This is a genomic window from Eubacterium sp. MSJ-33 (assembly GCF_022174665.1).
Lineage (GTDB): Bacteria > Bacillota > Clostridia > Lachnospirales > Lachnospiraceae > Coprococcus_C.
The window spans coordinates 346,028-461,370 of record NZ_CP076562.1; the positions used below are offsets into that span (position 1 = coordinate 346,028).

110 protein-coding genes, 1 pseudogene and 1 riboswitch (2 of these 112 running past the window's edge) are annotated in these 115,343 nt (G+C 42.9%); of the genes and pseudogenes, 104 read left to right on the forward strand and 7 right to left on the reverse strand.

The annotated features are described in order from the left end of the window. The 25 genes from KP625_RS01530 to KP625_RS01650 form a co-directional block, all read left to right on the forward strand. Positions 1 to 223, forward strand: the final stretch of a protein-coding gene (locus KP625_RS01530) for an acyl-[acyl-carrier-protein] thioesterase (protein WP_238298905.1). The gene continues 518 nt to the left of window position 1, outside the view; 223 of the gene's 741 nt are visible here — the last part of the coding sequence; the start codon falls outside the window, past its left edge; it ends in the stop codon at positions 221 to 223. Between the two features lie 31 nt (positions 224 to 254). Next, a complete protein-coding gene (locus KP625_RS01535) occupies positions 255 to 704 on the forward strand; it encodes a cytidine deaminase (protein ID WP_441316604.1) in 450 nt (149 codons plus the stop codon). Between the two features lie 29 nt (positions 705 to 733). After that, positions 734 to 3,652 (forward strand): insulinase family protein, encoded by a 2,919-nt coding sequence (locus tag KP625_RS01540; RefSeq protein ID WP_238298909.1) that lies wholly within the window; start codon positions 734 to 736, stop codon positions 3,650 to 3,652. Positions 3,653 to 3,675: 23 nt separating this feature from the next. Continuing rightward, positions 3,676 to 4,584 carry a GTPase Era gene (era, locus tag KP625_RS01545; RefSeq protein WP_177969866.1) on the forward strand — a complete coding sequence of 303 codons (909 nt, stop codon included), beginning with the start codon at positions 3,676 to 3,678 and terminating at the stop codon, positions 4,582 to 4,584. Between the two features lies 1 nt (position 4,585). Then, positions 4,586 to 6,073: a DUF1846 domain-containing protein gene (locus KP625_RS01550; protein WP_238298911.1), complete on the forward strand. Its 1,488-nt coding sequence runs from the start codon at positions 4,586 to 4,588 to the stop codon at positions 6,071 to 6,073. Between the two features lie 168 nt (positions 6,074 to 6,241). After that, positions 6,242 to 7,690: an ABC transporter ATP-binding protein gene (locus KP625_RS01555; protein ID WP_238298913.1), complete on the forward strand. Its 1,449-nt coding sequence runs from the start codon at positions 6,242 to 6,244 to the stop codon at positions 7,688 to 7,690. Between the two features lie 17 nt (positions 7,691 to 7,707). Next, on the forward strand, positions 7,708 to 8,505 hold the full coding sequence (locus tag KP625_RS01560; RefSeq protein ID WP_177969800.1) for an ABC transporter permease: 798 nt from the start codon (positions 7,708 to 7,710) through the stop codon (positions 8,503 to 8,505). Further along, complete coding sequence (locus tag KP625_RS01565; RefSeq protein ID WP_177969799.1) at positions 8,505 to 9,317, forward strand: ABC transporter permease; 813 nt, start codon at positions 8,505 to 8,507, stop codon at positions 9,315 to 9,317. The genes KP625_RS01560 and KP625_RS01565 overlap by 1 nt, the downstream gene beginning before the upstream one ends. Continuing rightward, positions 9,307 to 10,824, forward strand: a complete 1,518-nt coding sequence (locus tag KP625_RS01570; RefSeq protein ID WP_370641385.1) for an extracellular solute-binding protein — start codon at positions 9,307 to 9,309, stop codon at positions 10,822 to 10,824. Before KP625_RS01565 ends, KP625_RS01570 begins: the two co-directional genes overlap by 11 nt. Positions 10,825 to 10,838: 14 nt before the next feature. Then, positions 10,839 to 11,576 carry a DNA repair protein RecO gene (gene recO, locus KP625_RS01575; RefSeq protein ID WP_238298915.1) on the forward strand — a complete coding sequence of 246 codons (738 nt, stop codon included), beginning with the start codon at positions 10,839 to 10,841 and terminating at the stop codon, positions 11,574 to 11,576. A 168-nt stretch (positions 11,577 to 11,744) separates the two neighbouring features. Beyond that, complete coding sequence (locus KP625_RS01580) at positions 11,745 to 13,142, forward strand: glycine--tRNA ligase (RefSeq protein WP_177969985.1); 1,398 nt, start codon at positions 11,745 to 11,747, stop codon at positions 13,140 to 13,142. A 154-nt stretch (positions 13,143 to 13,296) separates the two neighbouring features. Then, on the forward strand, positions 13,297 to 14,793 hold the full coding sequence (locus KP625_RS01585; protein WP_238298917.1) for a sodium:solute symporter family protein: 1,497 nt from the start codon (positions 13,297 to 13,299) through the stop codon (positions 14,791 to 14,793). Positions 14,794 to 14,856: 63 nt separating this feature from the next. Beyond that, positions 14,857 to 15,324 (forward strand): hypothetical protein, encoded by a 468-nt coding sequence (locus tag KP625_RS01590; RefSeq protein ID WP_238298919.1) that lies wholly within the window; start codon positions 14,857 to 14,859, stop codon positions 15,322 to 15,324. 237 nt (positions 15,325 to 15,561) lie between these two features. Beyond that, positions 15,562 to 18,198 carry a pyruvate, phosphate dikinase gene (gene ppdK, locus KP625_RS01595; protein WP_021985071.1) on the forward strand — a complete coding sequence of 879 codons (2,637 nt, stop codon included), beginning with the start codon at positions 15,562 to 15,564 and terminating at the stop codon, positions 18,196 to 18,198. Between the two features lie 457 nt (positions 18,199 to 18,655). Then, positions 18,656 to 19,909 (forward strand): serine/threonine transporter SstT, encoded by a 1,254-nt coding sequence (gene sstT / locus KP625_RS01600; protein WP_238298921.1) that lies wholly within the window; start codon positions 18,656 to 18,658, stop codon positions 19,907 to 19,909. Between the two features lie 44 nt (positions 19,910 to 19,953). Continuing rightward, on the forward strand, positions 19,954 to 20,844 hold the full coding sequence (locus KP625_RS01605) for a cation diffusion facilitator family transporter (RefSeq protein WP_238298923.1): 891 nt from the start codon (positions 19,954 to 19,956) through the stop codon (positions 20,842 to 20,844). Positions 20,845 to 20,888: 44 nt separating this feature from the next. Then, entirely contained in the window at positions 20,889 to 21,866 is a 978-nt protein-coding gene (locus tag KP625_RS01610; RefSeq protein ID WP_238298925.1) for a helix-turn-helix transcriptional regulator, read from the forward strand. Positions 21,867 to 21,940: 74 nt separating this feature from the next. After that, positions 21,941 to 22,330 (forward strand): hypothetical protein, encoded by a 390-nt coding sequence (locus KP625_RS01615; protein WP_238298927.1) that lies wholly within the window; start codon positions 21,941 to 21,943, stop codon positions 22,328 to 22,330. Positions 22,331 to 22,431: 101 nt separating this feature from the next. Then, positions 22,432 to 23,613 (forward strand): hypothetical protein, encoded by a 1,182-nt coding sequence (locus KP625_RS01620; RefSeq protein ID WP_238298929.1) that lies wholly within the window; start codon positions 22,432 to 22,434, stop codon positions 23,611 to 23,613. A gap of 90 nt (positions 23,614 to 23,703) precedes the next feature. Continuing rightward, positions 23,704 to 24,672, forward strand: coding sequence for a hypothetical protein (locus KP625_RS01625; RefSeq protein ID WP_238298931.1), 969 nt, complete (start codon positions 23,704 to 23,706; stop codon positions 24,670 to 24,672). 122 nt (positions 24,673 to 24,794) lie between these two features. Then, complete coding sequence (locus tag KP625_RS01630) at positions 24,795 to 24,965, forward strand: chorismate--pyruvate lyase (protein ID WP_177970790.1); 171 nt, start codon at positions 24,795 to 24,797, stop codon at positions 24,963 to 24,965. A gap of 111 nt (positions 24,966 to 25,076) precedes the next feature. After that, on the forward strand, positions 25,077 to 25,547 hold the full coding sequence (locus KP625_RS01635; RefSeq protein WP_238298933.1) for an acyl-CoA thioesterase: 471 nt from the start codon (positions 25,077 to 25,079) through the stop codon (positions 25,545 to 25,547). Between the two features lie 63 nt (positions 25,548 to 25,610). Further along, positions 25,611 to 26,594: a Gfo/Idh/MocA family protein gene (locus tag KP625_RS01640; protein WP_177970792.1), complete on the forward strand. Its 984-nt coding sequence runs from the start codon at positions 25,611 to 25,613 to the stop codon at positions 26,592 to 26,594. A gap of 59 nt (positions 26,595 to 26,653) precedes the next feature. After that, the gene (gene trxA, locus KP625_RS01645) at positions 26,654 to 26,965 is read left to right on the forward strand and encodes a thioredoxin (RefSeq protein WP_238298935.1); all 312 of its coding nucleotides are present in this window, start codon (positions 26,654 to 26,656) and stop codon (positions 26,963 to 26,965) included. 259 nt (positions 26,966 to 27,224) lie between these two features. Continuing rightward, positions 27,225 to 27,701 (forward strand): flavin reductase family protein, encoded by a 477-nt coding sequence (locus KP625_RS01650; protein WP_238298937.1) that lies wholly within the window; start codon positions 27,225 to 27,227, stop codon positions 27,699 to 27,701. 15 nt (positions 27,702 to 27,716) lie between these two features. Here KP625_RS01650 and KP625_RS01655 read toward each other — a convergent pair whose 3' ends face one another. From KP625_RS01655 to KP625_RS01665, 3 genes are read right to left on the reverse strand one after another with little or no spacing between them, the layout of a single operon-like run. Beyond that, entirely contained in the window at positions 27,717 to 29,018 is a 1,302-nt protein-coding gene (locus KP625_RS01655; RefSeq protein ID WP_238298939.1) for an adenylosuccinate synthase, read from the reverse strand. Between the two features lie 36 nt (positions 29,019 to 29,054). Beyond that, positions 29,055 to 30,413, reverse strand: a complete 1,359-nt coding sequence (locus tag KP625_RS01660) for a threonine/serine ThrE exporter family protein (protein WP_238298941.1) — start codon at positions 30,411 to 30,413, stop codon at positions 29,055 to 29,057. Further along, a complete protein-coding gene (locus KP625_RS01665; RefSeq protein ID WP_238298943.1) occupies positions 30,397 to 31,161 on the reverse strand; it encodes a DUF4866 domain-containing protein in 765 nt (254 codons plus the stop codon). Before KP625_RS01665 ends, KP625_RS01660 begins: the two co-directional genes overlap by 17 nt. A gap of 122 nt (positions 31,162 to 31,283) precedes the next feature. Here KP625_RS01665 and KP625_RS01670 point away from each other — a divergent pair, with 122 nt between their 5' ends. Together KP625_RS01670 and KP625_RS01675 are read left to right on the forward strand one after the other, a co-directional pair. Next, positions 31,284 to 32,192 (forward strand): LysR family transcriptional regulator, encoded by a 909-nt coding sequence (locus tag KP625_RS01670; protein WP_238298945.1) that lies wholly within the window; start codon positions 31,284 to 31,286, stop codon positions 32,190 to 32,192. Between the two features lie 3 nt (positions 32,193 to 32,195). Beyond that, a complete protein-coding gene (locus KP625_RS01675; RefSeq protein ID WP_177970798.1) occupies positions 32,196 to 33,095 on the forward strand; it encodes a LysR family transcriptional regulator in 900 nt (299 codons plus the stop codon). A 45-nt stretch (positions 33,096 to 33,140) separates the two neighbouring features. Here KP625_RS01675 and KP625_RS01680 read toward each other — a convergent pair whose 3' ends face one another. Beyond that, complete coding sequence (locus KP625_RS01680; protein WP_021985051.1) at positions 33,141 to 33,287, reverse strand: hypothetical protein; 147 nt, start codon at positions 33,285 to 33,287, stop codon at positions 33,141 to 33,143. A gap of 78 nt (positions 33,288 to 33,365) precedes the next feature. Further along, a complete protein-coding gene (locus KP625_RS01685; protein WP_238298947.1) occupies positions 33,366 to 33,785 on the reverse strand; it encodes a hypothetical protein in 420 nt (139 codons plus the stop codon). 194 nt (positions 33,786 to 33,979) lie between these two features. Between KP625_RS01685 and KP625_RS01690 the strand changes: the two genes are divergently transcribed. The 9 genes from KP625_RS01690 (at position 33,980) to KP625_RS01730 (ending at position 48,579) form a co-directional block, all read left to right on the forward strand. Further along, positions 33,980 to 35,239 carry a glycerate kinase family protein gene (locus KP625_RS01690; RefSeq protein ID WP_238298949.1) on the forward strand — a complete coding sequence of 420 codons (1,260 nt, stop codon included), beginning with the start codon at positions 33,980 to 33,982 and terminating at the stop codon, positions 35,237 to 35,239. Positions 35,240 to 35,396: 157 nt separating this feature from the next. Beyond that, the gene (locus tag KP625_RS01695; RefSeq protein WP_238298951.1) at positions 35,397 to 38,462 is read left to right on the forward strand and encodes a tetratricopeptide repeat protein; all 3,066 of its coding nucleotides are present in this window, start codon (positions 35,397 to 35,399) and stop codon (positions 38,460 to 38,462) included. Between the two features lie 86 nt (positions 38,463 to 38,548). After that, positions 38,549 to 38,762, forward strand: a riboswitch (cobalamin riboswitch). A 160-nt stretch (positions 38,763 to 38,922) separates the two neighbouring features. Beyond that, on the forward strand, positions 38,923 to 39,966 hold the full coding sequence (locus KP625_RS01700) for a sirohydrochlorin cobaltochelatase (protein ID WP_370641386.1): 1,044 nt from the start codon (positions 38,923 to 38,925) through the stop codon (positions 39,964 to 39,966). A gap of 24 nt (positions 39,967 to 39,990) precedes the next feature. Then, on the forward strand, positions 39,991 to 40,908 hold the full coding sequence (locus KP625_RS01705; protein ID WP_238298953.1) for a hypothetical protein: 918 nt from the start codon (positions 39,991 to 39,993) through the stop codon (positions 40,906 to 40,908). An 11-nt stretch (positions 40,909 to 40,919) separates the two neighbouring features. After that, positions 40,920 to 42,119, forward strand: coding sequence for an ABC transporter substrate-binding protein (locus KP625_RS01710; protein ID WP_238298954.1), 1,200 nt, complete (start codon positions 40,920 to 40,922; stop codon positions 42,117 to 42,119). Positions 42,120 to 42,178: 59 nt separating this feature from the next. Further along, entirely contained in the window at positions 42,179 to 43,207 is a 1,029-nt protein-coding gene (locus KP625_RS01715; protein WP_238298957.1) for a FecCD family ABC transporter permease, read from the forward strand. Continuing rightward, positions 43,191 to 44,309, forward strand: a complete 1,119-nt coding sequence (locus tag KP625_RS01720; RefSeq protein ID WP_238298958.1) for an ABC transporter ATP-binding protein — start codon at positions 43,191 to 43,193, stop codon at positions 44,307 to 44,309. Before KP625_RS01715 ends, KP625_RS01720 begins: the two co-directional genes overlap by 17 nt. A 63-nt stretch (positions 44,310 to 44,372) precedes the next feature. After that, positions 44,373 to 45,968 (forward strand): peptide chain release factor 3, encoded by a 1,596-nt coding sequence (locus KP625_RS01725; protein WP_238298960.1) that lies wholly within the window; start codon positions 44,373 to 44,375, stop codon positions 45,966 to 45,968. Positions 45,969 to 46,047: 79 nt separating this feature from the next. Further along, the gene (locus tag KP625_RS01730; RefSeq protein ID WP_238298962.1) at positions 46,048 to 48,579 is read left to right on the forward strand and encodes a tubulin-like doman-containing protein; all 2,532 of its coding nucleotides are present in this window, start codon (positions 46,048 to 46,050) and stop codon (positions 48,577 to 48,579) included. Between the two features lie 191 nt (positions 48,580 to 48,770). Here the strand turns inward: KP625_RS01730 and KP625_RS01735 are convergent, their stop codons facing one another. Continuing rightward, entirely contained in the window at positions 48,771 to 50,132 is a 1,362-nt protein-coding gene (locus KP625_RS01735; protein ID WP_238298964.1) for an MATE family efflux transporter, read from the reverse strand. 193 nt (positions 50,133 to 50,325) lie between these two features. On the opposite strand from KP625_RS01735, the gene KP625_RS01740 reads away from it, so the two are divergent. From KP625_RS01740 to hemW, 19 genes are all read left to right on the forward strand, one after another. Beyond that, complete coding sequence (locus tag KP625_RS01740) at positions 50,326 to 50,931, forward strand: ribonuclease H1 domain-containing protein (protein ID WP_238298966.1); 606 nt, start codon at positions 50,326 to 50,328, stop codon at positions 50,929 to 50,931. 54 nt (positions 50,932 to 50,985) lie between these two features. Next, positions 50,986 to 51,906, forward strand: coding sequence for an acetyl-CoA carboxylase, carboxyltransferase subunit beta (gene accD / locus KP625_RS01745; RefSeq protein WP_238298968.1), 921 nt, complete (start codon positions 50,986 to 50,988; stop codon positions 51,904 to 51,906). Positions 51,907 to 51,908: 2 nt separating this feature from the next. Continuing rightward, positions 51,909 to 52,850 (forward strand): acetyl-CoA carboxylase carboxyltransferase subunit alpha, encoded by a 942-nt coding sequence (locus KP625_RS01750; protein WP_238298970.1) that lies wholly within the window; start codon positions 51,909 to 51,911, stop codon positions 52,848 to 52,850. 46 nt (positions 52,851 to 52,896) lie between these two features. Then, positions 52,897 to 53,838: a beta-ketoacyl-ACP synthase III gene (locus KP625_RS01755; protein ID WP_178017164.1), complete on the forward strand. Its 942-nt coding sequence runs from the start codon at positions 52,897 to 52,899 to the stop codon at positions 53,836 to 53,838. Positions 53,839 to 53,931: 93 nt separating this feature from the next. After that, positions 53,932 to 54,867, forward strand: coding sequence for a DUF561 domain-containing protein (locus KP625_RS01760; RefSeq protein WP_177969620.1), 936 nt, complete (start codon positions 53,932 to 53,934; stop codon positions 54,865 to 54,867). A gap of 99 nt (positions 54,868 to 54,966) precedes the next feature. Then, on the forward strand, positions 54,967 to 55,911 hold the full coding sequence (fabD, locus tag KP625_RS01765; protein WP_177969619.1) for an ACP S-malonyltransferase: 945 nt from the start codon (positions 54,967 to 54,969) through the stop codon (positions 55,909 to 55,911). Positions 55,912 to 55,926: 15 nt separating this feature from the next. Further along, the gene (fabG, locus tag KP625_RS01770; RefSeq protein ID WP_238298972.1) at positions 55,927 to 56,670 is read left to right on the forward strand and encodes a 3-oxoacyl-[acyl-carrier-protein] reductase; all 744 of its coding nucleotides are present in this window, start codon (positions 55,927 to 55,929) and stop codon (positions 56,668 to 56,670) included. Positions 56,671 to 56,679: 9 nt separating this feature from the next. Continuing rightward, complete coding sequence (gene fabF, locus KP625_RS01775; RefSeq protein ID WP_238298973.1) at positions 56,680 to 57,918, forward strand: beta-ketoacyl-ACP synthase II; 1,239 nt, start codon at positions 56,680 to 56,682, stop codon at positions 57,916 to 57,918. Between the two features lie 23 nt (positions 57,919 to 57,941). Next, on the forward strand, positions 57,942 to 58,370 hold the full coding sequence (gene fabZ / locus KP625_RS01780; protein ID WP_118373356.1) for a 3-hydroxyacyl-ACP dehydratase FabZ: 429 nt from the start codon (positions 57,942 to 57,944) through the stop codon (positions 58,368 to 58,370). 60 nt (positions 58,371 to 58,430) lie between these two features. After that, on the forward strand, positions 58,431 to 59,258 hold the full coding sequence (gene thiD, locus KP625_RS01785; protein WP_177970168.1) for a bifunctional hydroxymethylpyrimidine kinase/phosphomethylpyrimidine kinase: 828 nt from the start codon (positions 58,431 to 58,433) through the stop codon (positions 59,256 to 59,258). A gap of 71 nt (positions 59,259 to 59,329) precedes the next feature. Then, on the forward strand, positions 59,330 to 60,388 hold the full coding sequence (thiE, locus tag KP625_RS13645) for a thiamine phosphate synthase (RefSeq protein ID WP_370641387.1): 1,059 nt from the start codon (positions 59,330 to 59,332) through the stop codon (positions 60,386 to 60,388). A gap of 155 nt (positions 60,389 to 60,543) precedes the next feature. Next, positions 60,544 to 61,839: an IS30 family transposase gene (locus KP625_RS01800; RefSeq protein ID WP_238297905.1), complete on the forward strand. Its 1,296-nt coding sequence runs from the start codon at positions 60,544 to 60,546 to the stop codon at positions 61,837 to 61,839. Positions 61,840 to 62,143: 304 nt separating this feature from the next. Next, positions 62,144 to 62,419, forward strand: a complete 276-nt coding sequence (locus KP625_RS01805; protein ID WP_238298974.1) for an HAD-IA family hydrolase — start codon at positions 62,144 to 62,146, stop codon at positions 62,417 to 62,419. Next, a complete protein-coding gene (locus KP625_RS01810; RefSeq protein ID WP_177970170.1) occupies positions 62,419 to 62,619 on the forward strand; it encodes a DUF6472 family protein in 201 nt (66 codons plus the stop codon). Before KP625_RS01805 ends, KP625_RS01810 begins: the two co-directional genes overlap by 1 nt. A 105-nt stretch (positions 62,620 to 62,724) precedes the next feature. Then, positions 62,725 to 63,240: a shikimate kinase gene (locus KP625_RS01815; protein ID WP_177970171.1), complete on the forward strand. Its 516-nt coding sequence runs from the start codon at positions 62,725 to 62,727 to the stop codon at positions 63,238 to 63,240. 60 nt (positions 63,241 to 63,300) lie between these two features. Then, positions 63,301 to 64,188, forward strand: coding sequence for a GPR endopeptidase (gene gpr, locus KP625_RS01820; RefSeq protein ID WP_177970172.1), 888 nt, complete (start codon positions 63,301 to 63,303; stop codon positions 64,186 to 64,188). Positions 64,189 to 64,215: 27 nt separating this feature from the next. Further along, positions 64,216 to 65,379, forward strand: coding sequence for a stage II sporulation protein P (locus tag KP625_RS01825; protein WP_238298976.1), 1,164 nt, complete (start codon positions 64,216 to 64,218; stop codon positions 65,377 to 65,379). A gap of 93 nt (positions 65,380 to 65,472) precedes the next feature. Then, entirely contained in the window at positions 65,473 to 67,287 is a 1,815-nt protein-coding gene (gene lepA / locus KP625_RS01830) for a translation elongation factor 4 (protein ID WP_238298978.1), read from the forward strand. 8 nt (positions 67,288 to 67,295) lie between these two features. Next, entirely contained in the window at positions 67,296 to 68,495 is a 1,200-nt protein-coding gene (gene hemW, locus KP625_RS01835) for a radical SAM family heme chaperone HemW (RefSeq protein ID WP_238298980.1), read from the forward strand. A 103-nt stretch (positions 68,496 to 68,598) separates the two neighbouring features. Here hemW and KP625_RS01840 read toward each other — a convergent pair whose 3' ends face one another. After that, the gene (locus KP625_RS01840) at positions 68,599 to 72,828 is read right to left on the reverse strand and encodes a 2-hydroxyacyl-CoA dehydratase (protein ID WP_238298981.1); all 4,230 of its coding nucleotides are present in this window, start codon (positions 72,826 to 72,828) and stop codon (positions 68,599 to 68,601) included. A gap of 137 nt (positions 72,829 to 72,965) precedes the next feature. On the opposite strand from KP625_RS01840, the gene KP625_RS01845 reads away from it, so the two are divergent. The 49 genes and pseudogenes from KP625_RS01845 to KP625_RS02080 form a co-directional block, all read left to right on the forward strand. Next, a complete protein-coding gene (locus KP625_RS01845) occupies positions 72,966 to 73,328 on the forward strand; it encodes a LysM peptidoglycan-binding domain-containing protein (RefSeq protein ID WP_238298983.1) in 363 nt (120 codons plus the stop codon). A 226-nt stretch (positions 73,329 to 73,554) separates the two neighbouring features. Then, a complete protein-coding gene (locus KP625_RS01850) occupies positions 73,555 to 74,469 on the forward strand; it encodes a hypothetical protein (protein ID WP_238298985.1) in 915 nt (304 codons plus the stop codon). Positions 74,470 to 74,481: 12 nt separating this feature from the next. After that, on the forward strand, positions 74,482 to 75,885 hold the full coding sequence (locus KP625_RS01855) for a hypothetical protein (protein WP_177970413.1): 1,404 nt from the start codon (positions 74,482 to 74,484) through the stop codon (positions 75,883 to 75,885). A 2-nt stretch (positions 75,886 to 75,887) separates the two neighbouring features. Then, positions 75,888 to 76,202 (forward strand): hypothetical protein, encoded by a 315-nt coding sequence (locus KP625_RS01860; protein ID WP_238298987.1) that lies wholly within the window; start codon positions 75,888 to 75,890, stop codon positions 76,200 to 76,202. 38 nt (positions 76,203 to 76,240) lie between these two features. Next, the gene (locus KP625_RS01865; RefSeq protein WP_238298989.1) at positions 76,241 to 77,356 is read left to right on the forward strand and encodes a hypothetical protein; all 1,116 of its coding nucleotides are present in this window, start codon (positions 76,241 to 76,243) and stop codon (positions 77,354 to 77,356) included. 29 nt (positions 77,357 to 77,385) lie between these two features. Next, positions 77,386 to 77,793, forward strand: coding sequence for a GerW family sporulation protein (locus KP625_RS01870; protein ID WP_370641388.1), 408 nt, complete (start codon positions 77,386 to 77,388; stop codon positions 77,791 to 77,793). A gap of 77 nt (positions 77,794 to 77,870) precedes the next feature. Further along, a complete protein-coding gene (locus tag KP625_RS01875; RefSeq protein ID WP_177970781.1) occupies positions 77,871 to 78,011 on the forward strand; it encodes a hypothetical protein in 141 nt (46 codons plus the stop codon). A gap of 12 nt (positions 78,012 to 78,023) precedes the next feature. After that, on the forward strand, positions 78,024 to 79,010 hold the full coding sequence (locus tag KP625_RS01880) for a DHH family phosphoesterase (protein ID WP_238298993.1): 987 nt from the start codon (positions 78,024 to 78,026) through the stop codon (positions 79,008 to 79,010). Position 79,011: 1 nt separating this feature from the next. Then, positions 79,012 to 79,677, forward strand: a complete 666-nt coding sequence (locus KP625_RS01885) for a GTP pyrophosphokinase (protein WP_021984462.1) — start codon at positions 79,012 to 79,014, stop codon at positions 79,675 to 79,677. A 55-nt stretch (positions 79,678 to 79,732) separates the two neighbouring features. Beyond that, a complete protein-coding gene (locus tag KP625_RS01890) occupies positions 79,733 to 80,299 on the forward strand; it encodes a flavin reductase family protein (protein ID WP_238298995.1) in 567 nt (188 codons plus the stop codon). Between the two features lie 140 nt (positions 80,300 to 80,439). Then, on the forward strand, positions 80,440 to 81,984 hold the full coding sequence (locus KP625_RS01895) for a YifB family Mg chelatase-like AAA ATPase (RefSeq protein WP_238298997.1): 1,545 nt from the start codon (positions 80,440 to 80,442) through the stop codon (positions 81,982 to 81,984). Then, entirely contained in the window at positions 81,974 to 83,116 is a 1,143-nt protein-coding gene (dprA, locus tag KP625_RS01900) for a DNA-processing protein DprA (RefSeq protein WP_238298999.1), read from the forward strand. Before KP625_RS01895 ends, dprA begins: the two co-directional genes overlap by 11 nt. Then, positions 83,104 to 83,637, forward strand: coding sequence for a hypothetical protein (locus KP625_RS01905; protein WP_238299001.1), 534 nt, complete (start codon positions 83,104 to 83,106; stop codon positions 83,635 to 83,637). Before dprA ends, KP625_RS01905 begins: the two co-directional genes overlap by 13 nt. 301 nt (positions 83,638 to 83,938) lie before the next feature. Further along, complete coding sequence (rhuM, locus tag KP625_RS01910) at positions 83,939 to 84,526, forward strand: RhuM family protein (RefSeq protein WP_238299003.1); 588 nt, start codon at positions 83,939 to 83,941, stop codon at positions 84,524 to 84,526. 15 nt (positions 84,527 to 84,541) lie between these two features. Continuing rightward, complete coding sequence (locus KP625_RS01915; RefSeq protein ID WP_238299005.1) at positions 84,542 to 84,868, forward strand: type II toxin-antitoxin system death-on-curing family toxin; 327 nt, start codon at positions 84,542 to 84,544, stop codon at positions 84,866 to 84,868. 101 nt (positions 84,869 to 84,969) lie between these two features. Beyond that, positions 84,970 to 85,554, forward strand: coding sequence for a hypothetical protein (locus tag KP625_RS01920; protein WP_238299007.1), 585 nt, complete (start codon positions 84,970 to 84,972; stop codon positions 85,552 to 85,554). A gap of 167 nt (positions 85,555 to 85,721) precedes the next feature. Continuing rightward, positions 85,722 to 86,054, forward strand: a complete 333-nt coding sequence (locus KP625_RS01925; protein WP_004074378.1) for a DUF3784 domain-containing protein — start codon at positions 85,722 to 85,724, stop codon at positions 86,052 to 86,054. Positions 86,055 to 86,107: 53 nt separating this feature from the next. After that, a complete protein-coding gene (locus tag KP625_RS01930) occupies positions 86,108 to 86,668 on the forward strand; it encodes a GNAT family N-acetyltransferase (RefSeq protein WP_238299009.1) in 561 nt (186 codons plus the stop codon). Positions 86,669 to 86,922: 254 nt separating this feature from the next. Continuing rightward, entirely contained in the window at positions 86,923 to 87,858 is a 936-nt protein-coding gene (locus KP625_RS01935) for a hypothetical protein (protein ID WP_238299011.1), read from the forward strand. Positions 87,859 to 87,905: 47 nt separating this feature from the next. Beyond that, on the forward strand, positions 87,906 to 88,331 hold the full coding sequence (locus KP625_RS01940) for a GNAT family N-acetyltransferase (RefSeq protein WP_238299013.1): 426 nt from the start codon (positions 87,906 to 87,908) through the stop codon (positions 88,329 to 88,331). Between the two features lie 116 nt (positions 88,332 to 88,447). Then, a protein-coding gene (locus tag KP625_RS01945; RefSeq protein ID WP_238297613.1) for an IS3 family transposase occupies positions 88,448 to 89,871 on the forward strand; the annotation gives its coding sequence in 2 pieces (ribosomal slippage) (positions 88,448 to 88,937 and positions 88,937 to 89,871; 1,425 coding nt in all). Between the two features lie 283 nt (positions 89,872 to 90,154). Then, complete coding sequence (locus tag KP625_RS01950) at positions 90,155 to 91,051, forward strand: hypothetical protein (protein WP_238299015.1); 897 nt, start codon at positions 90,155 to 90,157, stop codon at positions 91,049 to 91,051. 252 nt (positions 91,052 to 91,303) lie between these two features. After that, the gene (locus KP625_RS01955; RefSeq protein WP_238299016.1) at positions 91,304 to 92,254 is read left to right on the forward strand and encodes a hypothetical protein; all 951 of its coding nucleotides are present in this window, start codon (positions 91,304 to 91,306) and stop codon (positions 92,252 to 92,254) included. A gap of 354 nt (positions 92,255 to 92,608) precedes the next feature. After that, complete coding sequence (locus KP625_RS13550; protein WP_255731639.1) at positions 92,609 to 92,737, forward strand: hypothetical protein; 129 nt, start codon at positions 92,609 to 92,611, stop codon at positions 92,735 to 92,737. Next, positions 92,730 to 92,978: a GNAT family acetyltransferase gene (locus KP625_RS01960; RefSeq protein WP_370641389.1), complete on the forward strand. Its 249-nt coding sequence runs from the start codon at positions 92,730 to 92,732 to the stop codon at positions 92,976 to 92,978. The genes KP625_RS13550 and KP625_RS01960 overlap by 8 nt, the downstream gene beginning before the upstream one ends. Positions 92,979 to 93,079: 101 nt before the next feature. Continuing rightward, positions 93,080 to 93,769, forward strand: a complete 690-nt coding sequence (locus tag KP625_RS01965) for a response regulator transcription factor (RefSeq protein ID WP_238299018.1) — start codon at positions 93,080 to 93,082, stop codon at positions 93,767 to 93,769. After that, positions 93,745 to 95,010 carry a sensor histidine kinase gene (locus tag KP625_RS01970; protein ID WP_238299020.1) on the forward strand — a complete coding sequence of 422 codons (1,266 nt, stop codon included), beginning with the start codon at positions 93,745 to 93,747 and terminating at the stop codon, positions 95,008 to 95,010. The genes KP625_RS01965 and KP625_RS01970 overlap by 25 nt, the downstream gene beginning before the upstream one ends. A 177-nt stretch (positions 95,011 to 95,187) precedes the next feature. Next, positions 95,188 to 95,862: an ABC transporter ATP-binding protein gene (locus tag KP625_RS01975; RefSeq protein WP_006426335.1), complete on the forward strand. Its 675-nt coding sequence runs from the start codon at positions 95,188 to 95,190 to the stop codon at positions 95,860 to 95,862. Then, positions 95,859 to 98,303: an ABC transporter permease gene (locus tag KP625_RS01980; protein ID WP_238299021.1), complete on the forward strand. Its 2,445-nt coding sequence runs from the start codon at positions 95,859 to 95,861 to the stop codon at positions 98,301 to 98,303. The genes KP625_RS01975 and KP625_RS01980 overlap by 4 nt, the downstream gene beginning before the upstream one ends. A gap of 413 nt (positions 98,304 to 98,716) precedes the next feature. Continuing rightward, the gene (locus tag KP625_RS01985; protein ID WP_238299022.1) at positions 98,717 to 99,343 is read left to right on the forward strand and encodes an alpha/beta fold hydrolase; all 627 of its coding nucleotides are present in this window, start codon (positions 98,717 to 98,719) and stop codon (positions 99,341 to 99,343) included. Positions 99,344 to 99,375: 32 nt separating this feature from the next. After that, positions 99,376 to 100,032 carry an ankyrin repeat domain-containing protein gene (locus tag KP625_RS01990; protein WP_238299023.1) on the forward strand — a complete coding sequence of 219 codons (657 nt, stop codon included), beginning with the start codon at positions 99,376 to 99,378 and terminating at the stop codon, positions 100,030 to 100,032. 38 nt (positions 100,033 to 100,070) lie between these two features. After that, complete coding sequence (locus KP625_RS01995) at positions 100,071 to 100,541, forward strand: DUF2716 domain-containing protein (protein WP_021985352.1); 471 nt, start codon at positions 100,071 to 100,073, stop codon at positions 100,539 to 100,541. A gap of 63 nt (positions 100,542 to 100,604) precedes the next feature. After that, positions 100,605 to 101,348, forward strand: coding sequence for a DUF7832 domain-containing protein (locus KP625_RS02000; protein WP_238299024.1), 744 nt, complete (start codon positions 100,605 to 100,607; stop codon positions 101,346 to 101,348). A gap of 179 nt (positions 101,349 to 101,527) precedes the next feature. Beyond that, on the forward strand, positions 101,528 to 102,043 hold the full coding sequence (locus KP625_RS02005; protein ID WP_238299025.1) for a helix-turn-helix domain-containing protein: 516 nt from the start codon (positions 101,528 to 101,530) through the stop codon (positions 102,041 to 102,043). 207 nt (positions 102,044 to 102,250) lie between these two features. Continuing rightward, positions 102,251 to 102,415, forward strand: a complete 165-nt coding sequence (locus KP625_RS02010) for a hypothetical protein (protein WP_238299026.1) — start codon at positions 102,251 to 102,253, stop codon at positions 102,413 to 102,415. Positions 102,416 to 102,648: 233 nt separating this feature from the next. Beyond that, positions 102,649 to 104,703: pseudogene (gene topA, locus KP625_RS02015) on the forward strand (type I DNA topoisomerase). Positions 104,704 to 104,898: 195 nt separating this feature from the next. Continuing rightward, positions 104,899 to 105,297, forward strand: a complete 399-nt coding sequence (gene flgB / locus KP625_RS02020; RefSeq protein ID WP_177970133.1) for a flagellar basal body rod protein FlgB — start codon at positions 104,899 to 104,901, stop codon at positions 105,295 to 105,297. 63 nt (positions 105,298 to 105,360) lie between these two features. Further along, a complete protein-coding gene (gene flgC, locus KP625_RS02025) occupies positions 105,361 to 105,801 on the forward strand; it encodes a flagellar basal body rod protein FlgC (protein ID WP_238299889.1) in 441 nt (146 codons plus the stop codon). Positions 105,802 to 105,821: 20 nt separating this feature from the next. After that, on the forward strand, positions 105,822 to 106,169 hold the full coding sequence (gene fliE, locus KP625_RS02030; protein WP_177970132.1) for a flagellar hook-basal body complex protein FliE: 348 nt from the start codon (positions 105,822 to 105,824) through the stop codon (positions 106,167 to 106,169). A 26-nt stretch (positions 106,170 to 106,195) separates the two neighbouring features. Continuing rightward, positions 106,196 to 107,797: a hypothetical protein gene (locus tag KP625_RS02035; RefSeq protein ID WP_238299027.1), complete on the forward strand. Its 1,602-nt coding sequence runs from the start codon at positions 106,196 to 106,198 to the stop codon at positions 107,795 to 107,797. 4 nt (positions 107,798 to 107,801) lie between these two features. Further along, positions 107,802 to 108,821, forward strand: coding sequence for a flagellar motor switch protein FliG (gene fliG / locus KP625_RS02040; RefSeq protein ID WP_021985361.1), 1,020 nt, complete (start codon positions 107,802 to 107,804; stop codon positions 108,819 to 108,821). Then, positions 108,814 to 109,641: a FliH/SctL family protein gene (locus KP625_RS02045; RefSeq protein ID WP_177970083.1), complete on the forward strand. Its 828-nt coding sequence runs from the start codon at positions 108,814 to 108,816 to the stop codon at positions 109,639 to 109,641. Before fliG ends, KP625_RS02045 begins: the two co-directional genes overlap by 8 nt. 63 nt (positions 109,642 to 109,704) lie before the next feature. Next, positions 109,705 to 111,015 (forward strand): flagellar protein export ATPase FliI, encoded by a 1,311-nt coding sequence (gene fliI, locus KP625_RS02050; protein ID WP_238299028.1) that lies wholly within the window; start codon positions 109,705 to 109,707, stop codon positions 111,013 to 111,015. Positions 111,016 to 111,032: 17 nt separating this feature from the next. Then, positions 111,033 to 111,503 (forward strand): flagellar export protein FliJ, encoded by a 471-nt coding sequence (fliJ, locus tag KP625_RS02055; protein WP_177970085.1) that lies wholly within the window; start codon positions 111,033 to 111,035, stop codon positions 111,501 to 111,503. Then, positions 111,490 to 112,227 (forward strand): MotE family protein, encoded by a 738-nt coding sequence (locus tag KP625_RS02060; protein WP_238299029.1) that lies wholly within the window; start codon positions 111,490 to 111,492, stop codon positions 112,225 to 112,227. Before fliJ ends, KP625_RS02060 begins: the two co-directional genes overlap by 14 nt. A 40-nt stretch (positions 112,228 to 112,267) precedes the next feature. After that, positions 112,268 to 113,665 (forward strand): flagellar hook-length control protein FliK, encoded by a 1,398-nt coding sequence (locus tag KP625_RS02065; RefSeq protein ID WP_238299030.1) that lies wholly within the window; start codon positions 112,268 to 112,270, stop codon positions 113,663 to 113,665. A 26-nt stretch (positions 113,666 to 113,691) separates the two neighbouring features. Next, positions 113,692 to 114,261 (forward strand): flagellar hook capping FlgD N-terminal domain-containing protein, encoded by a 570-nt coding sequence (locus KP625_RS02070; protein WP_177970088.1) that lies wholly within the window; start codon positions 113,692 to 113,694, stop codon positions 114,259 to 114,261. A 37-nt stretch (positions 114,262 to 114,298) separates the two neighbouring features. Then, entirely contained in the window at positions 114,299 to 114,688 is a 390-nt protein-coding gene (locus KP625_RS02075) for a TIGR02530 family flagellar biosynthesis protein (RefSeq protein WP_177970089.1), read from the forward strand. Positions 114,689 to 114,771: 83 nt separating this feature from the next. Next, on the forward strand, positions 114,772 to 115,343 hold the 5' portion of the coding sequence (locus KP625_RS02080; RefSeq protein WP_238299031.1) for a flagellar hook protein FlgE. Its footprint extends 835 nt past the window's final position; the window shows 572 of its 1,407 coding nt (coding positions 1–572); it begins with the start codon at positions 114,772 to 114,774; its stop codon lies off the right edge, out of view.

The window sequence follows — 115,343 nt, forward strand, 5'->3', positions numbered from 1 at the left end:
TATCCTGCTTGCAAATGAATATGTCGAGGATATCACACGTGTCAACCGGATTCGTGTGGAGTATAAAAGTCAGGCACGTTATAAGGAAACCCTTGTGATTGAGCGGGTACTGCAGGAAACCGAGACGGAAGCCGGAACGGAAACACATGTGATTATCAAGATGAGTGGTAAAGAAGCAGGTGACGTCAAGGCGGTTGTTGATTACCGACTGACAGAAGTGTAGGTATTTGGTACCGCAATTAACAAAATTCAGGATAAACAGGTATATGGAATTGACAAAACAGAAAATACAAAATCTAATTAGACTTGCAACAGATGCAAGGAAGTTTTCGTATGCACCATATTCGCAGTTTGCAGTCGGGGCGGCATTGCTTGGGACAGATGCGAAAATATACACAGGATGCAATATTGAAAACGCGGCATTTACACCGGGAAACTGCGCAGAGCGGACAGCTGTGTTTAAGGCTGTGAGTGAAGGCTGCAGGGAATTTACGGCAATCGCGATTGTAGGCGGAAAGTCCGGGGAAGATGCGCTTGCGCAGACCGGATACACTGCACCATGCGGTGTGTGCAGACAGGTGTTGCGGGAGTTCGTCGATCCGTCTGCGTTTGTTGTGATCTTAGCACGTACAATGGATGATTATAAGGTATATACATTTGAAGATCTGTTTCCGGAAAGTTTTGGACCGGAGAATTTGAAATAATTAGAAACAGTAGATGGAGGATTAATCGTTTGAGTAATTTAGAGAATCTGACCGCGTATACGGTAGTGGAAAAAAAAGAATTAAAGGAAGTCAATGGATATGGATATATCCTTTCCCACAATAAGACAAAGGCACGGGTGGCTGTCATCGAGAATGATGATACGAATAAAGTATTTACAATCGGTTTCCGTACACCTCCGGCTGATGATACCGGTGTGCCACATATCACGGAACATTCGGTACTTTGCGGCTCAAGAAAGTTCCCGGTCAAGGATCCGTTTGTGGAACTCTGTAAGGGTAGTCTGAATACATTTTTAAATGCGATGACTTACTCGGATAAGACGGTATATCCGCTTGCCAGTCTGAATGACAAGGATTTCCATAATTTGATGCATGTCTATATGGATGCGGTTTTTTACCCGAATATCTATGAGAAAAAAGAAATCATGATGCAGGAAGGCTGGCATTATGAGATTGACGAGGAAACAGGTGAGCTTACTTATAACGGTGTTGTATTTAATGAGATGAAGGGTGTGTACTCCTCACCGGAACAGCAGCTTTATCGTATCATCGAGAAGTCTTTGCTGCCACATACTGCATATGGATTTGAATCCGGTGGAGATCCAGCTGCGATTCCGAATCTTACACAGGAGGATTTTATTGCATTCCATAAGCGGTATTATCATCCAAGTAACAGTTATATTTATCTGTATGGTGATATGGATGTGGAGAAGGAACTTCGATTTATTGATGAGGAGTATTTACAGAACTTTGACTATTTAGAAATCGATTCCGCATTGGCAGATGAACCTGCATTTGAGAAGCCGTCGGAGGTACGTGAGTATTACTCAATTGCAGAGAATGAATCGGAGCAGGATAACACGTATTTGACTTACAATATGGTTATTGGTACAAGTGCAGACAAAAAATTATGTACGGCATTTTCAATTTTGGAATATGCTTTGTTATCTGCGCCCGGTGCACCGCTGAAAAAAGCATTGATTGATGCAGGAATAGGTAAGGACATTCTGTCATCCTTTGATGATGGCATCAAACAGCCTACCTTCTCTATCATTGCGAAGAATGCAAATGTAGAGAATTTAGAATGCTTCATCCGGGTAATTGAGGATACACTTACTTCTCTTGTAAAGGATGGAATGGACAAAAAGTCTCTGCTTGCCGCAATCAATTATTTTGAGTTTAAACATAAGGAAGGCAATTTTGGTCGATTCCCGAAGGGATTGATGCTTGGGTTAAATGCATTTTCCACATGGCTTTATGATGATGCAGCAGCGCTTGATCTGTTCAGTTTAAATGAAGTCTATGATGCGTTGAAACAGGATGTGCAGACCGGATATTTTGAAGCTCTGATTGATAAGTATATCTTGAAAAATATGCATAAAACATATTGTCTGCTGATGCCAAAGAAGGGACTTAACAACGAGATTGTCCGGCGCGAGAAGGCACAGCTTGCTGCATACAAGGAGACACTCTCTGCGGAAGATATCGAAGAAATTCGTGCAAATATGGTACATCTGAAGGAGTACCAGAGTTCCGGCGATGCGGAGGAAGACTTGAAGAAGATTCCAATGCTTACAATCGATGATATAGAGAAGCATGCAAGAAAGACGAACAACCGTATTTTGGAAATTGAACATGTCAAGGTATTAAGTCATGACATTTTCACGAATGGAATCACGTATATAAGCCTGAATTTCTGTATGGATGATATCGACTATGATAAGTTCCCTGTAATTGCGCTTTTGACGGAGATCTTTAAGTATGTGGATACGGAGCATTTCAGCTATAGTGCGTTATCAAATGAAATCAATTTGTATACTGGTGGTATTGGATTTAGCACAGCAGTCACAAATAAGAAAGAGTATGGTGGCTATATCACACATTTTATTGTCAGTGCGAAGATGTTGGATGCACAGCTCGATAAGACGATGGAGTTAGTTGAGGAGATATTATTTACTTCGAAGCTTTCAGATAAGAAGCGCTTAAAAGAGATTATCGCAGAGACGCGCGCCGCCATGAAGGATGATATACTTGCAAATGGTCACACGACGGCAGCAGGTCGTGCGACTTCGTATATTTCTCCAATCGGTGTTGTGAAGGAACTGACAGAGGGGATTGATTATTATATGTATCTGTCAGATCTGGATGATCATTTTGAGGAACGGTATGAGAAACTGGTGGCAGATCTGCAGGAGACACTTGGACAGCTTCTGCGCAGAGATTCGCTGCTTGTGAACTTTACTTCAGATAAGAAACCGGAGGATACGCTGACCGAGAGCCTGAGCAGACTCTCCTGCAAGCTATCGACAAGACTGGCGTTTGAGAATGTGAAGGAAATTCCGGTAGTAAAAAAGAACGAAGGCTTCAAGACGGCAAGTCAGGTGCAATATGTAGCGACAGCCGGTAATTTCTGTGAACGTGGATATGAGTATACCGGGGCTTTGAATGTATTACAGTGTATCTTCTCGTACGATTATCTGTGGATTAATGTGCGTGTGAAGGGCGGTGCTTATGGCTGCATGTGCAGTTTTAACCGTAGTGGAAATGCATATTTTACTTCTTACCGTGATCCTAATTTGATGGAAACATATGAGATTTATAAGAAGGCACCGGAATATGTGAAGAACTTTGAGGCAGATGAACGCGATATGACGAAATATATCATTGGAGCAATCAGCAAGATGGACGCGCCGCTTACTCCATCGGCGGATGGTAATTTTAGCCTCATATGTTATCTGATGGGAATTGATGATGCAGATTTGCAGCAGGCAAGAGATGAAGTACTTGGCGCGACGCCGGAGGTGATTCGTGGACTTGCCGGATATGTAGAGGCAGCAGTTGATGGCGGTGTGATTTGCGCAATCGGCGATGAAGCGCGGCTTGAAGACGCGAAGGATGCATTTGCAGAAGTAAAGAGTGTATTTTAGGAAGAAAACACAGGGAGAGACATATGGATAACTTATCGACATACAAATCCGGATTTGTTGCTATTATCGGACGCCCAAACGTAGGAAAGTCCACGTTGATGAACCATCTGATCGGACAGAAGATTGCGATTACAAGCAGCAAAGCGCAGACGACGAGAAACCGGATTCAGACAGTATATACAGATGACGAGGGACAGATTATATTCTTGGATACACCGGGTATCAACAAGGCGAAAAACAAGCTTGGCGAGTATATGATGAATGTTGCGTATTCCACATTAAATGAGGTAGATATCGTTATGTGGATCGTGGAGCCAACGACATTTATCGGTGCGGGTGAACGTCATATCATTGATGTGTTAAGTAAGGTAAATACACCGGTGGTACTTGTCATCAACAAGACAGATACGGTAGATAAACAGGCAGTTGCGGATGCTATAAACACATACAAGGAAGTACATGATTTTGATGCGATTGTTCCGGTTTCTGCACTGCGTGGACACAATCAGGCGGAGCTTATTAAGACGTTAAAGCGGCTGCTTCCGTTTGGTCCACAGTTTTACGATGAGGATACAATCACGGATCAGCCGGAACGCCAGATTGTGGCGGAGATGATCCGAGAACAGGCACTGCGCCAGTTAGATAAGGAAATCCCACATGGCATCGCTGTTGTAATTGACCGGATGAAGGAACGTCCGGACGGGAGCTGTATGGATATTGATGCAACAATTATTTGTGAGCGGGATTCCCATAAGGGAATTATCATCGGAAAACAGGGCGCAATGTTGAAAAAAATAGGTACAAAAGCACGTATCAGCATGGAAAATTTATTGGATATGAAAGTGAATTTAAAGCTATGGGTAAAGGTGAAGAAGGACTGGAGAGACAGTGACACTCTTCTTCGAAATTACGGATATCGGGAGGACAATTAAGATGAAGATTGGTTTTGATAATCAGAAGTACTTAGAGATGCAGTCACAGCATATACGTGACCGGATCGCACAGTTTGATAATAAATTATATCTGGAGTTTGGAGGCAAACTGTTTGATGACTATCATGCATCACGTGTTCTTCCGGGATTTCAGCCGGATTCAAAACTGCAGATGTTGTTACAGTTAAAGGATCAGGCAGAAATCGTAATCGTGATCAGCGCGGAGGATATCGAGAACAACAAAGTTCGTGGTGATTATGGAATCACCTATGATATGGATGTGCTGCGTCTAATTGATGAGTTTCAGGCAGTGGGACTCTATGTCGGTAGTGTATGTCTGACAAAGTATGCCGGACAGGCATCCGCAGAGCTTTTCCGCAAGAAGCTTGCGGAGCTTGGCATCAAGTCTTACCGTCACTATAAGATTGTGGGATATCCGAGTGATATTGCCCATATTGTGAGTGATGAAGGATATGGAAAGAATGAATACATTGAGACGGAGAGACCGCTTGTCGTCATCACAGCGCCGGGACCGGGCAGTGGAAAGATGGCAACCTGTCTGTCTCAGCTGTATCATGAATATAAACGTGGTGTGAAAGCCGGATATGCGAAGTTCGAGACTTTTCCAATCTGGAATCTGCCACTGAAGCATCCGGTTAACCTTGCCTATGAGGCAGCAACAGCAGACTTGAATGATGTCAACATGATTGATCCGTTCCATCTCGAAGCATATGGTGAGACAACCGTTAATTACAACCGCGATATCGAGATATTCCCGGTTGTTGCAACGATATTTGAACTGATTGCCGGAAGAAGCCCATACAAGTCCCCAACAGACATGGGGGTTAATATGGCGGGAAAATGTATCATTGATGACAAGGTATGCTGCGAAGCGTCGGCACAGGAGATTATTCGCCGGTATTATCGCTGCCTGTGTGATAGAAAACGTTACGGACAATCGAAGGATGATAAGAATAAATTGGAACTTTTACTGCGTCAGGCAGGTGTCTCTATGGATGATCGTCTGGTGGCAAAGAAAGCATTGGCGAGGGAAGAGGAGACCGGACATCCGGCGATGGCAATCGAGCTTGCAGATGGTACGATTGTAACCGGAAAGACCGGAGATCTGCTCGGTGCATCGGCAGCCGCAGTTTTAAATGCACTCAAAGTACTTGCCGGAATCCCGCATGAGGTACAGTTAGTCTCGAAGGAGGCAATCGAGCCAATTCAGAGGCTGAAGATTCAGTATCTTGGCAGTCATAATCCAAGACTGCATACCGATGAAATTCTGATTGCACTTTCCACGACGGCGGCACAGGATGAGAAAGCAAAGCTTGCTATTGAACAGCTTTCCAAGTTGAAGAATTGTCAGGCACATTCAACTGTATTACTTTCTTCTGTTGATGAGCAGCTCTTAAAGAAAATAGGTGTTCAGCTTACCTGTTCTCCAAAGTACGAAGAAGAAGACAGAAAATATCATGGACGTTAAAAATTTTATTGTAAATAGAAAATGAATCTGATAAAATATGCTTGTTTTTGTAATGAAAAACAAGCATATTTTTATGCATTTTCGTAGAGAATACGAAAGGAAAATCTGGCCTGTATCCGCCAATGCCATGGATAAGGATGTCAGGAACACAAGGAGGATGAGAGTTTATTGGAAAACAACACTAGTTCAACAAACATTATTGAGCTAAAGCACATCACAAAAACATTTGAGGATGGGTTTGTCGCTGTAGAGGATTTTAACCTTACGGTAAAAAGGGGCGAATTCGTAACGTTTTTAGGGCCTTCAGGCTGTGGTAAGACCACGACACTCCGCATGATTGCGGGGTTTGAAATTCCTACAGAGGGAGAAATACTGTTAGATGGTAAAGAGATTGGAAATCTACCACCAAACAAACGCCCGATCAATACAGTATTTCAACGGTATGCATTGTTTCCACATTTAAACATTTTTGACAATATCGCCTTTGGATTAAAGCTTAAGAAGCTGCCGAAGGACGAGATTAAGCGGAAGGTAAAGAAAGTTCTGGAGATGGTAGACTTGGAAGGGTTTGAGACGCGGAAGGTAGCAACCTTGTCCGGTGGACAGCAGCAGCGAATCGCAATCGCGCGCGCACTGGTCAATGAGCCACAAATCCTGCTTCTTGATGAGCCGCTCGGTGCGCTCGACTTAAAGATGCGTAAGGAGATGCAGCTCGAACTGAAAAGTATGCATGAAAGACTCGGTATTACCTTTATCTATGTAACACACGACCAGGAGGAGGCGCTTACAATGTCGGACAAGATTGTTGTCATGTCCGAAGGACGCATGCAGCAGATCGGAACTCCTGAAGATATATATAATGAGCCGAAAAATGCATTCGTTGCAGACTTTATCGGCGAGAGTAATATTTTTACGGGCATCATGACAGACAAGCTCAAGGTGCGTTTCTGCGGAGCAGAATTTGCCTGTGTGGATGATGTCGAGCATGGACGGCTGGTGGAAGTCGTTGTGCGGCCGGAGGATGTTGAGATTACAACGCCGGAGAATGGTGCAATCACAGGAACGGTTACATCGGTTGTATTCAAGGGTGTCCACTATGAGATTACAGTGGAATCCGGCAAGAACGAGATTGTGATCCAGTCGACAAAGACCGCAGCGGTTGGAAGCCAGGTTGGTCTGAATGTGGAACCGGACGGTATCCATATCATGATTCCGGAACATACACTGAATAAGATTGAGAGTGATGTAGACAAGAATTATGAGCTTACGATCTTTGATGGTAAGATCCAATGTGATCTGACAAAGATCATTCCGGGCTCTAAGTTTAACGACAATCATGAGCTTTTAGATGCACATGGTGATGTGATTGACTATGAGAAACTGAAAGTCGTGCTTGCAATCAAGCCACGGCATATTTCCATGAGCGATAATGAGGAAGAGGGTATCGTCTGCGGACATATCATCAACCTGATTTACAAGGGGGATCATTACAGCTACGTGGTTCGTACGGATATGGATGAGGATTTCATCGTTAACGATGAATACCTGTGGAATATGGATGACTATGTAAGTCTGGTTATTCCGGAGGAGCATATCCAGTTTTCCATCAAGAAATAGAAAAGGAGTGATATTGTATGCGTTCTTCACGTTTTGCAAAGAGCGGACTGGGTATACCTTATGCACTTTTTCTATTGCTGTTTGTAGTAGCCCCATTGTTTGTTCTTTTATATTATGCGTTTACAAACGGACAAGGTCAGTTTACCGTGCAGAATCTGGCGGCATTCTTTACGAGCCCGAATACGATCGGTACACTTGCGTACAGCTTTGCGCTGGCAGTTGTGACTACCTGCGTTTGTGTACTGCTTGCATATCCGATTGCGTATATCTTAGCACGCAGCAATATGCGGCATAAAAATGTAATCTTAGTTGCATTTGTTATGCCGATGTGGATCAATTTCACACTGCGTATTACTGCATTAAAAGAGATACTTACGGTGTTAGAGGGAAATCTTGCCCTGCATCCGTTTTTAAATTCTGTCATCGGTATGACCTATGATTTTCTTCCATTCATGATTCTGCCGATGTATACAACGTTGATGAAGTTAGACACGAGCCTGATTGAGGCGGCAGGTGATCTTGGCGCGAATCCGGTACAGACGTTTTTGAAGGTGACATTGCCTCTTTCCGTGCCGGGCATCATCAGTGGAATTACGATGGTGTTTCTGCCATCTATGACAAACTATGTTGTGCTGGATATGCTTTATAACAGTACTTATATTATGGGTAGTCTGATCGGAAGCTATTTTGCATCCTACGACTGGCACAATGGATCGATGATTGCACTGATTCTGCTCTTGATTATATTGATTTTCACCCTCTTTACGAACAAATACTCGGATTCTGACGAGGGAAGAGGAGGTGCATTGATCTAATGAAAAAGGCGATTGGAAAATTATTTTTAATTCTTATGCTGTTTGTCATCTATGCACCGATTCTGATTCTGGCGGTATACAGCTTTACGGATTCCGGGAATATTGGATCAATTCACGGATTTTCTATGCAGAATTATGTAACACTTTTCACAAAGGGCGAGCTTCGGGATATGATTGTCGGAACGGTTCTTCTGGCACTTGTTTCATCCCTGCTTGCTACGATATTTGGAACGATGGGTGCGATTGGCGCGTTTTATTCCAAGAAATTTGCGAAGAACTTTATTAACACAGCCAACCAGATTCCGGTTGTCAATGCAGATGTTGTAACCGGTTTTTCCATCTGCGTGCTGCTGATTGTTGCATTTGGCATGAATAAAGAAAGCTATGTGCCGTTGCTGATCGGACATGTAGTGTTATCCGCGCCATTTGTGTATCTGTCTGTGGTTCCGAAACTAAAGCAGATGGATGCGAGTCTGTATGAGGCGGCTATGGATCTTGGTGCGTCTCCGTCGATGGCACTCCGTAAGGTTGTGATCCCGCAGATCATGCCGGGTATCGTATCCGGATTTGCGCTGGCAATCACACTTTCGCTCGATGATTATTTCATCGCAAGCTATACAAAACCGGCAACGTTTAACACGATCAGTACGTATGTTGTCAATGCAACCAAGGGTTCACAGACAGAAATCAAAACTGCGCTTTGGGCGCTTTCGACAGTGATCTTCCTGATCGTTATTCTGGCAGTGGTTGTCATGAATGTGGCTGGCAGAAAGACAACCTCTGAAAAAGGAGGTGCCCGCAATGAGAAATAAGATGTTAAAATGTGTGACGGCCGTTGCGGCGGCAGCCATGATGACATTTCTGGCGATGGTGCCGGGAACAAAGATCACACACGCACAGGAAAATGACGACGTGATCAAGCTGCGTGTCTGCAACTGGGAGGAATATATCGATCTTGGTGACTGGGACGAGGAAGAACGCATGGAGCTTGAAAATGGTGCGGAAATCTTCGGTGAGAATTCAATGGTCGATGATTTTACCGAGTGGTATTACGAGACGTACGGCAAGCGCGTGGAGGTTGAGTATTCGTGCTTCGGAACGAACGAGGATCTGTATAACCAGCTGACGCTAGGGGATGTGTATGACCTTGTCTGTCCGTCTGATTATATGATCATGAAGCTGATGGCTGAAAAAAAGCTGGTGCCATTTTCGGATGGATTTTATGATATGGATAATCCGGATAATTACTATGTTCGCGGGGTATCCGATTATATCAGGGACACATTTGATGAAAATGAGATCGGCGGTGAGCCGTGGAGTGAATATGCGGCAGGCTATATGTGGGGCGTAACGGGTGTCCTTTATAATCCGGAGAAGATGACAGAGGAGGAAGCGTCTACATGGGATGTGTTTCTGAATGACAAGTTCAAGCGTCAGGTTACGATCAAGGATAATGTCCGGGATTCTTATTTTGCGGCACTTGGTTCTTACAGAAAAGAAGAACTGATGGATGAATCGCTTCGCAATGCACCGGATTATCAGGAACGATTGATGCAGATTATGAATGATGTGGATTCCGATACGATTGAGAATGTAGAGGACATCCTCCAGGATATGCAGGGCAATGTTTATTCGTTTGAGACAGACAGCGGTAAAGCCGATATGATCAGCGGAAAGGTTGTTGCGAACTACCAGTGGTCAGGCGATGCTGTCTATGCGATGGATCAGGCAGAAGAGGATGATTTCTATCTGGATTTTGCGGTTCCGAAGGAGTCAACGAACCTGTGGTTTGACGGCTGGGTTATGCTGAAAAGCGGAATCGGACAGGATGCGGAAAAACAGCAGGCCGCTGAGGCATTTGTAAACTTTGTGTCTCGTCCGGACAATGCGGTGCGTAACATGTACTACATTGGTTATACATCCGTGATCAGCGGTGGCGATGACGATACGGTTTATGATTATCTGAAATGGAATTATGAGGCGGAGGATGACGAGGAAGATACGGTCAAGTATCCGGTCGGATTTTTCTTCTGTGGTGACGATACTAATGAAGATTACATTATGACTGTGCCGGAAGAACAGACGCGAAGACAGTTGTTTGCACAGTATCCAACGCAGGATGTACTGCACCGGAGTGCAGTCATGCAGTATTTTGATGATACAGCGAACAAGGAGATCAATCAGATGTGGATCAATGTCCGCTGTTATAATATTGCAGATGTACCGGTTCGGATATGGATTTTCGTTGGTGCGGTCATAGTATTTGTGATTTATGTTACCATACGTATCTGGATGAGTCATTACCGGGAAAAGAAATAGAGAGATAACAGAAAATGCGTGAGGAAATACAGGTAACGGGTATAATTTTATATGCAACACTTGTGAAAGAGTACGATAAACGTCTTGTGATCTTGACTAAGGAGCGAGGGAAAATCACAGTGTTTGCAAATGGTGCCAGAAAGGCGGTAAGTCAGCTCCGAGCGGCAAGCCAGAGCTTTGTGATGGGTACCTTTACCGTATTTCCGGGAAGAGATTCCTATACATTAGTCAAAGCGGAGGTCCGGGAATATTTTTCCGGACTTCCCTTGGATATGGAGAAGATGTGTTATGCATCGTATGTATGTGAGTTTATGTCCTATTATACAAGAGAGGGCAGTTACTGTGTGAACGAGCTGAATCTACTTTATGTAACCCTTAAAGCACTTGAACAGGGAACCGTGGACAATCAGCTGATCCGCTATGCGTTTGAGGTGCGGCTGATGGACATCGAAGGGCAGGGCATCCATGCATATACGTGTGTACGCTGTAATAAGAAAGAACTGAAATATTTCAATGCGAAGGCGGGAGGACTTCTGTGTGATGCCTGCGGAAAAGAGCTGAAGCTTACACGGACAGTATCAGAAACACTTATTTACACCTTGCAATATATTCAGTCGGCAGATCTCACGAAGCTGTATGCGTTTCAGTTAAGTGAAGAGGCGATGGCAGAATTAAAGTACGTGGCAGACCGTTTCCGGGAAGCGTATGTTGACCGGGAATTCAAATCACTGGAAATACTATCATCCCTGTAAAAGCCTGATGTATAAATTTGTACGGTAGATATGAATTTCAAAAATATGGTTGCAATCTGAATCATTAGCCTGTAAAATGTTGTATGTTTCATATGGTGAAGAAAGTCACACCGAAAAATAAAAAGAATCCGCACACTCCGGTGCGAGAGGAAGGAAGGTTTACAAAATATGGAAAAGACTTTAGACAAAATCGTAGCACTTGCAAAGAACAGAGGATTTGTGTATCCGGGCTCCGAAATCTATGGCGGACTTGCCAATACATGGGATTACGGAAACCTTGGAGTTGAACTCAAAAACAATGTGAAGAAAGCATGGTGGAAGAAGTTCATTCAGGAGAATCCTTATAATGTAGGTGTGGATTGTGCCATTCTTATGAATCCACAGACATGGGTGGCATCCGGTCACTTAGGTGGATTTGCAGATCCTCTGATGGACTGTAAAGAGTGTCACGAGCGTTTTCGTGCAGATAAATTGATTGAAGATTATATGGCTGACAACGGAATTGAGATTGAGGGTTCCATTGATGGCTGGACAAATGAGCAGATGGAGCAGTATGTAGAAGACAATCATATCTGTTGTCCAAGCTGTGGTAAGCATAACTTTACCGGTATCCGTCAGTTCAACCTGATGTTTAAGACATTCCAGGGTGTAACCGAGGATGCGAAGAATACAGTTTACTTAAGACCAGAGACCGCACAGGGTATCTTCGTTAACTTCAAGAATGTACAGCGTACATCCCGTAAGAAGATTCCGTTTGGTATTGGTCAGATCGGTAAGTCCTTCCGTAACGAGATCACACCGGGTAACTTCACATTCCGTACAAGAGAGTTTGAGCAGATGGAACTGGAGTTCTTCTGTGAGCCTGGTACAGATATGGAATGGTTCCGTTACTGGAGAGAATTCTGTATCAACTGGCTGAAAGATCTTGGTATCAAGGATGATGAGATGCGTGCACGTGATCATTCTCCGGAAGAGCTTTGCTTCTACAGTAAGGGTACAACGGATATTGAGTTCCTGTTCCCATTTGGTTGGGGCGAGCTGTGGGGAATCGCAGACCGTACCGATTACGATCTGAAACAGCATCAGAATACATCCGGTGAGCCAATGGAATACTTCGATGATGAGAAGAAGGAAAAGTATATTCCATATGTTGTTGAGCCATCATTAGGTGCAGACCGTGTGACGCTTGCATTCCTCTGCGCCGCTTATGACGAGGAGAACATCGGAACCGAGGAGAAGCCGGATATGAGAACGGTACTTCATTTCCATCCGGCATTAGCACCGGTTAAGATTGGTGTGCTTCCGCTTTCTAAGAAGTTGAATGAAGGTGCAGAGAGGATCTATGCAGAGCTTGCAAAGACATACAACTGTGAGTTCGATGACAGAGGAAATATCGGTAAGCGTTACAGAAGACAGGATGAGATTGGTACTCCGTTCTGTGTGACTTACGATTTTGAGTCTGAGACAGACGGCGCTGTAACTGTCCGTGATCGTGATACGATGGAGCAGGAGCGTGTGAAGATCGAAGATCTGAAGGCTTACTTCGAGAAGAAATTTGAATACTAAAAGAAGATAAGGGACAGGGATGCTTGTCGGCATCCCTATTCTTTTAATCAAAAACTTTAATGCGGGAAAGCGTTACGCAATAACGCGATGGAGAAACAATGAACTGGATTGAAGGAATTTACAATCACCTGACTTAAGAAAAAGGAGAGAGAAAATGGCGATTAAAATTATTATGTTAGTAATATTTTTTGGAGTGATGATCGGTGTCGGCGTCTACTGCCGGAAGCATGCTACCGATGTCAATGGATTTGTATTAGGTGGAAGAAATGTTGGACCATGGCTGACTGCATTTGCATATGGAACGTCATATTTTTCTGCAGTTATCTTTATCGGATATGCCGGACAGTTCGGATGGAAGTTCGGTCTTGCTTCTACATGGATTGGTCTTGGAAATGCGTTTATCGGTTCTCTGCTCGCATGGAATGTACTTGGCAGAAGGACGAGAACGATGAGCCAGCATTTAGAGAGTAAGACGATGCCGGAATTCTTCGGGGTCCGGTTTGATTCGAAGATGCTTAAGATCTTTGCATCTCTTATAGTGTTTGTTTTTTTGATTCCGTACACGGCATCGCTTTATAACGGACTTTCTCGATTGTTCGGGATGGCATTTCATCTGGATTATACGGTCTGCATCGTTGTGATGGCAGTGCTTACCGGTATCTATGTAATCGCAGGAGGTTACATGGCGACCGCAATTAATGATTTTATTCAAGGCTGTATTATGATTATCGGAATCATAGCAGTTATAGCATCTGTATTAAAATCAAATGGTGGATTTGTGCAGGCAATCGATGCATTGGCACGTGTAGAGGATGCACAAGTGACATCCACACCGGGCGCATTTGCATCGTTCTTCGGACCGGATCCTTTTGGACTCTTGTGTGTCGTTATCCTGACATCGCTTGGTACATGGGGACTTCCACAGATGGTACAAAAGTTCTACGCAATCAAAGATGAGAAAGCAATTGGAAAGGGAACTCTGATTTCTACGATCTTTGCAATCATTGTTGCCGGTGGCTGTTATTTCCTTGGTGGTTTCGGCAGACTGTATGATATCGACATCGCGACGCAAGGCTATGATGCGATTATCCCGGCGATGATTGAGAAGCTGTCCCCGTTTTTGATCGCGGTTGTTGTAATCCTGGTACTTTCTGCGTCAATGTCCACATTGTCGTCATTGGTGCTCGCATCTTCTTCGACACTGACACTGGATATGATCCGTGGCACAATTGTGAAAGAGATGACAGAGAAGAAACAGGTATTTATCATGCGGATATTCATTGTTGTGTTTATCGCAATTTCTGCAGTGATTGCGGTCGTACAGTATAAGAACGGCGTCACATTTATCGCACAGCTTATGGGGATTTCATGGGGTGCACTTGCAGGGGCATTCCTTGCACCGTTTATCTACAGTCTGTACTGGAAGGGTGTGACGAAAGCGGCCGTGCTTGTGAATTTCTTGTTTGGCAGTGGCACCATGGTAGCGAATATGCTTGCAAGAGAATCGTTCCCAATCGTATTGCAGTCACCGATCAACTGTGGTGCATTTGCAATGCTTGCCGGACTTATTATTGTACCGGTCGTGAGTCTCATCACACCAAAGCTTTCCGATGAGAAGAAAATGGCAGTTTTTTCCTGCTATGAAAAATAAGTTCTAAACAATGGAATTTCGCATAGGCTATATAGAAACCAAGTTGTTCGAGAGGACGGGAACATGAGAACACGACGAACGGCGCTTCGCATGATCGTACTTTCATTCTTACTCGTTGGCTGTATGTGCATCTTCGCAGCCTGTGCAAAATCAGAGAAAAAAGCTTCTGCTTCTGGTGTATACCATTTGTACTCCATGGAGTCGGGGGAGGACAGCTATTCCCATGATGATATCGTATCATATGGACTTGACACCATGACGCTTACGTTGTATGCGGATGGTACGGCAAGCCTTGGATTTGGGGAGGAGACAGAGCAGTTTAACTGGAAGGAAGGCAAGTTATATTCGGATAATGAAGAACTTGCATTTACCGTAGAAAATGGTATGCTCACGATCAAGATGGATACGGAGAGCATGATGTTTGAACGGGTCGGGGATGCACCGAAGAAGGCGGAAATTCATAATCAGGAAGAAAACACCGGTACCCCAACGGATGATACGGAAGTATCCGGGATGGATTCCGTTCAGTAGTAGATATGATCGGACGGGGTTGAAAAAGAAAATAAAAAAGGCAGTTGATTTCCACGTAAAATACGTCCGGAAAACCAATTGCCTTTCTTTTTATGTTTTTTTATGGCGATTTTACTAAATATTTATAAAAATGCCTTTATCAATTGTGGAAATTATGTTATAATTTCTTGCAGTGTGATGGGGACGTGCCATAGTCTGCTATCGCAGAAATTTGATTACTTAGGAGGTATATGACAAATGGCAAACAAGTGGGTTTATATGTTTAGCGAAGGCGACATGACCATGCGTAATCTTCTTGGTGGTAAGGGTGCCAACCTTGCAGAGATGACAACAATTGGTCTTCCGGTACCACAGGGATTCACAATTACAACAGAAGCTTGTACACAGTACTATGAGGATGGTCGTAAGATTAATGATGAGATCATGGCTCAGGCTATGGAAGGTGTTAAGAAGATGGAGGAGATCAACGGCAAGAAGTTTGGCGATCTCAAGAATCCATTGCTTGTTTCTGTACGTTCAGGTGCCAGAGCTTCTATGCCTGGTATGATGGATACAATCCTGAACCTCGGTTTGAACGACGAGGTAGTTGCAGCTATGATCGCTGGTAACCCAGATCCAGCATTCGAGCGTTTCGTATATGATTCTTACAGACGTTTCATCCAGATGTTCTCAGACGTTGTTATGGAAGTTGGTAAGAAGTACTTCGAGCAGCTGATCGACAAGATGAAGGAAGAGAAGGGTGTTAAGTTCGACGTTGAGCTTACAGCAGCAGATCTTAAGACTCTTGCAGAGCAGTTCAAGGCTGAGTACAAGAATCAGCTTGGTACAGACTTCCCTTCAGATCCTGTAGAGCAGTTGAAGCTTGCTATCGAGGCAGTATTTAGATCATGGGATAACCCTCGTGCAAACGTATACAGAAGAGATAACGATATCCCTTATTCATGGGGTACAGCCGTTAACGTAATGCCTATGGTATTCGGTAACCTGAACAACGAGTCTGGTACAGGTGTTGCATTTACTCGTGACCCTGCAACAGGTGAGAAGAAGCTTATGGGTGAGTTCCTTATCAACGCACAGGGCGAGGACGTAGTTGCCGGTGTTCGTACACCAATGCCAATCGCTCAGATGGAGCAGGAATTCCCAGAAGCATATGCAGAGTTCATTCAGGTATGTGAGACACTTGAGAATCACTACCATGATATGCAGGATATGGAGTTCACAGTTGAGAACAAGAAGCTTTACATGCTTCAGTGTAGAAATGGTAAGAGAACAGCTCAGGCAGCTCTTCAGATCGCTTGTGACCTTGTAGATGAGGGACATAAGACAGAGGAAGAAGCAGTTGCTATGATCGATCCTCGTAACCTTGATACACTTCTTCACCCACAGTTCGATGCAGCAGCTCTTAAGGCAGCTACACCTATGGGTAAGGGTCTTGGTGCTTCTCCTGGTGCTGCATGTGGTAAGGTTGTATTTACAGCTGACGATGCAGAGGCATGGGCAGCAAGAGGCGAGAAGGTAGTTCTTGTTCGTCTTGAGACATCTCCAGAAGATATCACAGGTATGAAGTCTGCTCAGGGTATCCTGACAGTTCGTGGTGGTATGACATCTCACGCAGCCGTAGTTGCTCGTGGTATGGGTACATGTTGTGTATCTGGTTGTGGCGACATCATCATGGATGAGGAAAACAAGCAGTTCACACTTGCAGGTAAGACATTTAAGGAAGGTGACTTCATTTCAATCGATGGTACAACAGGTAACATCTATGATGGAGTTATCAAGACAGTTGATGCTTCTATCGCTGGTACATTCGGTAGAGTTATGGCATGGGCTGATAAGTATAGAACATTGAAGGTTAGAACAAATGCTGATACACCAGCAGATGCTAAGAAGGCTCGTGAGCTTGGTGCAGAAGGTATCGGTCTTTGCCGTACAGAGCATATGTTCTTTGATCCAGAGAGAATCGCAGCATTCCGTGAGATGATCTGCTCTGATACAGTAGAAGAGAGAGAAGAAGCTTTGGACAAGATCCTTCCATATCAGCAGAATGACTTCAAGGCACTCTATGAGGCGCTTGAAGGAAATCCTGTTACAATCAGATTCCTGGATCCACCTCTTCATGAGTTCGTTCCTACAGAGGATGCTGATATCGAGAAGCTTGCTAAGGCTAAGAATAAGACAGTTGATGAGATCAAGGCTCTTTGCAACTCACTTCATGAGTTCAACCCTATGATGGGTCACAGAGGATGCCGTCTTGCTGTTACTTATCCAGAAATCGCTAAGATGCAGACAAAGGCAGTTATCCGTGCAGCTATCGAAGTTCAGAAGGCACATCCGGATTGGAATGTTGAGCCAGAGATCATGATCCCACTTGTATGTGAGGTTAAGGAGCTTAAGTATGTTAAGAAGACAGTTGTTGAGACTGCTGATGCTGAGATCGCTGCTGCAGGCGTAGATCTGAAGTACGAAGTTGGTACAATGATCGAGATCCCTAGAGCTGCTCTTACAGCAGATGACATCGCTAAGGAAGCTGACTTCTTCTGCTTCGGTACAAACGATCTGACTCAGATGACATTCGGTTTCTCAAGAGATGATGCTGGTAAGTTCCTCAATGCTTACTATGATGCTAAGATCTTCGAGAACGATCCATTTGCTAAGCTTGACCAGACAGGTGTTGGTAAGCTCATGGATATGGCAGTTAAGCTTGGTAAGCCAGTAAATCCAAAGCTTCATATCGGTATCTGTGGTGAGCACGGTGGAGATCCTTCATCCGTTGAGTTCTGCCACAAGATTGGTCTTGATTATGTATCATGTTCACCATTCCGTGTACCTATCGCTAGACTTGCTGCTGCTCAGGCTGCAATCGCTAATAAGTAATACACCGCATATGGTAGACATTTTGATTTCGTAATCAAATAAAAGAATCCCCTATACTTCATAATGGAGTGTAGGGGATTTTTTTGCTTGACTCCATTTTGTGAATGACAAGTATATGTATTTTGTGTATACTTGATATGGTTACAAAAATTGAAATAAAGTAAAAGTATGATGTGGTTGGGGTATTGACTGGAAATAAAAAGAAATGAGCAAGCCGCTTGAGAAATAGCTGTACGGTCGTAAAACTCATTTCAATATTATAATATTTGTAAGATTTAATGTTGTCAAGTGTATGTTTTTACATTATCCTATCAGATGAATAATAAGTTTATATATTGCAAAATTCCCAACGGTTTGTATATACGAAGCAGTTTTTCTATGCTACAATGGGCATTGCGTTGACTTGATTTGTAGAAGTTGACATACTGCGAATAATTATATGGGAGATAAGTAACAAATGAAGAACATAGTAAATGCGTGGAATCGTGTATCCCTGATCGCGAAGATTGCGATCGGAATTGTGATAGGAGCAGGGCTTGGAATTTTAGTGCCGCAGGCGACCGGTATTGGTCTGATTGGAACGATGTTTGTGCGGGCATTGAAAGCAATTGCACCAATTCTGGTGTTTGTCCTTGTAATCAGTTCGATTGCAAATGCTGGGAAAGGAAATGGCAAACAGTTCCGCATGATTACATTTATGTATATATTAAGTACAATGCTTGCAGCCGTGGTCGCTGTGAGTGCGAGCTTTTTGTTCCCGGTAACTATGACACTTGATATTGAATCTTATCAGTCGGAGGTTGTACCTTCGGGGATTGTGGAAGTGTTGCAGAATATCCTGATGAATATTACGGATAACCCGCTTCGGGCAATGCTTGATGCCAATTATATCTGTATCTTGGCATGGGCAGTACTGTTTGGGCTTGCTATGCGCAGTGCAGGCAAGGGGGTAAAAGCATCGCTTGTTTCGATTTCAGATGCCGTTTCACGAGTGGTTCGCTGGATCATCGGCTGTGCACCATTTGGTATTATGGGACTGGTGTTCACAACCGTTTCCGAGAGTGGACTATCGATATTCAAAGAATATGGAAAGCTGTTATTGGTGTTAGTTGGAGCGATGCTGACGGTTGCGCTTGTTGTAGATCCATTGCTGGCAAGCTTGTTTTTGAAGAAAAATGCATATCCGTTGGCGTTTCGTTGTCTGCGGGAATCCGGTGTTACTGCGTTCTTCACACGGAGCTCGGCTGCAAATATTCCGGTTAATATGTCACTTTGCAAGAGGCTTGGATTAGATCCGGATATATATTCAGTATCGATTCCGCTTGGTGCAACTATCAATATGGATGGTGCCGCAATTACGATCACGATTATGGCGCTCTCTGTGGCAAATACCATGGGTGTTGCAGTTGATATTCCAACGGCGTTTATGTTAAGTCTGATGGCAACACTTGGTGCCTGTGGCGCATCCGGTGTCGCAGGTGGTTCTTTGCTGTTAATTCCGATGGCATGTTCGTTATTCGGGATTCCACAGGATATCTCTATGCAGGCGGTAGCGGTTGGTATGATCATTGGCGTGGTACAGGATTCGCTGGAGACGGCAATCAATTCTTCCGGGGATGTATTGTTTGCGGCAACTGCAGAGTATTGTCAGTGGCAGAAAGAGGGAAAACAGTTTAAGATTGGTGCTATCGTGAACCCGGATGAGGACTAGAATAGTAAGAGGAAATTTACAGAAAGAGAATTTGATTTGGATATATGAAGAAAGATAAGTTGAAGATTGAGAAGAAGATATTACGGTTATCTTTTCTTGGGAGCCTTTTATTTATTATAGCGGAAGGAGTTATGGCGTGGCTTACACATTCCCATTCATTGCTTACAGATTGTCTGTTTGACGCGGCAGATCTTGTTATGATCGGACCGTTTCTTGTGTTGGTGCCGCTTCTGTATAAGCCGGTTACGGAGAAACACCCGTATGGTTATTCACAGGTGGAATCGTTGTTCCTGCTTGTGAAATACAGCGTTCTTCTGGCTCTCACATGTAATCTGCTGGTGGAGAATGTAAAGCTGCTTATGCATGGCGGTCATGAGGTAAACGCAGGAAAGATTGCAGTGTTTGAGTTCCTTGTCTGCATAGGATGTGCAGTGATGTATCTGATACTGAATCATTACAGTAAGAAATATGAGTCGGAGACAATCAAGGCAGAACTCTATATGTGGAAACTGGATGTTGTGAGCAGTCTGGGTGTGGCGGTTGCTTTTGTGGTGCAGGTGTTGTTGCTTCGCACGAAGCTTCATTTCCTGACACCATATATTGACCCGGCGGTAGCGGCGGTGATGGCGATTTTGCTGATCCGGGAGCCGGTCGTCGTAATCTTCCAGAGTATCAAGAATCTGGTTTTGTTTGCACCGGAGGAAGAGGTGTTAAACCAGATCCGTTCCATCGTAGATAAGCATATGAAGGATTATCCATATGAGGTAACCTTTCTGGATGTAATCCAGACAGGAAGGAAAATCTGGGTGGAAGTCTATATCGGTAATCAGACGGATGTAATACATATCAGCATCCTGCATCAGGTACGGGACGAGATAAAGCAGGAGTTAAAGCATAAATACGATCAAGTGTATATCGAGATTATTCCGGATTAGAAATATAGCTGTCGATTATGTGCAGAAGGCAGGCTGGAGGGAATATGGAGAAAAAAAACAGAACAGCAACCGATAAAATAAAACGTGTTCTTGACATTTATACAAGACTAACGAATGGCAATATCATTGATAAATCTGCACTTGCTGTAGAATATAATGTAAATGAACGCAGCATTCAGAGAGATATTGAAGATATACGGCAGTATCTGGACCGGAAACGGACGGAAGGTGTTTTTCAGTCTGTTGTGTATGACAGATTTGAGAAAGGCTATCGTTTGGAACAGATATATAATGAGAAATTCACGAATCCGGAGATTCTTGCCGTTTGCAAAATTCTGCTTGACAGCCGGGCTTTTACGAGAGAGGAAATGGATGAAATACTGGATAAGCTGATATCAATCAGTGTGCCGGCAACCAATCAGAAAATAATCGAAAAGCTGATCGGAAATGAAAAGTTCCATTATATCGAGCCGGGACATAAAAAGGTATTTATGGATAAGCTATGGGATATAGGAATGGCAATCCATAATCAAAAATATATTGAAATTGATTATCAGGGCAGCCAGTCTTCCGATGTGAAAACAAGAAAATTGAAACCTGCAGCGCTTATGTTTTCAGAATATTATTTTTATCTTGCGGCATTTATTGAAGATGATGCGTTGAAGGAGTATTTCAACAACATACATGAAACATATCCAACAATATACAGACTGGATCGTATCGTGAGATTGAGAGTGTTGGATGAATCCTTCCGGGTTCTGTATAGCAATCGTTTTGAAGAAGGTGAATTCCGAAAGAGGGTTCAGTTTATGTATGGAGGGAAGCTTAGAAAAATAAAATTCAAATACACCGGATACTCTGCAGAATCTGTGTTGGACAGACTGCCGACGGCGGTAATTCTGGAACAGAAAAAACATGAAGATGGGAAAAGGACAATCTATACTATTTCAGCGGAAGTGTTTGGAGATGGTGTGGATATGTGGCTGCGGAGCCAGGGAGATAAAATAATTGTTTTAGAGTAAATTTTACCACGATGACAGAATGTGTCGTCGTGGTTTTGTATTATAGCCATATATATTTAAAGGAGAATGGATATATGGCTAAAAAAGTAGAAAAAACAACAGCAAAAAACAAACAATACAGTCATAGAGAAGATGCGCAGTGGCTCACCAAAGAAATATGTGAGGAGTATCGGAAGAAAGCGTTGCAGATAGATCACAGTAATGCAAATGATATAGGCGGGAGAAGAACACTGCGGATAGAATTACAGGAAAAATGTGATATTACAGAGATTGAGGCAATCAATATTTTAAACGGATATCACCACAAAGAATATGTCAGACAATATGATCATCTACGTGCGTATCTGGATGGGGATTTATCGGAACCTTTATATAATCATGATCCGAAATATATTGCATGGCTTGAAGAAAATGAGGATAACGACAGAAAATTGGGTGATTTTGATATTGCAGATGAGGATTAAACATTTTACATAGTAAATATTGGAATATTATTTGTATTGCGCTTGCGGATTATGTATATATAAGGTAAAATAATAAAAATGTTTTTTGAGGGAGGGTACATATGGATAATAATAACAAGGATCCATTACTAAATGAGATTGTAGACAATCAGGTAATTCAGCCGGCACAATCGAATATGAATGAAGATGCACAGCCGGTGCAATCAGAACAGACAGGCTTTGAGAAAACGATACAACCAGAGCAGCCGGGACAACCGGGCTACGGTCAACCAATGCAGCCGGGCTATGGTCAGCCGATGCAGTCAGGATACGGACAGCCGATGCAATCTGGTCAGCCGATGCAGTCAGGATACGGCCAGCCGATGCAGTCTGGTCAGCCAATGCAGCCGGGATACGGCCAGCCGATGCAGTCTGGTCAGCCAATGCAGCCGGGATACGGACAGCCGATGCAGTCTGGTCAGCCAATGCAACCGGGATACGGACAGCCGATGCAACCGGGTCAGCCAATGCAGCCAGGATACGGTCAGACAGGTTATGCACAGCCGATGCAGCCGGGATACGGACAGCCGATGCAGTCTGGACAACCGGGTTACGGTCAGCCGTATATGCAAAATCAGGCACCGAAGCCACCAAGAAAGCCACTTTCAAAGAAGGCAAAGATTGGTATTATTGTAGGTGCGGCATGTGTAGTTGTCTTAGTTGTATTTTTTGTTGTGATTTTGCCGATCCTTACGAGAGCAAAGCTTGCGGGAGAGTATCGATATAAGGATTCATGGGATGATACATATACGATTGTTTTTGATGATGGTACATATGTATGTTACGACTATAACGATGAGATTGATTCCGCAGGTACATATGTGAATAATAAAGGTGCCGTAGTGCTGACCGATATTGAGGGAGATACCACAAATTGTACATTTGATTCCGATAATAATACTGTTCGTGTGTATGGTGACAAGTATACATCATCAAATAAAAAGGCAAAGATTGGATATAAAATTCCAACCGGTTATCAGGAAACCTTGGAGAATCAGGTAAAAACAGCAGTGGATAAACTGGTTAAAGATAAGGATCTGTTAGAAATTGCAAAGTACAATTATTATTGTGTGGATTATGATGATCTGAAAGATCCAGATGATGATTTTCTGGCAGCACTTGCAAAGGAATTGAATTATTCCGGAGATAAAATGTTGAGCACATTCATTGAAGATGGCTATGTGGAGATCAATATAGATGTGGATTCAGACGGAAATGCATATACAGATGTATACATTTATTAAATAGTAGAAATGAAAAAAAGATATCCTTGTGATTTATTGCGAAGAAGCAAGGGTATCTTTTTTGTTGCAGAGACTAAAAAGGAGAGAAACATGACTAATATCGCAGGCTTTAAAAGAATACATGACAGGAAGAGAAAATTTCATGAGAAGATGGTAGAAGTAGAAAATGAGCTCAGTGGGAGAATGACATCCATTATTCCTTATGTGACAGACGATGCAGGCGTATTTGATGCACATAAGGCGAAACGAATGATAGACGAATTGGTAAAGGATATGAATCAATATGCAAATCATACATTGCTTTGGTATGGAGATATTCAGAAATCAGATATTCCCGTACAGCAGTCATTTTGTATGTATGTGGAGATGTTTTTGTATATTACGATTCGTGTGTCTCTTGTGGATATGGGATGGATTCACAGGATCCTGAATGCAGTGCCACAGAGCAATTTTCAGCAGATATTAGAATGTGCGGTTGATTTTAAGAATTATAACGATGTAAGTGGCTGGGTGTTTGATCGTTGGTATGCAGGTAATGTCTGGTTTGAGAATGTGCTCGACTATGGCTGCCTTATCTATGAGAAACTGCTTGGAAAGAATTTTAAGGATCTGATTCCGCAGAAGATGTGGACAGAGTTTGAAGAGGAAGATGTAAGTTATACGCAGACAGCAAATGTGGATATTACAGATGAGAAAATTGATGATTCTGTAGATAAGGATGTCGAGACAATTTGGGAGCTATGTGAAGAACTATCGGAATCTACGGAAGATCGACTGCTCCGGAAATCAGATGAAACGATATATAAGCGGGAAATAGAAAAATTTGTAGATGCGGATTGTTTTTGTAAGACTTTTGAAAAGATGATATCTATGCTTTTCTCCGAAGAAATACCATATTCGTATCTGTCAAATATGAAAAAAGCAGTTGAGGGAATGCTGGATATTTTTTTGTGTGAGCATGGTTTGTCCTTGTATAAAGATACAGATATATATAAAAAGGCTTATACGTATCTGGAGGAGATGGAAGATAAGATAGAAACCTTGCGAAAAGAGATGTAATATATACTTGTTTTGATTGTGGGAAAACGTGTATAATTATGGGAGATAATATGACAAACGCAAAGAAATGATTTGTGAAAAATTGATTAAAGCATTTCAGGATAGGATAAAAGGAGTAGAAAATGGAAACATGGTATTACGAAGTGATTAGTATTGATGGAGATTATGCGAATCTGAAACGGACAGATATGGAGTCAGAAGATCTGAAGTTGGTTGCGAGAGCTCTGTTGCCTGAAAATATCAGTGAGGGTTCAAAATTAAAATATGAATTTCTACAGTATGAGTTGATATGATAAAAAGATGTTCAAGAATATATGTGTAGGTAATCAGACGTTGCGTTTGATGACAAATACTAGAATGGACTTAATGCTTTGGAGGAAAGAGACGACAGCATGGAAGAGCAAATGAAAGAAAAAAGAGTTGCAGATTCTCTAACGGAACAGTTTCATGAGATTCGCCCTGAACATTTAAATGGTGCAGGCGTGATGTTTGGTGGTGTGCTGATGGGCTGGATTGACGAGGTGGCTGGTCTTACTGCAATCCGTCATTCTCAAGGACATGTGCTGACTGCCTCGGTTGATAATCTGACTTTTTTGCGGAGTATATATCAGCATGATATTGTTGTGTTAATCGGGCGTGTGACATATGTAGGTAATTCTTCAATGGAGATACGTGTGGATTCTTATGTAGAAAAGATGGATGGTATGCGTTATCCGGTGAATCGTGCATATCTGACCCTTGTTGCATTGGACGAGAAAAATAAGCCGCGACGGGTGCCAAGATTAAAATTAGAGACAGTTGTAGAAGAGGCGGAATGGGAGGCTGGAAAGAAGCGTAGTGAGCTTCGAAAGCAGCGAAAGAAAGAAGGCTTTTAGAAAGTGTAAAGACTGTTTCGATGGAATTGAAACATATTAGGGAAAGATGAGGTGGCAAAGCAGATGCAGGATACGTTGAATTGGGCAGTGCTTGGTACAGGTGTGATTGCAAATGAGATGGCGCAGGCATTGCAGAAGATGGGAAAATCATTATATGCAGTTGGAAACCGGACACATAAGAAGGCGGTTGCATTTGCTGAAAAATACGGTGTTTCCAAAGTATATGATACGATTGATGATATGTTTTTGGATGAGGATGTAGATATTATCTATATTACGAGTCCGCATAATACACATTATGCATTTATGAAACAGGCGCTGATGCATGGAAAGCATCTGCTAGTTGAAAAATCAATCACACTTAACAGCAGAGAATTGGATGAAATGATCGCGCTTGCAAAAGAAAAGAAGCTGGTGCTTGCGGAGGCTATGACAATCTGGCATATGCCAATCTACAAGAAGCTTTGGAATATCGTGCAAAGCGGTGAGCTTGGAAAGGTACAGATCATTACGATGAATTTCGGAAGCTTTAAAGACTACGATATGTCAAACCGATTCTTCAATATGAATCTTGCAGGTGGCGCGATGCTTGATATCGGCGTGTATGCACTGTCAATCGTCCGGAGTTTTCTGGATGAACAACCGGATGAGATTGTGAGCCAGTGGAAACCTTCCCCAACCGGTTCCGATGAGCAGGCAACAATTCTGCTCAAGAATGCACAGGGGCAGATGGCAACGGTTGCACTTTCGATGCATTCGAAACAGCCAAAGCGTGCGATGATTAGTCTGGAAAAAGGATATATCGAGATCATGGAGTATCCGCGTGCGGATAAGGCAGTCATTGTTGATGCGGAAAGTGGTGTGCAGACGGAGATTACAGCCGGAGATACTGCGGATGCGCTTTACTATGAGATGCAGGATATGGAGCAGGCAGTAAAAAGCGGGGATGCATCCGCAATGCAGCTTGCGTATTCCAAGGATGTGATGGAGATTATGACGAAGCTTCGGAAAGACTGGAACATGAAATATCCGGGCGAAGCGTGGTAGCGTGATTAAAAGAAAGAAACAAAGGGTAACATAAATCAAAAGATAAGGAGTGAATGAAAATGGCAGAAGTAATTTTAAATAACGATAATTTTAAGGCAGAAGTACTCGATGCAAAGGGACTCGTGCTCGTTGATTTCTGGGCAACATGGTGTGGTCCGTGTAAGATGCTGGCACCAACGGTTTCTGAGATTGCGGACGAATATAAAGGAAAAGTCAAGGTCTGCAAGCTCGATGTGGATCAGGCAATGGATATTGCGATGTCCTATGGCGTGGCAAGTATCCCGACTTTGATTTTGTTCAAAGATGGCGAGATCGTGAAGAAGAGTGTCGGTGTGGTATCCAAGACTGAGATCGAGGCAATGTGGAGCTAGAACATAGCAGATACAAAGGAAGGCAGGGCTTATGATGAAGATAGAACATATTGCGATGTATGTGCGCAAAGTCCAATGCCATGTATCACAATCCAAATACAGATTTTTAATCTTATTTCCTGTCCTTTGATGATGGTACAAAATAGACAATATATGATCTGTTTTGTACCATTTTTGGAATATATGTATAATATTTTATCTATAGAAAATCTCATTTTGCACATACTATCGGAAACGAAACAGATAGGAGATGTGGAAGATGGAACGGACAGCAACACAGTGTATCACCTATGGGTTATACATGTTATCGACGGTGTGGGAGAAAAAAGCAAATGGCTGTATCATTGATACATGTATGCAGATCAGCCACGAGCCGGTACAGATCGCAATCGCGGTTTCCAATCAGAGTTATACATGTGAATTACTCAAAAAGAGCGGGATATTTGCAGTCAGCATCTTAGATGAGACATGCACTTTCGAGACAATTATGCATTTTGGATATCAGTCTGGAAGAGATGTTGACAAAATGAAAACACTGGAGCTTCCGGTCAATGAACAGGGAATCCCGTATCTCGGATGGCAGAGCGTGGCGATGCTTGGAGCGACGGTGACAGAGAAGATATCTTGTGGTTCTCATACGTTATTTATCGGAACTGTGATCAAATCAAAGATACTGAGTGAGAAAGAACCGCTCACGTATGCGGAGTATCAGAGAAGAGTGAAGATGTACACATGACAAAGGGGAGTGGCTTTACAGCCATTCCCCTTTTGTCAGGTATTGATTTCGTTCCGCACCGACGGAGATAAATTGTATCTCGTGATCAAGCAGTTTTTCAATCGTTTCTATATATCGTTTTGCATTGTCCGGCAGTTCATCATAAGAACGGCAATGCGAGATATCCTGCTGCCAGCCAGGAACGATATCGATGACGGGCAGGAGATTCTCCATATTATCTGTTGGGTCAAAATCCTTAATATGTTTCGTGTGCTGCAGGTATTCTGTGATAATCGGAATTTCCTTCATGGAGCTTAATACATCCAGTTTTGTCAGGGCAATCCGGTCTGCGTTCTGACATTGGAGTCCGTAACGGCTGGCAACGGCATCAAAAGGACCGACACGTCTTGGACGTCCGGTTGCAGCACCGTATTCATTGCCGGCACGGCGTAGATCATCCTTCCATGATTCGGACATTGCTTTCTCTGCGGTAAATGGACCAGCACCGACACAGGTCGAGTATGCTTTCAGAACACCGACGACATGGGAGAGCGGAGCACCGGGGATTCCGGCACCGATCGGACCATAGGCTGAGATCGTGGATGAGCTGGATGTATATGGGAATATGCCATAGTCAATATCACGCATGGCGCCAAGCTGTGCCTCCAAAAGCACCTTTTTATGGTCTGCAAGGGCATCTCTTAAGAATGCACCGGTGTCGCAGATGTATGCGGAGAATGCTGCCGCTTGTTTTTCACACCAGGAGAGCAGTGCCGGATAGGACATTGGCTCCTGATGATAACAGCCGGAAAGCTCCATGTTTTTGGCATCCAGCATCATGTGCAGCCGGTTGTGTATATAGCCATCGTTCAGATGAAGCAGATCACCAAGCCGGAGCGTTTTCTTTCTATATTTGTCGCTGTAAGCATAGGCGATACCGCGACGTGTGGAACCGAAGGCGGAACCATCTTTTTCCAGTCGGGCTTCCTCTAGTTCATCCTGCACCCGGTGCCAAGGCATAGAGATTGTGGCACGCTTGGAAAGCTTTAGATTTTCTGGTGTGATAGGAATTCCTTTCCCTCGCAGCGCCTCGATTTCCTTCGTGAGATGCTCTAAGTCAATGACCATTCCATCTCCTAAGACACATGTGACATCCGGATGCAGAATCCCGGATGGAAGCAGATTTAATACATATTTATCACGACCAACAACGACGGTGTGACCGGCGTTATTTCCGCCTTGATAGCGGACGACGATATCCGCCTGCTCTGCTAATAGATCGATGACACGACCTTTTCCTTCGTCACCCCAGTTGATACCTGTTACGGCTGTAAGCATTTGTTTGTCCTCCTTTGTTTGGTAAGGTAATTTATGTTATGTGCAGTACCGGAATGTACGGTCAGTCAGAATTCTTGCAAAGATCAGACCGAGTGGAAGTGCAATGATGATCATGATTGCAGATGTAAACCACGAGACCGCTTCGGTAAGAGACATAATGCCAAAGTTATAAATTGCACGATATAAGTAAAGTCCCGGAACCATAATAACGATGGAAGGAACCGTAAGTGAAATTCTTGGGTATCCATGATTCTGTTTTATAAAGGATGCAAGCAGTCCTGCTGTCAGTGCCCCAAGAAATGCAGCTACAGCGGCAGGAATTCCACAATGGTCTACGAGCTCCAGACGGAGTGTATTTGCGACAGCACCAATCATTGCAGCCGTACATGCCATTGAAACAGAACTGTTGAACATCAGGGAAAATCCGAATACACCACAGAAGCTGGTAATCATCCGGAGTATAAAATGTACCCATACATTGATATGCATGTCTGCGAAAGACAGTGGCTGTAAATGTAACAACAAAGCCATGATCCATGCAGACATGGTTGCAACCAAAACGATAATAATGGAATAAGTCAGTCGTTCCAGACCGGATCGGAGATCCAGCTTTGCAAGGTCAATGCCGCTTGTAATAAATGGAAATCCTGGGATGATAAACAGGATAGAGCATATATAACCCGCTTCGTTCACCGCGGCTACATGGAACAGCATTTCGGCAAGCTTCAGACAGATCGTGTAGATCAGACAGGCAGCCGAGATAGAAGCAGCAATGTTTAGAAATAAGGTAAAATGATGCTTGATCAGTTTTGCTCGTATGATATTGCCAACACCTGCAGCAATAAATGCAAGAATCATTTCCACGGGACCGCCGCCGAGCAGAAATGTAAAAGCACAGCAGGCGAGTGCTGCCGCCAGTCCTAATTTGACAGGAGAGTAAAGCGCATGGATTCTCTCGATTTCATCGAGCCTTTTATGGATTTCTTCACCGGTCAGATGGGCTTCGATATTCGGAAAGCTGTCGACGAAACGCTCCATTCGGTAAAGCTTGGATGTGTTTACGCCTGTATTTGCAATACTTAAAGATTGGGACACACAATCATTTCCATCAAAACAGTTAAACTCAATGGACATCAGACCGACATCGACCGTGCATGTTACACCGAGTTCTTTGGAAAGCTTATTCATGGATGTACGGACACGCCATGCTCCGGTTCCGCAGGAAAGCAGGATCAGACCGACACGACCGATAACGGAAGCTTTTTCAATCAATCCCGCATCGGAGATAAGCACGTTGCTGTCATCACCGGTATAATCATGCCAGGGGATTTCCATATGATTTTTTTCCATAATATCAACATAGGAAGTTGAGATCGAATCAGTGTTCTTCTTCATATAATATCGCCTCTGCTTTTGTAATATGCCGTTTCAGATTATTCAAAAAAACGGAATTTGGCAGGAAGATTCCAAGCTCATCAAACCGCTCATTGTGTTCGAGCAGAGTATCCTGTCCGTAAAATACAAATGCCATCGGGAGTTCCTTCTCCAGCTTTACCATCAGATCCCAGACTGCGGAATAGGCTTCTGCTTCGGTTTCTTTTTGCTTGATCGTGTCTGGAAGCTCGCGGATCAGGAGAACGCCGGTGCAGGATTCCAGATTTTTCTGCTTGAGGTCCATAGAATCAGATGCATATGCGTGGCTGTACCGATAAGCCTGTGCTAAGAACATATTTTGTGTTGAACCGATTTCTTTGCATACGTTCTGAAAATGATGATATTCTTTCTCATGAACTGTTTTTTTATATTCGGGTAACAGATTTCCATCTGTATCTGTCATGATAATCGGGTTTTGCTTCCCATCAGCATTGAACCGGTATGGAATCAGATAAGAATTCCGCAGCAAATCAAACAGTGTATTCTGACAGATTGCCATTAGAAATGCAGACAAATCCCGGTTGTGGTATGCATCAAACAGGACATTGGCAAATGTGGATGCAGAAGGGGAATTATCTGTATCGTCATTCAGCGCAAGAGAATTACAAAAGGTCTCCTGCAGTTTTTCACATGCCCATGGATCATTTAATATTTTCTGGAACAAAACATCTGCATGTTCTTCTCTTGGAAACATCGTTGTATTTTTCATAATATGCACATCCCTTCTTGCTTTTTCTTTTCGGACAGATTATACTATGCATACAGAAATAAGTAAAAAGTATAATTGATATATCAAAGATATTACTTTGACATATCAGGATAAGGAGAAGCATGAACGTAAATTTTGAATATTACAAAATCTTTTATTATGTGGCAAAATATGAGAATTTTACAAAAGCGGCCCGTGTATTGGGAAACAGCCAGCCGAATATTACACGTGCGATGAATAGCTTAGAACAGCAGATTCATAGTACACTGTTTGTGAGAACGAACCGTGGTGTGCAGCTGACGCCGGAGGGACAGCGTCTGTATACGCATGTATCTGCGGCAATGCAGCAGTTATGGGCGGCAGAGGAGGAGCTGACCGACAGTACGGGACTGACACATGGAAGTATTGCAATCGGCGCGAGTGAAACCGCCTTGAATATCTATCTGCTGGATAAGCTGAAAGAGTTTCATATGAAATATCCGGGTATACGTCTGAAAATCTATAATCACTCAACTCCACAGGCAATCGAGGCAGTGAAAAGTGGAATGATTGATTTTGCGGTCGTGTCAACCCCGGCGGCGGTGGAAGCCCCGCTCAAGGAAATTGTATTGGAGTCTTTTCAGGAGGTATTAGTCGGAGGAAGAACGTTCATGGCACTAGGAAGCCAGGAGATATCGCTGTGGGAATTAAAAAATTATCCGCTGATATGTCTTGGACGTGAGACGATGACATTTCAATTTTATAATCAGTTGTTTTTATCATATGGACTGGAACTGTCCCCGGATACGGAGGTTGCAACGACCGATCAGATCCTGCCACTGGTACGGCATGAACTTGGACTTGCATTCGTTCCAAAAGCGATGGCAAGAGAATCTATAATGGAAAGAGAAATCGTGCAGATTCCGTTAAAAGAAGAAATTCCGAAACGGGATATCTGTATGGTATTGGATAACCAACATCCACTCAGCGCTGCCGCAAGACAGCTTAAGAACATGATATTGCAGGCAGTGGAGGAAGAGAAAGGGGAGTAAACGATGACACTACAACAGTTAAGATATGCAACGATGGTTGCACAGACCGGAACAATCACAGAAGCAGCGAAGAAGCTGTATATCACGCAACCAAGCCTGACAAATGCGATTCATGATCTGGAAAAGGAAATGAATATTGTGATATTCAACCGGACGAACAAAGGCATTACCTTATCTAAGGAGGGGGAGGATTTCCTTGGATATGCAAGACAGGTGCTGGAGCAGGCAGATATTCTTGAAGACAAATATAAGAACGGTGCCATTGGAAAAAAACAGTTTTGTATCTCCACGCAGCATTATTCCTTTGCGGTCAATGCATTTGTCGATCTGATCAAGGAATATGGACAGGATGAATATGATTTCAGCATCCGTGAGACACAGACGTATGAGATCATTGAGGATGTGGCGCGTATGCGGAGTGAGATTGGAATCCTGTTTTTCAATGATTTCAATGAGGTTGTGCTCACCAAGATCCTGAAGTCCTATGATCTGGAATTTCATCAGCTCTTTGTGGCAAAACCGCATGTTTTTATTAGCCGGAAGCATCCGCTTGCGGAAAATAAGGTCATCACGAACGAAGAACTGCAAAGCTATCCGTATCTGTCATTTGAGCAGGGTGAACATAATTCGTTTTATTTCTCCGAGGAGATCTTCTCTGAGACGGAACGAAAAAAGAATATCCGTGTGCGTGACCGAGCAACCTTGTTCAATCTTCTGATTGGCTTAAATGGCTACACTGTATGCAGCGGTGTGATTGATAAGAAATTAAATGGCAAAGATATCATTTCCGTGCCACTTGCGGATGAAAGTGATATGCGGATCGGCTATATCACGCACAAGAAGGAAATGCTGAGTCATCTGGCTCAGACATATCTGACAGCAATAAAGAAATATTTATCTTAGAAGAAAATGCCGGGATGTCTGTCCCGGCATTTCGTGTTACTTTGTTTAGTTTTTACTACTTGTATCTGCGTTGCCTGCAGCAGATGTTTCATCTGTTAGATCCTTATCCTTTCTGTGATCCACCCAGAAGCCCCAGACTCCGGCGAGAATTGCAATTGCAGCCATAATACCAACAAGAATATTCATAAACATAGATTAAGTCCTCCATTTTTCAATTTTTAAGTACGCAAAGAAAACTATGTGCATCCATAGTCCCACGTTTAGTCTTGATTAAACTGAAAAATGGTTGGATTTTTTTCCATCCTGTGCATGGATATAGCATAGGATCTTCTGTTGACTGATAATTGTTTTCGACAGAATCGGCTCTGAAAAAATAGCATAGCGGGAGGAAGAAAGCTCCCGTGTATCCGGAAGTGCTGCGATAAAACGGACAGATGTTTCCGCCTGTGCAGGTCCCTGTTTTATTTCTTTTATATAAGAGGTTCTCGAAGCAAGGAGAAGCTCCGTTGTATTGATCTGTGTATTTGCAGAGATTGGAAGCTCGACACCGCTGACCGTCGACTGGGCGGTAGGGTTTGCCGTATCAAAAAAAACATCTGCCTCCGTCTGGTTAAAGTATAGACCAGAGAACAGAATTACGATGGAAATAATGAAATTAAGCAATCTGCGATATGATTTTTGACAGTTCATATAAGTCCTATCCTATCTTACAAATACATCCAATAATTCTGTAGTTCATCATAGCAGATATGTGATAAAATGTGAAGTAGGTAATTGCAGTTGACAGGCAGAGATTGATGTATGGAAAATGTCTGTGGATATACAGATATAGTGTCGGTTTATATATGACATAGTAAGAAAAAGATAGAGGAAAAATAAAAATAATGAATCATTTTAACAACAGAAAAAGTCAGAAAAAAATCGTCGTGGCGATGGATTCGTTCAAGGGAAGCCTTACTTCGCTGGAAGCCGGAAATGCAGTCAGAGACGGAATCTTAGAGAAGTATCCGGACGTTGATGTGCAGATATTCCCGGTTGCCGATGGCGGCGAGGGCACGGTGGAAGCACTTAGCTTCGGAAAGGAGCATGTGCAGACGCGGACAATCTCTGTGACCGGACCGATTGGAACAAAAGTTTCGGCGGAATACACAATCTACGAGCAGGCAGGAGAAAAGACGGCAGTTTTGGAGATGGCGCAGGCAGCCGGGCTACCGCTAGTTCCGGAAGAAAGAAGAAATCCGATGCATACAACGACCTATGGAGTTGGAGAGATGATACGTGATGCCATTGCATGTGGCTGCCGGAGATTTATCCTTGGAATCGGCGGAAGTGCAACAAATGATGCAGGAATCGGAATGCTGCAGGCACTTGGATTTCATTTCTTGGATGCAGCAGGAAGAGAAGTTGGCTATGGCGCGGAAGGGCTGGCACAGGTGCGGTCGATTACGACAGAGGATGTGTTGCCGGAGCTTGCTTTGTGTATGTTCCAGATTGCGTGCGATGTGACGAATCCACTGGTCGGTGCACAGGGGTGCAGTGCTGTCTTTGCCCCACAAAAGGGTGCGGATGCGAAGATGGTACAGGCGATGGATGCGGCGATGAACCGGTATGCTGATATTGTGGAAGAGATGTACCGGAAAGATCCTGCTTTGATGGAAAATCAGCAGATTGGTAATGATGAAGCGGGCAAGAACGTTGAAAAAAACGACAGGCAGAGTCAAGTAAAAAACCGCATGATACCCGGTGCAGGTGCGGCTGGAGGTCTAGGCTATGCATGTCTGATGTTCTTACATGCAGTATTAAAACCAGGCATAGACATCGTATTAGATGAGATACAGATTGCGCAGGCAATTAAAACAGCAGACGAAGTTATTACTGGAGAGGGAAAATTAGACGCGCAGACGTTGATGGGGAAGACACCGATTGGCGTAGCGCGGATAGCGAAGTCGTATAAAGTGCCCGTCTATGCATTTGCAGGATGTTTTGGTGCAGATGTACAAGTGTGTATCGACAGTGGTGTATTTGCCGGGTGCTATGCGGCAAGCGCTGCCTGCACAGAGGAAGAAAAGCGGCTTGCAATGGAGAAAACGCATGCGTATGCGAATCTTAGAAATTGTGTGAAAAATAATCTGACTGGACTGTAGAATATGTAGGAAAGCGTTGTTTTCTTATATTCCATTTGCTAAAATGAACTTGTGCATTTTCTGCACAAGTTTATTTTATGTGGGTATATCAGTTTGTGCAAATTATGCACAAACTGGATGGAGATAAAATACAAAGAAAGGTACAAGGGCAGGGGTTATGAACATATGGACGATACTTGGAATCGGGCAGACAGACGATAAGGGTGCAATCAAGCAGGCATATCGCGAGCAGTTAAAATCTGTAAATCCGGAGGAGGATGCAGATGGTTTTATGGAGCTTCGGAATGCCTACGAGGAGGCGATTGCAAGCTGTGACAGCCAGGAAGCATTGCCGGATGATATGGATGACGAAGATTCAGAAGGGTTACAGCCGCCACGGACGGAGCTTACCGATAAGTTAGAACAACTGTATAATGATTATCCGAACCGTATCCGTGTGGATGCGTGGAGAGAGCTGTTTCGTGAGGATGCATTTGTATCGCTTGACACAGAGGCAGAAGCACTAGAGGAACTTCTTGTATTCATGATGGATCATTACCGGATGCCGGATGTGGTTTTTCGTGAGATTGTGGAGCGGTTTGATATCGCACTGCGCAAAGAAGATCTGCTGGTGAAATTCCCGGAGGATTACATTTCTTATATTCTTGGGATAGCAGCGCGGAAACAGGATGACTTTGCCTATGAATATCTGACCGGAGATTATACATATGCCGATGACTATATTGAGCAGTATATGAAGATTGAACGGATGGACAAGCAGGATGAGCTGACACCGGAGAACCGGAAAGCACTCCACAAGGAATTAGAACGACTGAAACAGCTTCCTCTTACACATCCACATGGCGATGTGCTGGAGATCTATGTGCAGATGAAGGATACGCGTTTTCAGGAAAAGGATGCGGAACAGCCACTTCCAAGAGCGGAAGCGGAGGCTGTATATGAGGCGCTTTTAAGCAGGATCAATGCGAACCTTGAGCGATACCCAAAGGACGAGATGACGCAGTTTATCAAGAGCGAGATGTTGTACCGTCTGGAACGATATGAGGAGGCGAAGCAGACCGCAGAAGAGATTCTTGCGGAGAATCCGGATTATGAAGACGCACAGTATTGTTTAGGAGATATTTATTATGCGATGGGCGCCCTGGAGAAGGCAAAGGATATCTTCGAGGAGCTGATGCATAACAATTATGGGGATATGGCGTACCTTACCCGGCTGCAGCAGGTAAATGAAGCAATCATTGCCAAATGGAAGCAGGATGTAGTAGAGAATCCGGAAGACCATCAGAAGAAGTTAGATCTGGCATGGTGCTATTATCAGAATCAGCGGGAGCCGGAAGCGTTGGAGGTGTTCGATACATTTGAACCGGAGGGCGATGAGATCTTCTTCTATTGTAATGCGAAGGGCAGATGTTATCTGGCAACCGGACAGACGGAGAAGGCACTGCCATTGTTCTTAAAATGGAAGAAGGCAATTGAGGATATACAGCCGGAAGAAGGCGGCTATACAGAGGAACAGAACAAGCGCAGAAAGCGGTATCCGTATGCACATACACTGATCGCAAGCTGTTACTATAACCTGAAAGAGTACGAGAAAGCGAAGGAATATATACAGCTTCCGGTCGAGACGGAGCATGAGGAACAGATCACCGGACTCATCCTGAATCTTCGGATTCTCTATGAACTGCAGGAGTATGGCAACTGTATGAAGGCGTGCGATGCGATGTTAGAGCATATTGATTATGAATCTATGGTCTATGAGGATGAATACTGGGCGCATTGCTACCGGGCAAAATGCTGTTATATGTTAGATTATCTGCAGGAATGCATCTATTCGGCGGAGAAGGCGATACGGATCTATCCATATGGTGTGGAGCCGTACATACAGGAGATACTGACCTTCCAGCAGGCAGAACAGTATGAGGATGCCGAAAATGTAATGGCACAGTACCGGGAGTTCCGTCCGGAGAGCGATGCGATGGATTATTATGAGGCATTAAGCCTTCGTGCACAGGAAAAATCAGAGGAAGCGTTGAAGCTTTTGGAGAAGGTGGAAGCAAATTACAAGGCGGATGAATCCGATCTGCCGAATTATGAGGATCTGTTATTAGAGCTGGCAGACCTCTATGATGAAGCAAACCGAAATGAGGATTCGATTGCAATGTATAACAAAGTTGTGTCCATCAATCCGAAGAACCCGGATGTATTTGGATATCTGGGATATATGTACCGGAAGGTCCATGAGACGGAGCTTGCAATCAAGGCGTATGAGGATCAGATTAAAGTACGGCCACATGCGGCATATTATACGAATCTTGGATTTATCTACTGGGAGCGGCGGGATTACGGGAAAGCGCTGGAGAATTTTGATCAGGCACTGGCAATCGCTCCGGAGAGATCGGACCGGGATATACAGAGAAAGACAGAGGTCATCCGCTTCAAATCCCGTGTTCTGCTCTGCTTGAACCGGATTACGGAGGGGTGTCAGATTCTGTTGGATGCGATTCAAAAATACGGAGATGACATGGATCCACAGCTTCGCATTGAGGCAGGATTGGGGCTCACAAGAGCGGATCGCTATCTGGAGGCAGAGCAGATGTTGGAAAGCTATGCGGAGGAAGGCACAGATGAGAAGCTGCGGTTTGACTGCGCGAGTCTTCTGATGGAGCTTGCCGGGGAAGAGGACGATACCCTGATGATGGATCAGATGTATCAGCTTGGTATGAAGTTAAAGCCGGATAATACAAGCATCTACAGCAAGTACGGCAGAGTGCTTATCATGAATGGCAGGTATGCGGACGCAGTCGATGCATACAAAAAGGCAGTCAACTTAAATAAAGAAACCAATTATTATGGGGAACTGTTGCAGGCGCTCTATCTGCGGGATGGAGAAATCAAGTCTGAGTATGCGGAGTATTTAAGTAAAGCAGTGATACCGGAGGAAGACCGGAAGGCACCGCTTGATTATATCAAGCTTGCAAGGTACTGCCGGGTGATCGGTGATTATGCAGATGCGGAGAAATATTTGAAGCAGGCAGTTACGATGAAGCTTTGTTCAAGCTGTGGGTATCATGGCTGCGAGGAAGGCTATTATGAGCTTGGAATCCTGTATGAGGTAATGGGAGAGCGGGAGATGGCCATTGAAGCCTATGAGAAGGCGATCGAGGCGCATGGACACTGCTATGTCTATGAGAAACGGCTGCAGGATCTGCTTGAAAATAGTTAAAAGATATGAATAGCATAGTTTAAATATATCACGCACATGAAATTGGTACTTGTACATTTCGTGTGCGTGTGTTATTATTGCGACGAATTGAATTCATAATATACGGTGCCGTGGAGCTTTTTTGTTTGAAAAGCAGACATGTGTTAAAAGGGAAGCAGGTGGAAGTCCTGCACGATCTCGTCACTGTAAGCCGGGAGTATACATTCGATATCGGAAGATAACCACTGGCCGCAAGGCTGGGAAGGGGAATGTGTATGCGGATCGGTAAGTCAGGAAACCTGCCGTGTATTGGTACAGGAAGGATTTCCAGATCACGAGTAATTGGTCGTACCGTTGTAGATTAAGTTCTATGGCCTGTTACTCCGTCAGTTTGTGATTTCGCTGGCGGTTTTTTTCTGTGCGTCTGAATTGATTCTTAACAAGTGACTGGATAAAAAACAAAAGGAAAGAGGTACAGAAAATGAAGAAATCGAAATTAAGCGTAGCATTCCTTACAGCATGTATGGCAGCAACTCTGCTTGCAGGATGTGGAGACAAGAAGACAGAGACAACAGAGGCAACGACGGAAGCAACCACAGAGGCAACTACAGAAGCTGCAACGACAACAGAGGCAACAGTTGCAGATGCAACTGCATCTGAGGCAGAGGACGATGAGAATTATGAGACAGGAGATGCATCATTGGATAATGTTCGTAATCAGGATGAAATTGGTGACAACGAACTGCTTGTTGTAAGCTTTGGTACAAGCTTTAACGACAGCCGTCGTCTGACAATCGGCGCAATCGAGGATAAGCTTGATGAAGAATTCGGTAAAGATTATTCCGTCAGAAGAGGCTTTACAAGCCAGATCATCATTGATCATGTAAAGAGCAGAGATGGCATTACCATTGATAATATGACAGAAGCGCTTGACCGTGCGGTTGATAACGGCGTTAAGAATCTTGTAATCCAGCCGACACATCTGATGAACGGCCTGGAGTATACAGATGTTGTAAATGAAGTAGGCGATTATGCAGATGCATTTGATCAGGTTGTAATCGGTGATCCGCTTCTTACAAGTGATGAGGACTTCGATGAGGTTGTGAAGGCTATCACAGATGCAACAGCTGAGTATGATGATGGTGAGACAGCCATCTGCTTCATGGGACATGGTACAGAGGCAGACAGCAACGAAGTATACCAGAAGATGCAGGATAAGCTGACAGACGCCGGCTTTGAGAACTATTTCGTAGGTACGGTTGAGGCAACTCCTTCTGTGGATGATGTACTTGCGAAGGTACAGGCAGGCGATTACAAGAAGGTTGTTCTTGAGCCTTTGATGATTGTAGCCGGTGACCATGCAAACAACGATATGGCTGGTGATGAGGAAGGTTCCTGGAAGACAACATTCGAGGATGCAGGTTATGATGTAACATGTCTCGTTCGTGGTCTTGGTGAGCTTCCGGCAATTCAGGATATCTTTGTAAAGCATGCACAGGCAGCTATTGACAAATTAAACAAATAATAGAATAAACGCGAGGAATCAATCGTGAAGAAATGGAATGTAAGTCTTGCAGCAGGCGTGGTACTTGCCTGCCTGCTTGCAGGATGCGGAAAAAATGATACAACACAGGAGACAACTGCCGCGGCTGCGACGGAGGCCGTGACAACAGAGCAGGTGGCTACAGCAGATGCACAGATTGCAACCGGTTCGGATCTGGCATCGGCAAGTGACGTGGTAGAGGATTGGATGGTTCCGATTCCGGCAGAAAATGTCGCAGATGGTGAATATGACATCGAGGTTGATTCAAGTTCTTCGATGTTCAACATTACTGCCTGCAAGCTCACGGTAGCAGACGGCAAGATGACCGCCGTTATGACGATGGGCGGAAAAGGCTATCGGTATCTGTATATGGGTACCGGGGAAGATGCAGTTGCTGCAGATGAGTCAGAGTATATCCCATATGTAGAGGATGCAGATGGCGCGCATACATTTACAGTTCCTGTGGATGCGCTGGATGAAGGCGTTGCATGTGCCGCATTCAGCAACAAAAAAGAAAAATGGTATGAGCGGACGCTGGTGTTCCGTTCCGATTCACTTCCGGCTGGAACCATAGATAATCCATCGATGAAAACGGCAGAGGATTTAGGAATCGCCGATGGCGAATATACAGTTGAGGTAACCCTGTCCGGAGGCTCCGGCCGTGCAACGGTGGAAAGCCCAACAACGATCAAGGTGGAAAATGGAATCGCGACTGCAACGATTATCATGAGTTCTTCAAACTATGATTATGTGATTGTCGGTGAGGAGAAGTATCTGCCGGTCAATACGGAAGGAAATTCTACATTTGAGATTCCGGTTACCGGATTTGACTACAATATGCCGATTTCAGCAGATACGACTGCGATGAGTACGCCACATGAGATCGACTATACATTATATTTTGATTCTAAAACAATAAAGTAAGGGTGTTGGATTTGAGACGAGGAAGAAGAATTCTTTTTTTACTCCTGTTCGCCCTGTTATGTACGTTCCCCTGTGCTTGTGCAACACAGGGGAATGTTGCATATACAGAGGATGAAGGACCAAAAGAGACAGTGACAGATGCATCCGCATTGGATGCAGATATCCGATGGGATGACTTGAAAATAGAAAATAGTATGGAATTAAGCTATGCGACACAGTTTTCCGTGGATTATTATACAGGTGGGTATAAACTTATTTCCGTTTCTGATATCGGCGATTACCTGCTTGTGCCGGATGGTAAGAATGTACCGGAGGGGCTTCCTTCGGATATTTCAGTGATTGATGGAACACCGAAGCATGCATATCTGGCTGCAACGTCCGGCATGGATTTTATTGTGAAGATTGGGTGTCTGAATCACCTTTCGTTCTCCGGTACGAAGGAAGATGGCTGGTATATCCCGGAGGCAAAGCAGGCGATGCAGGCAAAGACGCTTGCCTACGCAGGCAAATACAATGCGCCGGATGTGGAGCAGATGCTTGCCGGGGATTGTGATCTTGCTATCGAGTCGACGATGATCTTGCACAATCCGGAGGTAAAGGAGCAGTTAGAGGCGTGTGGAATCCCTGTGATCGTGGAACATTCAAGCTATGAGACGGATCCGCTTGGCAGACTGGAATGGGTGAAATTCTATGGCGCATTGTTCGATGCGGAGGATGCTGCAGAGCAGTTATTTGAGACAGAGACAGCGAAGACCGCTGACATTCTGACCGAGACCCCGACCGGAAAGACGGTTGCATTTTTCTACGTGACAACAAACGGTGGTGTCAATGTGCGTAAGTCCGGTGATTATGTATCAAAGATGATCGAGCTTGCAGGTGGAACCTGTATTACCTTTGATGATTCGGACGAGAAAAATGCGCTTTCAACTATGACAATCCAGATGGAGACATTCTATGAGCAGGCGAAGGATGCCGACTATATCATCTACAACAGTACGATTGACAGCGAGCTTACGAGCGTATCAGAGCTTTTGCAGAAAAATGCACTATTTTCGGATTTCAAAGCCGTTAAGGAAGGACATGTGTACGGAACCGGAAAAAATATGTTTCAGGAGACGACCGGATATGGTACGATGATCGCAGATATGCATGCGATATTTAACGGACAGGAGATAAAGAGCGATTATTTTTATAAGCTGACAGAGAAATAAGTGGAATCGTGAAATCGATGCATGGAACATATACTATATGAGTTGAAAATGGAATACAGATGAAGACAAAAAAGACACATATTGTAATTACATATATCGTATTATTTGCACTGCTGCTCGGTGCGATCCTGCTATCGCTTTATATCGGCAGCGTATCGATCGCCCCGCGGCAGGTATTCTCCGTATTAACCGGACATGGAACCGATGCGAAGGCGATGCAGATTATTCTGTCGATCCGTCTGCCACGCGTGCTTGCGGCAGCAATCTTAGGAGGTGCACTTGCGGTATCGGGATTTTTGCTGCAGACATTTTTTAGAAATCCGATTGCAGGTCCGTTTGTGCTCGGTATCTCTTCCGGGGCAAAGTTGGTTGTTGCACTTGCGATGATTGTAGGCGTCTCAAATGGTATTACAATGAGTTCGTGGTTTATGATCGCGATGGCATTTATCGGATCGCTTCTTTCGATGTTTTTCGTACTAGCAGTGTCGAAGAAGGTGCAGGAGATGTCTATGCTGGTTGTATGTGGCGTGATGATTGGTTATATCTGTTCGGCAATCACGGATATTGCGGTGACCTTTGCAGATGATTCGAATATCGTGAATCTGCATAACTGGTCACTTGGCAGCTTCGCGGGAATATCCATGGCGCATGTAGAGATCATGACAATCGTTATTGTAGTGGCTGTAGCTGGTTCGTTTCTGTTATCCAAGCCGATCGGGGCATATCAGATGGGAGAAAGCTATGCGCAAAATGTCGGTGTATCCATCCGCCCACTGCGTGTGATGCTGATTTTATTATCCAGTTTATTATCCGCCTGTGTGACGGCATTTGCGGGACCGATTTCGTTTGTCGGAATCGCGGTGCCGCATCTTGTAAAGAGCATGGTAAAAACAACAAAGCCGATCGTGATGATACCGGTCAGTTTTCTTGGCGGTGGTGTGTTCTGCGTGCTGTGCGACTTGCTGGCACGGACAATATTTGCACCGGTTGAGCTATCCATTAGCTCTGTGACAGCGGTCTTTTTAGCTCCGGTTGTGATCTACATGATGGTGAAGGAGAGGGGGCGAAGACATGGCTATGCACAGTGATAATGATTATATGATAACGGAAGAAGCAAGTGTAGGCTATCAGAAGCGCACACTCATAGATCATGTGAATCTCCATGTGAAAAAAGGAGAGATCCTGACCCTGATTGGACCAAACGGCGTCGGCAAATCGACGATCCTGAAAAGTATCATCCGGCAGCTTTCCTTGATTGCAGGAACGGTCAGCGTTGATGGGAAAGAACTGTCTGCTTATGCACTGAAGGAACTGGCGAAGAAGATGGCAATCGTGATGACCGAGCGGATTCACCCGGAACGATATACCTGTTATGATGTTGTGGCGACCGGCCGGTATCCGTATACCGGGAAGATGGGGATGCTGCAAAAGGAAGATGAAGAAAAAATCGAAGAAGCGATGCGGCAGGTGCAGGTCGAAGCGCTTCGGGATCAGGATTTTGAACGGATCAGTGATGGACAGCGTCAGCGTGTGATGCTGGCAAGAGCAATCTGTCAGGAACCGGAGATTTTAGTGTTGGATGAACCAACCTCGTATCTGGATATCCGCTATAAGACAGATTTCCTGTGGCTGCTTCGGACACTTGCGCGGAAACGACAGATGGCAGTTGTGATGTCCCTGCATGAGATCGACCTGGCTCAGAAGATCTCGGACCGTGTTGTCTGTGTGAAGGAACACCGCGTTGACCGGATCGGAACACCGGAAGAGGTCATGACAACCGAATATATACGGGAGCTTTATGCGATGCAGGATGGCGTCTATGATGCGGCGTATGGCAGTGTGGAGTTCCCGAAGCAAAAGGGGGCGGTTCGAACCTTTGTGATTGGTGGGGGCGGATATGGAATCCCGCTTTACCGGAAGCTGCAGCGGCAGGGCATCCCGTGTGCGGCTGGGATTTTACCTGTACATGACCGGGACTATCCGGTTGCGAAGGCGCTCTGCGAGAAGGTATTGGAAATCCCAGTCTTTACGATGCCGGAGGATACGATGATGGCACAGGCAAAAGCGTTGATCGATGCCTGTGAGACGGTGTATTGTCCGTGTACGGAGTTTGGTGTGTGCAATTCGTACAATCAGGAGCTGTATTTTTATGCAAAAAAGCAAAATAAGTTGAAAAATCTTTCAGATTAGACTTTGAAAGCCATCTCTAAAATGCTATAATAACATGAAGTGAGTTTAAAGGTGGAGGAACAGATGGGAGCATCATTAGAAGAAGAGATTAAGAAGAGAAGAACATTTGCAATCATATCCCACCCGGATGCCGGTAAGACAACTCTGACAGAGAAGTTTCTGCTCTATGGTGGTGCAATCAATACAGCCGGTTCGGTAAAGGGAAAAGCAAATTCCAAATATGCGGTTTCCGATTGGATGGAGATTGAGAAGGAGAGAGGTATTTCCGTTACCTCATCCGTACTGCAGTTTAATTATGACGGATATTGCATCAATATCCTGGATACGCCGGGACACCAGGATTTCTCGGAGGATACCTACCGTACTTTGATGGCGGCAGACTCTGCGGTCATGGTGATTGATGCATCAAAAGGTGTGGAGGCGCAGACAATCAAGCTGTTCAAGGTTTGTGTGATGCGTCATATTCCGATTTTTACATTTATCAATAAGATGGATCTTGAATCAAGAGATTCGTTTGAGCTTTTAGATGAGATTGAGAATGTCCTTGGAATCCGGACATGCCCGATCAACTGGCCAATCGGTGCCGGAAAGCGTTTTAAGGGTGTTTACGACCGGGATACAAAGAAAGTATCGATGTTTCAGGCGGTGTCTGTCGGTGGTGCGAAGTCGGCGGCAGAGACCGATTATGATGTGAAAGATCCGGCTTTAAAGGATGCAGTCGGAGATGAGCTTTATGCACAGCTGATGGATGAGATTGAGCTTTTGGATGGCGCAAGCGATGAGTTCGATCAGGAGCTGGTGGATAAGGGAGAGTTATCTCCGGTGTTTTTCGGTTCTGCGCTTACAACCTTTGGTGTGCAGACATTTCTGGAGCATTTCCTGAAGATGACACAAAGTCCGCTTCCGCGTATGTCGGATGCAGGGTTGATTGATCCGATCACAGAGCCATTTTCCGGTTTCGTGTTCAAAATCCAGGCGAACATGAACAAGGCGCATCACGATCGTATCGCATTTATGCGGATCAGCTCCGGTAAGTTTGATGCGACAAAGGAAGTCTATCATGTGCAGAGTGGCAGAAAGCTCCGCTTATCCCAGCCACAGCAGATCATGGCACAGGATCGTAAGGTTATTGATGAAGCATATGCCGGTGATGTCATCGGCGTATTCGATCCGGGGATTTTTTCTATCGGAGATACATTATGTACACCGGGAAAGAAATTTCAGTACGAGGGAATCCCGACCTTTGCACCGGAACATTTCTGCAGACTGGTGCACTTGGATTCGATGAAGCGTAAGCAGTTTATCAAGGGTGTTACACAGATTGCACAGGAAGGTGCAATCCAGATGTTCCAGGATTATACACTTGGAATGTCCGAGATTATCGTTGGTGTAGTTGGCGTACTGCAGTTTGATGTATTAAAATACAGACTGGAAAATGAATATGGATGTGACATCCGCTTAGAGCCGCTTCCATATAATTATATTCGATGGGTAAAGGATCCTTCCACGGATCTGAATAAGCTGTCGAGAATCAGCGACTGCAAGAAGGTCAAGGATATGAAAGACAATCCGCTTTTGCTGTTTGCAAATGAATGGTCTATCCGCCTGATGCTGGAGCATAACGAAGGATTGGAATTAGAAGAATTCCGTAAGAACTAGAGAATCAATAAATTGTGAATCCGGGGTTAATAGTTGTATCAATATTGGGAGAAGCGTTGATATAAAAGGAGAAGGTAACATGATTTTAATCGACACGCAAAAAGAGGAATTTACAAAATTAAAGGACATTCGTATCTTCGAGAAGCTGGATAACGAGCAGAGATACAATGGTGATCTGCTTGTGATCGGGCTGGGAGGCATGGGAAGCCAGGTCGTCTGTGACATGAAGGGTATGCTGATGGGAGAGATCACACCGGAAGATAATATTCATTATCTGATGGTAGATTCGGATATTCCGGCAATGGAGAATATGATCGAGGCAAGCCGGGATGGGATTGGTCTGAATGCAACAGAGATTATCAGTATCTATCGTCCAAATCTGGAGAATCTTCTTGTAAAGGGCATCAAAGAGAATCCGGTGCATCCGAATCTTGCAAACTGGATGCGTGAAGATTTTCCACAGATTAACATTGATACGGATGGTGCAAAGGGGAATCGTCAGATTGGACGGTTGATGTTTTCAAACGCTTATGAAGATATGCGTATGCTGTTATTTGATAAGCTTGAAGAGGCGCATACCCGTTCAAAAACAGGAAAACTGGATATCATTATCGTATCTGGTGTAGCCGGAGGTACAAGTGGCGGCATTCTGACAGATTTAACCTACAATATCCGAGCGTATATTCGTTCTAAGAAATGGAAAGATATCCGTGTCGGAGCCTGCCTGTTGATGCCGGATGTACTTTACAGTAAAAGGGAGATTGTATCGAATCCGGATCTGCTTGCAAACTTAAATGCAAATGGATATGCAACCTTGAAAGAGATTGATTACTATATGCGTTTGACAAGCAAGGATAAGGACGAACGATATACATTTGAGAGTACAACGCATAAGCTTACAATCCGTGAGAATATATTTGATGCCTGTCTGCTTATATCGGGTAAGAAGGATGAGCAGGGCTATATTCCGGATGGAGTTATCTACAGTGATGTAGCTTATTTCCTGACAAAACTTGCTTCCGTCAAACATGTTGGACAGGGTGACGGTGGTGAAAAGGGCAAATTGCTGCGAGATGTATTCTTTGATGGGGAAGATCGGGGATATTATAAGATCATTAATGAATCCGATTATAGGATTCCTATCAAACAGATTGAAAATATTTGTGAATATGAGATTTTCACTGAGGCATATAAGAAGCTTCATGAACTTGCAGAGGATGATCCGCAGGCAAAGGAAGCCAGACAGAAGGTGTTTGGAGAGTTAGATGCTTTCCTGTCTGGAAAACCGGGCGATGAGATCATGCTTTCTGTAAATGGAATCATCCCGATCAAGCAGTTTGAAAAGCCTGTTTACAAGATGATTAAGAAGAACCAGGATGGCCTTCGTGAGAACATGGGACGTCAGCTTACTTCGATGAAGGATCGTATTCCAATTATGATCAAGTCCCTGAAGAATCATGTGCTTGATACGTTAAATGCAGAGCTGGAGTGGTTTATGCAGAAAAAGGGACCATATGCAGTTATGGATATCATCGGCTGTGGCGGTATTGGAAGCAGTGAGAAAGACCGTGGTATGATTGCAGATATTGATCGTCTTTCCGAACTGATGAAACAGTATCAGCCGACCGGGGAATATAGCCGTATTATTGAATCAATCAAGGATATCGTAGCAAAGCGTTTCTTTACCTTTCCATCGGCAAAGCGTGAGACAGAGAATGGATATTATGATGCGTGTGTCAAGGAATGTCTGACTTTGCAGCGAAATATGTTGATAGAGGGTATGAGTGATCAGGATATGTTTGGAGATATTATCCGGTTCTTGCGGGCAAAAGCAGAACGACTGGAAGAACTGTATGCACAGTTCAACGAAGATCTGAAGAATGCAGTAGAGGATCTGGCGGCAAACGGAAAGCGGATTACCGGATTCTTATTAAAAGATGCGAAGCAACAGGAATATCTGCCATCTGATTATATCACAGAGGATCGAGTTGATGAGTTGTACAAGGGCATCGTAAAGCTGCTTGCGGACAATGAAGCAAATATTGACAATGGTCGTATCGTACCTGTAAAACAGGAGATGGAGCGTGTCTATAAAAATATTCTGATTGGTGTGGGAATGTATGCACCGGAAAAGATGATTTCCGTTGCATTTGCAGATAATCGTCCGACTCTGGCAGAACTTAATATGATGTTTGTGTCTCCGACGAATGAGACACGGGCAGAGATTATGGATCGTGCTGCAAAAGCATTTGTGGAAGGAGCCAGTGAGAAGACAGCTAAGAAGAAGTTGTGTATCCTAAAACCTGGATTTAAGGTAAATATCACAAATCATAAGTATATTTCCCTTCCTGCGATTATGCCGTTCTTCAGTGAGGCGGTAACGAAGCTTCTGACAGCACCACCATATAAGGAACAACGCAGTAACATCTCTTTAAATGCCGGTGATGTGGCAATCTCTGTGGATGATATGTATATTGGTGTTCCGCTTTCGATGATTGCGTGTATTGATGATATGCGGAAAGCATATGAAGTTGTTCCGGACAGCTATCTGGGCTTACATATTGATGAAGTAAATAAAGATATGAAGGTAGAGTTCCCGGGTGTTGCATAGACATAGAATAGATGCATGGACATAGAATTAAAGAGTCCATTTTATAAAACTGTAACGGGAACCGGAATCTTCGGAATAAATAAAAAGGATGCTGTAATTTGTAAGAAATTGCAGCATCCTTTTTCTGCTTAAATGTATGTGGTTTACATGTCTGTAAAAGGATTATCCTGTTGTTTTACTATTCTGTTTTGCTATTGTATAGAAGCCTTACTCTTTGGAAAATATTTCCTGCAAGTGATTACGAACAGGATGACCGCAAGTGCGGTAGCAAGGTAATCCGTAACCGGCTGTGCCAATGCAAGCAGTCTGGCGGAATCCGTCGTTGCGTTGATGATAAACAGGATTGGCAGATATAAAAGCCCCTGCCGGCTGATCGACAAAATCAGGGAAGGAAGTGCAGCACCTGTGGACTGGATTGCGTTGATAAATACAAATAACTGTCCAAGGATCGGACCGGATAAAATGTAAATCCGGGAGAAACGGAAACCAAAATCATAGGCGTCAGCATCTTCCAGAAAAGCACTGACTAATCCGTCTGCACCGAAATAGCAGACACACGTCATAATGGCACTTAATATAAATGCAAGTAAAATTGAAAATTTCAGTACGGCAAAATACCGTTTCCGGTTTCCGGCACCGAAGCAGTAGCCAAGTAGTGGCTGGATTCCGGTTCCAAGTCCGATTAACAGCATGACAACGATCATGTTAACCTTCATGGCAACACCAAGTCCGGCAACTGCCATGTCTCCATAGTGAGCCATCAGATTGTTGATGAAGATATTGCTGACACTCATAAGCACGCTGTTCAGCGATGCCGGAATACCAATGGCAAATACGGAACCGGCAATGTTATCTCCGGCTTTGTAATCCTGTAATCGAATCGATAACTGCGATTTTTTTGACAGAAGATGTGATACATAAAACATCGCGGATAATATGTTTCCGATGACGGTTGCAATCGCGGCACCGGCAACATTCCAGCCGAGAAGTAAGATCATGATTGGATCTAATATTACATTTGCCATATTTCCGATAATCATACCGGACATTGCGGTTTTCGCACGTCCTTCGGAACGAATGATATTACTGAATGCGTTACTTATAATCAGAAACGGGATTCCGATGGCGACAATCCGGAGATACTGGGTTGCATATTCTACTGTATCTGCACTTGCTCCGATTGCTTTGCAGACCGGCTTTGCAAAAATTACAATCAAAATCATGGATATAATACCCACAACCAGTCCTGTCCAGAAGCAGAACGCGGAGGCATGCTTCGCACGATCTTCCTGCCCTTCTCCAAGCATACGTGAGATAAAAGATGTTCCGCCGATACCGAATAACATGCCGACAGCCATAAATAATAAGAAAGCAGGAGTTGCGACAGACACTGCCGCAACCATCAGTGCATTTTTTGTCTGTCCAATAAAAAATGTATCAGCGAGATTATAAATCAGAACCATAATCATGCTGATGATCGAAGGGATGACATTGTTTAACACGGCTTTTGGAACCGGAGCATCCCTGAAAATGTCAGTTGTATTCTGTTGCATAATCGTTCTCCTTAGTCTTTGTATTTATTTTAATAGTCAAATACATATGCTAACATATGGATAAACGAGATTCAATGAAAAGATTGAATTTGTGCATTTTTTTTCGTGCATAGTAAAAAATATGTGCATTTATTATGAAAATGTACTATAATATTAAAGACTGTGAATAACTATAGGTCAGAAAGGTAACAAAATGGCAAAGAAATTTTATGCTGTGAAAAGAGGTGTTCGACCGGGAGTATATGAAACATGGTCTGCCTGCGAACCGCTTGTGAAAGGGTTTCCGGGAGCAATCTATAAGAGCTTTCCGACAAGACGGGAAGCGGAGGCATTTGTAGGCGGAGAATGTGTGAAGGAAGAATCAAAGAATACCGATGTGAATATCGCATATGCATTTGTGGATGGTTCTTTCAACAGTGCCACACAGGTATATGGGTATGGTGGATTTCTGATGGATCATGGCATGCGGTATGTCTTACAGGGACATGGCAATGATTCAGAGATGGCATCCATGCGGAATGTGGCAGGTGAGATACTGGGTGCGATGGCGGCAGTGAAGCTTGCAGTGGAAAAAGGATTACCAGAATTGGCAATTTATTATGATTATCTTGGAATCGAGATGTGGGCAACCGGAGGTTGGAAGCGGAACAAGATCGGAACGATTGCATATTATGAATATATGCAACAGGTGAGGGACAAGATCCGTATCACATTTATAAAAGTAAAAGGGCATTCCGGGGTGGATGGAAACGAAGAAGCAGACCGTCTGGCAAAACAGGCAGTTGGTATCACCGAATAGTGTGTGTGAGAGGTTAAATAAAGATAAAAAGATAAAGAAAAGTGGAGATGAAAGATGAAATTTCAGGTGAGTAATTTATTTCGGAAGAAAGATGAATCAGAAGGAAATAATGCGGTTGAGACAGAGACACAGGTAGCAGAAGACGCATCGAAAAAAGAAGCTGAGGCTGCACCGGAGCAGACAGCAGTTACTGCAGAGGAAGAAGTAACGGTGTGTCCAAAGTGTAAGCAGGAATTCAAGAAGTCTGCGATTAAGGACAACTACAATGTATGTATCGCGTGTGGATATCATTATGTGGTTTCCGCAGAGAAGCGTGTGCGTCTGCTGGTAGATCCGGGTACGTTTAAGCCGCTTCGCTGTAAGGTTGCATTTTCCAATCCGTTAGACATGCCGGAGTATGAGGAGAAAATCGAGCGTCTGCAGGAAAAGACAGGACTTGAAGAGGCAGTCTATACCGGCGTTGGTAAGATTGATGGAAACGAAGCAGTCATCGCTGTCATGAGCAGCAAGTTCCTGATGGGAAGTATGGGTATGGCTGTCGGTGAGAAAGTTACGAATGCGGTGGAATATGCAGACAAAAAACATCTTCCGCTTATTATATTTACCGCAAGTGGCGGGGCCCGTATGCAGGAGGGAATTTTATCCCTGATGCAGATGGCGAAGACAAGTGCGGCAATCGAGAAGTTCAGTGAACATGGTGGATTATATATTTCTTATCTGACACATCCGACGACCGGAGGCGTAACTGCCAGCTTCGCAACATTAGGAGATATCACACTGGCAGAGCCGGATGCTTTGATCGGATTTGCCGGACCGCGTGTAATCGAGCAGACGATCGGTCAGAAGCTTCCGGATGGGTTTCAGCGTTCGGAGTTCCAGATGGCACATGGATTTGTAGATCAGATTGTGCCGAGAGACAAGATGCGGGAAGTCATCTCCCATATTTTACGTTTGCATGCGAAGAAAGGAAGATAATCATGATTAAAGAGATAGATGAGAGAATTACGGAAATCGATAAAGAAATCGAAGAGATCATGTCAAGTGATCTCGTAGATGAGGCAAAGGTATATGTCCTCAAGCGGGAACGTCATGATCTGATACATATGTGTAAAAATCTGAACAGCCATGACAAGGTATATCTTGCGCGTCATAAGAAACGTCCGAAGATCACGGAGTATGTTGATGCAATTTTTGATGATTTCTTCGAGCAAAAAGGGGATGCACTTGGCAAGGAGGATGCTAGTATCTATGGAGGTATTGCAACCTATCATGGAATCCCTGTGACGGTCATCGGACATCGTAAGGGAAATGATCTTGCAGAGAATATGAAATGTAATTTCGGTATGCCGGGACCGGAAGGGTACCGCAAGGCACTGCGTCTGATGAAACAGGCAGAGAAGTTTGGAAGACCAATCATTACATTTATCGATACACCGGGTGCGTATCCGGGATTAGAAGCAGAGAACAATGGACAGGGTAGTGCCATTGCAGTAAATCTTGCGAAGATGAGTGCACTGAAGGTGCCGGTAATCGCAGTTGTAACTGGAGAGGGAAGCTCCGGCGGTGCGCTTGCCATCGGTGTGGCAAACAGTGTGTTGATGCTTGAAAATGCGGTGTATTCCATTCTTTCCCCGGAAGGTTATGCTTCGATTCTGTGGAAAGATTCTTCGCGGAGCGAGGAAGCTGCGGAGATGATGAAGCTTACTGCACAGGATCTGAAGGAGTTCGGCGTAATCGATGATATCATTCCGGAGCCAATCGGCGGTGCACATCTGAATCATAAGGTTGTATTCAAGGCAACTGATCGTGCAATCAAGAAAGAGCTTGACAAATACATCAAGATGAACCCGGATGAAGTTGCGAAGCATCGTTATAAGAAATTCAGAACGATCGACAATAAATATCTGCATGTAATCTAAGAGAAATCTGCAGAAAGAGAGTGACAGAGAGTAAGAGGAAAAAAAGATGAAAGAAGGCTTACATATTGTAGGTATGGGACATTATGCCCCGGAACACGTAGTGACAAATGATGATTTAAGTAAGATTGTAGATACAAATGATGAGTGGATCTCCAGCCGTACCGGTATCCGCAGAAGACATTTTATTACCGAAGAGAAGAATCAGGATATGGCGATTGCTGCTGCAAAGATGGCAATCGAGGATGCAGGCATTGACAAGTCTGAGATCGGTGTTGTGATTGTAGCGACGATTCGTCCGGATCATATGACACCTTCGATGGCATGTATGGTACAAAAGGAATTAGAACTTCCGCAGGATATTCCTTGTTTTGATATCAATGCAGCATGCTCGGGATTTATGTATGGTGTACAGATTGCAAGAGGTATGTTGCTTCAGAGTGACAAGAAATATGGCGTGGTTATCGGTAGTGAGACCTTATCCAAGATTCTTGATATGAATGACAGAAGTACTTGTATTCTGTTTGGAGATGGTGCGGGTGCTGCCGTTGTTGAGCTTTCGGATACACACCGGTATTTCGGAATTCTTGGCGCAAAGGGGGATGATTCTGTCCTTGAGTGCAGCAACGAGGATTTACAGCCTCGTCATGTCAGCATGCTTGGAAGTGAAGTATTTAAGTTTGCAGTCAGCACAGTTCCAAAGACCGTCATGCAGCTTTTAGATAAGGCTGGTGTGACAGCGGATGATATTGATCTGTATGTCTGTCATCAGGCGAATAAGCGTATCATTGAGTCTGTGGCAAAGAAATGTAAACAGAGCATGGACAAGTTCTATATCAATCTGGATGAGTATGGAAATACAAGTTCTGCAAGTATTCCAATCGCACTTTCCGAGATGAACCAGAAGGGCATGATCAAACCGGGCATGAAGATGATCTGCGTAGGATTTGGCGGCGGCCTTACCTGGGGCGGTGCGTATCTGGAATTTTGATAAAATTTGTTCAGATCAATTATAGAAGCTACTGTGCTTATGCGTAGCACAATTATGAAATAGAAAATTGGGCATAGTGTGAGGAGGATAAAGATGAGATTAAATGAATTCCTTGGAATCAAGTATCCGATTATTCAGGGTGGAATGGCGAATATCGCACTTGGCGAGTTTGCGGCCGCTGTCAGCAATGCCGGTGGACTCGGACTGATTGCATCCGGTGGATTTGACGCAGAGCGTATCCGTGAGGAGATTAAGAAGTGCCGTGCTTTGACAGATAAGCCGTTCGGTGTAAATCTGATGCTGATGAATCCGGATGTCGACAATATCGCGAAGATGTTGGTCGAGGAGAAGGTAGATGTGATCACAACCGGAGCCGGAAGCCCGGAGAAATATGTGGCTGACTGGAAAGCGGTTGGCACAAAGGTGATTCCAGTTGTCAGCGGCGTGGCTCTTGCAAAGCGTATGGAGCGTATGGGTGTAGATGCCCTGATTGCGGAAGGCGGCGAGAGTGGCGGACATGTCGGTGAGATGACAACAATGACACTTGTACCGATGGTTGTTGATGCAGTCAATATCCCGGTTATTGCAGCCGGTGGTATCGCAGATGGCAGAGGCATGGTTGCAGCATTTGCGCTTGGTGCAATCGGTGTACAGATCGGAACCGTGCTGCTTGCCAGTGAAGAGTGTCCAATTCATATCAACTACAAGGAAGCAGTCATCAAAGCAAAAGATAACGGAACAGCAGTGACCGGTAGATCCAGTGGAGCACCGGTACGTGTAATCAAAAACCAGATGGCACGGGAATATCTGAAGATGGAAGGCAAGGGCGTTCCTAGAGAAGAGTTAGAACAGCTTACTCTTGGTTCTCTCCGTAAGGCTGTCTTAGATGGCGATACAAAGAATGGTTCCCTGATGGCTGGTCAGGTGTGCGGTCTTGTAAAGGAGATCAAGCCGGTAGCTGAGATTCTGAAGGGATTGTACGAGGATTCTCTTGCAGAGCTTGCAAAGCTTGCAAAGGAGGGAATCTAATAAAAATATGAAAAGAGGGACAAATGTTATGTCCCGCACGATCTTATAAAATATGAATCTGAATTAGTCAGAATTGTGAAAGATAAGTAGGAGGAAATTATGAAAATCGGTTTTTTATATGCTGGCCAGGGTGCACAACATGTCGGAATGGGAAAAGATCTCTATGAGGCATATCCGGAGTTCCGCGAAGTATTTGACAATGTAAAGCTGGATTTTGATGTGAAGGAGTGTTGTTTTGACGGTCCAATCGAGAAGCTTGGACAGACAAGATACACACAGCCATGTATGGTAGCCTTTGCGGTTGGCGTGACAAAGATTCTTGCAGCAAAGGGCATCGTACCGGAGATTGCAGCCGGACTTTCGCTTGGTGAGTATTCTGCACTCTATGCGGCAGGTGTATTCGAGGAACAGCAGGTAATCAATCTTGTTGCATACCGTGGTAAAGCGATGGAAGAGGCAGTTACCGGTAGAGATACCGGTATGATCGCTGTTATGAGTCTCGACCGTGATACTATTAAGGCATGCTGCAAGCAGGCTGAGGAAGAATTTGCAGACAGCGAGTTCCATATCGCTGAGGTTGCAAACTATAACACACCGGTTCAGGTAACTGTATCCGGTGATACACCGGTTATCACAAGAGCCGGAGAGCTGATGATGGAGAAGGGTGCAAGAAGAATCGTGCCTATCGCAGTCAGCGGACCATTCCATACATCCTTGATGAAGCCGGCGGGGGATAAACTTGCGGAGCGTTTTAAGAACGAGCATTTCGGAGAGATGAAGTTCCCGGTACTGTTTAATGCAACCGGTAAGGAGCTTGCAGCAGATAAGACAATTCCTCAGATGCTTGAGACACAGGTACAGAGCAGTGTATATTTTGAGGATTCTATCAAGTATATGATTGAGCAGGGTGTCGACACTTTCATCGAGGTTGGTCCGGGAAAGACGCTTTCCGGATTCGTGAAGAAGATCGACCGCAGCTTTGCTACGTATTCTGTAGAAGATATTGATTCATTAAATGCGGTACTTGAAGCACTTGGGAAGTAAAATTGGAGGGAATCTATGACATTAGAGAATAAAACAGCCATTGTCACAGGCGGCAGCCGTGGAATCGGACGTGCAATCTGTGTTGCACTTGCACAGGCAGGTGCCAATGTTGTAACGTGTTATGCACATGGCGCAGCCGGTGCGGAAGAGACGGTAAAACAGTGCGAGGCATATGGTGTAAAGGCATCTGCGATTCATGCAGATGTTGCAAATAATGAAGACGTACAGGCACTTGTTGCAAAGGTGAAGGAAGAATACGGAAGTATTGATATCTTAGTGAACAACGCAGGTATCACGAAGGATAACCTGATGTTGAAAATGACAGAGGAAGATTTCGAGCAGGTCATTGATACGAACTTAAAGGGTGCATTTTTGTGCATCAAGCATGTATCTAAGATTATGCTCAAGCAGAAGCGCGGACATATCATCAACATCAGCAGCGTGGTCGGTGTCCGTGGAAATGCCGGACAGGTGAACTACGCATCCAGCAAGGCAGGTTTGATCGGTATGACAAAATCTGTTGCGAAGGAGATCGGTTCTCGTGGCATCACCGTAAATGCGGTGGCACCGGGATTTATTGAGACAGATATGACAGCAAAGCTTCCGGAGACGGTCGTGGAAGAGAACTTAAAGAGTATTCCGATGAAGAAGCTTGGCAAGGTAGAAGATGTTGCAAATCTTGTCCGGTTTTTAGCAAGTGATGATGCAAGTTATATTACCGGTCAGGTCATCTGTGTAGATGGCGGTATGGCAATGTAGGAGGGAAAAATGAGCAGAAGAGTTGTGATTACAGGTTTAGGAACTGTAAACCCTTTGGGAAATAACGTAGAGACCACATGGGAAAATGTAAAAAAAGGTGTCTGCGGAATTGATGAGATTACAAGAATTGATACGACAAACCATGCAGTGAAGCTTGCCGGAGAGGTAAAGGATCTGGATGTAACAGCCGTAATTGACAAGAAGGATGCCAGACGTATGGACCGCTATGCGCAGTACGCTGTTGTTGCGGCGGATGAGGCATTTAAACAGAGCGGACTGGATATGGAGAAGGAAGATGCGGAACGTTGTGGAGTCATCTTCTCCAGCGGTATCGGTGGCATGGAAGTCACAGAGAAAAACTACCAGACTGGCGAGAGACGTGGTTTCGACAAGATCTCCCCATTCTATATTCCGATGACAATCGCGAACATGGGTGCCGGAAATATCGCAATCCGTTTTGGATTTAAAGGTATCTGTACTTGCGTTGTAACTGCCTGTGCATCCGGCAATAATGCAGTTGGTGACAGCTTCCATTATATTCGTGATGGATATGCAGATGTCATGATCTGTGGCGGTTCTGAGGCAGCAATCACGGATATGGCAATCGGTGGATTTACAGCTATGCAGGCATTGAATACTACAACCGATAAGAACCGTGCTTCGATTCCGTTTGATAAGGAACGGGCAGGTTTTGTTATGGGTGAAGGTGCAGGTGCACTTGTATTGGAGGAGTATGAGCATGCAAAGGCACGTGGTGCCCAGATCTATGGTGAGGTCGTTGGATATGGCGCAACGTGTGATGCATACCATATCACAGCACCATGTCCGGATGGAGCAGGCGGAGCAGCGTGTATGGCAATGGCAGTAAAGGATGCAGGAATCAAGCCGGAGCAGGTTGGCTATATCAATGCACATGGTACATCCACACACTTAAATGATGCCGGTGAGACGATGGCAATCAAGACAACATTTGGTGAGCATGCATATAAGCTGATGGTAAGCTCTACAAAGTCTATGACCGGACATCTGCTTGGCGGTAGTGGCGCGGTAGAAGCGGTTATTACAACTCTTGCATTGCATGATGGATTTATTCCTGCAACGATTAACTATCAGGTGCCGGATGAAGAATGTGATCTGGATATCGTTCCAAATGAAGGCAGAAACGTACAGGTAGAATATGCACTTTCAAACTCTCTTGGATTTGGTGGACACAACGCAAGTATTCTGCTGAAGAAGTTTGAGGCGTAGATTGCAGGACAAAGGAGAAGAAGATGGAATTAAATTCAAATCAGATACAGGAGATTTTGCCACATCGTTATCCGTTCCAGTTAGTTGACCGAATCACGGATTTTGAACCGGGCAAATGGGCGAAGGGTGTGAAATGCGTATCCGTGAATGAGATGCAGTTTCTGGGACATTTTCCAACACAGCATGTTATGCCGGGCGTACTCGTGATTGAGGCACTCGCACAGGTTGGTGCGATTGCGATTTTATCTGAGGAAGAACACAAAGGAAAGACCGCATTTTTCGGTGGTATAAAGAATGCGAGATTCAAGAAACAGATTACACCAGGCGATGTAATCGAGATGGAATGTGAGATTATAGACCAGAAGGGACCGATTGGTTCCGGAAAGGCTGTCGCAAAGGTAGATGGAAAAGTTGCAGTAACGGCAGAACTTACATTTGTCGTAGGCGCATAAAGCGTGTATAATAATAGGGCTGTCACAGACAGCTCTATTTTTTAAGGAGTAAAATAATAGATGGGAGAAAAGAAATTAACGAATCGGAGTCTTGTTCCGGTGCTTTCTGTTGCAGGTTCAGATTGTTCCGGTGGCGCCGGCATACAGGCAGATCTTAAAACGATGCTTGCAAATGACTGCTATGGTATGTCAGTCATCACTGCATTGACTGCGCAAAACACGATGGGAGTGGCCGGTATTATGGATGTGACACCGGAGTTCCTGCGGAAACAGATTGATGCAGTGTTTTTGGATATTCCGCCGAAAGCTGTGAAGATTGGCATGGTATCGGATAAAACCCTGATAAAAACGATTGCAGAAGCAATGAATGATTGGCATGCAGAAAATATTGTTGTGGACCCGGTGATGGTTGCAACAAGCGGAAGCCGGTTGTTAAAGGAGGATGCGATTTCCTGTCTGACAGAAAGACTTCTTCCGCTTGCTACACTGATTACACCGAATATCCCGGAAGCAGAGCTGCTTACCGGAATGCCGATTCAGTCCAAATCGGATATGGAACAGGCGGGAAGATGTCTGTATGACAGATTTCATTCGCAGGTGCTGATCAAGGGTGGACATGCAGTTGAAGATGCCAGTGATGTGTTAGTTGGAAAAGAAGTGGTCTGGTTTCATGGTTTACGCATCGACAATCCAAATACACATGGAACCGGATGTACCTTATCCTCTGCGATTGCATGTGGACTAGCAAAAGGATATTCGGTTGCGCAGAGTATCGGTCATGCAAAAAGTTATCTTAGTGGAGCGCTTTCGTCGGACCTTGATCTTGGCAGAGGGAGTGGACCAATCGACCATGGATGGCAGATACAGGAAATCATCTGCTCCATATAGATTGTTTTGCCCCAAAATGACATGAGAATAAAAGAGAAAAGTCAGGTTAAAATCTGGAGAATAAACAGAATATGAAGATAAAAAAAGAACAGTTACAGGTCTATGCTGTAACAGATACAAAATCAATCAGAAAAGAACGATATGCAACCCTGTATGATGCTGTGGAAGCGGCAATCAGGGGTGGAGCAACGATTGTGCAGCTGCGGGAAAAGGAACTTTCCGAAGATGCATTTCTTGCAGAGGCAACGGAGATTAAGAAACTGACGCAGAGATATGGTGTTCCGCTTATTATCAACGATAATGTGGCACTCGCAAAAGCCTGTCAGGCAGATGGCGTACATTTGGGACAGGGCGATATGCAGGTAGAAGAGGCGCGTGCTATCCTTGGAGATGCGGCAATCATCGGTGTATCCGCACACAATGTAGAGGAAGCGCTGCTTGCCGAAAGACAGGGTGCCGATTACCTTGGCTCCGGTTCAGTATTTGTGACAACGACAAAGAGGAATGTAACAGCACTCCCTTTGAAGACGTTGCGGGACATCTGTCGTGCTGTGCAGATTCCGGTTGTGGCAATCGGAGGTGTCAGTGCGGAGAATATCGATCAATTAGTTGGCTGTGACGTGGCAGGTGTCGCGGTGGTATCCGCAATCTTCGCACAGGAAGAGATTGAGACAGCGACCAAAGCGCTTAAGGCACAAGTGCAGGAGATGCTTGCCAAGACAGAACAGTTTGATGTTTTATACAAGAAACTGACACCACTCTTACAAGGGAAGAAGGGTGTGCTTTTTGATATGGACGGAACACTGATTGACAGTATGCCGATGTGGCGGACGCTGGATGTGGAATATATCGGTCGATATGGTATCTGCCCGGATACGGAGTTCCATCACCAGGTGGCAACGATGACACTTATTCAGGCGGCGCATTTTATTAAAGAACGGTTTGATATTCCGAAGACCGCAGAGGAAATCTTTGATGATTTCCAGAATATGGTAATAGAGGAATACAGGGATACGATTCCCCTAAAGCCATATGCCCGTGAACTTGTTAAGTGGATGAAACGGGATGGCTATAAGGTGGCGGTTGCAACGGCAAACGAGATTCATTTAAGTGCGTCAATTGTAATCTGAGATTCCATACCCGCCATCTCAGACTTCTTTAAAAGTTAATAGTAATAAGTGTAAAGGAAGGGTATGGATTTTCCTTTACAAATTCAAGAGACTGACTGGATTGTTGGTCTCTTTTTTGTTATGCTTTGATTTCTGGCGGCTGGAAAGGAGCTACCATGTCAAAGTTTTTAACATATGAAGATCGATTAGTTATTGCACAACTCCTTCAGGAGAATGTCTCTTTTGGAGTTATAGGAAAGAAGTTAGGCAAGGATCGTACCACGATTGCAAAGGAAATAAAAAAGCATTCCTATGATAAGAAAAGTGGTCGCCCAGGATATCCTTACAATCCATGTAAACATCGCAGTACATGCAAAGCTAAAAAGCTGTGCGGAAACAGTTGTACGCATCAATCAGCGTATAAATGCAGTCTGTGTTCCGAGTGTACATTACATTGTCCGGATTTTGCAGAGGATATCTGCTCCGTTAAAACCAAACCTCCATATGTATGTAATGGTTGTAGCCAGCTTCCCCAATGTACCTTGTTAAAACGCATTTATGGCCCGGCAGATGCTCATGAAATGGCACATCAGTCTATTTCGGAATCCAGGACAGGTATTTTATCCAATGAGGATGATATAGCAAGAATCAACGGAATCATCAGCCCCTTGGTTAAAAATGGACAGTCTCTTCATCAGATTTATATAGAGCATGTTGATGAAATCATGTGCAGTGAAAAAACATTGTATAACTATGTTGATGCCCAGCTTTTTGATATCCGTAACATTGATCTGCCTCGTAAAGTAAAGTATCGCCCGCGATACAAACAGCCTGAATTCAAGGTAGACAGAGGATGTCGTATTGGTAGAAGCTATACTGATTTCCAGAAGTTTCTTGAAGCAAAGCCGGAGTCTGCTGTTGTACAGATGGATAGTGTTATCGGACGTGTGGGAGGCAAATGCCTGCTTACTATACATTTCGTTGAAACAAGTTTAATGCTTGCATTTCTGCGAGATTCAAATACTTCAGCATCTGTCATACAGATTATAAATCTGTTGGATAAAGTCCTTGGAAATGAAGATTTTTCACGGTTGTTTCCGGTTATTCTTACGGATAATGGAAGTGAGTTTTCAAATCCAAAAGCAATTGAAAAACGAGATACGATTCCATGCAGCAGAACGAATGTATTTTACTGCGATCCAAGTGCACCTTACCAAAAGGGAGCCTGTGAAGTGAATCATGAGCTGATACGTCGTATCCTGCCAAAGGGAAGCAGCTTTGATGATTTGACACAGAAGGATATTTTTCTGATGATGGATCATATCAATTCTTATAAAAGAAAAAAGCTGAACAACCGTAGCCCATACGAAACGTTCAGCTTTTATTACGGAGAAGATATACTTAAGAAACTTGGATGTAAACCGGTTGCCGCCGAAAACATCATCTTAAAGCCTAAACTTCTCAAAAAGTAACAGATAAATTTGCAAAGTGCCGCCAGAACAAAGACAGCAGAATGACTTCAAAACAGGGATGGATTCTCCGAATACAAAAATTTCGAGCGGGAATTGATCTCTTATTGTCGTGTGCAAATTTATTGCTGAACATATTATAACATGTCAATGTACAAATGAAAATCCGGGAAATTCGCTTACAAAACGGGATTTTCGTTTACAAAGTGGGAATCTCGTTTACAAAATGAGATTTTCATTTACAAAGAGGGACTCTTGCGTTACAAACGGGACTCTCGTTCTACATTTCACCATTCATTTAAGTGAGATGGTACTAGAACGGACCGGACTTATGGCGGATGTTGATACGATTGTCAGCTGTACGATGGCAGGAGCGAGTAAGGAATCACCGGCAGTATATGAGCTTGCCTGTGCGAATATGCAGATTGCTCCGGAAAAGTGTGTGATATTTGAGGACAGCCTGCGGGCTATGTATACAACGAAGAAAGCCGGATTCGTGACGGTTGCGGTTTATGATGATGTGGCAAAGGACAGCTGGGAAGAGATCTGCCGGATTACAGATGAACAGGTGGTGCTTGAATAATGGATAAAAAGAAAAAAACAGAGATACAGACAAGTTGTGATACATGTGCATATCTGATCTATGACGATGAATATGAGGAGTATGTCTGTGACGTGAGCATGGATGAGGATGAGATTGCACGGTTGTATGGGGACAGCCATTACACCTGCCCATATTATAAGAACGGTGACGAGTATAGGGTAGTACGTCACCAGATGTGATATTCAGGCAAGCAAATAAGCAGCGAGACTGCTTGAAGGCAGAGCTGCTTATTTATTTGCCGGATAAATCGTTATTATTCTAATGAAAGTGAAAGGAAAAACAAGATGAAGAAAAATATAGTATTGATCGGTATGCCGGGAAGCGGAAAAAGCACGATCGGCGTACTGCTTGCCAAAGCAATCAATTATCATTTTATTGATGGAGACCTGTTGATCCAGAGACAGGAAGGAAAAACATTGGTTGATATTATCAATGAGAAAGGCATCGATGAATTTTTATCTATAGAAAATCAGGTATTGCGGGATATCAACACGGAAGCATCTGTCATTGCAACCGGCGGAAGTGCGATTTTCTCGGAAGAGGCTATGAATCATTTAGGTAAGCAGGGGTTGATCGTATATCTTGATGTAAGCTGCGAGGAGATCATCCGGCGTGTCAACAATATTTCAACACGTGGTATCGCGATGAAGCCGGGAAAGACACTGGCAGATCTGTATGCAGAGCGCAAACCATATTATGAGAAATATGCGCAGCTCACAATTCCTTGCGATGGAAAGACAATGGAAGAGTGTGTACAGGCGATTAAGGTGATGGTGGATAATCCGGTGCATGCATGTTAGTACATACACATAAAAAAAACATTTCGGGAAATACTACTTCGGAAAGGAGTAGTATTTTTTATGCTTGAAAATTATGTGAGAACCGACCTTGCGTTGGAATTAAAAGATGATATTTCTGAGAAAAATGATATTGCAGGTGTCAGTGTGCAGACATATGAAGATACAGAGTATAATCTGATCAAAACACATATTCGCGTTTTGAATCAGGAAGGTGCAAAACGATTAGGAAAACCGATTGGTAATTATATTACGTTGGAGAGCAATCGGTTGAGTTCGGATGATGAAGATATTCATATGCCATGCGTACTCGCATTGCATGAGGTATTACGGGAATTGCTGAAGGGAGCAAAACGTGTTTTTGTGATTGGGCTAGGAAATCGGAATATTACACCGGATGCACTTGGACCAAGTGTTGTGGATCATTTATATATTACGAGACATCTGTTACGGGAAGGTGTTGTTTATAATTCTATGGAGATTTCTGCACTTTGCCCTGGGGTAATGGCACAGACAGGAATTGAAACAAGCACGATCATACAATCACTATGCAGTGAAGTGGATCCGGATGTGGTGATATGTATTGATGCGCTAGCAGCACGGGAAGCGGAACGATTGAATACAACGATACAGGTATGCGATACCGGAATCACACCGGGGGCAGGAGTTGGAAATCGTCGGTTATCGTTAAATGAAGAGACTTTGGGAGTTCCGGTTGTTGCAATCGGTGTGCCAACAGTTATTTCCATGCCGGCTATGATCAGCCATGCAGTCGAGGGATTGTTAGAAAAACTACCATTATCCGTACTTCGTCAGTACGAAAAAGAAATAGGGGAGTTTGTTCAGACACCGGCGGTATCATCCATGTTTGTGACTCCGAAAAATATTGATGAATTAATTAGGCGTGTCAGCTATACGATCTCAGAGGCAATCAACCGGTTTCTAACATAATACATGTATCTGTGCATATATTATGGTATGGAGAAAAAGTATATAAAAATTGGATTAATCAGCATCATCATTTTGTCTGGGATAGGAATATGGCTTGGAAGACAGGACAATGCTGTTTCAGCACAGGTGAAGCATCTTCTGAAAGAAGGAGTAGTTCCATCGCTTTATTCGGGAAATACAGATCCGAATCTGCAGACAGCCTTTTTTCCTGTGCTTACAAACATTATGGATGAGTCAGAGGATGCATCCTGGGACAGAGTTGCAATCGCGGCACCGGTTGATACAAGTGATGTATTTTCGGATGAGAGTTCCCAGGCAAGTGCGGAAGAGGTCATTGAAGATCAGAATCCTGCTACTTCATCCGATGCAATTATGGAAACGATTAACACAGAACCATTATCGGTTCCGCATGCAATTACATATTCTATGGAACAGCTACAAAATTTTAATTTTCTTGTGCAGAATTGCTATATAATTGATAGTTCAACGAATGTCGCTGCAGAGGAGTTATCGGCGGATTCACTGTTAAAAGAGGATTTTCATATCGATACTTCATCCGGTGACTATAAAGTATTGATTTATCATACCCATGGAAGTGAGGCCTTTTCGGACAGCCGTCCCGGAGTGACGGAGGACACTGTCATTGGTGTCGGGGATGAGCTGACGCGGATTTTGGAGGATGATTATGGAATTCCGGTGTATCATGATCGTACGGTGTATGATGTTGTCGACGGTGTGGAAGACCGCAGCCAGGCATATGATTATGCAAGTGATGGGATTGACGCTATTTTGGAACAGTATCCGTCCATAGAGGTTGTACTGGATATTCACAGAGATGGTGTGCGGGATGAGGTTCGGCTGGTGCGTGAAATTGATGGACTTCCAACGGCACAGATTATGTTTTTAAATGGTATGAGTCGTACAAATGAAAATGGAGAGATTGACTATCTATATAATCCATATCGACAAGACAATCTGGCTTTTAGTCTGCAGATGCATCTGGCTGGCAAGGCAATGTATGGGGATTTGATGCGGCGCATTTATGTACGTGGGTATTGCTTTAATTTAGATAAGAAAGCGCGTTCATCGTTGATTGAAGTCGGAGCACAGACAAATACTGTTGCGGAAGCAAAAAATGCAATGGTTCCTCTTGGTGCAATTCTCTATAAAGTACTGATTGCACAAGAGTAGGAAAGTGTGGTATACTTTTGACAATTAAGAGCATACAGTTCATCGCACTTTTCCGGATGAACAAAAATCGGAAATTATGAGGTTATAAAGTATATGGCACATTTGGATAAAAGTAAAATACGAAATTTCTGTATTATTGCACATATTGATCATGGTAAATCGACACTGGCTGACCGGATTATTGAAAAAACCGGACTTTTGACGAGTCGTGAGATGCAGAATCAGGTGTTGGACAACATGGATCTTGAGCGGGAACGTGGAATTACGATCAAGGCACAGTCAGTGCGTATTGTCTACAAAGCAGAAGATGGAGAAGAATATATCTTCAATCTGATTGACACACCGGGACACGTGGATTTTAATTATGAAGTATCCCGGAGTCTGGCAGCCTGCGAGGGCGCCATCCTGATTGTTGATGCGGCACAGGGAATTGAAGCACAGACACTGGCAAACTGTTATCTGGCGGTCGATCACAACCTGGAGATCATGCCGGTTATCAATAAGATTGATCTGCCATCCGCAGATCCGGACCGCGTTGTAGCGGAAATCGAGGATGTAATCGGAATTGAGGCACACGATGCTCCGCGTATTTCTGCCAAAAATGGTACGAATATAGAGGAGGTATTGGAACAGATTGTGACAAAGATTCCGGCACCGGAAGGTGATGCAGATGCACCTTTAAAGGCACTGATTTTTGACAGCTTATATGATGCTTATAAGGGCGTTATAATTTTCTGTCGTGTGTTTGACGGTACCGTGAAAAAGGGAACGAATATCCGTATGATGGCAACCGATGCGGAGGCAGAGGTTGTACAGGTCGGAATTTTTGGAGCCGGACAGTTTATTCCATGTGATGAGCTTTCTGCCGGTATGGTTGGTTATATTACAGCCAGCCTGAAAAATGTAAAAGATACCACCGTTGGCGATACCGTTACCGATGCGGACAATCCATGTACAGAGGCACTTCCGGGCTACAAAAAGGTAAATCCGATGGTTTACTGTGGATTGTATCCGGCGGATGGAGCGAAATATCCGGATTTAAGAGATGCTTTAGAAAAATTACAGTTAAATGATGCATCCTTAAGCTATGAGCCGGAAACTTCCATCGCACTTGGTTTTGGTTTCCGTTGTGGATTCCTTGGACTGTTGCATTTGGAGATCATTCAGGAGCGTCTGGAACGTGAATACAATCTGGATTTAGTGACGACAGCACCGGGCGTTATCTACCGTGTGCATAAGACGGATGGTGAGGTGATGGAGCTTACAAATCCATCAAACCTGCCGGATCCTTCTACGATTGAATATATGGAGGAACCGTTTGTCAGTGCAGAGATCATGGTTACGACGGAATATGTTGGTGCAATCATGCAGCTTTGTCAGGAACGCCGCGGTGTTTACAAGAGTATGGAATATATGGAGACGACACGTGCGCTCTTAAAATATGATCTGCCGTTGAATGAAATCATCTATGATTTCTTTGATGCGTTAAAATCAAGATCGAGAGGATACGCATCGTTTGACTATGAGATGAAGGGGTATGTCCGTTCGGATCTTGTCAAGCTGGATATCCTGATCAATAAAGAAGAGGTGGATGCGCTTTCCTTTATCCTGCACAAGGATACAGCTTATGAACGAGGCAGAAAGATGTGTGAGAAGCTAAAGGAGGAGATTCCAAGACAGCTCTTTGAGATTCCGATTCAGGCAGCCATCGGTTCTAAGGTTATTGCCAGAGAGACCGTTAAGGCGATGCGTAAAGATGTGCTTGCAAAATGCTATGGCGGTGATATTTCACGTAAGAGAAAGCTCTTGGAGAAGCAGAAGGAAGGAAAGAAGCGTATGCGTCAGGTCGGAAATGTAGAAATTCCGCAGAAGGCGTTTATGAGTGTACTGAAGTTAGATGAGGAGTAGGATAACGAATGAAAAAATATGTGAGCTTATACGTTCATATACCATTTTGTGTTGTTAAATGTAAATATTGTGATTTCCTGTCATTTGACGGGGAAAGTTATGGTACGATGCTTCGTTATGTAGATTGTCTCTGTCAGGAGATTAAGATGTATGCACCGATTGTAGCGGATTATAGTGTGCGCAGCATCTTTATCGGTGGCGGAACACCATCTTTGCTGGACGAATCGCTGATTACTAATATTATGGCTTTTATTCGCCGATATTTCCATGTCGAGAAGAATGCCGAAGTGACGATTGAGGCGAATCCCGGAACGCTTCGCCATCAGAAGTTAAATGGCTATAAAGCTGCAGGCATTAACCGGATCAGTATTGGGTTACAGTCCTGTGATGATGATATGTTAAAGAAGTTGGGACGAATCCATAATTTTGATCAGTTTGTGGCAAGCTACAATGCGGCAAGACGTGCTGGGTTTCAGAATATTAATATCGATATTATGTCCGGACTTCCGGGGCAGACAATCCATACTTATGTTGATACATTGTCACGTGTGATTGAATTTGGACCTGAACATATATCTGCATATTCTCTGAGCATTGAAGAGGGAACTCCGTTTGCAAGGGATCCGCAGATTTTAAATGAGCTTCCGCCGGAGATGGTGGATCGGAGGATGTATGAAATTACGAAGCAACTTTTAGCGGCACATGGGTATGATCGTTACGAATTTTCGAATTATGCAAAACCGGGGTATGAATGCAAGCATAATATGGTATATTGGACCGGTGGGGAATATATAGGTTTTGGTATTGGTGCATCTTCCTATTTCCAGGGAAAACGATTCAACAATATGCGGGATATCTTCAAATACATTGAATTGATGGAGAATCTATCAGATAAATTTGTGGAAATGGATAATATGGAACTTTTGTATAATGACACAACCCGGAATTTACGGGAAAAGGTAACGAATATCTACATAGATGCCCGTATGGAAGAGTTTATGTTTCTTGGACTTCGGATGACTTGCGGAGTGAGTAGGGAGGATTTCAAGGAACGGTTTAATAAAGACATTTATGAGGTATATGGAAGTGTGCTGAACAAATATATTAGTGAAGGATTTATGGCAACTGCGGGAGACCGTATTTTCCTGACTGATGCAGGTATTGATGTAAGTAATGTAATTCTGGCGGATTTCCTGCTTGATTCTTAAATGAATCGGGAAGATTGGATTACTTTTCCTTTGGAAGGTTTATTTACATAGCATAAAAAAGAAACGATTTTCAAAATATGAAAATCGTTTCTTTTTTAATTTTTTAATTCTTTTTGTTTTCTTCTTCCATGTTTTTTCTGGCTGTTGCAAACATGAGCTTGATACGGTTTACCTGATTGACTTCGGAAGCACCCGGATCGTAATCGATAGCAACGATGTTGGCATCCGGATATGCATGACGCAGGGATTTGATAACACCCTTACCAACAATATGGTTTGGCAGACAGGCAAATGGCTGACAGCATACGATGTTGCTGGCGCCGCTATGGATTAGTTCAACCATTTCTCCGGTCAGGAACCAGCCTTCACCGGTCTGGTTACCGATGGAGACAATCGGGCGTGCATATTCTGCCAAAGTCTTGATATGCACAGGTGGATGGAATCGTTTACTCTTCTTTAATGCACTGACTACCGGGTGGCGCAGTGCTTCAAGTGCAGCGATACCAAGGTTACCGTTTCTTGCAGATTTCTTAGTCTTTCCAAGATATTCATATTTGTAATTGTTGTTGTAGAAGCAGTACTGGAAGAAGTCCAGCAGATCCGGCATAACCGCTTCTGCACCTTCTGCTTCCAGAAGATCTACTAAGTGGTTGTTGGCAGATGGGAGGAACTTAACAAGAATCTCGCCAACGATACCAACACGCGGTTTCTTTATATTTTCATTCAAAGGCACGTTGTCGAAGTCTTTGACGATATCATGTACCAGTTTACTGAATCCGCGACCGCCATTTTCCATGCAACGGATGGCTGCATGTTCCCATTTGCGGTGCAACTTATTGACAGAACCCTTTACTTTCTCGTATGGACGAGTCTGGTAGACAACGCGCATAAACAGATCGCCAATCGCAAGTGCCTGCATTGCACATTTGACCGTTTTCATATTCCATACGAAACCGGAGTTGTTCTCAAAGCCCTGTACGGAGAGGGCAATAACCGGAATCTGTGGATAGCCGGCCTTGGCAAGTGCACGACGGATAAAGCCAACGTAGTTTGTTGCACGGCAGCCACCACCGGTCTGTGTCATAATAAGTGCCAGTTTATTGATGTCATATTTGCCGGAAGTGATGGCATGCATCATCTGACCTACAACGATCAAAGAAGGATAGCAGGCGTCGTTGTTTACATATTTTAAGCCGGTATCAATGACTTCTTTTGTTGCATCCGGAAGAATCTCAATATTTAATCCCATATGGCGCATCGCCGGAGCCAATACATTGAAATGAATTGGGGAGAGCTGTGGTACCAATACGGTATAATCCTTCATATCTGTTGTAAATTCGATACGGTTATAATTACTTGGCATCGGACATGGTGTAAAGTTATGTTTTCTTCTGACATTGACCGCGCTGATCAGGGAACGGATACGGATACGTGCCGCACCTAAGTTGCTGACTTCGTCAATCTTTAATACTGTGTAGATCTTGCCGGAATTCGTCAGGATATCGTTGACACAGTCCGTTGTAACGGCATCCAGACCACAGCCAAAGGAATTTAACTGGATCAACTCCAGGTTCTTGCTCGATTTGACATAGTTTGCTGCCTTGTACAGACGGGAGTGGTACATCCACTGATCGGATACAATCAAAGGACGCTCCACCTCTGCAAGGTGTGCAACAGAGTCTTCTGTTAAAACAGCGATATCATAGGAGTTAATAAGCTCCGGAAGTCCGTGGTTGATCTCAGGATCCAGATGGTATGGACGACCGGCAAGTACAATACCGAGTTTATCGGTCTTCTCCAGATAGGCGATTGTCTCTTCGCCTTTCTTCTGGATATCTGCTTTGACTGCATCTGCTTCTGTATAAGCAGCCTCAACTGCATCGTTTATTTCTTCCTTTGTGACATTTGTATATTTTGAGAATTCACGCAACAGACGTTCCTTTAGTGCCTCCTTGTTATCAAGGGCGAGGAATGGACGGATATAGGTGACATCCGGTGCAGAAACCTCTTCCATATTGTTCTTGATATTCTCTGCATAGCTTGTGACAATTGGGCAATTGTAGTGGTTGTTTGCATCCGGTGTCTCGTTGCGCTCATAAGGAATACAAGGATAGAAGATTGTCTTGATTCCCTGCTTCAACAGCCACATAACATGACCATGCGAGATCTTCGCCGGATAACATTCCGACTCACTTGGGATAGACTCGATACCAAGGGTATAGATATCTCTTGATGACTTCGGAGAGAGTAGTACCCGGTAGCCGAGTTTCGTCAGGAATGTAAACCAGAACGGATAGTTTTCGTACATGTTCAGGACACGTGGAATACCGATGACACCACGATAAGCTTCACTTTCGGTCAGCGGTTCATAAGAGAACAACCGGTTGAATTTGTATTCAAATAAGTTCGGCATGTTGTGCTGGTTCTTCTTTAATCCAAGACCACGTTCACAACGGTTACCCGTGATGAACTGTCTTCCGCCTGTGAAACGGTTGATTGTAAGGAGACAGTTGTTCGTACATCCCTTACAACGCGCCATCTTTGTCTCGTAGGTGAGTGCTTCCATTGCTTCCTTGGAGAGCATGGTCGTCTGGTCCCCTTCCTCGTAACGGTCTCGGGCAATCAGCGCAGCACCGAAAGCACCCATGATACCGGCGATGTCCGGTCGGATTGCTTCCCTGCCGGAGATAAGCTCAAAGCTTCGAAGAACCGCATCGTTGTAGAAGGTTCCACCCTGTACAACGATATTCTTGCCAAGTGACTTCGGATCGGTCAGCTTGATTACCTTCAAAAGAGCGTTCTTAATAACGGAATAAGCAAGACCGGCAGAGATGTCAGCGACGCTTGCGCCTTCCTTCTGTGCCTGTTTTACTTTGGAATTCATAAATACAGTACAACGGCTTCCGAGATCAATCGGGCTTTCTGCGAGAAGTGCGATCTTCGCGAAATCCTTCACATCATAATTTAACGATTTGGCAAATGTCTCGATGAAAGAGCCACAGCCGGAGGAACATGCTTCGTTCAGCATGACATTGTCGACGACTTCATTCTTGATCTTGATACATTTCATATCCTGACCACCGATATCTAAGATACAGTCCACGTCCGGATCAAAGAATGCAGCGGCAGTGTAGTGGGCGATTGTTTCTACCTCACCATAGTCGAGCATGAGAGCAGACTTAATTAAGGCTTCTCCATATCCGGTAGAGCAGCCGGCTACAATCTCCACGCCATCCGGGAGTTTTGTATAGATATCTTTCATGGCACGCAGGGTTGTCCGAAGAGGACTACCATCGTTGCTGCTGTAAAAATCATAGAGCAGACTGCCATCCTCGGCGACAAGTGCCACCTTGGTAGTTGTGGAACCGGCGTCGACACCGAGGAAACATTTCCCCTTGTAGGTGGCAAGGTCGGAACGTAATACTTTATTTTTCTCCTGCTTTTTGATGAAAGCATCGTAGTCTTCCTGCGATGCAAACAGCGGTGGAAGACGGTCTACATCCACAGCAATCTTAAGATCAGCAGTGAGCTTTCCACTGATCTCATCCAATGTATAGTGTGTTTCTTCCTTTGCCTGAAGTGCTGCACCGACAGCCGCGAACAGATGCGAATGTCCCGGTGCAATAATATGCTCCGGTGTCAGATTCAGTGTCCGTACGAACGCCTCCTTGAGCTGGTCGAGGAAGTGGAGAGGACCACCTAAAAATGCAACATTTCCTTTGATTGGCTTACCACAGGCAAGACCACTGATCGTCTGGTTGACAACCGCCTGAAAGATAGAAGCTGCAAGGTTTGGCTTTGTTGCACCTTCGTTGATGAGTGGCTGGATATCAGTCTTTGCGAATACACCACAACGCGCGGCAATCGGATAGATCGTATCATAATCCTTCGCGTATGTGTTCAGTCCGGAAGCATCTGTCTGAAGCAGGGAAGCCATCTGGTCGATAAAGGAACCAGTACCGCCGGCACATACACCGTTCATACGCTGTTCCACACCGTTTGTAAAATAAATGATCTTGGCATCCTCGCCGCCAAGTTCGATGGCAACATCCGTCTGTGGAGCATAGTCGGTCAGAGCCTCGGATACACAGACAACCTCTTGCTCAAACGGGATTCCGATGACCTGTGCCAATGCAAGTCCACCGGAACCGGTGATCGTAGGAGCAACATCAACATTTCCAAGCTCCTTGCTGGCATGTTCTACAAGCTCCTTTAAGGTCTCTTTGATATTTGCAAAGTGACGCTTGTATTCCGAAAATAATATGTTATGTTCTTCGTCAATCACAGCAACCTTGACTGTGGTCGAACCAATATCGATTCCTAATTTCTTCATTTAATAATTACCTCTTTTACTATTTCCCATTTCATATTTCTGTATTTTTCGACATCTGACATTATATAGGAAAGAATCGTGAATTTCAACACAAAAATTATGAACATTTTTACCTATTAAGAATAGAATAATCAGAAATGAGTATGGAGATATGTGCGATGGAGCATGAATGTAAGGGAACCGTACACAAAGTTGTTGCAGGAGATACGTTATACAAATTATCAAAAATGTATGGTGTCCGCCTGATTGATATCCTGAAAGAGAATCCATATGTCAATGTCTATAATCTGCAGCCAGGAGATGAAATCTGTATTCCAACAGAGGTGTATGAGGAAGAAGAGAGGCGTTATTATACGGCGAAGGTTGGAGAGACGCTTGGAAGCTTAGTCCGGGAATTTGATACGGATATTGCAGATTTGATGCAGTATAACCGGGAGCTTTACAATCTGCGGGTGCCACTTGGAACAATCATCCGGATCCCGCCGGAGAAAGAAAAATAGCTTTGTGTCTGGATCAATGAAAATTACATTGATCTGTGAAAGAAAAAGTAATTGCTACAGACGGAGAATCCGTGCGTGGCGATTGCTTTTTTTGTGTGAATAAGGTATAATAAACAACGCTAATGCGTGCATATGTCAGTCTTTGAATGTATGATGCAGTTATGTATCTGTATGCACAGCATGGTAGTATAACAGATATGAAGAGTGAAAGTGAGGAAAATCAGATTTGAGTTTTTTTGCGAAATTAGAGAAAAAATTTGGTAGATTTGCGATTCGTAATCTTCCAATCAAGATTGCGGTTGTAATGGCAATCTCATATATATTATGGGCGTTTGTACCGACGTTTGCTGTCAAGCTTGTTTTTTTACCGTATGCGATTTTGGAACAGCATGAGTTCTGGAGATTGTTTACATGGGTATTTTCACCACCGGGAGATTTGAATTTAGTTGGAATATTGATGATCTTTATATTGATTCTGTTTGGACAACAGATCGAACAGGCGATGGGAACATTTATGTTTAACCTATATATATTTGGTGCATGGTTCTGGAATACGGTCATCATGTTAGGCATCAGTATTTACTGTTATTATGCAAATGGTTCCGTTCTTGGCATGATGGATGTTGGAATATGGGCAATGTATTACTTTGATTATGGATTGTTCTTAGCGTTTGCGCTGATGTATTCGGATGCACGCGTGTTGTTTATGTTTTTCATTCCAATCCGTGCTTTCTGGGTCGCAGTTATAGATATGGGATTGATGGCATATGAATTTATGCGGACAAGTACGTTGAATCGGGGTTCTATCATTGCGTATCTGGTGAATTTCTTCATCTTCTACCTGATTATGGGACGGGGTGTCGGTATGCGAAGCTCGAACAGCAAGGCGGCAGCGAAACGAAGAAAACGGGATTATGATCGTCGCGTGGAGAATCTCTCTCGACAGGTAAACGGAGAGGCAGACCGCCGACATAAGGCGCAGCAGATGGGATATCCTTCGAACATAACGAAGCACAAATGTGCGATTTGTGGAAGGACGGAACGGGATGGCGATGATCTGGAGTTCCGGTTCTGCTCAAAATGTAACGGAAATTATGAGTATTGCAATGAACATTTATTTACGCATGAGCATGTGAAATAGGAGACTGATATAATGATAGCAACATGTAAGAAATTAGTGACAGATATACAGAGAGACAAAGACTTAGACACGAAGCTTCCGGAATATGCAGAGCTGCTTGGCAGACAGTATAACTGCTATGCAACGGTAAAGGGAAGCATGAATTATTACACGATGAAGGAAGTATGCGATGAGCAGGAAGACAAGAACATGGATGTCTGCAAATATTTTGCACTTCTGACAGGTTTGTTAGACCGTCATCTCGTTAAGCGCGAGGCAGTGGACGAAGATTCTATGGAAGCAATCGCACAGCTTCGCAGCAATGTAGAATATAAGATGCATATTCTGACCGCTTACACGGATGCATATGAGATTTATGAGTATGTGTTAAACCGTGTGGAGGCTGCCGTGCGTGATGAAGTGGCACCGGTTGATGCAAAGGGACTTTCAGAGAAGATGTTTGCCTATGTATTTGCAGAGAATGATACGGTTGTTATAAACAGTAAATTACAGCTTCTGATGGCGCAGCTTCCGGTTCGTATGACGAAGAATAAGTTTTATGATATTGTCAATTCAACACTCAATATCTATGAGGAGGGCGAGACAACCTCTGTGGATGAGTTTGTTGATATGCTGCGCAGTGCAGTGCTTTTGAAGAAGCCAAAGGGATTTGAGACGGAGTATCCATTTTTATATCATGTTTATACCGATCTTGCAGAGGCTGATTATGCGGCACTCACGCTGCCGGAGTTTGAAGATTTGACGAAACGTCTGAATCAGGCGGCGACGATAATCAACAACGAAGTATCTGCTTACATGTTGCTACAGGAAGTAATCAATGATGTGTATACGATTTTGCTTACGATTGATGCAGCATATGAGAAGAACAAAGAAGATGTACCTGGATATGCGGCTGCACTTCGCATTATTGAGGCGTGTGTAAAGGCAGAGACAATCGAGCAGTTACCGGATGAAGTGATGGATGAGTTTTTCACAATCGAAGGTGTGCAGGAGCGCGTGTATGAATCTATCGTGATATTGGAAGCAGTGCTGGATGAGATTCGCGTTGGAAAAGCAGAACAGATCGAATCACTTACATTGACAGAGGCATTTGACCGTCTGGATAAGGTGAGCAAACTGCTTTCTACAAGTTTGTTTATCGACCTTGACAAGATTACAGGCAAGGCAGAAACTGCGGATCATGCGTATATCACAGCGAAGAAGGAAGCACTTGTAAAGGAACTTGGTGATTTGTTTGCAAGTGTGAAGAAGCCGGTTTACCGCAGTATGATGTGTAAGCTGCTTGCTGCAATGCCGATCTTCATGAATACACAGCAGGAGATCCGGGATTATTTTGATTATGTAATTGAGAATTGTAAGGATGACAGCGAGCTTATGGCATGTAATAAACTGATTTCAGAGATGATAGAGGAGTAATCGTGATTTTTGCTGATAAATGTTATACATACAATCTCACAGAGCGAAAACAGACACGGATAAAGAAACGGATCAGACGGCATAAAACTGTCAGGAATCTGTATGTAATCGTGTTGCCGCTGTTGCGGGATGGATTGCTGGAGATTTATCCCTATAATCAGTTATTACAAAAACCATATAGGAAGATAGATTCCCGGATACGGGTTGTAGGTTTTGCAAGAGGCAAAGAAGTGGCAGAACAGCTTGTATTGCAGATCATACAGGATATGTATGATGAAACCGGGGAAGAATGGAAGGTAGAAGATTTTTTCTCCTGATTGGTGAGAAAGAGTTGCAGGTAGGAGTAAGGTAAGGAATGCTGCATGTATTGTTGCTTATTTTAAAAATAATCGGATGGATTCTTCTTGGAATCGTAGGACTGCTTCTCCTGCTTTTACTATTGATCTTATTTTGTCCGATCCGGTACCAGGCGGATATCTCGTATCAGGGTGGTAAGACATTGCAGGCAAAAGCAAAGGTACGGTATCTGATCTTAAGTGTCCGGGTGTTGTATGATCAGGGCATGGAGAAGGACAAACTGAAACAGGAGATTCGGGTGCTTTGGTTCCGGCTTGGAAAGAAGAAGGCAGAAGAAGCAGAACGTGAGGTGGAACATCTTGCTGATGATGGATTCAACGATGCATGGGATGATATCGATGTAGATAGTGATATGGATTTGGATGATGCCGTTCGTAAGATGTCTGATAAATCACAGAAACACACAGAAAAGACTCCGGAGAAACCGACCGGGGAATCCGGTAAAACCGATAAGATAATTACAGAGATTCCGACAATAACACTTCCGGATATGGAAGGGGATATTGGAAAAGCTACGGAAGAGGATATCAAAACAGAAGAAGATAAAGAACCGGATGGAAAACCGCAGATTTTTGATCTAGACGAACCCGACGACCTGCCGGAAGAAGAAAAGAAACGATCCGGCAGATTAAAAATTGTATGTCAGAAGGTGTGGGAAAAACTGAAAAAAATTTGGATATTTATCCGAAATCACACACCCGGAAAGGTCGCAGAACGTGTGGCTGACAAGATTGAGAAAAAGACAGCAACTGCGAAGAAAAAGCTCCGGCGATTGCAGAAGTTCTGGAATCTGTCGTGTACGGTAAAGACGCGTGAATATCTGAAAAAATATATTCCGCGGACATTGAAACATATTTTGCCACGCAAGGTAAAGGGCTATGTGCATTACGGCATGGATGAGCCATACAAGACCGGGCAGGTGACCGGATATTTGAGCTTACTGCCGTTTGTATATCAAAAAGGGCTGTCAATGCAGCCGGATTTTGAACAGAAGGTGTTGGAACTGGATGTGAAGCTGAAAGGCAGAATCCGGCTTGGATATCTGCTCCGGATTATCTTGAATATCAATATCTGGAGGACACTAAAAGTTGCAAAGAAAGTAATGAATCAGTAGGATAATATAGAAATTGGAGGTAATGAGTGATGGCAAATGATTTTAATCAGACAGTTGGTTCTTTGTTTCAGGGTATGGATTCCCTGCTTACAACGAAGACGGTGGTTGGTGAGCCAACGAAGGTAGGAGATACAATTATTTTACCACTTGTGGATGTGAATTTTGGCGTGGCTGCCGGTGCATTTGGTAAAAACGGAGGTTCCAACTCTGCAGGAGGCGGAATGGGTGGTAAGATGTCACCGACTGCGGTACTTGTGATCCAGAACGGACACGCGAAGATGATTCCGGTCAAGCAGGGTGACACGGTAAGCAAGGTAATCGATATGATACCTGAGGTTGTGGATAAAATCGCAACAGCTATGGGTAAGAAGACAGATGTGGATATTGACAGTCCGGAGATCAAAGAAGCAATTGATCAGGCAAGTGAGAATAACTAGGATTTGAGCAAATTTACGTCTTTTCAATCGTTTTGTTTCATAGTATGTAATAGAACAAAAATGATGAAGAGGCGGAATTGAAAGCATTATTTGGATATTCGATTTTATTTATGGCGATTGGCATGATACTTTCGTATTTTGTCAGTGGTTTTTGTGAGTTCGTTTTGGTGACGGCAATGCTCGTTTTAGCGTATGTATTGCTGTGTTTCGATTGTTAACAGGAGGCGCAAGTGGCAGAAGAAAAACAGAAGGCATTGATTGAACTTCTGAGGGGACATAAGGTATATTTACAGACACATAATTTTCCGGATCCGGATGCAATATCGAGTGCATTTGGCCTGAAGCGGTATCTTGAGCATTATGGGATTGCATCGACCATCTGTTATGTTGGAAGTATTGACCGGTTCAATACAAGAAAAATGATGGATACGTTCGGAATTGAGATTTATTCGTATGATGACATCCGGGACATGCAGGCAGAGGACTATATTGTGCATGTCGATTGTCAGAAACCGAATGCGAATACGACAGATCTTCCGGGCAATGAGGTGGCGTGTGTCGATCATCATCCGGTGTTTGTGAAGACAGAAGATTACAAGTACGAGGATATCCGGATCGTAGGTGCGTGTGCAAGTATTGTTGCGTCGTATTTTCAGACAAGCGGTGTGCCGATGGATGAGGATGTAGCGACTGCACTTGCTTATGGAATCAAGATGGATACGGCGGATTTTGTGCGTGGAACAACCGCGTTTGATATGGATATGATGGCATATTTGTTCGATTATATCAGTACGGAAAAACTGAACAGTATGTACAATTCCACGATAGAGTTTCAGGATTTGAAGGCGTATGGTGCAGCAATCGAGCATATTGAGGTGTTCGATTATGTTGGATTCACCTATATTCCGTTTGAGTGTCCGAATTCTTTAGTTGCGATTATATCGGATTTTATATTGTCGCTGGATGTGGTGGATGTAGCGGTTGTGTATTCAATCAATTCGGATGGTATTAAGTTCTCTGTGCGCAGTGAACGGGAAGACGTGGATGCCGGAAAGCTTATATATCAGGTGTTGGATGGAATCGGTTCCGGTGGTGGACATGCTGCGATGGCAGGTGGATTTGTCAGCCATGAAGCGCTGAATAAGATCGGCAGGGACTATGACCGGAAATTAAAAGAACTATTTATGAAGACGATTCGTAAGAATAGAGGTGTGTAACATGAACGGGAGTACAGATATGAGTATGGAGCTTCTGATGAACTCCGACAACCCGGAGAAGGTGCTGCAGACGATGCAGCCATTTATAGAGTCTATGATGCACTATGAGTGTGCCTTGATGGAGATAGAAACAAAACTGAAGGTGTTAAATACGGAATTTGCTTCGCAGTACAATCGAAATCCGTTTGAATCTATCCGGTGCCGTTTGAAAAAACCGCTCAGCATTGTGGAGAAGATGAAACGGAAAGGACTTGAGATTTCGATTGAGAATATTGAGGAGAACCTGACGGATATCGCAGGCGTACGTGTAATCTGTTCCTTCCCGGAGGATATCTATACGGTATCAGAGCTTTTGACAAAACAGGACGATATCCGGGTTGTATGTGTGAAGGATTATATACGGAATCCAAAGCCAAACGGATACCGCAGTCTGCATCTGATCGTTGAGATTCCGATTTTCTTGTCAAATGAGAAAAAATATATGAAAGTCGAAGTGCAGTTTCGGACAATCGCGATGGATTTCTGGGCGAGTCTTGATCATAAGCTCAAGTATAAGAAGGACAATCTGAAGCATCCGGAGATTATTGCGAAGGAGTTAAAAAAGTGCGCGGATACGATTACGGCGATGGACTACAAGATGCAGGAGATCCGGAGTCTGCTGGAATAACGGAATGATTGTATTTGGATTTACCTGAATAGATGAAAAAAACAGGAGGCAGAAAATGGCAAAACAGGTTTGGAAACCGGGAAATATGTTGTATCCGGTACCGGCGGTTATGGTGACAACCGGTGATGGAAATGGAATCGATGACATTATCACGATCGCATGGACGGGAACCATCAATTCGGATCCACCGATGGTATCGATCTCAGTACGAAAGTCAAGATATTCACATGAATTACTCACGAAAAACGGAGAGTTCGTCATCAATTTAGTGACGAAGGATCTGTGCTATGCGATGGATTATTGTGGTGTAAAATCAGGCAGAGATGTAGATAAATTCGCGGAGATGAAGCTGACGAAGGGCAAGGCACAGACCATATCTGTACCAGTCATTGAAGAAAGCCCGGTCAATATCGAGTGCAAGGTCACACAGGTAATAGAGCTTGGCTCCCATGATATGTTCTTAGCTGCGGTAACAGCCGTACTTGCGGATGAGAAATATATGGATGAGACAGGAAAGTTTGACCTGAATAAGACAGATTTGATTGCATATTCCCACGGACAGTATTTTACGCTTGGTGATTATGTTGGCAAATTCGGATACAGTGTGCAGAAAAAGAAATAAGTATTGATAAATAGTGGTACCTATCATAGAAAAGAACATTTGCAACGTTCACAAAAGTTTCAGACTTTGTTCGTTGACAGATGTTCTTTTCTTTTATACTATAAACTTGGTCAGCGCCCTTGGAGAAGAAGGGAGCGAATATGTTTAGTAAAGTAAAAAGCTGTGCGGTTCACGGTGTGGACGGACATATGATCGATGTGGAGGCAGATGTGAATGATGGTCTGCCTGTATTTACCATGGTTGGATATCTGTCATCGTCTGTCAGGGAGGCATCGGAACGCGTGCGGACTGCGCTTAAGAATTCTGGCTTTCATTTGCCACCGAAGCGCATCACAATCAATTTATCCCCGGCAGATATGAGAAAAGATGGTTCCGGATATGACCTTGCGATTGCAACTGCAGTGCTTCTGTCACTTGGCGTAACAGCGGAATTACCGATGGAACAGACGTTGGTGCTCGGAGAACTGAGCCTGGACGGATCGATAAAAGCGATTCCGGGCGTTCTTCCGATGGTCATCTGTGCCAGAGAAGAAGGTATGACAAGCTGCATTGTTCCAAAAGAAAATGTGCAGGAAGCTGCTTTGGTGCAGGGAATATCGGTTATAGGTGTTTCAAGCCTGCAGGAGACCATGGAGTATATCCAGGGAATAAAAGAATATGAGAATACGAATGTCGAGCAACTGGCTGTGGATACATTGGAATATCTGTATGATATTGATTTTTCCGATGTGGCAGGACAGGAAAGCATCAAACGGGGGATGGAGATTGCTGCGGCAGGATTTCACAATGTGTTGTTAACCGGTGCAGCCGGCGTAGGTAAATCCATGCTCGCGAAGCGTCTGCCGACGATCCTGCCGCAGATGAGTTTCGAAGAAAGTCTGGAAGTGACAAAGATATACAGCGTCGGAGGAATGTTACCGCCGGAAGGGGGATTGATCCACAGACGTCCGTTCCGGGCACCACATCACACAATCTCGGAATATGCACTGATCGGTGGCGGCAGGGTTCCGACACCAGGGGAGGTGAGCTTTGCACATTACGGGGTACTGTTTTTAGATGAACTTCCGGAGTTTTCCAAACCTGTGTTGGAGGTGCTGCGCCAGCCGTTAGAAGACCGGAGAATCCGGATATCGAGAGTACAGGCATCGTATGAATTCCCAGCAGATTTTATGTTTGTGGCGGCGATGAATCCATGTCCGTGTGGAAACTCCCCGGATTATCGGAGATGCAGCTGCACGGAACAGCAGATCCGCCGCTATCAAAGTAAGGTAAGCGGACCTTTGCTTGACCGGATCGATATCCGGATGGAAGTTAAAGGCGTAAAGCAGGAGGCACTTTTCTCCAAACAGAAAACGGAATCTTCGAAGACAATCCGGGCACGGGTAGAACAGGCAAGACAGATGCAGAAGGAACGGTTTGCCGGAACCGGACTGTTGTTTAACTCTCAGCTCGATGGAAAGAATCTGGAGGAATATATCACGTTGTCTGCGGAAGGAAAAAGGCTGGTGCTTCAGTTATTTGAAAAACAGGAATTATCTGTGCGTGGTGTGCACCGTGTCTTGAAGCTTGCCCGCACAATCGCGGATCTGGCTGGCAGTGAAGAGATTGAAAATGCACATCTGCAGGAAGCGGCATTTTACCGCAATCAGGATGTATTTGCAAAGGAGGTTCTGTATGGAAACTAGAAGTGAGATGGCAAGGTTTTGGCTATATGGAAATCATGAGATATCATCAAAAGTAAAATATTATCTGATCCTACGGTATGGTACGGTAGAGCAGGCTATGGAGCAATCGGTATCGGAGCTTGAGAAGGAGCTGGCAAAGCAATTTGAACCGGCTGAATATCAGACGCTTTTGCTTCGCAAAAATTCAAATTATCTGGATGAAGTATACGGACGATTAAAGGAACGAAACATCCGGATCTTATATCCGGGGCATCCGTTATACCCGGAGAAGCTTACAAATATCTACGATAAACCGGAGATTTTATTTGCGCGTGGTAAAATCCGGGAAAGCATCAATTATTATAATCAGTCGGTTGCGATTGTGGGTGCGCGGAATGCAGATACATACTGTAAAGAAACGACACGTATCTTCGCGAGAGAGCTTGCGAAGGCAGGAATCCAGATTGTGAGTGGACTGGCCAGGGGCATCGATGGACAGGCACATCGCGGCTGTCTGGAAGCAGGAGGCTATACGATTGCAGTGCTTGGCTGCGGGATCAATGTCACATATCCGCGTGAGAATATCGAATTATTCGCGCAGATTGAAGAACATGGATTGATTCTGTCCGAATATTGTCTGGATGTACCGCCGCTTGCGTTTCAATTTCCACTCAGAAACCGGATCATAAGCGGACTGTCGGATGGTGTTTTAGTATCCTGTGCCAAGAAGAAAAGCGGTTCCTTGATTACAGCAGATCTGGCACTTGATCAGGGAAAACAGGTGTACGCTCTGCCGGGCAGAGTATTAGACGCATTCAGTGAGGGCACAAACCACCTGATCCAGATGGGTGCGATGTGCGTGACAAGACCGAAGGATATCCTGCTTGATCTGTGGGGAGAGGAACGCCTGAATATGGATGATGTTAGCGGTACTGCATCCGGTAGTGAAAAAAAACAAAGTGAAACACGGGATAACCTCACAGCCACAGAACGGACCGTATATGACCTTCTAGGCTTAGATCCGGTACATGTGGATGATGTAATCGCGCAGGCAAGACTTGGTGTATCGACGACGATCAGTGTGCTGTATGAGCTGGAGCGGCGAAACGTGATCAAGCAGCCGGTGCGAGGGTATTATATATGGAGTTTGTGAAGAAAAAATGTACAGTAATTTATGATATAAAAAATAATCCTATTGTTTTAATAAAGGATATTAGATTTAAGGGAAAAAGAAATATAAATTGGAATGAGGTGGAGAAGTATGTAAAAGAATATGTAGGAAGTTGCTATGAAGTGATTGAAACTTCTGATAAAATATACATAGGATCAGATTTTCCAAATGAATTAAAGGGGTCTGAGGATACAAAAAGGCTTAAAGGTGCAAATGCAAAAGCAAAAGCTAATTCTACAAGTGAATTACCGATGCTATTAAAAATAGCAAAAAATAAGCGTTGGCAGGAAAATTTCAAAAATAAACATGGGATGGATGCAAAATATGGGTGGTATCGTTTTACATCTCGATTTGCGTTGCCAATATATCTTGATAATGGGGAAATAGAACGGATAAATATTTTTCGTATAGAAGTGCTGGTTAGACATGCATCAGATAATAATTTATATTTATATGATTTGGTAAATATAAAAAAAGAAACGAGCACCCCGCTTGAATCGTAAGATTGTACGGTAACAAACCCATTTCTTATAGAAATATTACTATAGATATGGTAATCTTGTCAAGAAAATGATTCTAATAGTTTTGATTAGAATAAAAAAGAAACGTAGTAACCCGCTTGGGCAATAATGCTGTACGGCACAAAACCACATTTCTTAAAAGGAATATTACTATTGATTAGATTCGTTGTCATGATAAAATATTCATGATAAAATCAAAAATAAATATTTGAAAGCAGTTTGATCATGTTAAAAGGTTATGAAGATGAGATTAATTATTTGCTGTAATAGGTGGTGATATTTTTTGAAAAATGAAATTGTTTTATTTACAGATGGCGATATAAATCTTGAAGTTGAGTTAAGTCCAGAATTAGAAACTGTATGGTTGACACAGAAACAAATGGAAGAATTATTTGATGTTAAGCATGCTACAGTGAGTGAGCATATTTCCAATATACATTCTTCAGGAGAATTAGATGGGACTTCTGTCGGTTTTTCCGACAAAAGTTCAGGAGGAAGAAGACCCAAGATATATAATCTTGATATGATATTATCTGTGGGATATCTTGTTAATTCAAAACGTGGCATCGCATTTCGTAGATGGGCTAATTCTGTATTAAAGCAATATGTGATTCAAGGCTATGCTATTAACGAAAAACGATTGCAAGCGCTTGAAAGAACCGTTGATATTCAAACAAAGATGCTTGCGTGCACATTGGAGGTTGAAGAGTCAGATATTTTAAGGGCTGTTACCTCGTATACAGATGCATTAATGCTTTTAGACCAATATGATCATCAATCTCTTAAAAAACCTGTGGGAAACAGGCCTATATATAAAATAACATATGAGGAATGTAAAAAAATGGTTTCACACATGGAGGATTCATTTTAATCGGATGTATTTGGTGTGGAGAAAGAAAATGGTAAAGTTGAGGGTATTTTGGCGGCAGTTTATCAAAGCGTGTTTGGTGGAGACGTATATCCGTCATTAGAGGAAAAAGCTGCTAATTTATTATATTTCATGATTAAGGATCATCCATATGCAGATGGATGTAAGAGAATTGCAGCATCTTTATTTTTGGAGTTCCTTGCTCGGAATAATGCTTTGTATAGAGATGATAGTAAGATAATTAGTGATGGAGCCTTGGTTGCGATTACGCTTATGATTGCAGAGTCTAGACCAGAAGAAAAAGACATAATGGTGAATCTTGTAATGAATTTTTTGACAATGTAGTTAGTTTGTGAAATTCAAATTTGTTACATAGTTGATCAGGAAGAAAAATCGGAATTTGTCGACTTGTTAATTTCCAATTTTTAGTGATAGGGAGATACACAATGAATGGTTTGATTATAAAGGTACTCAGCATAAGTATTGCGGTAGTAACCGTAGTATACTTGATTATTTGTAAAGGAAATACCATGATTACAAAGATATTTAGCGTGTGTATTATAGCAGCAATGGTAATATACTGGATTGTTTATGAAAGAAATACAAGAAAGCGAAAAAAACAGGAATTACAGCGTGATGACTATTTATTTGCGAAAGAAAACGATTTGCCGTTACAGATAAATTGGAATGAGATAAATGACTTTTTGTCAGATTCCGGATATGGTGTAAATATGCCAATGGAGAATTGGTTTATGATGGATTGGGCGAGACAGCCCTGTGTGGAGAATGGTATAAAAGAAGGAAAGTTTTCTATGAAAGGGTTTCGAGTGTTACAAGCTTTAAGTAACGATATGAAACACATTTTTTATGATGTGAGGTTTAATTATGACCGTGGACCGGATATAGAAGATAAAAATAGGAAGTACGAAGCCGTAAAAAAGGTGTTGGATACAAAATACGCCGGTTTGTCAGAAGAAGTACGGAAGAATATATATGACCAATTTGTTAAGATATATGAAAGAAAAATCTAATTACAATACAAAGGAGGAAGCCGTTGAGTTTTTAATGAATGAAACTAATCTTACATATGAAGAATGTTCTAAAGCCAACGATTTCCATATTAGACTAAATAAGAAAAATTAATATACAATTCAAGTTTATAAAATTAAAAAAATGGAATTTAAGGAGGAGTATGTAAATGAAATTAGCAGATTTAGCAACAGGCTCTGATTGGATAGTGTGGATTGTCTTTGCGATATTTGCTGTACTTTCTATTATTTTACTTTCTGGACATGGAAGCTGGTTCATTTCTGGATATAATACAGCTTCAAATGAAGAAAAGGAAAAATATGATGAAAAGAAGTTATGCAGAACAATGGGAATTGGAATGTCTATTATAGCAATTCTTGCATTAACTATGGGCTTGTTTGAAAATATTTTGCCTGCATTTTTTGTATATATTGCATTGGGGATTATTTTGGTTGATGTCGTGGTAATTATCATTTTAGGAAACACACTATGCAGAAAGTAATAACTTCAAGTTTGGAGAATTGAGAAAATCGGAATTTAGAGGAGTAAAATACTATGAATCCTGAAATAGATATAAGTAATGTTATCCTAAAAACAGAGCGTTTGTTGATTCGCCCGTGGCGGCAATCCGACCTTGATGACTTTTATTCCTACGCTTCAGTAGATGGAGTCGGACAAATGGCGGGTTGGAAGCCTCATAAAAGCAAGGAAGAATCTAAGATTATTCTTGATATGTTCATTAGCCATAAGAAAACATTTGCACTCGAATATCAGGGCAAAGTAATAGGTTCTGTTGGGATCGAAAAATACAATGAAACTCACTTCCCGGAATTTGAAAATAAGAAATGCCGTGAGATAGGCTATGTTCTGAGCAAAGAATATTGGGGACAAGGTTTAATGCCGGAAGCGTTGAAAGAAGTAATTCGTTTTCTCTTTGAGAACGCTAATCTTGATGTAATCTTCTGTGGTCACTTCTTGTGGAATGAGCAATCTCATAGAGTTCAGGAAAAAAGTGGTTTCAAACACCATGCATTTGATACCTATGAGACAGCATTCGGTACAACGGAAGAAAATGAGGTAAACATTCTAAAAAGAGAAGATTGGGTATTGCAGTAAATTCCAGTTTGAAGGAGCGACAATATATCAAATATTTATATTTACATGGACTAGGACAAAAACCAGACAGCTGGAATAGAGTAATATATTAAAGATCATTTGAACAATTCTTACTTCCATGAACTTATGAAAAAAGGTCATGAAGCAAACGTAGAAGTTCCGGAAGAGTTGGCAATCGTGCTGCAGAGATTTTATGATAATATCTGAATTCCGTTTTGCCGGACTGAAAAATCAAGTGTAGGAGGATACATGACATGAAATATACGAATAAGCATATAAAAGAAGAATACAAATTAAATCAAATAGGGCGGACAATCGGAATGATCCTTTTAGTGATAGGGATATTATTGGTGACATTTGGATTGATTCAGACAAAGAGAAAGATGGATTATGTCCGACCATTTGAACAGGTATTACAGGAAGAATCCAATCCTGCGAATCAGACAGTATATATTGATATTATCCGGGTACCGGAGAAGTTGGCGGAAAATAAATATGAAGGATATTACCTTGTAACAACCGCTGAGGAAAGCTATATTGTTGAGATGCAACCGGAACAGTTTGCAGATTTGAAGCAGAGAGTGGAAGAGAACGGTACGGCAAGAGTGGAAGGCATGACGAAAGTTGTGACTGACGAGAACGTTAAAAAAATAGTAAGTGAGTATATCAATCACAAATTTATTGCTATACGTATGACGAAGCTTACCTATGGAAAAATACTCAAGGAAGGATATTTTGTGAATCTGGATATCGGAGGCATCTTAATATTGATTGGAATTTTGCTTGTATTAACACAGGTGCGTGCGATTGAAAAATACAGACATCCATTGGCAGAGCAGATTGACGAAGAATGTAATCAGCCGGATGCTCTCTGGTTTAATGATTTTAGAATTTATTTGACAAAGAGCTTCCTTGTATCTGTATATGGTGGAAAGTTGACTGCACTGGATTTGACAAAGGTACAATTGACAAGACTGTTTGAAACAGGGAAGGGAAGCATGAACGTTATCACTTTGGAGGTAACGACAACAGAACAGGAGAAAATAACTGTCAGCGAGAATGAATGGCCATTTTTTACAATGAATGAAGAAGAGATTGCTTATCTGACAGATGTATTCGGCAAAAGGAATATCAAATTTGTTTGTGAGATTCAGTCAGATGAAGAAATCGATGAAGACGAAGAGTTTTGAAACGGAAAACATGCATAGGAAATTCAAGTTTATGGAGAGTTACCGTTATGATTAGAGAATTTCAAAGGGATGATATAAATAAAGTAGCGGATATATGGTTGGATACAAATATAAAAGCACATAATTTTATCCCAGCCGAATACTGGAAAGGCAATTTCAAATCAGTAAAAGAAGCACTGTTACAAGCAGAGATTTATGTGTATGAGTATGATACAGAAATACAGGGCTTTATAGGGTTAAATGATGAATATGTTGAGGGCATTTTTGTTTCTGGTGAAATGCAATCGCAAGGCATAGGTAAAATTCTGCTGAATTATGCAAAGGATAAAAGGAATAAGTTGCACTTGAACGTATACCAAAAGAATGCACGGGCAATATCTTTTTATAAGAGAGAAGAATTTGAGATTCAGCATAGTGGCTTAGATGAGGCTACCGGAGAAAAAGATTATGTAATGACATGGCAACACAAATAAAAATTCCGGTTTGTAGCATTGAAAAACTATAATATTACATAGAACATCTGTCAGAAATGTGTACCGACCCCCAAAAGTTAGACCAAAAATCTAACGATTGGGAGGTCGGTATTTTTATGGCAAAATATAGTTTTGAATTTAAGAAAAAAGTAGTAATTGCTTATTTGAACGGCGAAGGAGGGTACAACTATCTAGCACAAAAGTACAATGTAAAAAACAAAAGACAAGTGTTAAATTGGGTGGACTATTATAATAAATTCGGCGATGCTGGTTTGATGCGATCAAGAGAAAAAAAGAATTATTCTTTTGAATTTAAGCTTCATGTGGTAGAGTTATATTTATCAAGTGAGGTTTCATATCAGGAGTTAGCATTGTCTCAAGGAATAAATAATGCAGCAATGATTGCTCAATGGGTTCAAGGCTTTCGGATTGCTGGTCCTGACGCATTGAGACCTAAGAAGAAAGGTCGTAAGAAAACATTGAATCAAAAAGACAATCATAAAACTAAAACCTCTTCGTTTGAAGAGCGTGCAGTGGATACCAGCGCAGAACATGTCAAAGAACTTGAAGATGAGTTATTAAAGTTAAGGATAGAGAACGCCTTTTTAAAAGAACTGAGGAGACTGCGTTTAGAGGACGAAGCAAAAATGAGAGATGTGCAAGAGTCATCCACAGCCTCCGAAGAGAATTCAAACTAAAAGATCTTCTCTCATATACAGGTATGCCGAAAGCAACCTACATGTACTGGCAAAAGCGATTTGATAGAGAAAATCCGGATGCTGAATTAGAGGCTAAAATGCTAGAACTACACGCAGAGCACAAAGACTACGGCTATCGAAGAATGAAGGCAGAATTATGCAATCAAGGCTACGTGGTGAATAAAAAGAAAGTACAGAAGTTAATGCAACGACTAAATCTTCAAGTGACATCTTTCACTAGAAAATCTCGTAAGTATAGCTCTTATCGTGGAAAAGTGGGAACAGTTGCTCCGAATAGAATTAGACGACGATTTCACACCAATATACCGCATCAGAAGATTACAACAGATACAACAGAGTTTAAGTATTACGAGATAGATGAAAAAGGACGAATGGTGATGCAGAAGTTATATCTTGACCCATTTATGGATATGTATAATGGAGAAATCATAAGCTTTGGTATTGATAAACGACCATCTGCACAAAGTGTAATGACTGCTCTGGAAGAAGCAATCACAATCACTTCTGATTGTCGGTTTAGGAGAACATTTCACTCGGATCAAGGGTGGGCATATCAGATGAAGACTTACTCTCATAGATTAAGAGAAAATCGTATTTTTCAAAGTATGTCACGGAAAGGGAACTGCTATGATAATTCTGTTATGGAGAACTTCTTTGGATTATTAAAACAGGAAATATACTATGGTGTTGTATACTATAGCTTTGATGAACTTAAATTGGCGATTGAAAAATATATCAAGTATTACAATGAAAAACGTATCAAAGAGAAACTAGGATGGCTCAGCCCTGTACAATACAGGAAACGCCTCTTGGCTGCATAAATGAAAAATGCGAAGTGGAAAATCCACTTCGCAATAAAGTCTAACTTTTGGGGGTCACCTCAATGGCAGGTGTTTTTCTTTTGTTAAGGAGCAGAATGCTCCTTTTTTTGTACCCATTTAAGGGTTGGAAAAGAGGATACGATGTATCCTCTTTTTTGTTTGTACAGAGTTTCTCCGCGTGAGCGTACATATTTTAATAGAATGAAATTGAAATAAATATATTGCATGGTATAATTAAAATGAATGAAATTATATCGTGGGAGATAAGCAGAGGAGAACGAGAATGAGAAGAAAAATAATGAAAAGACTAACGTTGACATTGAGTACCGCAGCTCTTGTCCTGACGTTATGTGCATGTGGGAACAACGCAAAAAGCCCGGCACACACACAGACGGACGCATCTCTTATACAGATGGACGCGAGTGCGAGTGATGCAGCGGAGGTGGTTGTTAATACAAACAATGGCGAGGATGAAAATGAAACAACCGAATTGATGGCAGACGGTAAGACCACGACCGAGGCTGTGGCAGAATCCGGTACGCGGGAAGATGTAAAGCCGGGCAGTGGGAAAAAGGACGGTTCTTCAAAGAAAGACAATGCTTCTGGAAACAGCAGTTCATCTGCAAGTAACAGCCAGACCGGTTCTTCCCAAAAAGACGGTTCTTCAGGAAATAGTAACTCCTCTGTAAACAGCAACAGCCAGACGGCAGGCGGAAATACTTTCAAACCGGGAAACAGTACCTCTGGTGGAAATCAGACAGTTTCCGGAAACGGCAGTTCAACATCAGCCAACGGTTCTTCATCAAACGGAAGCGCACCGAAGCCATCCGCAACCACGGAGAGCAAGCCACAGACAACGGAATGTTCCCATGTATGGGAAAACATCGTGGTACACCACGATGAGGTATCCCACATTGAAACCGATATGGAAAACAAGTACGTTGGCTACCACGAATATTGTAACGGCTGCGGCATGGATCTGACTCTGACGTATGGGGGATCAAATTGCAGTGATGCAATTAACCACCTTACGTCGGAACGCAACGGCGCAGGCGCAAGCTACTCATCAAAACCGGTGTATGAAAAGGTTCCGGTAGAATATAAGATCATTGACCACATCGCATACGATGAAACCGTTGGGAAACGGTGTACGAAGTGCGGATATGAAGTGAAATATTAAAGATTAAGAGCTTATTCATATTGGATAAGCTCTTTTTTTACGCTTAGATGCCAGTACGAGAGAAGCTTTGAACCCCCTCTGGGCAAACAAAAAAATGCAGGTCTATAAAAACAGAAGGGGATTTTTTGTTTGTACAGAGTTTCTCCGCGTGAGCGTGCAAACTTTCAAAGAATGTAATTGAAATAAACATATTGCGTGGTATAATTGCCGTATATGAATTACACCGCGGGAGATACACAGAGGAGAACGAGAATGAGAAGAAAAATAATGAAAAGACTAACATTGACATTGAGTACCGCAGCTCTTGTCCTGACGTTATGTGCATGTGGGAACAACGCAAAAAGCCCGGCACACACACAGACGGACGCATCTCTTATACAGATGGACGCGAGTGCGAGTGATGCAGCGGAGGTAGTTGTTAATACAAACAATGGCGAGGATGAAAATGAAACAACCGAATTGATGGCAGACGGTAAGACCACGACCGAGGCTGTGGCAGAATCCGGTACGCGGGAAGATGTAAAGCCGGGCAGTGGGAAGAAGGACAGTTCTTCTACAAACAACGGTTCTTCAAAGAAAGACAATGCTTCTGGAAACAGCAGTTCATCTGCAAGTAACAGCCAGACAGGTTCTTCCAAAAAAGACAGTTCTTCCGGAAACACCAGCCAGTCGGCAACTTCCAAGCCGGGAAGCAGTACAACTTCCGGAAGCCAGACGCAGGGAAACAGCGGTAATGCAAACAGTAATACAAATCCGGGCAACAGTACATCTTCCGGAAATTCTGGAAACGGCAATTCAGTTTCAACCAGCGGTTCTTCATCAAACGGAAGCACACCGAAGCCACCGGCAACCACGGAGAGCAAGCCATCCGCAACCACGGAGAGCAAACCACAGACAACGGAATGTTCCCACGTATGGGAAGATATCGTAGTACATCACGATAAGGTACTTGCAACTGCATACTACACCGACCAGCAGATTGTTGCCTACCACGAATATTGTAACGGTTGCGGCATGGATCTGACTCTGACGTATGGGGGATCAAATTGCAGTGATGCAATTAACCACCTTACATCGGAACACGCAAGCTACTCATCAAAACCAGTGTATGAAGAAGTGCAGGTGCCATATGAGTATGTAAAGGAACCAGAATATGACGAAGTTGTAGGAAAAAAATGCCGGAAATGCGGAATGACCAAGTAAGAGGATACGATGTATCCGCTTACTTGGTTGTACAGAGTTTCTCCGCGTGTGCGTACATACCGGAAGTCTTTGTTGATAATATCGACAATATTCTTTCACTTAGTAGAAGGAATTTATGCTAATTCTATTAATATAATTATGATTCGGAAAATCTCTGGGAAGTTCAATAGAATAATCAACAGGCAGGTAGTCTTATAATGAGACTGTCGGCATTCTTTTATGCCTGCAAGTGCCATTTCACTAGGGGTGTTCAAAAGAACCCTCTTTGAACACCCCTAAGATAAATATGGTTAAATTGTATCACGTTCAGTGTTCCAACGAATGAAGAAGAGATTACTTATCTAACAGATGTATTTGGCAAAAGGAATATCGAATTTGTTTGTGAGATTCAACCGGAAGAAGAAATCGATGAAGACGAAGAGTTTTGAAAAGGAAAACATGCATAGGAAATTCAAGTTTATGGAGAGTTACCGTTATGATTAGAGAATTTCAAAGGGATGATATAAATAAAGTAGCGCATATATGGTTGGATACAAATATAAAGGCACATAATTTTATCCCCGCCGAATACTGGAAAGGCAATTTCAAATCAGTAAAAGAAGCACTGTCACTAGCAGAGGTTTATGTGTATAAGTGTGATACAGAAATACAAGGCTTTATAGGGTTAAATGATGAATATCTTTTTATAAGAGAGAAGGATTTGAGATTCAGCATAGTGGCTTAGATGAGGCTACCGGAGAAAAAGATTATGTAATGACATGGCAACAAAAATAGACGAAGCTTACTGATGGAAATATATAGTTAATAAAGAGAGGTGCATATGCTATGCCATGTATACTCGTGGTTGAAGATGATGAAAATTTAAATCGTGGAATTACATTTTCACTGAAAAAATCCGGATATGAGGTTTTTTCAGCAGAATCAGTGAAAAAAGCGAAAAGAATTGCAAGTGATAATAATGTGGATGTTACCATTTGTGATGTGAATCTTCCGGATGGGAATGGACTGGAATTTGTAAGGTGGATGAGATGCAATTATAATACATACATTATTTGTCTTACAGCACTAGATCAGGAGATGGATCAGGTCATGGGATATGAAGCAGGGGCAGATGATTATATTACAAAGCCGTTTAGTCTTTCGGTACTTCTTTTGAAAATAGAAGCACATTTCCGCCGCAGACAGGAGAAAACGGAAGCCGGAAAGATGATTTCGGGAGATATCGTATTTATCGCAGGAGAAATGAAAGTCCTGATAAAGAGTCGTGAAATCAGTCTGACAAAAACGGAGTTGAGAATGCTGACTTTTTTTCTTCAGAATCCGAAACAGATTCTTTCAAAAACACAAATATTGGAAAATGTGTTTGATCTGGAAGGGGATTTTGTGGATGAAAATACAATCGCTGTCAATATCAGAAGACTCCGTGAGAAAATCGAAGACAATCCGGCTGCACCGGTCTATATAAAGAATATCAGAGGTCTTGGGTATATATGGAATCAGGAGGTAAGGCAGTGACAAAGAGATATCGCAAGAAGATTACAGTAGTGCTCTCCTTGGTATTACCTGTCATAGTATTTTTTGCAATATTAAATTGTTTTACCACGTATGTGTTTTATGAAGATTATAAATATAAAATGAATCTTATGACAGAGATTGCTGCAAAGGAAGAATTTTCCGGGCTGGATGCTGTTTCGGAATTGCTTAAGGATAAGGATATTGAAACTAACGAACAGGGAAGGCGATTATTGGAGCAATATGGATACTGGGGAAATAAAGGGAATGCATGTTATTCGCAATTCCGGCATCAGGTTATGGTGACCGGTGCTGTAAGCACTGTGATATGCGTGCTTCTTTTGACTTTTTTACTTTATTGGAAGAAAAAAGAAGATGCGTGTCATCAGAAAATTTTAGACCAGTTGAAAGAAATTCTGATCAGATTCCGTGAAAATAAATTTGATGATTTACTGAAAACGGAAAATCATGCAGAACTGGAAAAATTGAATGACCAGCTTGAAGCAATCGGACATCATATTCAGTTGATAAAGGAAGAAGCAAGGGCAGAAAAGGAGAACACGAAAGAAATGGTTTCTGATATTTCTCACCAGTTAAAGACACCGGTTGCAGCTTTGGATACATGTTTTAGTGTGCTGATGCAGAATGACTTAAGTGCCACAGAACAGGAGGAGTTTCGTATCCGTTGTCGGAGTGCTCTGGATGGACTGGAGACATTATTGCAGTCGCTTCTTGAAATATCCAAGATGGAAACTGGACTGATTCAGATTAATAAGAAAAAACTTCCGCTTATGGATACTGTCATATCTGCTGTGAACCGCACTTATCCTAAAGCGGATGAGAAAGAAATTGAATTCGTTTTTGACTATGAAAAAGAGCTGGAAACATGCACGATTATGCAAGATAAAAGGTGGCTTGGTGAAGCTTTTATCAACGTTCTGGATAATGCGGTCAAGTACAGTCCGTGTGGTTCAAAAATATTTATCCGGTTACAAAAAAGAAACCATCTTGTAAGAATGGAAATTGAGGATCAGGGAATTGGTATTCCGCAGAATGAGTATCACAAAATTTTTCAACGATTTTACAGAGGAAGTTCCAAGGAGGTCATGGAAAAGAGTGGTACAGGAATCGGACTTTTTCTATCGAGAGAAATTATCGAAAAACACGCAGGTACGATTACGGTAACCTCTGGCAAAAAGAAAAAAGGAAGCACGTTTGTGATTCAATTACCATATGTTGGTTAAATTTTAAGTGAGCAGAAATCTTACAATTCTGTAAGATTTCTGCTCGTTTTTTGAAAGTGAAATGAAAGATTGTCCTGATACAATTTGGATGTAGGTTGAAAAATGACCAAATATATAAACAGGCAAAGAAAGCGTGCTGAAAAGGTACGCTTTACAGAATTGAAAAGGAGGCAACACATGAGTGTGATATTAGAAACCAAGCAGCTTTGTAAGTTTTATGGCGCAGGTGAGAATCAGGTCAAAGCGGTCAATCAGGTGGACATTCAGATTGAGCAGGGAGAATTTGTCGCAATTGTCGGAAAGTCAGGTTCCGGTAAAAGTACATTACTTCATATGCTTGGAGGGCTAGACACCCCGACAAAAGGCAGTGTTACTTTAGCAGGGAAAGATTTATACAGGATGAAGGAAGATGCCCTTGCTGTTTTCCGCAGAAGAAAAATCGGATTTGTTTTTCAGGCATTTAATCTGGTTTCATCTGTTAATGTCTGGGAAAATATTGTACTGCCACTTGGGCTGGATGGAAGAAAAGTGGATGAAGCGTATGTAAATGATATTATTGCAACTCTGGGGATTGAAAACCGGATTTATAATCTGCCAAATCAGTTATCCGGAGGACAGCAGCAGAGAGTAGCAATTGCAAGAGCACTGGTGAATCGTCCGGAAATTATATTTGCAGATGAGCCGACAGGCAATCTTGATTCTAAGACAAGTGATGAGGTAATCGCTCTGCTTAAGATGACAGCAAAAAAATATGGACAGACAATTGTAATGATTACCCATGATGACGAAATTGCACAGGTCGCTGACCGTATTCTGGTGATTGAGGACGGACAGGTGGTGGATTTCAGATGAAGACAATAAGCAGGATTGCATATAGCAATGACAAAAAGAACAAGACAAGAAGTATACTGATTATGATGTCCATATGTCTGACTACGATGCTGCTTGTGATTATCAGTACTGTGGGAAATGGAATGATCCGCTTACAGAAAAGTCAGGCGGCAGGCTCATATGGAAGCAACTATGGTTTGTTTGTCGCAGCAGACGGATCGCAGTTAAAAGAAGTAAACCGCCGTGCGGAAATAGATGCTACAGGCACTATGTGCACCGAAGGTATCATAAAAGGCAACGAAAACGGTGGTTTTGTCTGCATGGATGAGACTGCAAGAAAAATGCTTCCCTATAATAAGGAATATGAGTTAAAGGAAGGAACGTATCCGGTGGGAACGCAGGAAATTGCGGCAGGAAGAGCATTTTTCCGTGCAATGGGATATGCTGATGTAAAGGTCGGAGATACGGTTACACTGGATTACCGCGCAGGGATGCGGTCAGAATATAAGCCGGAAGAATTTGTTGTTAGTGGAATCCTATATGATCGGGATGAGTATACCATCGAGGCATCTTATGTTGCTTTCGGGTCACAGGAGTTTTATGATGAGCACGTCGCAGAGAATGACAGGCAGTATAATATTTATTTTACTTTAAATGATTCTGCAAATGTATCTATGAATAATATTGATTCGGTTATAAAGCAGATTGCAACAGCTTGTGGGATCGAAGAAAAAAACGTTATAGTCAATGATCTCTATTTGCAATGGGTCTTGCAGCCGAGTTATGAAACGATTGCGGTATGTGGAATGCTGATTCTTGCAATTGTACTTTTCTCTGTTGTGGTCATTTATAATATTTTTCAGGTCGGTATTGCCAACAAGATACAGGAGTATGGAAAAATCAAGGCTCTGGGAGCGACAAAAAAGCAGATGAAACAACTGATCTTCAGAGAGGGCATTTTTTTGACAATTTCTTCAATACCGGTTGGATTGCTTTTTGGCTTTCTGATTGCAAAATGCGGTTTTAACTGGCTGGTAGAACAGGGAAACCTTGTATCAACCGAAACTGGCTCTATGGAAGTCCAAAATCAGCAGGTGCCACTGTTTTCCCTGCCTGTTATGCTTCTATGTATTTTCGTATCATTTCTTACCGTTGCTTTGGCTCTGCGCAAACCCATGAAAATTGTTTCCCGGATTTCACCCATCGAAGCGACACGGTATCTTGACGGCTCCAAAACGCAAAAACAGGGCAGACGAAAAGGCAGAAAAGATGTCACCGTTTTCTCCATGGCAATGGCAAATGTGACAGGCAATCCGAAAAGAACCATTGATACCATTCTTACGATGGGGCTTTCCTGTGTATTGTTTGTAATTATCTCTAATTATGTTGGGAATATTGACACGGAGCATGAAGCACGTCTTTCCGTTAATCATGGACAATTTGAACTGCAGCTTGACTATTCTGCTGAGTATGATGAAAGATATCCGGAGAATAATCTGGATACGATTCTGACGGATGATCCATTGAATGATTCGCTGATTGAAGAAATCAAAAGCATTCCGGGAGTAACAGATGTCATGACGAGAGAGATTGTCTCTGTAAATCTGAACGGAACAAGATTTCCGGCTACTATTGTGAGTAAAAAGGATTTTGATTTTATGTGTCAAGAAGGGGATATTGGCTCTATGGACTATGATCATGCAGTAAAGAATGGTGATATTTTCTTTGGTTGGTCGACGTGGATGGAACAAGATGGATATGCTCCGGGTGAATCCATTGCATTTGACTTTGAGAATGGAAGTGGAACCTATACCTATCAGGGAAAGATTGCAGGATCCTTTGTAAGTGCGGACACTTATCTTGTCATTCCGGAAGGCGTATACCGTTCCATGAATCCGAGAGGAACAGCCTATGGCTATCTGTGGGTGGACTGTGATAAAAAAGATGTGGCATCTGTGGAGCAAAATCTGAATACATTGATTTCTAATACTTCGCATATAAAAATGGATACTTATCATGCGCAGTTACAATCTGCCGAATTTGCGAGCAGCATGATGAAGCTTGGCTGTTATCTGTTTATGGCTATTGTAGGACTCATCGGGTTTATGAATATGGCGAATACCATGATCATGAATATTACGACAAAAAAGCAGGAATATGGTATATTACAGGCTGTGGGTATGACAAATAAACAATTAAATTTATGCCTGCAGTTACAGGGACTGATTTTTTCGGTTGGCACCATATGTGTAGCTTTGATTATTGGTCTGCCGCTCGGCTATGCACTTTTTTCCTATGCAAAACATATGGGAATATTTGGAATAAATATCTATCATGTTCCAATCGTACCAATTTTTATTATGATTTTTTTGGTTGGTCTGTTGCAGATTGTACTTTCCTGCGTTTTAAGCAGTAATCTGAAAAAGGAAACGCTGGTTGAAAGAATAAGGTATCAGGGATAGCAAGTAACCAAGCTGTCACTCGGGCAATGAGTGACAGCTTGGTTTTTTTCTGCTTTCCAGCAGTCAATGTGTCGCATGTAGACAGCAATTGTATAAAGATCAATCATCAGTTACAAAATCAGAAGCATTTCAATTAGTTCACCATGTCACTTTTATTTTGTGTTATACTGTTTTATATAATTTTTTTGGCCTCCGTTGCCGTCTCGGTTGGCACAGAAACAAATGGAAGAATTATTTGATGAATGAGTATGATACAGAAATACAAGTCGTTATAGGGTTAAACGATGAATATCCTTTATAAGAGAGAAGAATTTGAGATTCAGCATAGTGGCTTAGATGAAGCTGCCAGAGAAAAAGATTATGTAATGACATGGCAACACAAATAGAAATTCTAGTTTGAAGGAGGATAATATATGAAGTATCTATATTTGCATGGACTAGGTCAAAATCCAGACAGTTGGAATAGGGCAATAAAAGAAACGAAAGTATCGGGAAGTAGTGTCAGGCTGAGTTTATCAGAGATGTTAGAAGGGAAATCTGCTACATATAAGGAGTTATATTCAGCATTCTCAGGAGAATGCGACAAGGAGAACGATGGACTTGTCTTATGTGGGCTTTCTCTGGGAGCTGTTTTGGCACTTAATTATGCGATTGACCACCCAGATAAAGTAAAGGCGCTCGTATTAATTGCAGCACAATATAAAATGCCAAAAAAATTATTGAAAGTTCAGAATATGTTGTTTCATCTTATGCCGAATTCGGCATTCAATAAAATGGGGTTTAAAAAAGCAGATGTTATCAGCCTATGCGGCACGATGGCTGAATTAGATTTCAGTGACTCGCTGCATAAAGTGTCTTGTCCTGTATTGATCGTTTGTGGAGAGAAGGACAAGGCAAACAAAAAAACTTCAAAAGAACTTTGCCATTATTTGAACAATTCTTACTTCCATGAACTTATGAAAACAGGTCATGAAGCAAATATAGAAGCTCCGGAAGAGTTGGCAATCGTGTTGCAGAGGTTTTATGCTGGTATAAGATAAATTCTTATTTTCATAGCGATGGAGGGGATAATTTGAAAAAAATATTTAAAGCAATAAGGGATAAAGATTTTGATTTGGTAAGAACTTTAATTGAAAACAAAGAAGAACTGGTTAACTGCGTGGCGAAGCAGCCACCTAAAAAAGATGATGGACAATCACCTTTGCAGGTTGCACTAAAAACAGGTGCATTAGATATAGCGGAATATTTGATTGATTGTGGAGCCGATTTGAATTATATGGAAGATGAGTCTTGTTGTAATGAGTGGAGAACTCCGGTGATACACGATGCAATTAATGCAGCTGTAATGAAATGCAGATGGAATACAAACGACAAAATCAGAGGATTTATAGAATATTCAACTGAGAAAGAGGCTAGGAAAGCATATGAAATTTTGGAGAAAATGCTGAAGCTGGGCGCAGATGTTAATAAGCTAGATTCCTACGGAAACTCGGGAATTTGGAGATTTTGTTTGCAAGCAAATCAAATATTACCAACTTTTAATTATTCTACGAATTCTGAAAGTGATGATAGAATTTTTACAAAAGAGTTAGAAAATGATTTGTTGAATGTCCTTAACCTTTTGTGTAAATATGGGGCAGATATAAGCTATGTATCACCCAATACAAAGCGTACTGTTAGAGATTTTTATTTAGGCGGTTCGTTGTCAAAATTACTAAGTCAAATTTAATTGAAAATTCTTATTTTCAGTGCGAAGGAGAATATATATTGAGAGTTATATCTAAAGATGAAGAAAAAATCTTATGGGATAAATTAAATAATGAATTTAAGTTCAAGCCGGGAACAGACATCATTGGTGAATGGATTATAATACCAGGCGATACAAAAAAATATCATAAAGCAATTCCTTGGAATGAAGAACAAGAGAACATAATTAATTCTATTTTGAAGGAACTGGGACTAGAAAAAATGTATGCCCTAGATTGGAATCATGATTGTTTTGAATTTTCACCTATGGAAGATATTTCAATGAATTATAACTACTATGATTCTGATAGACAATGTCAAGTGTATTTTCCGACATATTATCCAGATGGAGACTATTATTTTTTCTTTGATGGCACATGGAATTATGGAATCTTCGGTCATCCTTGGCGAAATGAAATTATAATAATGGGAAAAGAACTGATTAAAAGGTTTGAAAAGAACAAGGAAAAGCTAGGACTTGAACTATATTAGGAGCTTGCGTGCACATTGGAGGTTGAAGAGTCAGACATTTTAAAATACGAGGAGAAAATATAGATGAATGAAGAAAAAGTAAAAAAATATTCAAAGGATGGAATGATTTGTTGTGGGATTATTACAATTATAAGCATTGTAGGATTTATTTTCATAACAATATTTGATCGCAACATTTCAGATATTGCTGTGTTTGGTGGACTCTTTGTATTATTAATTATTACATGTGTATTTGGATTCGTGAAATTTTATAAACAATTTAATAATCCGAATAATAAAAAAGTTAATAACAATGCAAAAACTTATAGAGGTTATTTGTACAATTCAGAATGGAATTGGGATATTGCAGAGGCAAATTATCGCATACAGTATAATAAAAAAGATACAGATATAAATGAAAAAGATGAGGAGATAATATGGAAATATTGTTGCACTGAAATTGCTTTTTATCTTGCTTGGCTTGTAGAAAATGAATTTTTAACTTTAGATCCAGTCATAAATGAAACCATAGAAAAGGTTAAAAAAAGACAAACAATGCCAGATGATTTATTTGAATGTATTGATTTGAAACTATCAGAAGAGGATGTTAGTGATAAAATATTGCCATTTATAGACTACTGTTTAAATGATGGATTTGAAAGTATTGATAATTTTTATAATAAAGTGTCGCAAAAATATGCAAATGTTTTTGCAGACAAGTATGGTGTAAGAGATAGTAGAAGATGTGGATTTACATTTAAATGGGATGATTATGACGAATTTAAGAAAATTTTAGATAAAGAATATAAAGATTATTTAAGTGTATAACCAGTATTATGAGCAAATTGTAATTCGGAAACTTGAAAAATTGAAGTTTTTAGGGCTAAAGCCAATATAAATAATACTAGACAGATTTGTCCAATAGCGTAAATACGGCATTTTCTCGCTTTGTGTCGTGTTATGTTTAGTAGAATAATATTACTCTGTCGATGAAAGGAGGAAACAGTATGGATCAGAAAAAAATCGGAAGTTTCTTAAAAGAACTTAGGAAAGAAAAGGATATTACACAGGAACAGCTTGCCGAAAAGATAAATGTTTCAGGTCGAACGGTTTCTAGATGGGAAACAGGTTCTAATATGCCTGATATTAGTTTGTTGGCTGAATTGGCTGAATTTTATGATGTTAGTATACCTGAAATCATTGATGGAGAAAGGAAAAGCGAGAATATGAATGAAGAAGTAAAAGAAACAGTATTGAAATTATCTGATTATACAGAGACAATTAATCAAAAAATTAAAGGAAGGTTATTTGTACTTACGGTTATTGCAATAATAGGAATGGTTGCATTTGTTATTATTGAAGTAATGGGATTAGACACACCAGGAAGTATCTACGAAAGAGTTGCAAGTGCGGGACTTGGATTAGATTTTGGTGTATTAATTGTATTAGCCATGTATCTTTCTGGATTTTTAGGAAAGATTAAGGCAAGACGAGAAATGAAACGAAAGTACAACTGTAAATAAAAAATCTGATAGACCGTAAAATTCAAGTTTGCTGTACTGACGAGATATAGAAAACTACATAAGAATGATCAACAGGCAGGCGGTCTTATAGCGAGACTTCCTGCTTTTATATTGTATAAATATGATTTCTTTTGCTGTAGCAAATATTAGTAATCATCAAAAATCCCCCCAATAACAAGTAGAGGTATAGCAAGGAATTGGGTGAAAATGACAAATAAGAAAAAATCACCCAACAAAATGGAAGAAAGTACAAAAAATGATGGGGAAATTATCGAAATATGCAAAAAATCCCCAATGACAGACAAATATGTAAGGAATGATTTGGGGGAATATTTGAATTATTCGAAAATTCCCCAATATTGGAAACTGTGAAAATCCTGTGGCAAGATAAAGCTGTTAATAAGAAAGAATTCCCAGAAGAATGTGCTAGAGAACGTGAAATAATGGGGCAGGATTTCATAAAGTGGATAGAAGAAGTGTGGTGAAAATGGGGCAGAAGATGGAACAAAAAATGGGACAGAAAAGAATTTAACCTTGCACCTCCAACGAAAATAGTGTATAGTTTGCTTGTTTTGAATACTAGAAAAGTATTGGAGGAATGGGAAATGGCAAAAAATCTGGTAATTGTCGAGTCACCGGCAAAGGCAAAGACAATTAAAAAATTCCTGGGTGCATCCTATGATGTTATCGCATCGAACGGACATGTACGGGATATGCCGAAAAGCCAGATGGGTATTGATATTGAACATGATTACGAACCGCATTACATCACAATTCGGGGGAAAGGTGAATTATTGGCGCAGCTTCGTAAGGCAGTCAAAAAAGCAGATAAGATCTATCTCGCGACTGACCCTGACCGTGAAGGAGAAGCAATCTCGTATCATCTGATTGCAGCCCTGAAACTGGAAGGCAAAAATTATAAGAGAATCACATTTAATGAGATTACCAAAAATGCAGTCAAATCTTCTATAAAAAATGCCAGGGAAATTGACATGGATCTGGTAGATGCACAGCAGGCATGACGTGTGCTTGACCGTCTGGTTGGCTATTCCATCAGCCCGCTTTTGTGGGAGAAGATCAAGAGAGGCTTGAGTGCCGGGCGTGTGCAGTCAGCCGCTTTGAAACTGATCTGTGACCGGGAAGATGAGATCAATGCATTTATTCCGGAAGAATACTGGAGCTTAGATGCGTATCTGTCAGCGAATCCGGCGTTAAAACCGGTGTGCTTTCACTACGCGAAGGATAAAGTCAAAAAAGAAGAACTTGATCAGGTAAAGAAAGAAATCGACGGAAAGCCATTTACGGTTTCGGAGATAAAGGTAAGCGAGAAGACGAAGAAACAGCCGCTTCCGTTTACAACAAGTACGTTGCAGCAGGAAGCTGGAAAGAAGCTGAATTTCGCAACAAATAAGACGATGCGTATCGCACAGCAGTTGTATGAAGGTGTGGAGATCAAGGGCATGGGCTCGATCGGTCTGATTACATACCTGCGTACAGATTCGACACGAATCTCTGAGGAAGCGGACAAAAATGCGAAGGAATACATCAAGCAGCAGTTTGGTGAGAACTATGTCGGTGAGGCGAAGGATGTAAAGACCGGCAAGAAAATCCAGGATGCGCATGAGGCGATCCGACCAACGAATGTCGAACTGTCTCCTGTAAAATTAAAGGAGCAGCTTCCACGTGACCAGTTTCGCCTGTATCAGCTTATCTATAATCGGTTTCTGGCAAGCCGTATGGCACCGGCAGTCTACGAGAACAAGACCGTCTATGCCACGGCAGAAGGACATAAGTTTAAGGCTTCCACATCAAAGGTTGTGTTCGATGGATTTATGTCGGTTTATTCCTTAGATGAAGAGAAGGAAGAAAAGACAAGACTGACCGGACTGGAGAAAGGTACAACACTTACCTGTGCAGAACTTGAGGAAAAGCAGCATTTCACACAGCCGCCTGCACATTATACAGAGGCACTTCTTGTAAAGACGATGGAAGAGCTTGGAATCGGGCGTCCATCTACGTATGCATCGACAATCACAACGATTCTGAACCGGCGTTATGTAATCCGGGAGAACAAGAATCTGTATGTGACAGAGCTTGGTGCTGCAGTCAATAAGATGATGTCGGATGCATTTCCGGAGATTGTTGATACGGAGTTTACAGCGAATATCGAGTCGCTTCTGGACAGCATTGAGGAAGGAAAATTAGAGTGGAAGGTTGTTATCCGGAATTTCTATCCGGATCTTGCAGAGTCTGTGGAGAAGGCAAAAGAATCTCTGGAATCTGTGAAGATTGCCGATGAGGTATCCGATGTGCCGTGTGACCAGTGCGGACGTATGATGGTCATCAAATACGGTCCACATGGAAAGTTCCTTGCCTGCCCGGGATTCCCGGAGTGCCGGAACACGAAGACTTATTACGAAAAAATCGGCGTTGCCTGTCCGAAATGTGGCAAGGACATCATTCTCCGAAAGACGAAAAAAGGAAGACTCTACTACGGATGTATCGGTTATCCGGACTGTGATTTCATGTCATGGTCGAAGCCATCGGACAAGAAATGTCCGAAATGCGGTGGCTACATGGTGGAGAAGGGCAATAAGCTTCTGTGTGCCTCCGAGACATGCGGATACACCTGTGAGCGCGAAAAAAATGAAAACGAGTAAATATTTAGTGGTAGGAAAAGATTTTTGTTGAAGCATACCACAAAATATGGTAGGATAGTTACTGTATGGAAATCTGTACAGTAACTATTTTTGTATGGATTCAATATGGATGTTTAAGATGGCAATATTTTATATCAATACATACCCGTTGTGATATGTGTTGGATGGTTTGAATATGGATAAAGGAGGAAGTCGATGATCACATCCGGTATTTATAATTATGTGAATATTTTGGACAAAGCAGCAGATGCAGCAAATCTGCGAAATGAGCTTCTGACAAACAATATTGCGAATGTAAGCACGCCGAATTATAAGCGTAAGGATTTGGATTTTGAATCTGTTTTACAGGCGGAGCTTGGAGGAGAAAAAGACCTTAGTACTGCGGTGAAGAATGCAAACAAAAGTCTTGAGACATTGGATGCGCAGGTGTATACGGATAATGCATCCCTTTCTTACCGGTTAGATGGTAATAATGTTGATATCAATACCGAAGAGGCGCGGTTGGCTGAGAATCAGATTAAGTATCAGGCGCTGGTTGATCTGATGAATCAGGAGTTTGCCAGATACAATACCGTGTTAAGCTCCGGTAATTAATTTAATGTGAGATGGATAACAGGATGATAATTTCTTGTGACAGAGAATAGGGAGGTAACAGCGATGGGTGTATTTTCAGCGATGAACGTATCGGCAACCGGTATGACGGCACAGCAGATGCGAATGGATGTAATTGCACAGAACATTGCCAATGCGAATACCACACGTACCGAAAACGGTGGTGCGTATCGCAGAAAGACGGTTGTGTTTGAAGAACGGGATACAACATCTTTTGACCACATGTTAAATGGTTATATGGCAAACTATGAACCAAATGGCGTGAAGGTCACAAAGATTGTGGAAGATCCGTCCGATCTGCGTCTCGTATATGAACCGGATAACCCGGATGCAAATGCAGATGGTTATGTGGAGTATCCGAATGTAGATACCGTAACTGAGATGACAAACCTGATTGATTCGAGCCGTTCTTATGAGGCAAGTGCGACAGCATTTAATGCAGCGAAGACTATCGCTTCAAAAGGATTGGAATTATTTAACAGCTAACAGTAGCGGGAGATAGATAAATGGCAGTTACACCAGTGAATCTGTTCAGTGATGAATGGACAACCTTAAACAGTATTCAGTCTGCGAATTCCGCAAGCTCTGCGGAACGTGCAGATAAGAAGACGTCTGGCTCACAAGGTACGGCGTTTGATACATTTTTAAATGCGGCAGTGGATATGTACAAGGAAGCGGATTCCCTGCAGAAGTCTGCAGAGTCTGCGGAGATGAGCTATGCACTTGGGTATTCGGACAATATCCATGATGTTGCAGCGGCTGCACGGAAGGCAAGTATTTCTTTGCAGTATACAGTGAAGGTTACAAATGCGGTTGTGTCCGCATACAAAGAATTGATGAATATGCAGCTGTAATCAGATGCATATAGAATAGGTATCGTATGAGAGAATGGTTTAGACAACTACCGTCAAAGATAGTTGAGTTTTGGAAAAAATATACAAAAAGACAGAAAGTGTTATTCTTCTCCGTATTGGCGGCTGTTCTGGTTGCTGTAATCGCGTTGGTTGCAATCTTAAACAGGACTACTTACGTCGTGTTATCTACGTTTGATGATACAGCAACGGCGGCGCAGGCAGCAAATTTGTTAGAAGATAATTCGATTACATACAAGGTCAGCGATGATGCATTAAAGATTGAAGTTGACGAAAATCAGGTATCACAGGCGCGTCTGCTGCTCGGTGAGAATGGTATTGGAACGAATAACGGACAATCAGATTATGATAATTTGTTTAATAACAGCTTCAACACGACAGATTCAGAGAAGAAGCTCAAGGCAAAGCTTTACAAGCAGTCCGAGATGGAACGGGATATTGCTTGCATGCAGGGGGTGACGAAGGCTTCGGTTACAATCAATCTGCCGGAGAGTACAAATACGGTATATGCGAGTGACCAGACGGCGTCAGTCAGTATTATGCTTACCATAAACGGTGATTATAATCAGGAAAGCACAAATGCAATTGTAGAATATGCAAAAACATGTGTAGGTAATTCTGATACAAAGGCAATTACAATTGTGGATAACAAAGGTGAATTGCTATTTTCCGGTCAGAATTCTACAACGAGTGCATCTCCGGTCATTATGGTACAACAGCAGGTTGAGGAGTACTATAACAGCAAGCTTTGGAATTTGATGGTAAATTCCGGTGTGTATGATGAAGTATCTGTATCTGCAAATCTGGATGTGAATATCTCTCAGCAGGAGATAGAAAATATAGAATATTATTCAAATGATGAAGATGATACCGGACCGAAATCGTCTTATTATTACTACCTTGCGGAAAATACAGATGGTACTGGCGGCGTGGTTGGCACGGATGCAAATGGTGAAGAAATTACCGATTATAATTTGCTTGATAATGCAAGTGCAGGATCAACGTTAAGTCTGATTAAGGAAAATTATGAGACGAGCAGTACAACCCCACGTACTGTGACACCGGTTGGTGATGTCAATATGCAGAATTCCAGTATGGCAATGTATCTGACACGGTATGAGAACTATTACGAGGATCAGATGAAGGAACAGGGACTGCTCGATGGTACGACGTTTGCAGAGTATCAGGCAGCCAATTCGGCACCGGCAGAGACAGTCAACCCACAGGAGATGGTCGATATGCTGGCGAGTGCAACCGGTATGAAGGCGGCAAATATCTATGTGGTAGAGCGGATTGTTCCGGTCTTTTATCCGGCGGAGACAAAGCCTGTACCGGTACAGAGCATTTTGTCGATCGTGCTTGCGGTGATTATTGGCGGCTTGCTGTTATTTGTTGTGTTCCGAAGCATGAAACCGCAGGAGGTTATCGAGACAGAACCTGAACTTTCGGTAGAAGCATTGCTTGCAACAACGAAGGAGAATCAGACTTTGGATGATATTGAGTTTAGTGATAAATCCGCTTCCAAGCAGCAGATTGAGAAATTTGTGGATGAGAATCCGGAAGCAGTGGTGGCATTGTTACGAAATTGGCTAAACGACGATTGGGAGTGATACTATGGCGACAACATTACATTCATCGGATATTACGGGTGTGCAGAAAGCTGCAATTTTGCTGATCGCGCTTGGTCCGGAACGTTCCTCTAAGATTTTTCAGCATCTGAAGGATGATGAGATTGAGGCATTGACATTGGAAATCGCCAATACAAAAAGTGTATCGGCAGAATTAAAAGATGAAGTGCTGGATGAATTTTATGAAGTTTGTCTCGCACAGCAATATATTGCAGAGGGTGGTATTGCGTATGCCAAAGAACTCCTGGATAAGGCACTTGGCGAAGATCGTGCAAGAGATGTCATCGGCAGACTGACAGCGTCTTTGCAGGTACGCCCATTCGAGTTTGTGCGGAAGGCAGATGCAAGCCAGCTTTTGAACTTTATTCAGGACGAGCATCCGCAGACGATTGCTTTGATTCTTGCATATCTTCCGGCATCGCAGGCGGCAGCTGTAGTCAGTGCACTGGCACCGGAGAAGCAGGCGGATGTTGCAAAGCGTATTGCAATGATGGATCGAACCAGCCCGGATGTAATCAAAGAAGTGGAGAAGATATTGGAGAAGAAACTGGCGTCTCTGGTCAATCAGGATTACACGATTGTCGGTGGTGTGGATTCCATCGTCAATATCCTGAATACCGTTGACCGTAGTACCGAGAAACATATTATGGAAAACCTCGAAATCGAGGAACCGGAATTGGCAGACGAAATCCGCAGAAAGATGTTTGTATTCGAGGATATTCTGTTGCTTGATAACCGTGCGATCCAGACTGTACTCCGAGAGGTGGAGAACAACGAGCTGGCAGTGGCATTGAAGAATGCAAACGAGGATGTACAGAAGGTGATCTTCGACAACCTGTCATCCCGTCTGGCATCGATGATCAAAGAGGACATGGAGTTTATGGGACCTGTCCGGTTGAAGGATGTCGAGGATGCACAGCAGAAGATCGTAAATATTATCCGAAAACTGGAGGATGCAGGCGAGATCGTAATTTCCCGTGGTGGAGGTGACGAGATCGTTGTCTAATATTTTTAAATCCGGGATACCGGGCGTGCGTACGGTGTCACAGGAACCGTTTGTGATCGATGCAAACAGCCGTGTGATCGAACCGCCCAAACCGCGTGTGATTCGCCCGAAAAATGATGCATCGGATAATTCTGCAGAAGCAGGAGATACCTTTGAGGCGGGCATTACAGAGATGGCTGCCACAATTAATCTGGAAGAACATAAAGAACTTTTGGATGACGCGATGGAGAAGGCAAAACTTTTACAGGATGATGCGCGTGAACGGGCACAGAAGATTTTGGAGGATGCCAACGCAGATGCAGAGGCAATTCGAAAAGCTGCACAGGAAGAGGGCTTTGCAAAAGGGCTTGAAGACGGCAACATGGAAGCGATGCGCCGTGCAGATGAGTATCTGGAGAAGATCAGCCGGGAACGTGATCAGGCACTTTCACAGGCGCGAGAAGAAATGATGGAGAACATCGCAGATACCGAAACACAGATCGTAGATGTCGCTTGTAAATTGATTCAGAAGCTGACTGGTATACTGGTCGATGATTATAAACCGGTGATGATCTATATGATTAATCAGGTATTAAATGAGGATGAGGATTCCAGAAAGTTCGTTATAAGGGTATCAGAAGAGAATTATACATATATTGCAGATAATGCGGATCGGTTGTCCGGAGCTGCGAATCCGGGAATAACTATAGAGATATTCAGTGATACAAAACTACAAAAGGGGCAATGTCAGATTGAGAGTGACACGGGTATCGTGGATCTGTCCATGGACGTGCAGGTGCGGAATCTGATTACCGCTATCAAATTATTATCCACGCAATAAAGACAGGATCGCAGATAGGAATATCTGCGATTCTCTATATATAGCCATAAATGGAGCAATGGAATGTTTAATAGATTTGACCGAACAAAATATGATACACTGCTGTACCGCGATTTTAGCGTGCATTATGGAAAGGTAAATAAAGTAGTCGGACTGACGGTAGAATCGGTAGGACCACCGGCAAAACTGAATGATCTGTGTGAGATTATCTCGAAAGATGGACAGACCAAAGTTATGGCAGAGGTTGTTGGATTCCGTGAAAACAAGGTACTGTTGATGCCATATGATTCGGTTGACGGAATCGGACTGGGGGCAACTGTCAGGAATACAGAGGGTGTCCTGCAGGTTCCGGTCGGTGAGGAATTACTTGGAAAGGTTTTAGATGGCATCGGCCGTCCGATGGATGGAAGTACGCTCACAACAACCGAGACATATCCGATTGATGCGCCACCGCCAGATCCACTCAAGCGAAAGCTGATTGATGAGGTGCTGCCGCTCGGTGTAAAAGCTGTGGATGGACTTTTGACGATTGGAAAAGGACAGCGTATCGGTATTTTCGCCGGAAGCGGTGTTGGAAAAAGTACTCTGCTTGGTATGTTTGCCAGAAATACAAAGGCGGATATCAATGTGATTGCACTGATTGGCGAGCGTGGTCGAGAAGTTGGTGAATTTATTGAGCGGGATCTTGGTGCGGAAGGTCTGAAGCGTTCCGTGCTTGTGATTGCAACTTCGGATAAACCGGCGCTGATCCGTAACAAAGCAGCGAAGACAGCGACTGCGATTGCGGAATATTTCCGTGATCAGGGTAAGGATGTGCTTTTGATGATGGATTCCCTGACGCGATTTTCCATGGCGCAGAGGGAAATCGGTCTGGCGTCCGGAGAACCGCCGGTTACAAGAGGATATCCGCCATCAGTGTATGCGGAGTTGCCGAAGGTATTAGAGCGTGCAGGCAATACGCATCAGGGGTCAATCACCGGACTTTATACGGTACTTGTTGACGGTGATGATTTTAACGAGCCGATCACCGATACGGCGCGTGGTATCCTGGACGGACATATTGTGTTGTCGAGAAATCTGGCACATAAGAATCATTACCCGGCAATCGATATTATGGCGAGTATCTCCCGATGCATGAGTGCGATTGTATCGAAGGAGCATAAGCAGGCGGCGGGCAGGTTAAAAAATGTACTGGCAACCTACAACGATGCAGAGGATTTGATCAATATTGGCGCTTATAAATCCGGATCTAACCCGGAGATTGACTATGCAATCACAAAAATTAATCAGGTTAATGCGTATCTGATGCAGGATGTTGACAGCAGGTTTTTACTGGAGGATGAACTGCAGCAGTTGTATGCGATTTTTGAATAAGGCAGGATGAAGAATGTATGGCGAAGTTTATCTATCGAATGCAGAATATCTTGAATATCAAATATAAGCTGGAAGAATCTGCCAAGCAGGAATATGCAGAAGCGAGGCAGGCACTCGCGGCGGAAGAACAGAAGCTTGATGCATTAAAGGAACGCAAACAGCGATATTATGAAGCGTATCAGGCGTCCATACAGGGAAAACTGGATTTTCTTAAAATCGAGGAAAATGCGAACAGCATGGATATTTTGGATATGATGATTGAGGAGCAAAATACGGTTATTCGTCAAAAGAGTAAAGAACTGGAGCTTGCCCGACAAAAGATGGCACGGGAAATGCAGGAACGGAAAATGCATGAAAAACTGAAAGAAAAGAAATTCGATGAATTTAAACTGGAGTTAAATGCAACTGAAAAGCGGGAGACAGATGAAGTAGCGGGGTATCAGTTTACAAGCGCGAAGAAAGAGGTAGAAAGCAATGGCAAAAAATAAGAGGGAAAAAGGCGAAAATTCTGGAAGCAGCAAGGGAGTCGGTGTTTTGATCGGGGTTTTGATTGTGATTACATGGCTGAGTGTGATGTGTCTGCTCATAAAATGTGATGTAGGTGGATTTGGAAGCCGTGTACTACGCCCGGTATTTAAGGATATTCCTGTGATTAATAAAATATTGCCGGATGCTTCGGATGAAGAAGTTGCAATTGAAAGTGACTACCCGTATACGAATCTTGAGGATGCTTTGAAGCATATTGCAGAGCAGGATGCTGCGATTGGGAGCAAGGATGCAGAAATATCGGAGTTGAATGATAAAGTAACGGAATTGCAGGCAGAAGTTGATCAGTTGAATGGAACGGTAAAAGATCAGACTGATTTTGAAAATGAAAAAAATAAATTTTATGAAGAAATAGTCTATGGAGATTCTGCCCCGGATACCGATACATATAAAGAGTGGTACAATGAACTTGATGCAGAATCTGCCGCCGAGATCTATCAGCAGGTATTAGAACAGGACCAGACAGATGACAGTATCAAGAAGATGGCACAATCATATCAAGAGATGAATGCATCAGAAGCTGCAAAGATTTTGGAGACGATGGGGAATGACCTTGATACGGTTGCTTTGATCATGAACAATATGGATGCGCAGTCGAGAGGAAAGGTACTTGCAGCGATGAGTCCGGATTTTGCAGCCGCGGTAACAAAAAAACTTTTGCCATAGTCATTGTATAACTTCGATTAATAAAAAAGGAGGGACGCAAATGATTGTAGGAATTCAATCGAGTGGAATTGGGAAAGTCGATATGAGCCAGACGGGCGGAACCACAGACAAAACAAAGTCAAAGGACAAAACATCTGGATCATTTGCTGATCTGATGAACCTGGCAGCAACCAATCCGAATACCACTGCGCAGACGGCAGATTCCGCAACGACGAAAAACAATGTGGATGCGGTAAAACAGGCAGATACAACGGTTTCTGGCGAGAAAAAGCGGACAGATCTGAACAAGTATACAAGATCGGATGCAAAGACCGAAACAACGCGCACCGGCGCAGAAAAAACAAAGCAAAATGAAACTCCACAGGAAACAGAAAGTGATAATTTGAAAGCGGAATTACTTTCTAATAAGCTTAAAAAACTTCTGAATGTGGATGATGAGACATTACAGAATCTTTTGCAGACAGTGGGACTTACGATGCAGGATCTGCTTGATCCGGCTGTGATGAAGGATTTTATTTTACAGATCAATGATGCAACATCTGTGGATCTGCTGATCGACGAATCTCTGAATAATCTCATGCAGCAGGCAATGCAGCTTCTGGATGAAGTTCTTCAAGTATCGGATGACACAGCAGTTACAGAAGAATTGCCGGTTGACGAATTACTTCCGGAGGAGACAGTACCTGCACAGACAGAAAAGCAGGAGACAGCTGCAGATGCAGAAAAGTCACAGCCTGTAGAAGCAAAAGCGGAGCCGGTTACACATACGACACCGGAGCATATTACCCGGACGGATGTAAAAAAGGCGGAATCTCAGGTCTCAGATACAGAGGTGCAGATGACAGTACAGACGGAAGATTCGGGGGCATCCGATACTTCTGCGGATTTGATGAAACAGAATTCGGATGACGTGATTTCCAATCTGAATCAGGCAATGGCGCAGGTGACGGTCGAAGAAATTTCAATGACACCGTTTGATACATCTGTAACGCAGGCGGATATCGTTCGTCAGATAGTGGATGAGATCAAACTGAACTTATCGAAGGATGTTACATCGATGACTTTGCAGTTAAATCCGGAACAGCTCGGAAAGGTACAGATTCATGTATCTACGAAAAACGGTGTAATGCAGGCACAGATTATTGCAGAAACAGAGGCGGCAAAGGCGGCTGTGGAGTCGGGACTGGCAGCCTTAAAAGAGGCTTTTGAAAATCGGGATCTGAAGGTGGATGCCATTGAAGTTATGGTTGGAACAACGGATTATTTCACGGAAGAAAACGGTGCCGAAGCACAGATGGAACAGAAGGAACATAAATCAGGAAATTTGACGGGCGCAGTTAATTATGCAGGCGGTTCTGACGATGATATAAATGAGAATGCATCTTTGGAGACAGAGATGATGAAAGCACAGGGTAATCAGGTGAATTATATGGCATAACATGACATAAGAAAGGAGGCGTAACGATGGCAGTTGATTCAGCAGTCAGCGGTATTGCAAACAGCTCAAACAGTTATTCTGCAACATCCAAAGGGAAAACATCCGGAAGCGATCTGGACAAGGAAGCATTTTTGAATTTGCTTGTAACACAGATGCAGTATCAGGATCCTTTAAATCCAAGTGATAATACAGAGTATATGTCACAGCTTGCACAGTATTCTGCATTGGAGGCACAGCTTAATATCAGCGATACTCTGGATAAAGGAAATAACCTGAATCTGGTTGGAAAATATGTAATTATGAACACAACTGATTCTTCTGGTAAACAGGCAATGATCAGTGGATTGGTAGAGTATGCGACAGTTAAGGATGGCGATGTGTATCTGTCGGTCAATAACACATATTATCCTGCAGAGGATCTGGATTCTGTGATTGACTACGATTATTATCTGTATTTGAAAAAGCATGCAAACAGTGATGGAACAATCAATAAGGATGATAATACAAGCGACAGCACGAACGGTACGGATAATGCCGGTGGCAAGACAGATAATTTGGATAAAACAGATGATGCGGACAAGACGAAAGAAGCTTAAGGAATGACAGTTTATGCAGAACAAGGAGGGAATGCATATGCGATCTTTTGATGTTGATTTTCTTTCCGTGGGACAGGCTGCAAATCTGTATTTCCAGAATTTGAAGCCGGAAAAAACGACAGAATCAAACAAAGAAACTGTCAGCTTTCAGGATGTATTAAATGAGAAAGTCAAACAGGAAGTGAAATTTTCCAAACATGCAATAGGGCGGCTTGAAAATCGAAATATTGAATTGTCCGAGGATCAGCTTGATCGCCTGAATCAGGGTGTTGGACAGGCACGGACGAAGCAGATTCAGGAGTCGCTTGTAATGATGGATAATCTGGCATTTATTGTGAATGTCAAGAATAATACCGTAGTTACTGCGATGGAACAGGGAGAAAGCGGACAGGTGTTTACAAATATTGACGGAGCCGTCATTGTATAAGAAGAAGCCGGACCGATAAGGAGGCTTTTGGTTTTCCGAACGACAGAGGAAAACTTAAAACAAGATTATGGAGGTCAAAAATTATGATGAGATCACTTTATTCCGGTGTTGCCGGACTTAAGACACATCAGACAAAAATGGACGTTATCGGTAATAATATCGCGAACGTTAATACAACAGGATTCAAATCTTCATCGGTGTTATTCAGCGATGTTTTATATCAGACAAGTGCCAATGCGACCGGTGCGACAGCCACCACAGGTGGTACAAACGCATCCCAGATCGGTCTTGGTGCCAAGACATCGTCCATTCAGACATCAATCACACAGAATGGTAGTGCGCAGACAACAAACAATACATATGATATGATGCTTTCCGGTTCTGCGTTTTTTGTGGTCAGTCGTGGTGGAACAAATTATTTTACTAAGGTAGGTTCTTTTGGCGTCGATGGAAGTGGATGTCTTGTAAACGGAAGTGGATATCAGGTTATGGGATGGCAGGTTGACCCGGATAATCCGAACCAGATCAAGAAGGATACGGTATCGGCACTTTATCCGGAGTCAGAAGATAATAAGGTGTCATCTCCACAGATGACAACCGATGCACATCTGACCGGAAATATTGATATGACAGATCCTGAACTTACATCTGTGGA

Bases quoted from the DNA above. Each gene is read 5' to 3' on its own strand.
- KP625_RS01685 (WP_238298947.1), bottom strand. From the start codon at position 33,785: ATGAACTGTCAAAAATCATATCGCAGATTGCTTAATTTCATTATTTCC.
- fliJ (WP_177970085.1), top strand. From the start codon at position 111,033: ATGGCGAAGTTTATCTATCGAATGCAGAATATCTTGAATATCAAATAT.
- KP625_RS02060 (WP_238299029.1), top strand. From the start codon at position 111,490: ATGGCAAAAAATAAGAGGGAAAAAGGCGAAAATTCTGGAAGCAGCAAG.
- fabF (WP_238298973.1), top strand. From the start codon at position 56,680: ATGAGCAGAAGAGTTGTGATTACAGGTTTAGGAACTGTAAACCCTTTG.
- KP625_RS01950 (WP_238299015.1), top strand. From the start codon at position 90,155: ATGAGAAGAAAAATAATGAAAAGACTAACGTTGACATTGAGTACCGCA.
- KP625_RS01970 (WP_238299020.1), top strand. From the start codon at position 93,745: ATGGAATCAGGAGGTAAGGCAGTGACAAAGAGATATCGCAAGAAGATT.
- sstT (WP_238298921.1), top strand. From the start codon at position 18,656: ATGAAGAACATAGTAAATGCGTGGAATCGTGTATCCCTGATCGCGAAG.
- KP625_RS01805 (WP_238298974.1), top strand. From the start codon at position 62,144: ATGGTACTAGAACGGACCGGACTTATGGCGGATGTTGATACGATTGTC.
- KP625_RS01960 (WP_370641389.1), top strand. From the start codon at position 92,730: ATGATTAGAGAATTTCAAAGGGATGATATAAATAAAGTAGCGCATATA.
- KP625_RS01625 (WP_238298931.1), top strand. From the start codon at position 23,704: ATGACTAATATCGCAGGCTTTAAAAGAATACATGACAGGAAGAGAAAA.
- thiE (WP_370641387.1), top strand. From the start codon at position 59,330: ATGAAGATAAAAAAAGAACAGTTACAGGTCTATGCTGTAACAGATACA.
- KP625_RS01855 (WP_177970413.1), top strand. From the start codon at position 74,482: ATGATAGCAACATGTAAGAAATTAGTGACAGATATACAGAGAGACAAA.
- KP625_RS02000 (WP_238299024.1), top strand. From the start codon at position 100,605: ATGAATGAAGAAAAAGTAAAAAAATATTCAAAGGATGGAATGATTTGT.
- KP625_RS01735 (WP_238298964.1), bottom strand. From the start codon at position 50,132: ATGCAACAGAATACAACTGACATTTTCAGGGATGCTCCGGTTCCAAAA.
- KP625_RS01920 (WP_238299007.1), top strand. From the start codon at position 84,970: ATGAATGGTTTGATTATAAAGGTACTCAGCATAAGTATTGCGGTAGTA.
- KP625_RS01890 (WP_238298995.1), top strand. From the start codon at position 79,733: ATGGCAAAACAGGTTTGGAAACCGGGAAATATGTTGTATCCGGTACCG.
- KP625_RS02065 (WP_238299030.1), top strand. From the start codon at position 112,268: ATGATTGTAGGAATTCAATCGAGTGGAATTGGGAAAGTCGATATGAGC.
- KP625_RS01550 (WP_238298911.1), top strand. From the start codon at position 4,586: ATGAAGATTGGTTTTGATAATCAGAAGTACTTAGAGATGCAGTCACAG.
- KP625_RS01810 (WP_177970170.1), top strand. From the start codon at position 62,419: ATGGATAAAAAGAAAAAAACAGAGATACAGACAAGTTGTGATACATGT.
- KP625_RS01565 (WP_177969799.1), top strand. From the start codon at position 8,505: ATGAAAAAGGCGATTGGAAAATTATTTTTAATTCTTATGCTGTTTGTC.
- ppdK (WP_021985071.1), top strand. From the start codon at position 15,562: ATGGCAAACAAGTGGGTTTATATGTTTAGCGAAGGCGACATGACCATG.
- KP625_RS01885 (WP_021984462.1), top strand. From the start codon at position 79,012: ATGAACGGGAGTACAGATATGAGTATGGAGCTTCTGATGAACTCCGAC.
- KP625_RS01930 (WP_238299009.1), top strand. From the start codon at position 86,108: ATGAATCCTGAAATAGATATAAGTAATGTTATCCTAAAAACAGAGCGT.
- KP625_RS01670 (WP_238298945.1), top strand. From the start codon at position 31,284: ATGAACGTAAATTTTGAATATTACAAAATCTTTTATTATGTGGCAAAA.
- KP625_RS01700 (WP_370641386.1), top strand. From the start codon at position 38,923: ATGAAGAAATCGAAATTAAGCGTAGCATTCCTTACAGCATGTATGGCA.
- KP625_RS01750 (WP_238298970.1), top strand. From the start codon at position 51,909: ATGATTAAAGAGATAGATGAGAGAATTACGGAAATCGATAAAGAAATC.
- KP625_RS01815 (WP_177970171.1), top strand. From the start codon at position 62,725: ATGAAGAAAAATATAGTATTGATCGGTATGCCGGGAAGCGGAAAAAGC.
- fliG (WP_021985361.1), top strand. From the start codon at position 107,802: ATGGCGACAACATTACATTCATCGGATATTACGGGTGTGCAGAAAGCT.
- KP625_RS01715 (WP_238298957.1), top strand. From the start codon at position 42,179: ATGAAGACAAAAAAGACACATATTGTAATTACATATATCGTATTATTT.
- fliE (WP_177970132.1), top strand. From the start codon at position 105,822: ATGGCAGTTACACCAGTGAATCTGTTCAGTGATGAATGGACAACCTTA.
- KP625_RS01635 (WP_238298933.1), top strand. From the start codon at position 25,077: ATGAAAGAAAAAAGAGTTGCAGATTCTCTAACGGAACAGTTTCATGAG.
- KP625_RS01985 (WP_238299022.1), top strand. From the start codon at position 98,717: ATGAAGTATCTATATTTGCATGGACTAGGTCAAAATCCAGACAGTTGG.
- flgC (WP_238299889.1), top strand. From the start codon at position 105,361: ATGGGTGTATTTTCAGCGATGAACGTATCGGCAACCGGTATGACGGCA.
- lepA (WP_238298978.1), top strand. From the start codon at position 65,473: ATGGCACATTTGGATAAAAGTAAAATACGAAATTTCTGTATTATTGCA.
- KP625_RS01580 (WP_177969985.1), top strand. From the start codon at position 11,745: ATGGAAAAGACTTTAGACAAAATCGTAGCACTTGCAAAGAACAGAGGA.
- KP625_RS01560 (WP_177969800.1), top strand. From the start codon at position 7,708: ATGCGTTCTTCACGTTTTGCAAAGAGCGGACTGGGTATACCTTATGCA.
- KP625_RS02075 (WP_177970089.1), top strand. From the start codon at position 114,299: ATGCGATCTTTTGATGTTGATTTTCTTTCCGTGGGACAGGCTGCAAAT.
- trxA (WP_238298935.1), top strand. From the start codon at position 26,654: ATGGCAGAAGTAATTTTAAATAACGATAATTTTAAGGCAGAAGTACTC.
- KP625_RS01610 (WP_238298925.1), top strand. From the start codon at position 20,889: ATGGAGAAAAAAAACAGAACAGCAACCGATAAAATAAAACGTGTTCTT.
- KP625_RS01680 (WP_021985051.1), bottom strand. From the start codon at position 33,287: ATGTTTATGAATATTCTTGTTGGTATTATGGCTGCAATTGCAATTCTC.
- KP625_RS02035 (WP_238299027.1), top strand. From the start codon at position 106,196: ATGAGAGAATGGTTTAGACAACTACCGTCAAAGATAGTTGAGTTTTGG.
- accD (WP_238298968.1), top strand. From the start codon at position 50,986: ATGAAATTTCAGGTGAGTAATTTATTTCGGAAGAAAGATGAATCAGAA.
- KP625_RS01825 (WP_238298976.1), top strand. From the start codon at position 64,216: ATGGAGAAAAAGTATATAAAAATTGGATTAATCAGCATCATCATTTTG.
- KP625_RS01660 (WP_238298941.1), bottom strand. From the start codon at position 30,413: ATGAAGAAGAACACTGATTCGATCTCAACTTCCTATGTTGATATTATG.
- fabZ (WP_118373356.1), top strand. From the start codon at position 57,942: ATGGAATTAAATTCAAATCAGATACAGGAGATTTTGCCACATCGTTAT.
- KP625_RS01725 (WP_238298960.1), top strand. From the start codon at position 44,373: ATGGGAGCATCATTAGAAGAAGAGATTAAGAAGAGAAGAACATTTGCA.
- KP625_RS01755 (WP_178017164.1), top strand. From the start codon at position 52,897: ATGAAAGAAGGCTTACATATTGTAGGTATGGGACATTATGCCCCGGAA.
- KP625_RS01935 (WP_238299011.1), top strand. From the start codon at position 86,923: ATGAAATATACGAATAAGCATATAAAAGAAGAATACAAATTAAATCAA.
- KP625_RS01980 (WP_238299021.1), top strand. From the start codon at position 95,859: ATGAAGACAATAAGCAGGATTGCATATAGCAATGACAAAAAGAACAAG.
- KP625_RS01965 (WP_238299018.1), top strand. From the start codon at position 93,080: ATGCCATGTATACTCGTGGTTGAAGATGATGAAAATTTAAATCGTGGA.
- KP625_RS01975 (WP_006426335.1), top strand. From the start codon at position 95,188: ATGAGTGTGATATTAGAAACCAAGCAGCTTTGTAAGTTTTATGGCGCA.
- KP625_RS01840 (WP_238298981.1), bottom strand. From the start codon at position 72,828: ATGAAGAAATTAGGAATCGATATTGGTTCGACCACAGTCAAGGTTGCT.
- KP625_RS01675 (WP_177970798.1), top strand. From the start codon at position 32,196: ATGACACTACAACAGTTAAGATATGCAACGATGGTTGCACAGACCGGA.
- KP625_RS02070 (WP_177970088.1), top strand. From the start codon at position 113,692: ATGGCAGTTGATTCAGCAGTCAGCGGTATTGCAAACAGCTCAAACAGT.
- fabG (WP_238298972.1), top strand. From the start codon at position 55,927: ATGACATTAGAGAATAAAACAGCCATTGTCACAGGCGGCAGCCGTGGA.
- KP625_RS01585 (WP_238298917.1), top strand. From the start codon at position 13,297: ATGGCGATTAAAATTATTATGTTAGTAATATTTTTTGGAGTGATGATC.
- KP625_RS01895 (WP_238298997.1), top strand. From the start codon at position 80,440: ATGTTTAGTAAAGTAAAAAGCTGTGCGGTTCACGGTGTGGACGGACAT.
- KP625_RS01690 (WP_238298949.1), top strand. From the start codon at position 33,980: ATGAATCATTTTAACAACAGAAAAAGTCAGAAAAAAATCGTCGTGGCG.
- KP625_RS01905 (WP_238299001.1), top strand. From the start codon at position 83,104: ATGGAGTTTGTGAAGAAAAAATGTACAGTAATTTATGATATAAAAAAT.
- KP625_RS01720 (WP_238298958.1), top strand. From the start codon at position 43,191: ATGGCTATGCACAGTGATAATGATTATATGATAACGGAAGAAGCAAGT.
- hemW (WP_238298980.1), top strand. From the start codon at position 67,296: ATGAAAAAATATGTGAGCTTATACGTTCATATACCATTTTGTGTTGTT.
- KP625_RS01955 (WP_238299016.1), top strand. From the start codon at position 91,304: ATGAGAAGAAAAATAATGAAAAGACTAACATTGACATTGAGTACCGCA.
- KP625_RS01590 (WP_238298919.1), top strand. From the start codon at position 14,857: ATGAGAACACGACGAACGGCGCTTCGCATGATCGTACTTTCATTCTTA.
- gpr (WP_177970172.1), top strand. From the start codon at position 63,301: ATGCTTGAAAATTATGTGAGAACCGACCTTGCGTTGGAATTAAAAGAT.
- recO (WP_238298915.1), top strand. From the start codon at position 10,839: ATGCGTGAGGAAATACAGGTAACGGGTATAATTTTATATGCAACACTT.
- thiD (WP_177970168.1), top strand. From the start codon at position 58,431: ATGGGAGAAAAGAAATTAACGAATCGGAGTCTTGTTCCGGTGCTTTCT.
- KP625_RS02005 (WP_238299025.1), top strand. From the start codon at position 101,528: ATGGATCAGAAAAAAATCGGAAGTTTCTTAAAAGAACTTAGGAAAGAA.
- KP625_RS01615 (WP_238298927.1), top strand. From the start codon at position 21,941: ATGGCTAAAAAAGTAGAAAAAACAACAGCAAAAAACAAACAATACAGT.
- KP625_RS01870 (WP_370641388.1), top strand. From the start codon at position 77,386: ATGGCAAATGATTTTAATCAGACAGTTGGTTCTTTGTTTCAGGGTATG.
- KP625_RS01940 (WP_238299013.1), top strand. From the start codon at position 87,906: ATGATTAGAGAATTTCAAAGGGATGATATAAATAAAGTAGCGGATATA.
- KP625_RS01630 (WP_177970790.1), top strand. From the start codon at position 24,795: ATGGAAACATGGTATTACGAAGTGATTAGTATTGATGGAGATTATGCG.
- KP625_RS01845 (WP_238298983.1), top strand. From the start codon at position 72,966: ATGAGTATGGAGATATGTGCGATGGAGCATGAATGTAAGGGAACCGTA.
- KP625_RS01730 (WP_238298962.1), top strand. From the start codon at position 46,048: ATGATTTTAATCGACACGCAAAAAGAGGAATTTACAAAATTAAAGGAC.
- KP625_RS01695 (WP_238298951.1), top strand. From the start codon at position 35,397: ATGAACATATGGACGATACTTGGAATCGGGCAGACAGACGATAAGGGT.
- KP625_RS01925 (WP_004074378.1), top strand. From the start codon at position 85,722: ATGAAATTAGCAGATTTAGCAACAGGCTCTGATTGGATAGTGTGGATT.
- KP625_RS01665 (WP_238298943.1), bottom strand. From the start codon at position 31,161: ATGAAAAATACAACGATGTTTCCAAGAGAAGAACATGCAGATGTTTTG.
- KP625_RS02010 (WP_238299026.1), top strand. From the start codon at position 102,251: ATGACAAATAAGAAAAAATCACCCAACAAAATGGAAGAAAGTACAAAA.
- KP625_RS01650 (WP_238298937.1), top strand. From the start codon at position 27,225: ATGGAACGGACAGCAACACAGTGTATCACCTATGGGTTATACATGTTA.
- KP625_RS01640 (WP_177970792.1), top strand. From the start codon at position 25,611: ATGCAGGATACGTTGAATTGGGCAGTGCTTGGTACAGGTGTGATTGCA.
- KP625_RS01760 (WP_177969620.1), top strand. From the start codon at position 53,932: ATGAGATTAAATGAATTCCTTGGAATCAAGTATCCGATTATTCAGGGT.
- KP625_RS01740 (WP_238298966.1), top strand. From the start codon at position 50,326: ATGGCAAAGAAATTTTATGCTGTGAAAAGAGGTGTTCGACCGGGAGTA.
- KP625_RS01865 (WP_238298989.1), top strand. From the start codon at position 76,241: ATGCTGCATGTATTGTTGCTTATTTTAAAAATAATCGGATGGATTCTT.
- KP625_RS01800 (WP_238297905.1), top strand. From the start codon at position 60,544: ATGTCAAAGTTTTTAACATATGAAGATCGATTAGTTATTGCACAACTC.
- dprA (WP_238298999.1), top strand. From the start codon at position 81,974: ATGGAAACTAGAAGTGAGATGGCAAGGTTTTGGCTATATGGAAATCAT.
- KP625_RS01570 (WP_370641385.1), top strand. From the start codon at position 9,307: ATGAGAAATAAGATGTTAAAATGTGTGACGGCCGTTGCGGCGGCAGCC.
- fliI (WP_238299028.1), top strand. From the start codon at position 109,705: ATGTTTAATAGATTTGACCGAACAAAATATGATACACTGCTGTACCGC.
- KP625_RS01605 (WP_238298923.1), top strand. From the start codon at position 19,954: ATGAAGAAAGATAAGTTGAAGATTGAGAAGAAGATATTACGGTTATCT.
- fabD (WP_177969619.1), top strand. From the start codon at position 54,967: ATGAAAATCGGTTTTTTATATGCTGGCCAGGGTGCACAACATGTCGGA.
- KP625_RS01620 (WP_238298929.1), top strand. From the start codon at position 22,432: ATGGATAATAATAACAAGGATCCATTACTAAATGAGATTGTAGACAAT.
- KP625_RS01655 (WP_238298939.1), bottom strand. From the start codon at position 29,018: ATGCTTACAGCCGTAACAGGTATCAACTGGGGTGACGAAGGAAAAGGT.
- flgB (WP_177970133.1), top strand. From the start codon at position 104,899: ATGATCACATCCGGTATTTATAATTATGTGAATATTTTGGACAAAGCA.
- era (WP_177969866.1), top strand. From the start codon at position 3,676: ATGGATAACTTATCGACATACAAATCCGGATTTGTTGCTATTATCGGA.